This is a genomic window from Bacilli bacterium, from assembly GCA_035326105.1.
In the GTDB taxonomy this organism is placed as follows: Bacteria; Bacillota_I; Bacilli_A; order RFN20; family CAG-826; genus UBA7706.
Genome location: DAOKYO010000002.1, coordinates 288358 through 403700, shown reverse-complemented (window position 1 = coordinate 403700; position 115343 = coordinate 288358). Strand labels below are relative to the sequence as shown.

Here is a 115343-nt window from a genome sequence, read left to right as displayed (position 1 = left end):
AATCATTTAGAATAAAAGAAATGCGAGCAAGTTTATCAATAACTATCCTCATCAATTAGATATGATCATCATGGATCCACCCCGAAAAGGGAGTGATGAGAAATTCCTCTCTTCGGTATTATCTCGTAAACCTAATCAAATCATTTATATCTCTTGTGATCCTGAAACATTAGCGAGAGATATCTTATATCTCAAAGATAAATATCAAGTTACTTTTGTTCAACCGGTGGATATGTTTCCCTTCACTAGCCAATGTGAAACTTTACAAAACATGCAGGATTTCTTTATTAAGACAAATGTTCTTTATAAGACTGACATGTGGGTAAGCATAAATCCCGAGGGGGATAAGAAAATGAAAGAGTTTTTAAATAGCATTGGCCTTGGAAAATATTATTAAATGTGGGGGCAGAGTAATGGAACAGATAGATATCAAAAATAAACAATTTGCTAAAATTATTACTGTTGATGAAGAGAACAATAAATATGAAGCAAACTTATCATTTAATAATGTAACCGAGATTAAAAAGCGTATTTCATTGTTGAAACGCTTTAGAGAATTGGCTTTTTTGAATTACAACGTCAAAGAATCATGCTCCGAATATCTATCAAAAAGCCTGCATTCGTACGATGAAGGAACAATACATTTTGCCGAAATCAACCGTTTGCTCCTAACAATTCTTTCGTCATTTTACACATATATATCGTTTTGTGTGAAAAACTTTGATGACTCGTTCTCGAAGATTTCAAAAAAGATTTATGATGATAATTATGAATACAGACTCTTATTTAATCTAAGAAGGTACATGGAACACAATGGCCTTGTTTTAGAAGGCAGGAATACGACTTTTAATTCCGATTCGATCTTAGTCGATTACTATGCTTTAACAAAAACTCTCATTGATTCTAAGTCTATTCAGAGTAGTTTTAGAAAGGAATTATTAAGCAAGGGAATTCAAACAATTTGCCTGAAAGAAATCATTGAGAATTTCGGCGACATAATCGATGACGTGACAATTGGCCTCATCAGCTTCCATCAACAAGATTTAATCGAGTCATTTCGTTATTTGAGTTCCATCATCCCTCATTATTATTCTGAGAAGAAATTGTGCTTTATTGAAGAAACGGGCAAAGAAGTTAAGTATAGTCCTTTTAAAGTAATGACAATGACAATAGAAGCCCTATCTAGGTGCTTTGTTTATAGAATGATAGAAGAAAAAAAGCGCCCCATTATTGAAGATCGGTTTTCTTTTTTTAGGATTCTTTGTGCGATTTACTATGGTGATGAGAATTCAATACCGTCTGAAAAATCAATTAATTCCAATAAGCAATAATTGGTGTTACTTCCGTTTGATAGATACGAAGCGGTGCCGAAAAGCAGAAAAAGAATACTAAAAGACGCATAAATAGGCGCTTTGAAACATAGCCGGAAAGCAGGTGTTAACACAGCATTTGATTTCATAGGTTGGTTGGCGCCTTTTTTGTTATATAATGAAGGAAAGGAAGATGAGAGATGGACAGCGACATCGGAAAAAGATATGGTCGCTTGACAGTGGTGGAGGATACCGGGAAAAGGTATCGCGGATCCATTGTCTATAAATGCCTCTGCGACTGCGGGAATTATAAGAACGTCAATTCAAACAAACTGCATACCGGGCATGTGATCTCCTGCGGATGCGCCAAGCATCAGATAAAGGATCTGACCGGACAGCGTTTCGGGAAGCTCATCGTCCTGTCGTTTGCCGGAAGGAAAAACAGCAGAACCATATGGAGATGCAGGTGCGACTGCGGTAACGAATGCCTAGCCTCGACCGCCGGCCTCACAATGGGCTCAAAGACCTCCTGTGGTTGCCGAAACAAAGAGAACCAAGCAAATATCGATAACCTCCGCACAGGCTTCGTGGACGGCACTTCTTTGACCGCCATTGACGGAAGAAGAAGGGTTAACAAGAATAACAGCTCTGGCCATACTGGAGTGTGCTACGATCGCTCAAGAAAGCTGTGGGTGGCTCAGCTGACCTTCCAAAGGAAGAACCACCTCATTGGCCGATTCAAATACAAGCGCGAAGCCATATCCGCTAGGAAAGAAGCAGAGCAACAATATTATGGAAAGTATAGAAAGAAGGAAAATAAATAATGAAGAACTATGAATTGATGATCCAAGACAAGCTGAATCACTTTGACTATTTTCAAACAGACAGGAATTTTCTTCAGTTGTACCACGCTGATCCGTGTTGCTCATCAGGCATTGAGAAAATGGACCTTTTGATGGCCTGCTACCATCAGAGCCTCTACACATTGATCAGCTATCTCAACGACAGAATTAACCGCAACACCGAAAACAAACATTATTTAGCTCAACACAGCAGAGATCTAATCGCGGACATCGATGACCTTTTCTCGCTTCAAAGCGAACTGAGGGGTACATGCTATTACTTCACCATAGACGAAGAATGTAGCGCTTACCTAAGAAACATCAGAAAGTATCTACAGCCATCCGGAGGGACGTCTCTACCAAACGATATAAAACCTTTGGATATGCCTAAGTACGAGGTGATATTCAGATATGCTGGGCAAAGCGGATCGGACATCAAAGCCGAGCCAACGATTGACGAGATTATCCAAATGGTCTCTACGAGGGGCTCAACATTTGATCAGATGGAACCTGACGAGAAACTGGAAGTCCTGGCCAACCTCATAGAAAACCTGCTCAAGAAGGATGGAAAGTTCATAAAAGTTGATTCATCTGTAGCGTTCTGTGGCCTCGTCACAAACGAGGACGTCATGGCTTTCCGCAAACAAATGCAGTGCTTTAGGCATGTGACGAAAGCTGATATCGAAGAAAGAAAAAAGTACTCGAAAGAACAAAAGAAATTCTTGGCTAATTATGGCATTTCCATTTGCATGGCGATTCTAGACAATTCCAATGCGAAATAATCTGTGTTACTTCGGTTTGATAGGTGCTCATTGATACATAAAACAGAATAAAGAGGACGCGGGGTTGCTTAACTCCGCGTTTTCATACGTCCGGAAAATTTAGGATTATTTTGAAAAAAAGTTACTACATAGTAGTAAAAGCCAAACTAAAAAAATTTTTGGCACTTTTTCGATTTTTCCTCCTATTAGATAGTAGGAGGTGCTTTTATGAAAAAGACCAAAGTAGACTATACGAGACTAAAAGACGAAGTGATGGAAATCATCGAAATCGAACGGAAGCTTCAATGCGAGACGGCGACCAGAAGCGACGTCGACCGGATGGAGGAGATCGCCAGCGGTGGGGCCCCGAGAGCCGAGTTCAACATCGGCATGTGCAATTACTGCGGGATCCAAAGGGAACCAAGCCTGAAGACCGCCTTCGAGTGGTTCGACAGATGCCGTATGCACGCCGGATCCGAACTGCAGGTACAACTTTGCTATGTTTACTTCACCAATGACCGTCTTAAAGAGGCCAACGACTGCGTGAGAAGGATGGTCCACGATGATCCGAAGATGGCGAGCGACCTGCTCAAGGAAATCGAGAAGCGCTGGCCAGATAAGGTGAAAGAATATCAGGCATAAATTTTTCGATTATTTTTAATACTTTAGTATTAATCTAGGTTTTTTCTCAAAATACTTATCCGGCTCAAATTGTTAAAACCGCCGTTTTTGAGTAGACTACGTTTAACATCTAAGATTGTATCTAGATGAATCGTTGAGATACTGGCACACGCCTAGGATCTAAGAGGGCTTACGGTCCTCTTTTTTCTTGCGGGAATCCGTAGTACATCATTGCTTTTTTGACAAAAGCGGTGCTACTAGGGAGCACCAAAACCAAAAGGAGGAATTACTATGTCAAACAAGAAAGATCTCTACCTTGCGTGGACCGAAAGCGGGAAGCTCAAGGATAACCTCGCCATTATTTCTTTATTGATTAAGGCCGGGGTAACCGAGGCGCAAATTGCTAAGTATTTGGAAATCAGCCTCAAAGACTACAAGGAAATGAAGAAGGCCCATGCCGACGTCGCCTATGCAAACGCTCCGGATAACATCTGGGAGATGACCAATTGCATCCGCGATTTGGTTAAGATCGGCCATGGCTATTCGACTAAAAGCTTCCGCAAACAAATGTATAAGGGCAAGAAGGGAGAGGACAAATACTCGATCAACGAGTTCGAACTCTACCACGAGCCAAACGCCAACGTCCTCATTTACATTTTGGATAAGTTCTATGGTCCGAAATGGAGAGACGACGCTATTTCTTTGGAATTAAGGAAAGAAAAACTAGATCAGAAGGAGGAATGGAACAGTGGAAGTTCAAATGATGGAAATAAGTAAGATCATACCTTACGAAAACAATCCAAGAATAAACGATGAGGCGGTGGAACAAGTCGCAAATTCGATCCACGAGTTCGGATTCCGCAACCCGATAATCGTCGATAAGAACATGGTGATAATCGCCGGCCACACCAGACTAAAAGCCAGCGAGAAACTGGGACTCAAGTTAGTACCTGTTTTAATTGCCGAGGATTTATCCGAAGACCAAGCCAACGCGCTCAGGCTCGCCGATAACAAAACCGGAGAGATAGCTCGCTGGGACAAGAAGAAGCTCGACGAAGAGCTACGCAACATCGACTGGGAAGCGCTCGGGATGCATATGACCGACATCGGCTTCGACGATATTTTCGCCAGCGACTTCAAAGAAGTCACCGACGACGAATTCGACGAAGGGCAATACCTAACCGATGAGCCTCATTCCGTGCAAGGCGACATCTATTTATTAGGAAAACACCGCGTCATGTGCGGGGACTCCACGGATCCGGAAACGGTCAGTAAGCTCATGAACGGCGAAACTGCCGACATGGTTTTTACCGATCCGCCTTACAACGTCAACTACGAGGGAAGCGATGGCCAGTCCATCCAAAACGACGACATGGGAGATAACGAATTCCATGACTTCCTATTCCTTGTCTATAAAAACTTATTCAATTCACTAAAGGACGGCGGTTCCATCTATGTCTGCCACGCCGACAGCGAAGGGCTTAACTTCAGGCTCGCTTTCAAGGAAGCCGGCTTCAAATTGGCCGAATGCCTCATCTGGGCCAAGAACTCATTTACTCTCGGCCGTCAGGACTACCAATGGCAACATGAACCGATCCTTTATGGTTGGAAGCCCAATGGCGCTCATTACTTCGTGGACGACAGAACCCAATCTACCGTCTGGGAATACGACAAGCCAAAGCATAACGACCTGCACCCTACGATGAAGCCACTCGAGCTCGTCGGAAGGGCGATCAATAATTCTTCTTTGAAAGGACAGCTCGTCCTGGATCTATTCGGCGGTAGTGGTTCTACGCTCATCGCGAGCGAACAAGCCGAAAGGACCTGCTTCATCATGGAACTCGACGAGAAGTACGCCGACGTCATCGTGAAGCGCTACATCAAGATGAAAGGCGACCTCAAAGACTGCGTTTTGCTCCGTGATGGAACCGAAACCCCACTGATTGAGATCGATGATTTCGCCTCAGTTTTGGAACAAGCGAAAAACCTCGATAATAACTAGCGAATTGAGTTGCTATAGTGCTTTTTTAGAGGGATATATGTGTATGCCAAAGGAGGAAAACGACATGGCAAGCTACACAAAAACCCAGCTCAAGAAACGCATCGAGGAACTCAAGGAAAAGATCAGCGACCTCAGGGTTGAGCTAGAAGATCTCCAAAGCGACATCGAAAGCGAATCCGGGGACATCGAACCCTACGAAGGAAGGTCAGAGCTTACCGACCTCCAGGAAGAAAGACAGGAATGGCTCGACGACACCGCCAGCACGGTCGAGGAAGCGGTCAGCTCGCTCCAAGAAGCCGAAGATGGCCTCGAGAACATCGAATAAGAGGAACCGGATATGTGGAAAGAAGGAACATTGAAGGTCAACGGCAAAACCTACCGTTACTGGATTAAGCAATACGACACCGGAAGCGTCTACGGAATCGACGGTGGCCGAATTTCAAAACTCATGATTAAGTGCGGAAACAAAATAGTCTGCAACTACGAAAGAGGATGGGACATCGAGCCAACCGACGCCGAAGCCGAAGAGGCATTGAACATGATTCTCGAAGCAGAGAACCATTAAAAAGAGGAAACGAAAATGGAAAAGCAAACGCTAAGAAAATGGATATTCTCATTCAATGACGGAGTCTACGAACTCGCCGACAGACGAACCCAAATCGAGGCCGGCTGGTTCGATTGGTTCTGCAGGGACACATCCCTCAAGAACAAGACCTACAAGATGGGAAGAATCATCAAGCAAATCAGAGACGGCGGTAAGGTTGACCTAGACAACACCTATGTCTTCTTCAAAAACAACTGCCCGCTCAACGGACCGCTCTACGATGACTTCAGGATATGCGCAATCGACAGCGGAAACGTCCAGCTGACAATCCAAATCGACTGCCTTTGGAACAAGAGCAAATACGCGGTCTACGGCAGGACGCCCGATGGCGAAGGCCACTGGGAGGAAGCGATATTCGAGACCGACTCCTCTAGAGAATTAGTCAAATGGCTCAACGCGCCATGGGAGGCGAAATAACCATGGAAGTCAGAACCAAGAACTTCATCAAGTTCAACGCCCATCCTAAAGGACTATCAGTCAAAGACTGCGTCGTCCGAGCGGTATCCACGGCCTTTGAAAAGGACTACATGGAAACCCGCAGGGAACTCAATCGGGCCAAGAAAGAACTGGGATATTCATCCTACAAGGCCAGAAAATTCCTCTACGATTACCTAGCGAGTTACGACAGGCTCCTCTTCAAGGGGACGCCGGGACAGCCAAGAACCAAGGTGGTGGACTTCCTAAGGGAACATCCTCAAGGGACATTCATCGTATCGGTCCGAGGCCACGTGACCACAGTCCGAGACGGCTACCTAGTCGACTCATGGGACTGCGGATACCTGACGGTCTATACCGCTTGGAGGGTTAAATGATGAAACCGCAAGTGGGCGACCTTATCAAAATAATAGACATGCGCGACGAACCTCAATACCGATGGAAGACCGGAACCGTCACCCACATCGATGACGCCGGCCAACTCCACGGAACGTGGGGAGGATGCGCAATCATACCTGAAGCCGATGAATTTGAAATCATCGAGACTTCAAAAGGAGAGAGACAATGAAGGCTTATTTCTTTAGAAAACCTACGCCGGAGGAGATCTACCCGACGACCGAGTTCGCGATCGAAAAAGTGGTGAAACTCACCAACGACGAGTTCAAGGACCTCTTAGCCAATCCGCTGGACGACAGGGACTACGTTAAGAACAACAGCAAACTCATGTATCAAGACGACACCGGTTTGATGCACTGCATCTACGTTATTGCCGACGGTTACGCGTATGGAATACTTATTGAGTCCGAAGGTTACGATTATCCGCGCTACACGGCGTGCGTGCCGAAGGAAATCTTCACAATCAAGTAAACAACAGGAAACAACAGAAGCGGGGCTCAGAGGGCCTCGTTTTTGCTTTATGGAGGAATCAATGGAGCAAAAAATAACAATCAAAACCACAATCTCGTGTGGCTTCAGCGAAAGGGAAATCCAAGACTTCTACGATTTGAAAGAGAAGTTCAAGGACAGACTCGGGGAGGCCAAGGCGAGATACAGAAACGATCCCAAGGACTATGACTCCTTGGTCGACGTCAATTTCTACCGCTTGGCTATCCGCAGGCTCAATGACCTGCTTTTCAAAATCAAGCATGGGAAACCATACGTGATCGAATTCAGAGACAAAAACGAAACGGCCGAACGCGCCGAAAGGAAGGAAACAAGATAATGGGAAAAATCGTAACGTGTGAGCAGGTGTTCAAAGGGCACCCTGACAAACTCTGCGACCAGATATCAGACAACGTCTTAGACGCCTATCTCAAGGCTGACAAGACATCGAGGGTGGCGGTGGAATCCGCGATCAAGAACAACGCCGTCTATGTGTTCGGCGAAGTCACCTCGAAGGCGAAGGTGAACATCATCAAGGAAGCCATCAAGGCTCTCCGCTTCGCCGGCTACTACGAGCAATTCAAAGTCTATCTAAACATCACGAAGCAATCGGGAGACATCGCTCTCGGCGTCGACAAAGAAGGCGCTGGGGACCAAGGGATGATGTATGGCTACGCCACAAACGAAACCGACGAGAGGATGCCTTATCCATTCGTCGTCGCTTCCCACATCAGCAACCTTGCACGCATCCTTTTCGTGAAGCACAACGACATCTTCGGCCCTGACGGGAAATGCGAAGTCGCGGTGGAATACGACAGCGACTACAAACCAGTCGCCATCAAAACGATAATCATCTCCTCTCAAACCAAACACGGAAAGCTAGAAGAAGCGAAGGTTCTCTTGCTTGAGGCCATCGGCGGATACATCAAGAAGTACCCTGAATGCCAAGTCCTCATCAATCCGACCGGCGCTTTCGAGACCGGCGGTCCTTACGCCGATTCAGGCTTAACCGGGCGAAAGCTCATGTGCGATACCTATGGAGGGGTGGCTCACCATGGCGGTGGTGCCTTCTCTGGAAAGGATCCAACCAAGGTCGACAGAAGCGGTGCCTACTATTGTCGCTACGTCGCCAAGGCCCTCGTCGATTCAGGGCTTTGCAAACGCTGTGAGGTTGGCGTCGCCTATTCCATCGGCATTGCCGAGCCAGTCTCGGTTTCCGTCGATTCCTTTGGAACCGGCGTCATCGACGACGACAAATTGGTCGAGCTCGTTAAAGAGGTCTTTGACTTCAAGCCGGCTTCGATCATCAAAGAACTCAAATTGCTGGACGTCACCTATTCCCGGATTTCCGAGTATGGGCACTTCGGCAGATTAGGATTGAACCTTCCTTGGGAGGACGCAGATGCAAAGGCACAAGCGTTGCGCGAAGCACTCGAAGCGACCAAGTAAGCTCGAGCGTTTCTACCGTGGCGACGAATGGCACCTTGCTAGGGCGATTAAGATCTGCAATCAGAATGGCCTGTGCGAGAAATGTGGTAAGCCAGGGAACGAGGTCCATCACAAGATCCATCTAACCATACAGAACGTCGACGATCCCAACGTCTCTTTGAATCAGGACAACCTGATGCTCCTTTGCACCGATTGCCACAACAAAGAGCACCATAGGTTCGGTAGATTGGCCGAGTACGACTTCGACAGCGAGGGAAATCTCGTGTCCAGAAAATCGAAATGACCGCCCCGGTCGATGATATTTTCTGACTTTGAAAGTACCGTTCGCCCCCACCTCCGAAATGCGTGGGGCCGATTTTTCAAAATCCGGAATTTCACAGAAAGCGAAATAAGGGCCTTACGGCTCTTTTCTTTCGCCCTTCGCTTGTTTATTCGCCTGAGGCGGGAAAAGCGCACAGCGGGCAGGAAAACCGCCAAGGATTCCATTTAATCCAAAAGGAAACACAAGTGCATGCCATGTATCAGAAAAAGATACGGAAATGACTGTCTTATTAACTTGCTATAGTGCTCTTTTAGAGCGATTGATATGTCAAGGACATAAGGAGGTCCAAACAATGAAAAACGAAATCAAATTCAATGACGAGGCGGTCGAAAGCAAGGTCGAGGAAATCGCCAACTTAGGAATCGGGCATTCAACCATAGACGGAAAGCAGATCAACGCCGTCAAGGACATGCTCAACCTCAGAGGCGACAGCGTCGAGGAACTCAGGGCCAAAAGAAACTCGCTGGTCAAATTCTTCTCGAACAAAACCCGCGAATTCTACAACGAAGAGAAAAGCGACTTCGCCAACTACGACAAATACCACGATGCGATGAGCGGGGCCGTCATGGTCATCGACTCGATGATGTGGGACCTGTCGGGCGAGTGCTAAGGGAGGAAGCGAAGATGAAATGCTGTATCTGCGGAAAAGAGATAGAGGGCTACGGGAACAACCCGATGCCCGTCGCCGGGACGGCCTGTTGCGACGAATGCAACAACAAGGTCATCGTTCCGCTCAGGGTGTTCCTAACGACGCTCAGGGCGCAAAACCTAGCAATCCTCATCACGGGAAGTGAAGTCCAGCTGGTCCAACCAAAAGGCAGATACTTCACCCTCAAGGAACTCCAAGGCCTAGTCGGTGGCTACATCGAACTGGCGCCTAGGGTATTCGACGACTACCTAACGGTGGTGGACGAGGAAGGCTTGCTTAAGAAAAAGCAGTTCAACAACCTATCGTTCAAACTATTCGAGACGGACCTAGTCGGGAACGTCCTGATAGTGCCGAAGAGGATATTCGAGAAACCGGAAGATTGAAACGGGGGCCTCACGGGGCTCCTTTCTCTTGGGATTGGCTAATTTACCAACCCGAGGAACTTAAAGCGACAGCGGGCCTCACAGGGGCCAAGCAAAGCCAACGTTTTATATAAGTCTTATAAATAAGTCTTATATAAACACCAAAAAGAGGTCCGAAAAGGGCCTTTTTCGTCTTTATAAGACTATACAAAGTATAGACTTATAACATTTTCGCTTATTTTAGGAGGGCAACCAATGTACGACATCAAGATAAAAGCAAACGCCAACGGGAGGCTTGAATACGAGGATCCGGTCGTCAGGCTCGGGACCGAAGATGAACTAAGCAGGGCGAGACTGGTATTCTCGGTCGACGATTCGATCGAGGGAGCGATACGCTACGTCAAGTTCAAGCACGCCAAGGCCACGTACCTTTACAGGGTGACGAACGACGCCTTGGTGGTTCCTACCACGGTCACGAAGCTCTCAGGCAGATGGTTCATATCCTTCATCTCCTCGAACAACGTCGTCACCAACAACGTGCCTACCGGAAGCTATGCCTTTATCAGCGAGCCCGTCGAGGCGGTGGTGGCAGATGGCATACTCTCCGCCAACACGCAGTCAGAGGAAGCACAGCTTCTCTGCGGTATCATCGACGGAACGGCCGACAAAGTCGTCATCCCGACATCGGTAACAAGAATCAGGGAATACTGCCTTTCATACTACCAAGCATATGCAACCTTGGTCCTTCATCCTGACATTTCCTTCATCGGCTCACACGCCTTCGAAGGAGGGAAGTTCCAAAGGATCGAGTTCCAAGAAGGGATAGCAATAACCTCCATTCAGGAGTATTCGTTCCAAAAGATGGAAAACCTAGCGTCAACCTACGTATTAAAGGTTCCTAAAAGCGTGTCCTCATGGGGACGAAACGCCTTCGGCAGTTCCAACCTTTCCGCCATTTCCTTTGAAAGCGGATCGAAGCTGACGACCTTCGTTTCATACTCGATATTCAACATGACAGCGCTGAGGACACTTGAACTACCGGCTGGGTTCCTTGGATTCACCGGGAACGGCCAGACCATCAGCTCATGCCCGGTCTTGGCTAAGATCATACTTCCTAATTCGTTCACCTACTCGATAATCGCTGGCCACATAGTGGATAATCCGTCTTTGGCGGACATCGTCCTCGGATCCAACTGGAACTGCGTGGCCAACTTCTCGAAATGCACAAATCTCAGTGCCAATTCCATCAAAGCCATGTTCGCGTCTCTCAAAAACCTGACAGGCTCGTCCGCCAAGGCCCTCACCTTGGGTAGCGACAACCTAGCCAAGGTATCGACGACAGACATAGCGGTGGCGACGGCCAAGAACTGGACCGTCTCATAGGAGGAAACAACATGCCAAAGAAATACGAAGCGGAGGCCGGAAAGATCTTCAAATCGAAGATCGACGGGACCTATTTATCAAACGTCATCTACCTAGGGTGCGAAGACTCAATCGACAACTACGAGCAGGTCGACGCCTCAGAGGCGGAGGAACTCTATGAAGAAGAGGAATGATTGCGTCTATAGAGAGTATTTGAGGTTAAAGAAGCTGTTTGAAGGGAGCGACGAGGCCAAGAAAAGCCTAGTCGACGAGCTCCTGAAGAAGGCTTCTTTTCTTAAGGTGGAACTCGACAGCCTCGAGGATGACATAGGCAAAAGCTATGTCGTCGAGACGTCGAACAAGGGAAACCAAAGGGTGAACCTCAAGTACAAGACCTATCTCCAAAGCGTGATCGCTTATCAATCCATCATCAAAACCCTGAACACGATCCTCGGCAAAGAGGTCGACGAGGGCGAGGACGAATTCGACAAGTTCATCGAAGAAGCCGGGAAATGAACTACCTCATCGAATACCGCAACGCGGTCTACAAAGGAGACGTGGTGATCGGCCATGAGCTTGAGCAGGTACTCGATTCGCTCATCAGCGACTTGAAGAACCCTAGGTTCGTCTTTGACGAAAAGCCAGGACAGCTGAGGATCGACTTCATCGAGCGCTTCTGCAAGCACACAAAGTCCCCGTTCAACGGGATGCCGTTCATCCTCGAGCTCTGGGAAAAGGCGCTCCTTCAGGTAGCCTATGGCTTCAAGTACAAGGAAACCGGACTCAGAAGGTTCAACGAGGTGGTGCTCCTTGTCGCCAGAAAGAACGGCAAGACCACCTACATCGCCGGCATCGACTTGGCGGAGTTCTTCCTCTCAAGCGGTGGCGTCGACATCATCTGCGCCAGTAACACCAACGATCAGGCCTCGATCCTTTTCGAGGAGATCAACAACATGCGAGAGCACAGTAAGGCTTTATCGAAGGATAAAAGAAGCAGGAAAAACATCTTCTACATCTATTCGCCGAAGAACAAGAACAAGATCAAGAAGCTCTCCGCCCAATCGAGGAACCTAGACGGCTTCAACATCGAGGTGGGGTGCATCGATGAGGTCCATCAGATGACCGACTCGAAGGTCTACGACGCGATCAAGCAAAGCCAATCGACCAAAAGGGAACCGTTGATCTTCATCATCACGACCGAAGGGAACGTGGTGGGAGGGTTCCTAGACAAGAAGCTCGAATACTGCAGGAAGATGATCAAGGGTGAGATCACCGACGAAAGGGTGCTACCTTGGCTCTACACGCAGGACTCGATTGACGAGATCTACAGTGACAAGAAGTCGTGGCAGAAATCCAACCCATCGCTAGGGAAGATCAAGACCATGACCTACCTCGAGGACATCATGAACAAGTCCAAGAATGATCTCTCGACGAGGCTCACGATGCTCTGCAAGGATTTTAACGTCAAACAGCTCGAATCCGGTTCTTGGATGAGCTTCGACGAGCTGAACAACGAAGAGGCATACGACATGGAAAGCCTGCGCAATAGCTATGCTATCGGAGGCGTGGACCTTTCCTCGACGACGGATTTGACCGCCTCGATACTCCTCATCGTCAAAGACAAGAAGAAGTACGTCATCCCGCATTTCTTCATGCCGAGCAACGTGCTCCAAAAGAGGATGGAGGAAGACTCCGTCCCTTACGACATCTGGGTTAAGAAAGGCTACCTGACCTTATCCGACGGTAGCCAGAACGACTTTTCAAAGGTCACCGAGTGGTTCCTCGACATGGTCAGGACCTACGACATCAGGCCTCTTTGGATCGGTTACGATCCCTGGAACTCCCGCTACTGGGTGGACGAGATGGACGAAGCCGGCTTCACGATGGAGAAGGTGAGGCAGGGGCCTTTCACTCTGTCCGAGCCGATGAAACAGCTCGAGGCCGACCTTAAGAACCATGTGGTTATCTATGATAACAACCCGATGCTGAAGTGGTGCCTAAGCAACACCCAGGCCAAGGTCGACATCAACGGGAACATCCAGCCATCGAAGCTGAACAGCAAATTCAAAAGGATAGACGGGGCGGTCGCTTTGATCATCGCCTACTCCGTCTTGAACCTATACAAAAAAGACTACGAAACCATGAATAGTTAGGAGGTAGCAAATGGGATTTAAAGATATTTTCAAAAGAAAGAAGAAAGTCGGGAGCGTCGATAGCTACAAAGTCGTGAACGACCTGAAGCTACCGTTCGTCCCATTCGGCGACAACATCTCCAACTCCGATGTGGTCCGAATATGCGTCGACAGGATTGCCTCGCAATGCGCGAAGCTAAAAGGAAGGTACCTAAAAGTGGGAGACGACGGGGTCCAGACCGAAAAGTCAGGGCCGGTCGCCTTTTTACTTAAGTACAAGCCAAATACCCTCATGACGCCATACCAATTCCTCTACAAAAGCGTGTCACTATTGATGCTCAACGACAACGCGTTCATCTACCCGATGTACGACAGGTCCACCTACAAGCTGATTGGGCTGTACCCGCTCAACCCCATAACGGTGGAGCCGATAGAAGACAGCCTCGGCGACTATTACCTTAAGTTCTACTTCGGCGACGGCACGAGCTACATCCTCCCTTACGAGAACGTCATCCACCTAAGAAGGTTCTACACGAACAACAGCTTCTTCGGCGGTGACTCATCGACGGGAAGCCACGAAGCATTGCTAAAAACGCTCAAGATCAACGACTCGCTCCTGCAAGGGGTGGAGGCCGGAATGATGTCGAGCTTCCAGATTAAGGGCCTGCTCAAAATCAACGGCATGCTGAAGGAAAGCGACAAGCAGAAGCAAATCGACGAATTCAACAGGGCGCTATCGAAGGCCAACGAAACCGAATCGGCGATCGTCCCGGTCGACTCAAAAGCGGACTACACGCCGTTAAGCGTCGATCCGAAGCTCGTGGACGACAAGACGCTCGACTTCCTGCAAAGCAAGATACTCGATTACTTCGGAGTGTCGAAGGCGATATTCGCCAACTCATACAACGAGACCGAATTCAACGCTTTCTATGAATCGACCATCGAACCGATAGCGATACAGCTAAGCGAGGCTTTCTCAAACGGATTATTGACGCAGAATGAGCTCGAAAGAGGGGAGGAAATCCTCTTCTTCAGCGAGCGTCTGCAATACGCCTCCTGGACCACCAAGGTCGGCGCCATCGAGAAACTCATGGGACTCGGGATCATGTCTTTGAACGAATCCAGGGCCTTATTGGGACTCGAGCCGATCGAAAACGGGAACAAGAGACTCCAATCACTAAATTACGTAGATGCCGACAAGGCAAACCAATACCAAGTAGGAGGTAACAACAATGACGAAGACAACAAATAAAGAGGTCAGATTGGCCGAACTAAGGACCGAAGCGGTCGACGGCAAGATGACCTTGGAAGGCTACGCTATCGTATTCGAGAGCGAAACCATGATCGGGGACGAGGAACACGGCTTCAAGGAAGTCATCGATAAGGACTCCCTCTCCGAAACTCTAATGAAGGACGTGCCCATGAAGTACAACCACATGGACAACTTCCTCATCATCGCGAGAACCAAAAACGGCTCTCTTTCCTTATCGGTCGACGAAAAAGGTCTCAAGGTCCACGCCGAGCTTCTTGACACGGAATCCAACAAGGATATCTACAAGATGGTCACGGCCGGGCTTTTGGATAAGATGAGCTTCGCTTTCACGGTCAACAAGCAGAGCTGGGACAGAAGCGGTGCGGTACCGGTCCGTAGGATCCTCGGGATAGAGAGACTCTACGACGTATCCATCGTCGACACCCCGGCCTACGACTCGACCAGCATCTACGCTCGTTCTTTAGAAGCCATGGATTTGGAACTAAAGGCTATGGATTTAGCTGAGCAGAAGAAGCAAGCCGAAATCATCAAAAAACGAATTCACATCAAATCAAAAATCTAGGAGGATTTAAAAATGAATTTAATCAAAAGAAAGGCAGAGATCGAAGCCCGCTTGGCCGAAATCAGAACTGCCAGCGACACCGAAAACGATGTCGAGAAGCTCTCAGCGTTAGAAACTGAAGCCACAACCTTACAGGAAGAAAGAGGAATGATCGAAAAGAAAATGAAGATCGCCTCCCAAACCGAAGTCAAGGTCGTCAATATCGAAACCAAATCCGAGACCGCCGAAGCCTTAGAGCAACGCGGTAAGGACCTCAGGGAAGCAAGAACCATCAAGGTCGATTCCAGCAACATCTTGCTACCCAGCTACACCGACGACAAAATCGCCGAGTACCCATTCCGCGAAGTATCGACAATCGTTGACAAAGTCAACGTCGTCAACCTCAACGGTGGCGAAACCTACAAAAAGTCCTACGTTAAAGGTCACGGCGACGCTGGCTTGACCGCCGAAGGTGCCGACTATACCGAAACCGAGCCAACCTTTGATTACGTTACCGTCACCAAGGTCAAAGTAACCGCCTATACCGAAATCACCGAGGAATTAGAGAAGCTTCCAAACCTTCCTTACCAAGCAGAGGTCTTGAAGAACATCGAAGTCTCCCTCAAAAAGAAGATCGCCTCTCAGATCCTTCTCGGCGCAGGAACCTCAAACACCTTCACTGGTATCTTCTCTGACAAAGCCAGCGCCATCGAAGCCTCAAAGGACATCGACATCGCCAAGATCACCGATACCACATTGGATGAGATCGTGTTCGCCTATGGCGGAGACGAGGAAGTGGAAGGCGACGCCGTCCTCATCCTCAACAAAAACGACCTCCGCGCATTCGCAACATTACGAACAGCCGAAGGAAGAAAGGTCCACGCCGTCGACTACAAGGCGCAGACCATCGATGGTATCCCATATATCATCTCCTCTCACTGCAAGGCCTTAAGCGACACCGCGACCGCCGAAGGAGACTACTGCATCGCCTATGGTTCCTTAAAGAACTACGAGGTCCCAGTCTTCTCACCTGTCGAGATCGCCAAGTCAACCGACTACAAGTTCAAGGATGGAATCATCTGCTACAAAGCAAGTGTCTTCACCGGTGGAAACGTCGTCGGATTCAACGGCTTCTTGAGAGTCAAAAAAGGCGCTACAACCTCCGCCAAGGAATAGTAGGCCTTAACCAACGCTTATCTAGGGCTGGGGCGACTCAGCCCTTTATAAGGGCTACGCATGGAATAGCAGTGCGAGTGGCGACGTGGAAGTAACAAGTAAAAAGGCACAATGAAAAGAAAAGAGTAAAAGTAAAAAAGTACAATGAACGGAAAAAAGTAAAAGTAAAAGTAAAAAGGTACAACGAAAGCGAACCAAGTGTGGTTATCCCGCAAGGGCTCTGGCGTGACGATGCTAAGTGAGTAGAAAGGAACAATGAAATGAAATGAAATGAGTACAAGTAAAAAGGAATAATGAAATGAAATGAGTATGAGTAAAACGGAACAATGAACGGTAGGTAAACAACAGCTGTAATGAAAGGAGTGTTCAGGTATGAGTCACGATATCACCAATATCAAAAATAAGGTCAAGAAGTCCCTTATGATCCCCCTCGAGGAGACGTATGCGGACGATGAGCTAGCGCTTCACATCAACGCTTGCTTCAGTCTGATTCGCTCAGCTGGGGTGAAGGATGATGTCGCTTATAGCGAAAACGGCCTAGCCGAGGCTTTGGTATTAATTTACTGCAAGACCTTCTATGGCTTTAAAAATGACGGAAGCGTGAAGGAACTGCCTTCAAGTTTCGACTTCTTGCTCAGGCAATTGGTCCTGACATCAGAGGCGTAGACCCCCATGTTTCCAAACTCACCGAACTCCCGCCTCGCACTGCTATGCGTGGCCTCATCCCTAGACAACATAGGGAACAAAACAAACGTCGTCAAATCCAAGAAAGAAGTGATCGGCTCCTTCAGGAGCGTCACCAAACTCGAGTACAACACAAACGTCTCGCTCGGGCTCAAGATAGACCTCAAGGTGGTCATCCAGTCGATCCTCTACGACGAGTCGAAGTTCGTCCAGATCAAGGACGAGCTCTACAAAGTAGAGAGGACCTACATCGACGGCCAGTTTATCGAGCTCTATCTATCCAAATCGGACATCGAGGTCACGCCATGAGCGAGTCTCTCGATTCCTTTTCTTTGAAACTCAGCGAGATCATCGAAACCTACAGCGACGATGTGAAGGCCGACGTCGAGAAGAAGCTGGACGAAACGGCCAGCGAAGTGCTCAACTACATCAAGGAAAACTGCCCGAGAACCGGTTATGGAAATAACCATCTCGCGGATTCCTTTATCCTCACGACCGTCGGTAGTGGGGCTAACAAGACAATATTCATATCCTCAGGCACGAAGGGGAGGCTCGTCCATCTGGTCGAGTTCGGCTTCAAGCACAAGAGCGGTAAGTTCGTCATGGCGCGTCCATTCATGCGCCCGGCCTACGAGACGTTCACCCCGGAAATGCTGGAGGGGATAAAGCAGATAATCAGGAACGGAGGCAATTAAATGAAACTTGAGGATCTCTATTCCGTATTGAAGGAGGTCCTTCCAAACAAGGCGTTCTACGGAACCAACGCTTACGATTCAACAGATAACGCGTCGATGCCGTTTATAGTCTATCAGGAAGTGACCAAAAGGCCCTCGCTATATAGTGACAACAAGCCCGACATCTACAAGTCGTCGGTGCAGATAACGCTAGTCACTAAAGCGAAGGACGTCAAACTAGAAAAGATACTAGAACAGAAACTGCTGGGCAAAGGCCTGGCATTTTCTTTACTCAGCGAGTCGCACAACGCCGACAAATCGCTCAACAGAACATATGAAATTTACATGGAGGAAATATTAAATGCCAAATAACAAAGTTACGTATGGACTAAAAAACGTCTATTACTCAAAAGCCACCGAAGCTACGGACGGGAAGTGGACATTCACAACCCCAGTAAGCCTTCCGGGCGCTCAGGAGTTCACCAACGACATCGTTGGCGGATCCACCAATGTCAACGCGGATGACCAGATCATCCTCTCGCTCAGCCAATTGGCCGGGCGAACCTTGACCTTAAAACTCACCGAACTCACCGACGAATTCAAAGTCGACATCCTCGGATACAAGAAGTTAACCAATGGGAACATCGTGGAAATCACGAACGCCCAACCGGTCACTTTCGCCTTGGGATTTGAGATCCAAGGGGACCTCAAAGCCCGTCGCATCTGGTTCTATCTCTGCTCGGTCACCCCGATCAACGAATCCAGCAAGACCAAGGCAGATTCCATCGAGGTCAACGCGATCACTCTCAACATCACTTCGAGACCTATTGCTATCAATAGCAAATACTCGACTACCCACGTCACCTCATGCCTTGGCGACGCCAACTACGAGACTTTCCTAACCGTGGCTCCAGTCGTTCCTACCATTGAGGAATAAGAGACATGGAAAAGACAATCAAATTAGCGGGACGCGACTACAAGCTAAAGGCGTCGCTTGGAACCATCATCAAATACCGCGAGGTGTTCGGCAGTGAGCTCTTCGGCGACGTCAAGCTCCTTGACGGACTAAAGGACAAAAGCGAGGAAGAGGTATCGAAAATCATCGACGTCATCTTCAGGATCACCTATATCCTTCACAGGCCATACACGAGCAAATCCTACGACGAATTCTTGGACGAATTCGACTTCTCTATCATCAGCGACGTCGATTCGCTCCAACTCTTAGCCAAGACGATCGGCGAGCTTCTAACCCCTTATAAGGAGGGGAGCAAAAGTCCGTCCAATCCCTAGCGACGGGCCAGTTGATAGCCACAGCCCCACGGCGAACATAATATTCAATCTGGCTCAACTCGGCATTCCCTTACGTGATGCCGAGCTTTTCGACATCGGAACCTACCTAGAAATAGTGGATATCCAGTCGAAGATGCTCAAAGGGAGTGCGGGTGAAACAACACGAAAGGCAACACAAAAGGACATCGATAACTTTTTACTTTAGGAGGAGGTGGTTAACGTGGCGGAAACAGTAAAGGGCCTGAACATCAAATTAGGCCTAGATACGTCGGAACTCGATACGAAGCTGACTGAGCTTAAGGGAAACCTCAAAGAGCAGAACGCCGAGTTAAAGGCCATCAACAACGGCCTCAAATACGATTCAACCAACATCGACCTCTGGAAGCAGAAGCAAACCACGCTGAACGCCACCCTTGAGGCGACCAAAGCGAAGCTCGATGCCCAGAACCAAAGGCTGGAAGAGGCGAAGAAGGCAGTATCCATCGGCGCGATGAGCGAAGAGGAATTCAGCAAGATGAAGCGCGGTGTCACGTACACCGAGGCCGAAGTCGCCAAGCTGAACAACGAGCTCGCCGGAACCGCGAAGAAGATAGACGCCCTCGGCAACGCCAAGTGGGACAAACTGGCCAAAGTCGGAACCAATCTAACGAAATACGTGACCGCTCCTATCGCTGGGGCGGTCACTGCTTTGACTGCCCTTACGGTCAAATCAATGAATACAGCTGACGAAATAGCCGACAACGCCTCGAATGTCTACCTTTCCGCCGAGGCTTATCAGGAGTGGGCTCATGCCTGCTCGATACTCGCCGTCGACACCAACTCGATGCAAAAGGCCTTCGTCAAGGTCAACTCGATGCTGGGCGACATCGCCTCCGGAAACACGACTGCTTTGGCAGAGAAGCTGAAGCTCGTTGGCCTCACGGTTGAGGATTTGGCCGGTTTGAACACCGACCAAGCCTTCTCTAAGCTGAGGGATGCGTTGGCCGGGATAGGCGACGAAGCCACGAGAACGGCGGTGGCAAACGAGATATTCGGCGACAAACTAGGTGGCCAACTCACTCAAGTTCTAACAGCCACATCCGACGAGATTTCAAACCTCAGGGACGAAGCAAAGGAACTAGGAATAGTCACGGACGAGCAAGCCGATATCGCTGGTGCTTTTACTGATCAAATTGCGAATCTTAAGCAATCCTTATCGAGCCTCGGCTATGCCGTGGCGGTTGAGGTCGTGCCGGTCATTAGCTCGATCGCTAAAGTGATCCAAGAGAAGATCGTGCCGACCGTCAAGAAATGGATAGAGGCATGGCACAACCTGTCGTCTGCCACTAAGGTTTTCATCGGCGTCTTGGTGGGGGTTCTCGCCTCCATTGGCCCGATTCTTACTATAGTCGGGAAGATAGTGCCGATGATAAAAAGCGCGGTGGCCACGGTCAAAGCGCTCAACATAGTCAGCCAAGTGGCAGGGAAATGGTGGCTGGCGCTCATAGCGATTTTAGCCGTCCTGCTTCTTAAAAACGACAAGTTCAAAGAACTCCTATCGACCATCATGGACGTCTTGGGAGGACTCATCGACAAAGTCATGGAGCTCGTCTCGGCCGTCGTCAGCGCCTTGATGCCTGTCATTAGCGCGGTGGTGGATGTCCTGGAGACCGTCATTGATTTGGTGGTGGGCCTCGTCATGGAGACGCTCGATCCGGTCATTGACCTCATCAACGTGATAATCGGGATAATCGACGATCTGATTCCGATCATCAAAGAGATCTGCAATGAGCTCACAAACGTTCTGGTCCCAATTATAGGAATCATCAAGCAACTGCTCGGCCCAATCAGCAAAATCATCAAGATAATCATCGGTCTGGTCGTTCAGATAATCGAGGTCGTTACGACGTTAATCGACTCCATTCTGTCAGTCGTCATCGACATTATTTCCGTTATTGGAGACATATTGGGAGTGATCATCGAGCTAATCGTTCAGGTGACCGACATCGTCGGGGAGATATTGACCCCGATTTTGCAAATCATCATGGCCGTTCTTGAGCCGATCTTGGAGATCATCGTAATGATCATCGACGTAATTTCGATAGTGATGGAGCTTCTTTCGCCTCTTATCAACGTGCTTTTACAGCCATTGCTCATATTGCTTCAGGGGGTATTTGCCATAATCGACGCCATTTCGCCGGTCCTCATGGTGATCGCCAACATAATCCAGGCGGTTATCGTCCCGGTATTGAACGTCTTATTCCAGATCCTTGAGCCGATCCTGACGATCCTTAACAAGATCATCGAGGCCATCAAATGGCTACTTGACAAAGTCAACTCAGCCTTTGGCTGGCTTGGCGACCTGTTCGGCAACATTGGCAGTTGGTTCTCTGACACGTTCAACCTCGGCGGTGGCTCATCAAGCTCGAGCAACACGACGAACAACCAGACGACCAACAACATAACCGTCAACACGACATCCTCGGAGGTCGACGTCGACGCGCTTAACAGGCAGTTAGGAGATGACTATTTATGAGACAACTATATTTAGTCGACGAAATAGGCGCCACCTTCACCTTCGGCAAATCGACCAACACCTATCTGGTGGACGTCGAGGGGCTGGGGGTGGAGAGGGACAACACCTATCTCAATTTCGACGGAACCTACAAACTCGCGAAAAGGGACAATCCCAAGACCGAGATCAGTGGGACCATCGTCTTCCTAGACGCCTATGAGGGATACACAAGTTTCCTCAATTACCTAAGGAAGGCGCAGGGATCCTTCAGGCTTTTCTACAAGGCCGACACTTTGAAGTACATCTACGTCGAGCTCGTCTCCCTTTCGAAGAGCGACATTGCCTATGGCGTGCTTCAGTCCTCGGTCAAATTCGACAAGCTATCAATGTGGCTCTCGAAGGTCACAAGCACCATAAATGTGAACGAAAGCTCCGCGAATAAGGTATTCCCGTTCAAATACCCATTCGTTTACTCGACCTCCTACAATGGCGAGATAACCGTCACCAACAATGGCAGTTACAAAGCGCCTGTGAGGGTTGAGATACAAGGGAAAACGTCCAATCCGGCGATCGAAATCATCAAAAACGACACGGTCATCTCGAAGATGAAGATGATGGTCTCGACCTCAAACGCCAACGACGTCATCGTCGTGAACGCTGAGGTGGTGGACCAAGAGATGAGTAAGACTGTCAACGGGGTGACCACCAACATCTACCAAGATCAGGATTTCACCTGCGACAACTTCCTCTTCCTCGATCCGGGGACCTTCAAAGTCCGCTTCGATCCGGGAGTGAGTGAGAAGACCACATGCAAATTCCAGTTCTTGGAAATGTACGAGGGCAACTGATATGGAGCTATTGTTTTTGGATTTTAAGACTTTGTCTTACAAGGACAACGCCATAGTGGGAGAGGACTTCGAGATCGTCCTGGATTCCGTGGTCTACCAGAAGTCCAAGTTCACGGTCAACAAGGTGGGGATAAACGCCGAGATCGGTGACATCGTCATTCTTAGGGGCGTCTCGTTTTCTTTCATTGGAATCCTAGATACCATGACCGTAGAGAAGGACATCAAGACTGAAGTGGAGGTCAACGACTTTGGATCGCTTTTCGACTTAGATGTTTTGGTCTCCTCATATAGCGGTAACCTCTGCACGTTCTTGTCGAACCTTATAAAGGCGACATATAAGAACAATTCCGACAGCAAGCAGAATCTCTCGTATTTATCGGTTTATGTATATGCCTCGATAACCGGGAGCCTGACCTACGACGGAAGCGAACTGGCCAATCTTTCCGACTTGTCGGAAACGTTAGCAAAAAGTTACGGAATTAGATACACGTATTCGCTCGTCTATTCCGGAGGGAAGATAACCGGCATCGACGTCAACATCGGCGCGGTTACAAAAGGGCTTGTCATCAAACACAACCTTCCAGTCATCACAGACCTCAAAATTGCCGATTCAAAGAAGCAGATCACGAACAAGATCGTCTTCTATCCAAAAGACGACAACACCTCGTATAAAAGCGCGGTTTCCTATTTCCTGCTGACTGATGGAACACTCACGACCAACTCATACAGCGACAAGCGCTATCCATATGTGAAGCTTGTGAGCGAGTTCTACAGCGACAGCGACTATTCGACGCTTCTCACAAAGGCACAGAGCGAACTTCTAAAAAGCAACCTCGAGCATTCGATAGAGTTCGATCTGTCAGTTGACAACGATATAATCGTTCCTTTTCAAAACTTCAATCTCGGCGACTTCGTTGAGTTCGTGGGCGAAAGCAAAACCTACGAGACCATGGTCACCCAGCTATCTTTCAAAAATGGCTTTTATTCCTGCTCCGTCGTCCTTGGCGAGTACAGGGTGAAGCTCACCGACAAAATAAAACTACTTCAAAGGAGATAAAACCATGGGGTTAATTAAAATTACATTCGACGGCTCAAGCGTCTCGGCTGAACAAGACGCCTCCCTGAACCATCACATCGTTGGCCTGATTCCTGCGGGAGTCATCAAGGGGCTCGGTGGTCAGTGCTCGGCAAGCGTCTCGAACAACTACATAACGTTCCAAAGCGGATACGTCCAGATCTACGGGCGCAGGATGTTCATTGAGGCCGGGAGCCAAGTCTACGTCGCTCTCGATTCATCGATGTATGGCGCAATCGTCATCACGGTCACACTCTCAAACAACACGGCGGTGCTAGGGAAAATTGAATCATCGTCGCCGATCACCCTGACTCAGAACGACCTATTGAATGGCGGTAACGTCTATCAGTTTGCTTTATGCAAGTACACCAAGACGACATCCTCCATCACGTTGGATTCCAGCTATTCGCCGAATCTCATCGTTCCTTCCAATCAGCTGGCCAATCAGGCGATAGCCAGCTTCCAGACCAAGGCGGAGGAGATGTATGGATATTCGAGTGTTCCGACCTACAACATCACGGCCAGCGGGAAATACCGCTACGTGACCTGCAACAAAAACTACGTCAAATACTGTCTAATCGGAATAAAATTCCTCGATTCAGTCTGCTATATTCCGGGGATGGGCTTACTCCAAGGCTCGTCTTTCTCGGCCACTTATTCGATTTTGAACACCAACTACAACTTATTCGCCGAATGGCTTAGCGACGGAAGACTATGTCTTACGTTGGCGGATTCCAGCCACAAGGTCTATTTCATCTATCTTTTCAATCATGGAGGGACAAAATCATGAACTTCTTAAACCATAAGATCCTCGTCAAATACAGAGCCGGATCCGACGCCTTTGGCCTAGCCAAGGACGGAAGCGACCACGATCATGTCATGATTCTCGATGATTATCACGGACCGACCTGCGTCCACGACGAGGAAGAGGACTATTTCATCTATGGGTTGGAGGATTACAAGAAGCGTCTGGGGTTCGGAGACGAACTTCCGGATTACTTCGTTATCTACAACATCGACACGTTCCATGCCCTAGACAATATCGAGGTCATCGATCCTGATTTCGAGGAGGAGTTTAAAAAACTGGTCCAGATAGACTGGCCGACCCATCTTAAGGATTACCTCAGGAAATGCGTTGACTATTTCTCTCGTTACATCGAATTCAAGGCGGTGAACAAGAACCTCTATCATCTCTATCAGATAAAAGGATATCTGGATAACTATGTTAAGACCGGAACGTTTGGTGGAACCCTCAGTAAAAAGACGCTCGATAAGATAAGCGCCTACAGGTCCGATTACAAAATCCTAGACGAAAGCTCGCTATCCGAGTTCCAGACAATCATCGACTCATTCAACGAATACATCGAAGGAGGTGGCAAAACATGAGCTCAATAGAAATCGTGTTGACCATCATATCGGTGGCCGGGACCTTGTCGTCCATTATGTTCGCCTACCTCGCCTTCAAGCGTGGTAACAAGACCGAGAACAAGGCCGAAGGGAAGAATGAGGGAGTCCTCATATCCGACATCGGCTATATCAAATCCTCGATTGACCGAATTGAAAAGTCGATCGATAAACTTCAGGAGGAAAACTCCACACTGAAGGAAAGAATCGTCAAGGTCGAGAGCGAACTCGACAACCATGTCAGAAACAAAGCAATTCACACAGGAGGAATCAAAAAATGAACGACATCTTAATTAACATCATATCAGTGGTGGTGACCGCAGTGGTCCTACCTCTTATTTCTATCGCGGGCGCGCAATTGATAAAACTCATCAACAAGAAGATCAGCGACAAGCAATCGGCCAAGTTTCTAGAGGACGCAACGAATATCGTCACAAGCGCGGTACGTTGCGTTTTTCAAACCTACGTCGACTCATTGAAGAAGAGCGGAACGTTCGACGTCACAGCCCAAGCCACGGCCCTTACAAAGGCCAAGGACCTAGCCTTGAAAGAGTTGTCCGATGATGTAAAAACCTATATCACGACTAATTTCGGCGACTTGGAATCATGGCTAACCACTCAAATTGAAGCGACCATCAGCCTCTTAAAGACAAAATAATACTTCAAATCATCTTATCTCACGACAGTAGCCACCTCAAAAAACGCGACTTTGAAAATCGTCAGCGAAAAACCTACGTCTCGTTGAGCGCCTTTTAGCGCTTTTCGTACAAAAAATGGTATTTTCACTGTTTAACTTAATTACTTTTTTCTTGGCGTTGGTATTTCTTCTGTTTAATAAACACATTTTCAAGAGTCAAAGACGATATTTGCCATATCGTCTTTTTTTATTGCTAGCGGCTGGTTGTATTTGTCTAGGCGCGTTTTTATATACGCAAGCTAAAGTCCGCTTCTCTACACTTAATGAAATCATTTGGCTTTTTTGATTATGTTGTCAATCAAAAGCGGCAATTAAATTGGTTCTAGATGAACAGACGATAGATGCAATATCGTAGTATCATATAAAGATGTCGGTGCTAATGCTGACAGTGTTAATATTGAAAAATATAACGGGGCTTAAATGAACAAAGAAGTAACAAATACATCATTGGAGGCGGATATAAATGGAAAACAAAGTTAAAAATGCCGAACGATTTAGAGGATTTGCCGACATTTATGATAGTGCGCGACCGGCGGTTCCCTATTATCCCATCGAAAAAATTCTTTCCTATTTAAAGAAGAGACCGACGTGCGTGGTTGATATCGGTTGCGGAACCGGTCTTTCCACGGTTGTTTGGAAAGATAGCGCGGATTTTGTCATCGGAATAGAACCGAGCCTGGATATGATAAGCGTCGCCAGAAAAAAGCCGTTAGCTAATGTTAAGTTTATTCAGGCTTTCTCTGATCAGACGACGCTTGAAAGCAATATGGCGGATGTCGTTATCTGTTCGCAGTCTTTTCATTGGATGGAACCCGATGCCACTTTAAAGGAAATAAATAGAATATTAAAAAACGGCGGTATTTTCGCCACCATAGATTATGATTGGCCGCCGGTCTCTGATTGGGAAGCGGAGAAGGCCTACAAGGATTTAATCAACAAGGAACGATTGATTGAGAACAGTATTGAAGGCATAAGGAACACTTTCTTTCGATATGACAAAACCAAGCATCTGGAAAATATTGAAAGAAGCGGCTATTTTCGATATTCACGGGAAATTCTTTTTTCAAATAAAGAAAAATGCGATGCTCGCCGCTTTATGAATTTAATGCTTAGCCATGGCGGCCTTCAGACAATTTTGAGGAAAAGCCCCAATCTTATTGAAGAAGATTTAAAAAAATTCGAAAAAACAATTAAGAGAATTTTTGCTGGTAAGGAATTCGAAATTGACTTTTGTTACCGCATGCGCATCGGAATCAAGTGATAACTATCATGTTTAATTGACGACTAAAAATTCGGTATTTTTATATCTATGATCTTCAATCGTCGATGGATGACACTTTTTTTCCTAGTCAAATATTATAAAAATGCAATTTTACTTGGAAAATTGCGAAAAAAAATAAATACGATGTTTTGAAATATTACTTGTTGGATTATAATTAAATTTGCTAAGGACAATGCTGTCCAAGTGAAAAATAACCAAAGAGAGGTGATATTAATGCAGATTAGCGAAACCGCTTCTTTGACTAATTATCTTTTACCCGTTTATCAAAGAAAGGTTAATCATCCGGCAATCATTATTCTCCCGGGCGGTGCTTATACCTTTATTTCGCAGCGCGAAAGTTATCCCGTGGCGGTAGCCTTTAACGCCATAGGAATGCAAGCGTTTGTTTTGGACTACACAACTTGGGAAAAGAATCATCAATTCACTTTTCAAATGCTCGTTAATGAAGTTAAAAAAACCATTGATTATATTGTTGATAATGCTGAGGTTTTGCGGGTTGATCCCGAGCAGATTTATATTATTGGCTTCTCCGCCGGTGCGCATTTAGCGGCGATTTCCGGATCGCTATTTTATCGGTATATCAAGCGGGTGATTTTAGCCTATCCGGCGCTTACGAGCAAGTATTTGCCGGAGGATGACAATGTTTTTTACTCTAAGTTATCAGTCGAAGATAAGACAAGCATTTTTAACATACTGGGCGTTGATGCCTCCGATTATATTTCCAAGAATACTCCGCCGACTTTCATCTGGTCTACCTACGAGGATCAAATTGTCGATGTTCAGGGAATATTGGATTACATTCGGCGTCTAAACCATACAAAGATTGCCTGTGAGTTTCACCTTTTCGAAAAAGGTCAACATGGTCTTAGTTTAGCCAATGAATCGACGGCGATGGGAAAAGACGATATTGATGACCATGTGGCCAAATGGTTTTTTCTCTTGAAGGAATGGCTTAAAAACTAGCTATTTTAATCTATATTGATTGCTTTTCGTTTAATTTTGCGCTATATTTTAAGACGCATGGGGATTCTTCCTCATTAATACTCTTCCAAAGAGTGGGTCGATTGCCCACTCTTTATATTTAAAAGGAGAAATTATGTCTTTAATTGAGGAAAAATTAAGCCCAATTATCAGCGACTTTCTAAAAGAAAACCATTTTGATCTGTATGAACTTTCCTTTATTTCCAAGGGGAAAGATTCACGGCTTTCGGTGGTGGTTGACCGAAAAAAAGTTCCGATTGATCTTGAAGAAATAGTGAATTTGTCCGAGCGTCTGGCCGTGCTTCTTGACGAGCATGATGTCATCGACACAAGTTACACGCTTGATGTATCGAGCGCCGGCGCTGAAAAACGCATTAATATTGAAGAGTTGGATGAATATCAAGGCGAATATGTCAATTTGCATCTTTCCAACCCATTTGAGGGGGAGAATTATGTTCAGGGAACCATTCTTCATATTGATAAAGAATTCGTAGAGATTGAAGATTTTGTTAAAACCCGGAAGCGGACCCGGAAAATTGTTCGCAAGAATATCGACAAAGCCAATTTGGCCATAAAGTTTTAAAGGAAAAAGGTATGAAAAACAAATTTGTCCAATCAATTGAAGCGGTTGCCGCTTCCTCAAATCTTGATATTGATCAAGTGGCCCTTGCATTAAAAGAGGCTGTCTCCAAAGCTTTTATAAAATTTCTCGACGGGGGCGATGATGCCCTAATTCGCGTTGATATTGATTTAAAAGCAGGAGAAATCGGTCTTTTTCAGCAAAAAAAAGTGGTTGAGGATGTTCAGGATGACTTTCTGGAAATTAGCCTAGCCGACGCGCAAAAAATCAATCCCAATTTTAAGGTGGATGATATTTATGAAACATCTTATTCAATTGACGATTTTAATAAAGGCGCAGTCAAAACAATGGCCAACGTTTTTAAACAAAAATTATCCGATTTACAAAAAGCCGCCCTTTACGAGCAATATAAAGATAAGATTGGCGAGATGATTACCGGAATCGTTGAATCGACCGATGATCATGGCACAACTTTAAAAGTTGGGGCCAGCTCCTACCTTTTCTTAAATAGCAAAAGCGCGATTGGCGATGAGACCTTTGAAGTGGGAAAGCCGCTTAAAGTTTATGTGGTCAGTGTCGAAAGCACCACAAAGGGTGCCCAAATTAGTATTTCTCGTTCACATGAAGGCTTCTTACGCCGCCTGATGGAAGAGGAAATTCATGAGATATATGATGGAACAGTCATCATTAAAGCCATTGCTCGGGAAGCGGGAGAGCGGTCTAAAGTGGCGGTCATTTCCCTCGATCCCAATGTCGATCCGACCGGGGCTTGTATCGGGCCTAACGGTTCCCGTATTCAAAAGGTCGTTGCCCAACTGGGGAATGGTTCTCAAACAGAAAAAATCGACATTATCGGCTATAACGAAAACCCGGGTCTTTTCATTATTGAAGCCTTACGGCCGGCTCAGGTTATCGGGGTGGCGATGGATGAGGCGGAACATAAAGCAACTGCCGTTGTCAACAATGGTGGCCTTTCGGTCGCTATTGGCAAAAAGGGGGTCAATGTTCGTTTGGCGGTAAAACTTACCAACTGGCACATTGATATTAAAGAGATGGATGAGGCGCTTAAATTGGGGCTTAAGATTCAAACTGCCGAAGAATTGAGTGCCATCCAAAAAGAAAAAGAACGGGTTAAAGCCCAGGAAGAATACTTAGCTTCTATTGAACCGACGATCAAAGATGAGATACCGAGTGATTTCGTCGCGCCAACGACGGAGGAACTGCCAGTCGATGAAGTGGTTGATGAAGCGCTGACGGAAGCGGAGCAGATAGAGGAGACCGCGCAAGAAGTTGCGGCTAGCCCCGTTGTTGAAAGCGGCGAAATTCCGGTTGCCGTTGAACCGGAGGTGGCAGTGGCTGGTGTAGTCAGTGAACCCAACGTTCATGTTAAGACCACCAAAACTCTCGATGAACTCGAAGCTGAACTTGAGAATGAAAAACAAAGAGGCAAACAGAGTTTCAATCGGAAGAAATATCGGAAACCGGACTTAAAAACGGATGAGAAGTCGGATTCTCCCCTTCCGCAAACAGCGGCGGCCCCGAGAATGGACATTTATACGGATGAAGAATTGGCGCAACTTGAAGCTGAAGAAAATAAAGATGATAACAACAGCGATTATGATGATTACGACGATCTATATGATGAGGAGTTAGTCGATAAGTACGTCAAGTAGTTTGGAGGAAATAATCGATGAAAAAAATTCCTTTGCGGCGATGTCTAGCCACGGGCGAGCAATTGCCCAAAAAAGATTTGCTTCGGATTGTTAAAACTCCAACCGGGGAGATTAAGATTGACCCGACGGGTAAATTGAATGGGCGTGGAGCTTATTTGAAAATCAGTCTTGAAGCCCTGCAGATGGCGAAAAAAAAGAAAGCTTTTGAGAAGGCTTTTGAAATGATGATACCCGAGGAAATATATGGCGATATTGAAAACTACATCCGCAATCGAAAATGAGTTTAGAGGAGTGCTGGGAATCGCGTTTCGCGGTCGTAAACTGGTCCTCGGATATGAAAATATCACCCATACTCTTCCCAGCAAGATAAAGGGCCTAATCGTAACGGAAGATCTGAGTGAAAAACCAAAACGGCATTTAGAAAAAATTGCCGCCGAACAAGGAATATCGCTTATTGTTTTTCCTTCGTTGACTGATTTAGGACACGCCTTTGGCGTCAAACGGGTAGGGGCTTTAGCCGTTACCGACCGCGGATTAGCGGACAAGATTGAAAAATTATTGAAAGAAGGTGACCAATATGGCAGATAAGAAGAGAAAATATGAGGACTTTTCCCGCAAAAACGAGGGAAATCAAAGCAACTTGACAGGAAAAAGAATTTCCAATCTTCCATCTAAAGGAGTGAAAGGAAAAAAAGAAGGACCAAAGGTTAACAATGGTGTTTTTACCTATGCCGGTTCATTGACTGTCAGCCAATTGGCCGATCAACTGAAAATCAGTCCTGCGGATATTATTAAATATCTTTTTATGCAAGGAAAAATGGTAACAATTAATGCCTCCCTCGATGATGAGTTAATCGGTGAGGTGTGCCTGGAATACGGTTATGACTTTAAAAAAGAGAAAATTGTTGAGGCGGAAAATTTTGAAGAATTAGAGATTGAAGACGATGAAAAAGATTTGAAAGAGCGGCCTCCGGTCGTGACAATTATGGGTCACGTCGACCACGGAAAAACCACATTAATTGATACGATTCGGAACTCCAACATTGCCGCAGGGGAAGTTGGAGCCATTACCCAAGCCATCGGTGCTTATCAAAAAGAATATAATGGTAAAAAAATTACCTTCATCGATACTCCCGGACATGAGGCTTTTACTGCCATGCGTTCGCGGGGAGCAAGTGTGACCGATATCGTGGTTTTAGTCGTAGCCGCCGATGACGGCGTTATGCCTCAGACCCGTGAGGCTATTGACCACGCTAAAGCGGCCAACGTACAGATGATTGTGGCGGTGAACAAAATTGATGTTCCTGGAGCCAACCCGCAACATGTAAAAGACCAACTGATGGCGCTTAACATCATTCCTGAGGAATATGGCGGAGATACGATTTTTTGCGAAATCAGCGCTAAGAAAAACATTGGAATAGATAACCTGCTTGAAAACATTCTTCTTAAATCGGAGATGCTTGAATTGAGAGCTAATCCTAAAAGGTATGCGCTCGGAACCGTACTTGAAGCTAAACTCGACCGCGGCGAGGGTCCGAAAGCGACCTTGCTTGTCCAAAACGGAACGCTGAAGAGCAGCGACTACGTCGTAGTGGGAACGATTTATGGCAAAGTTCGCCGTATGACTAATGAATATAAGAAAACCTTGAAAGTGGCCCCGCCGAGTACGCCGGTATCGATTATTGGATTATCGGATGTTCCTTCAGCCGGTGATTCCTTCATGGCTTTTCCAACTGAAAAAGAGGCTAAGGATATCGCTTCTAAGCGCGCTCAAGCGAAGAATGAACGTGAAATGCGCTCTTCATCCGGAATGTCGCTTGACGATCTATATAACCGCATTCATGAGGGTGAAGTTCAAAATATCAATGTTATTATTAAAGCGGATGTCGCCGGCAGTGCGGAGGCGGTCGCCGAAAGCCTTCGTAAATTAAAGGTTGACGGTGTTAACATCAATATCATTCGCTCATCTGCGGGAGCTATTACCGAAAGTGATATTCTTTTGGCCAGTGCCTCAAACGCGATTATTTACGGCTTTAATGTTCGTCCTAATGCCAATGTTCGGGCTAAAGCCGACGAGGAAAAAGTGGAAATTCGCACTCACCGTATCATCTATGCTTTAATCGAAGAAATTGAAGCGGCGATGAAAGGGTTATTGAAGCCGACACTGGTTGAATCAGTCTCGGGTCAAGCGGAAGTAAGACAAATCTGGAAGGTGTCGAAAGTGGGCACTATCGCCGGATGTATGGTCACCAGCGGAACTTTGACGAGAGGTCAAAAATGCCGCATTCTCCGCGATGGCGTGATTGTCTATGAAGGCGAAATTCAATCGATGAAGCATGGCAAAGAGGACGCGAAGGAAACCCGCACGAACTTTGAATGCGGATTAACGATTACCAACTTCAATGATATCCATGAAGGCGATCTGATTGAAGGCTACGAAATGGTCGAGAAGGCCGGTAAGTAATTATGGCCAATCGCGAACAACGAATTAAGGGTTTGATTGAAAAGAACGTTTCCGAGATTATTCGTTTTGAAATGAAAGATCCGGGATTGGGTTTCGTTACCGTCACGGATGCGGAAGTAAGCAACGATTTCTCATATGCTAAAATATTTGTCAGTTTTATGGGCAGCGATAATAAGGAAGAACAACTGGCGCGGCTGAACAAGGCCAAAGGTTTTATTCGGACCGGACTAGCCAAACGGCTAGATATCCGTAAAACACCGGAGTTGACCTTTGTCTATGATGACACCCTTGATAAGGCTATGCATCTTGAAGAGTTGCTAAAAAAAGTAGAAAAGAAATAATAAAAAACTAGGCTTAAACCATTTATTGACTAAACTTGAAACAGACGTTTAGGGAAAATGGCAAGGCCTAGTTTTTTTGTCAGATTAACGGCAGATAAGTTTCTAGAAAGGACTGAGCGAACGGAAAGTAGTACTTGACCGTTTCTTCGCTATTAATTTCGATTACCGGATGGCCCTCATCGTCCTCGCCGGAAATATAATCGCTCGCCTTCAGGGTTATGGTATCGAGGGCACTTAAGCCGGCGCCATACTTAATTGCACTCATCCGGGCAGTGGTGAAGTAGGTGGAAGAAAAAACAACATTTCCCTCATTATCTTTTGCAATTGCATCATTATTGCTGACAAACATATCCTCGATGATGGGAGAAATATCATTTTCCGCCAAATGGTCGGTGCCATCGGGAACAATGTATTGCAGGGTGGGGACATAACCGGTGTTATAACCAAAAAGAGTGTTTTTCGCGTCGCTTAGTCCATAGGTATCTTTCACTTCTTGCCAATGGGGCTTGTCATAAACACCATCAACAAGACGAAAGCCTTCGGCATAGGTTTCAACGACGTAGATTTTTTTGGCAATATCCTGTTTGCTCATATAGTTTTCAAGGAAAAGCTTATCGAGCAATCCGCAATCCGGACAGCCTTTTAAACTGTAGTAAACGATAAACGGATCCGTTCCTTGAAGCATGGTATCAAAGGTCTCCTTATCAATGTAATATTGACGCGGAAGGATAATTGAGGCGTCCATCCATTCTTCAAACGCACTATAAATCTTAAACATTTCATTGCTTGAGGAGTAAGCGGCCTTCTTTTTTAAAACCCCATTTTCATAAATGCCAATAATTGGCGTGTCTTTTATTTCCGAACTGGTTAATAAGCCGCCGAATCCGGAGGTTACCGATTTGGATTCGATGGCGTAAACGGGAATATGGTAATTGGATATATACTTATTTAAAACCTTGGTTTCAAAATCAGTCCAGCATCCGCATCCCTGAAGATAAATGACGAGTAAAAAATCTTCCTGATCGGCGATACTGCTTTCGATTTGGCTATTAGTCCGCGGGAGATACTCTGCATAAGACATATCCCCAAATCCAAAAACCGCCTTGGTGTTTGATGAGGAGTTGCCACAACCGGTCAAGAGTAAAAATGGAAACAAGAGCCAAGGCGATAATTTTCTATTCATAACGATTCTCCTTTGAGGTTATAAAGTAAAATAATCGTCAATCTACGACTTTAGTAGATTGAGTGTAATTAAGCGATGGTTTTTGGTAAGAAAGCAAAAACATTTTTTAATTATCAAATTTCACTTTTATCACATTTATATTATATAGAAAAAACAAATAAAACATAGTCCGAATATTCGATGGAAAAACATATGAAAAATCGCAGCGAAAAAACAGCCGGTTTTTGACGCATTTTTTCATGGTGAAAACAAATAATTTTTTACGTATATTTTTTTGATGCCAAAAACAAAAAAAACGTTGATGAAGCCACTTTTTTTTGAATTTTACTTTTTTGAAATAGCGTCGAGTAATCCGCTAGGGATTTTCCAAAGAAATTTCGCTTGCATTTTGCATGGTTTTACCATATATTTTTCTCGTGCATTTTATTCTTGCGTTTTTCTAAAAATGCGCGCCGAAAATTATGGAGAAAAAAATACCTTAGAAGCGAGGAAGCAACATGGAAAAAAAGGATGTAATTATTGAACTGACGGGAGTCAGCAAAGTTTATGATGGTACGACCGTCGTCGATAATTTTAATCTTTATGTGAATAAAGGCGAGTTTATTACTTTTCTTGGCCCTTCGGGCTGTGGCAAAACGACGACATTACGGATGATCGCCGGTTTTGAGATGCCAACCAGCGGCAAAATCACGCTTAACGGGGTGGATATTACTAATCTTCCTCCCTACAAGCGTCCGATTAATACCGTTTTCCAAAGATACGCGCTTTTTCCTCATTTAGATGTTTATGACAATATTGCTTTTGGCTTGAAATTACGGAAAGTAAATATAACCAACGATGACGGAACGACCTCTTTCCGCAAATACAGTGAAGATGAGATTGATGACAAGGTGACTCGGGTCTTAAAACTGGTCGATCTCGAAGAATTTGAAGATCGGGATGTGACGACTCTTTCCGGAGGTCAACAACAACGGGTAGCCATTGCTCGGGCCATCGTCAACGAACCGGAAATTTTACTTTTGGACGAACCTCTGGGGGCATTGGACTTAAAAATGCGCAAGGATATGCAGCTTGAATTAAAGGCAATGCATGAAAAACTGGGGATTACATTTATCTACGTAACGCACGATCAGGAAGAGGCATTGACTATGTCGGACACAATCGTGGTTATGCGCGATGGCAAGATTCAACAAATTGGCACGCCGATTGATATCTATAATGAGCCTAAAAACGCTTATGTTGCCGACTTTATCGGTGAGAGTAACATTTATAACGGGACGATGATCGGCTCGAAAATAGTCCGCTTTATTGGGGCTAACCATCAATGTGTCGATGAGTTTCCGCTTAATGAAAAGGTCGATGTCGTGGTTCGGCCGGAAGATGTCAAAATCGGAAAGCCGGGTGAGGGCAATGCCGATGGCATTATCGACACCAAGATATTTAAAGGAATTCACTACGAATACGTGGTGATGGTTGGAAAAAATGAAGTGGTCGTTCAATCGACGGAAGACTATCCGTTAAAGGCCAAAGTCTCCCTTACCATCGAACCGGAAGGAATTCATATCATGGCTAAGGAACTCGTGGCCAACGTTTATACGGATGCTTGGATTAACGGCCATAACCAGGTGATGATTGACGATGCTCCGTTTGAGTGTGATGTCGCCCAATTGGTTAATAATGGCAAAATCGATGATGATGGTAATGTGTATACGACCGGTGCCAAAGCTAAGAAGTACAACTTCAATGATGCGGATGTAATCGCGGAAGTGCCATTTGACGCAATTGAAATTTTTGATAATGAAGAAGATGGAATTGTCGCTGGAGAAATTATTCAGTCTATCTATAAGGGCGATCACTATCAAGTCATTATTCGGACAAAAGATGAAGAAGATTTTGTCGCCGATACGCCTTATACGTGGAATCCGCAAGATCGCGTCAGTGTTAAAATTGATCCCCGGGCCGTCAAAATTAAAATTAAGGGGGACTTAGGAAAATATGAAATTTAGGTTTCAAAGGAAGTTCTTATCGATTCCTTACGTCCTATTTTTAATTCTCTTCGTAGTTCTTCCGATTTTATTGATTATCTACTATGCATTTAGCGATAAGAACGGAATGATTTCCTTTGCCAATGCGGTTAACTTTTTCAGTAATCCCGACAAGCTTGAAGTCCTCTTCATATCGCTTATCTTCGGGCTGATGAATACGGTGTTCTGCCTTTTAATCGGCTACCCGTTAGCCATGTTGCTGGCCAATAGAAAATTCAACAAGAACGTCGTCATCGTCATGATGTTCATCATGCCGATGTGGATAAACTTTGTAATTCGTACATGGGCGACACGGGATGTTCTGTCCTGGCTTGGAATCGGGGGCGGAAAGTATCCGGAAATGGCCACGATTATCGGCCTTGTCTATAATTATCTACCATTTGCTCTTCTTCCCTTGTATACCACGATGTTAAAGATGGATAAGAGTCAAATCGAAGCCTCCTATGATCTGGGAGCCAATCCTCGGCAAACTTTTTTTCGGGTCATTATTCCGATGACGACCCCCGGTATTGCCAGCGCGATTACAATGGTGTTTATGCCGACGATATCGAGTTACGTCATTGCCGATATTCTCAGTGAAAATAAAGTCACTCTATTCGGTAAGTATATTCAGATTTATTTCAACAATGCGAACTATAACGATGGCAGTTTTCTCGCTTTGATTATGCTGCTTTTGATTGTGGTTTCCTCGATTATTTCGAAGAAGATCTCGAAAGGTGATAACGAAGGAGGACAGGCATCAATATGGTAAACTTTTTCAAAACCGAAAAATTTAAAATTTTCCTCGGCCGCTTCTATATTTTCCTTATTCTTGCCATCATGTACACGCCGGTTTTTGTCCTAATTGCCTTCAGCTTTACCAATTCAAGCAACGTGGGAGTTTGGAATGGGTTTACCTTTGAATTATATGGAAAACTATTTCGCAATCGCACGATAATGAATGCCGTGGGCAATACCTTGCTTTTGGGGGTATCAACCGGAATTGTCGCAACAATTCTCGGCACACTGGGAGCGATCGGCACCTATTATAGTAAAAGTCGGGTCCGGAAATTTGTGGAGGGGATGACGCAGATTCCGGTTATCAATGCGGAAATTGTCATGGCCTTATCGCTGGTAATTCTAATCATCGTCTTAATCGGAAATGCCTTTAACTTCCTGACACTTCTTCTTGGCCATGTCGTATTAACGGTCGCCTTTGTCTATCTAGCGGTGCGGCCTCGGTTGGTGAAGATGGATCCGAGCATTTATGAGGCGGCGCTGGATCTGGGCGCCACGCCGACCTATGCGTTATTTCACATCATCATTCCGGAAATTTTCCCCGGGATCGTTTCGGGATTTATGCTTGCCTTTACTCTTTCTCTAGATGACTACATCGTTACGGCATTTTTACGAAACAACAGTTTTGATACCCTATCGACCTATGTCGAAGGAGTTATCGCCAAAGCCAACATTCCTCCAGAATTAAGAGCGCTAACGACTCTGATATTCATATTTGCCTTGTTGATTCTATCCTTGAATAACCTGCGGGCGAGCAGAGAAGCAAAAACCGCCCAATTCCGGCATAAAGGAGGCCGAATCCATGATTAAACGTAATTCTGTCTTTTCCCTTATGATGGTAGCCTTAAGCGCTGCCTTGGCCTTGGGAACCAATTCAATAGCAAAGCCGGCGGTGGCCTTAAAAGCCGCGACTAAAACACTGCGCATCTATAACTGGGAAGACTATATGTATGAACCCGAAGATGGCGATACCGAGTCGCCGGCTTCGCTAGTTGATCAGTTTAAAGACTACTATGCCGCTTCCCATCCCGGTGAATCGGTCGACGTAGTTTACGATACTTTTTCTACCAACGAAGAAATGTACAATATTATTTCGCTTGGCAAGGCCCAATATGACTTAATTGCCCCAAGTGATTATATGATTCAGCGCATGATTCGGGAGAACATGCTCGAGAAGTATACCTACACGAATGACGAATACACCGATATACCCAATTATTCCGACTATGGATCCCCGTATCTTTTGGATATTTTTAAGGATGCCGGTTGGTCAGAATATGCGGTCGGTTATATGTGGGGAACTTTAGGATTAATCTATAACCCCGCGGGTGTTGACGTTTCGCTGGATATTAAAAGCGATATGCAATATTGGAATTCCCTTTGGAACAGTGACTATAAGAACAAGATTTCGATTAAAGACAGCATGCGAGATACTTACTTTGTCGGCATAACCCGCGTCTATAAAGATGAACTTGAGACCCTTGCTAGCGAATTTAAGGATGGAACCATCACCAAAAATGAATATAATGCGAGCATTACTGAAATTTTCAATCGAGCGGATGATGAGACAATTGCCAAAGTGGGTGAAGCCTTAACTGAGTTAAAGAACAATATCTATGGACTTGAAGTCGATAGCGGCAAAAACGATATCGTCACCGGAAAGATTGCCATCAATACGGCTTGGTCGGGCGATGCGGTCTATTCGATGAATACAGCCGAGGAAGAAAATAACGTCGAGCTTTATTATTCGATACCGGAAGAGGGAGCGAATATTTGGTTTGATGGTTGGGTGATGCCTAAGGGGGCGGATACGGATTTGGCGCAGGAGTTTTTGAATTTCATTTCCGCGCCCGATAAAGCGGCCCTCAACATGGAATGGATCGGCTACACGCCATTTATTGCGGGGGATGAAATATTAAGTTTAGTACACGATTGGTATGATGCCGCTGATGGTGACGCAAGCGCGGTTGACGTCGACTTAAGCTACTTCTTCGACGGCACGATTACCGATTCGGAATTGTCGACAACCATTCGTTCTGATAAGGTCAATCGGCAACTTACCGCCCAATATCCGAGTGAGGACGAAATTGCCCGCTGCGCGGTTATGAAAGATTTTGGCGCCGCTAACGATAAGGTCATTGAAATGTGGGCAAATTTTAAAGCCACCAAGATTTCGACCTTAGTTTATGTTGCCGTCGGCGTCGTTCTTGTCGGCGGTGTCGGTGCTGGGGTGTTCTTTGCTCAAAAGAAGAAGAAGAGCAAGCGCCACAGCCGGAAAAAGTCAGGCAAGTAATTGAAAACGAACACCTACGGGTGTTCTTTTCTTTTACATTATTCGCTATAATATCGGAGGCAAAGGAGATGGATTTATATGAAAGTAGCTTATATAGGTGCGGGGCCGATGGCTCTTTTTAGCGCGCATTATCTTTTAAATGACAATGCGGACATCCAAGTTCATATCTATGAGAAAACAGCGAAAATAGGCCGGAAGATATATTCTTCGGGCAATGGTCGCGGCAACATTTCAAATATGAATGTTGGCCCGCAAAAATACAATCATCCCGATTTTGTTTCCGGTGCCCTCCGCTTTACACCCGCCGACTTCATCAACTATCTTCAGCAGAATGGAATACTGACGATGACGGACGACGAAGGAAGAGTTTATCCCTATGGGGAAGCGGCGGCGATTATTGGCGATTGGCTGCGCGATGATCTATTGGCCAAAAAAGTTATTTTTCACTTGGACACTGAAGTGATTAGTGTTAACCCCTATAAGAGTGGTTATCAAATAAATAACGATGAATATTTCGATGTTGTCGTCTTTGCAACAGGTTCTCGGGCAGGTATACCTTTAAATCAAGTCAGTCGCGGTATGGCGGAGATACTGAGGGCTTTAAAACTAAAAACGGTGGAATTGATTCCCACGCTTGCCAGCATCGGCATTAAATCAAACTTAAATCCTATCGACGGCCGTCGGTTAAAGGCCAATGTAAGTCTTTTTGTCGATCAAAAGCTCGCATTTGGGACCAAAGGCGAGGTTCTGTTCCGAACCAATGCTCTTTCCGGCATCGCAATTTTCGAATGTTCAAGCATTCTTACGTGGATACGGCGAGACAAAATCAGCAACGCCTATATTGAGTTGGATTTACTTCCGGATTTAGACATAGACGAATTGACTTCTTTTATAAGTCAGGCCAAGAAAAGAGCCGGGACTGAATACTTACGAGGGTTGTTTCATCCCGATGTTGCCCATTTTTTAACTCGCCATATTGTTTTAAAACCCGCCAGTAAAGATATAGCTTATCAGCTAAAGCATTGGCAACTTATGGTTGATCTCGGCTATGTTGCCGAAAATAATCAAGTCTTTTCAGGCGGACTTGCCATCGACGAAATAGATGCCAACACTCTCCAGTTAAAACGTTTTCCTCATCTTTATGCAGGCGGAGAGATGGTGGATGTCGATGGACTGTGCGGCGGCTATAATCTTCATTGGGCCTGGGCGAGCGGCGTTTTAATTGCTAAAAGCATCGGTAGTCTTTAATTAAGACAAATAAGGGCCGGCTTTGCGATAAATCATTCTCCTGTCCTTATCATATAAAATGCATAATATCACAATTTATGGTATAACTTTTGCGAGGTAAAAATCATGAAAAGTGAATCAATGTTAGAACTTATCGGCAATACGCCGATGGTGGCATATCGTCATAATGACCAATTATTATGGCTTAAGTTAGAAATGTTTAATCCCACGGGGTCGGTTAAAGTGCGTCCAGCTTTCTTTATGCTTAAACAAGCAAAAGAAAAAGGTCTTCTTCATCATCAGTCCCAGATCGTGGAGGCAACCAGTGGCAATATGGGTATTGCCTTAGCTTTTGTGGCGGCTCAATTTGGTTATAAATTTACGGCGGTCATGCCGGAGACGATGAGCGAAGAAAGACGAGCATTAATTAGAGCGTACGGCGCAAATATTGTTCTTACGGCAGGAAGTGAAGGAATGAAAGGGGCGATTCAAGAGGCGGAACGGATGGGAAGCGAAGATGCCGATATCTTTATTCCCCATCAATTTGATAACGGAGCGAATGCTAACTCCCATTATCAGACCACTGGACCCGAGATTTATCGCGATAGCGAAGGTAAAGTTGAAGCTTTTATTGCCGGAATCGGTAGTGGCGGAACCATCACCGGCGTCGGGCGTTATCTGAAAGAAAAGAATTCTAATATCAAAATTATTGGTTTGGAACCGGAAAATTCACCGGTTCTAACGGCCAATCATGCCGGTAAGCACCGAATTCAAGGTATCGGAGCTGGATTTGTGCCTTCAATTCTCGATCGCTCAATTATCGATGAAGTATTGACAGTAAAGGATGAAGAAGCCATTGATGCAGCCCGGTTACTGGCTAAGGAGCAGGGTATTTTTGTGGGCATTTCGAGCGGAGCCGCTTTTAGCGGGGCTCTGCGTTATCTGGCCGCCCACCCCGAGATTAAAGAGGCGGTTACCATTCTTCCGGATACGGGTGAGCGTTATCTCTCTTTGGCCATTTTTTAAATTATGGAAAATATAAAAATTCAACACGATCAATTTTATTGCTTGCCTAAGCAAGAACAGGTCAAGAAACTGGTTTCTTTATTAAAGGAATATTTTTTTCCGGGTTTTTTTGCTCCGCTTTCAAATCCCAGTCCGACCGATGAGATAATATCTTTGCTCACGCATGTCATCACCTGTGCTTCCCACGTCAAGGGAGAAGAGATTGATGCCTCGAGCATCGCCCGACTTTTTGTCGAAGCGTTTCCGCGATTGAATGAACTTTTAAAAGAGGATATTAAAGCCACTTTTGATGGTGATCCCGCCGCTGCCGACGAAAAGGAAATAATTCTTTCTTATCCGGGCTTCTTCGCCACGTTTGTGTATCGGATGGCGCATGAGTTATATCGTCTGCAGGTACCTTATCTTCCCCGTATGCTAGCAGAATACGCCCATGGAAATACGGGAATCGACATCAATCCCGGAGCGACGATAGGCAGTTCATTTATGATTGATCATGGAACAGGAATAGTCATCGGAGAAACGGCGATTATCGGCAATCATGTTCGTTTATATCAAGGGGTTACATTGGGGGCGCTATCGCTTGGAAGAGGTCAGGCCTTAAAGGGTACCAAAAGACACCCGACCATCGGTGATTATGTTGTTATTTATGCCAATGCTTCAATCTTAGGTGGGGATACAATCATCGGTGAGCATTGCACCATCGGCGCAAATGTATATTTGACTAGTTCAGTGCCTAGTTACCATCGCGTTCATCTAACAAGAATGGAACAGGAAATTGAACCGAAACGGAAATTATAATCCGCCGGAGGTTTTACCATAGAAGAAGAGGTTGAGAAAGCCTGACGCTATGAGCAAAACATGAACGACGATATATGTGATAAAAGCCCATAAATAGATGGTGTTTGTCAAGAAGAAGAAGGAGAATACGGTCGTTAAAATAAAACTATTTATCAAATTTCCAATGCCGTTTTTGGCTTGAAGAAAATTTATTATAGAGAAGATGAGGTGAACTGATAACAGTACAAGATAGGAACTGAAAAGATAGTTGATTGCGGGTGAAAAAGGCCATTCGCTGACAAATATATATTGGTATCCGGTATAGGTCGTGTGTAAAATGACACCTTCCCCATTGCCGTCAAGCACGGAATAATTGTTTTGCATCAGCGGAAAAATAAATAGAATTAGCATCGCAATATCAAGAATAATGTTAGCGATGTTCGGCAAATTTTCTTTGGTAAATAAACGTTTCATAATCATTTCCTTCGTTTTATTATAACCGAGTGGTATCTACATTTAAACCGTAGAAAAAACAACTAAAAGGCTTTTTCCCTTTCCTTGGTGTTTTCTATTGCGGTAAAAGATAAAATTGGCTATACTAATTACCGCGACGATAATGGTTCCTTAGCCAAGTGGTAAGGCAATTGACTGCAACTCAATGAGCGTCGGTTCAACTCCGTCAGGAACCTCCAGAGTGAAATGTAAAACTCGCTTGAAAGCGAGTTTTTTTGTTTTATAAATAGATATTATATTCTGTTGTTTGAATAATCGTAAGATTACTATAGGGGCAATTTTAGACCAATTATTTTAGGAGTTATCCTTTTAAAAAATGCATGGTAATAAATAATGTGGTACCACTTCCTTTGAAAAAGGGCAATTTGCTGGCTAACTTAATTACGACTGTTGACGAATCAATACTAATATAATTATAAAAAAACGGCTTTAAATGGTGTTTATTTACCCAACTTGAGTTCATAAATCAGTAAGTGATATAATAAATACAAAGAACATAAAGTAAAAAATTTTATACACAGTAGTGCTTATGTGTTAGGAATTGATGTTGTGAATTTGATTACAGTCTAAAATTTATATTCTATAAATAGAGAAAGAGGGGACATATGCATCAATATAGCAATAATAACGAAAACATTTATTTGCGAGACGCTAAGCAGGAAGATATCGAGGGGAAATTATCAGAAGCATTAAATATTTCGCCGGATGATTCTTCCAAGTTGTTAAACGCCATAGCCGCCCTAAAACCATCATCAAAATGTTATTCAGAAAAAAACACACATTCAGGTTTTAAAGAAGGTACGTCGCGTCTTGTTGTGATGCTTGGAAAGTATTCTATAAACATTAATAAAATAGCTTCTATATGTCTAGCTTTTCTTTTAGGAATTTCCCCGCTTGCGGTGGTGGCATCAGCAATTAAAAATTATCATGAACTCAAGAAAGCAATTTATGAACTCAGTAATACAGAGAGAATGGTTTACATTTTTTTAAAAGAATTCAGTAATAATGGTGAAATAGAGTTAGAAACACACAATATCTACGATTGTCTTCTCAATAATAAAAAAGATGATCTAAGTGTTTTTAAAAGTGAAGAGGAAGTTTTTGGTACGATTGATCAGTTAGCAAAAAAAGACTTGGTGGAAATAAAAACTAGAACAGTAATGGTAAAATGCTAATCAAATTGATTGTGTTCCTAATATAGAAAATGCGTTTAAGCAAAAAGGCCTTGTCAGATAGAAACTATTCCCTCCGATTTGCCGAATATTTTTTCAAAGTATAGTGGAGATAATTAAAAGGGATGAAAAATCTTATAGCCATAAATTATGCATAATTATAAACTTCTTTCACCATATTTTTTCAATCGGCAACTTTTATGTTCATAGTGCATAAATGACAATTAAATAGATACTCAACTTTCAGCATAAGTAGACGCTTTAATAGGATAAAAATAATTTACAAAAAAACGCTTAACGGATTACTGGCGAAAATATCGAGGTAAAACAAGAAAAGATATTTCTGATAAAATATTTTTTCCTTATTTCTTAAAATCACTTCTTGTGTTTTTCTAAGTAATAAAGCACCCTTAAGACGAAAAGTCACCAAATGAAACTTGCGCTTGCAACGGGAAGAAATAAATATGCTGTTATAACTTTTAAAAAAACATTGCGTTTCGCAACAAAAATAAATCAGCAATCCACTAAAAAAGGCTTGTATAATTTGGCTTTTAGTCCTATATTATATAAGCAAAGTGCGCCGGTAGCTCAACTGGATAGAGTGTTAGACTACGAATCTAAAGGTTACGGGTTCGACTCCTGTCCGGCGCGCCATTTCGGGATGTAGCACAGCTTGGTAGTGCATCTGGTTTGGGACCAGAGGGTCACAGGTTCGAATCCTGCCATCCCGACCATTAAAGTGGATTGAAGACTTGAGTTAAGTTCAAGTCTTTTTTTATTAAATAAATTATTTTTTTGAAGAATTAGCGATTAAAAACATTTTTTTAATATATTTAACTGACAACATAGACTTTGCCATATAATTGCTTAATTAATTAACGTAAACAATGCATTTATACTTGCAAACAAGCCTGACTTCAAGTAATATATTTCTTGCGTAAATAACGCATTTGGGGTCATAGTTCAGCTGGGAGAACGCCTGGTTTGCAACCAGGAGGTCAGGAGTTCGATCCTCCTTGGCTCCACCAAATATTCGATGGCTGCGTAGCTCAGCTGGCTAGAGCATCCGGTTCATACCCGGCAGGTCGAGGGTTCAAATCCCCCCGCAGCTACCATCGTTTTTTACCGCTTAAGGGCGGTTTAAATATGTGAGGACCCTTAGCTCAATTGGTTAGAGCTGCCGGCTCATAACCGGCTGGTTTCGGGTTCAAGTCCTGAAGGGTCCACCAATAAGGAAGTATACCCAAGTGGTTGAAGGGGTCGGTCTTGAAAACCGATAGGGGGTGCAAGCCCCGCTAGAGTTCGAATCTCTATACTTCCGCCATATTTGTCTCGTTTTGCCTCCGTCATTCGGAGGCTTTTTTTGTATGACAAATGCAAAATTATTGCCAAGTTAGTTTCTACTAACTATAATAAAGATGTTCAAAGGGAGGGTTTATAAAATGAACAAATACGAAGAAAAAATTAACAAGTTTGTTGCCAGTCTCGAGGTTTTTTATCTCAAGTTGCATGCCTTACATTGGAATGTTACGGGAAAAAATTTCAAAGCCATTCACGAATATGTTGAGAGTTTATATAACGATGCGACGGAAACTTTGGATAGTGCAGCCGAACAATTAAAAATTCAAGGACTGTATCCAGTTGCCAGTTACGCTGAATCCGCGAAATTAAGCATTATCAGTGAGTGGACTGAAAAACGTGATCTCACGCAAAAAGAAGTTGTCGAGAGTTTGATTAGTGATTATAAGGCATTGTCGGATTTGGCTAAGGAAATTCGGGATGAAGCGGTGGCCGCGGATGATTTCTTCTATAGTAATTTCTATGAAGATGTTATTGCCGGCTATGCCAAAGTTCTATGGTTCTTAAGAGCTATGGACCGCTAAGTAACGAACATAATCGACAAATAAAAAATCGGTTGGTTAATTTAACCCGCCGATTTTTTTATCTAATTGACTTGGAGTTATTTAACCAAGTGTCGGAGTGGACTTATGGTATTCACGACCCGCCAACTGGCGGTCCATAGAGAAAACGGCCGCTTTGTCATCGGCGATGAAGTCAAACTCCGCCAAATAATTCTCGGCATTGCTCTCCTCTTCGGCTTGCTCACGAATGTACCATTGGATAAATTCAAGGGTGGCGTAATCCTTTTCCTTTTGTGCGGCCTCAAGAATGCTTTCAATACTGGCGGTAACTTCCTGTTCATGCGTCACCGTCACCACTAATGGTTCCCGAAGATTAGCATAGACAGCCTTGGGCTCGGCAATACCCTTCAAAACAACAGGCGCATTTCTAAGTGTTAAATAGTCCCGAAAATACATCGCATGATCTTGCTCTTCTTTGGCTTGAACAGCAAAGTAATTTGCGAAGCCTTTCAAACCCTGTTCCTCGTAGTAGTTGGCCATCGCTAGATAAAGATAGGCGCTATAAAGTTCTTTGTTTATTTGCTCGTTAATTAAATCGGCAATTTTTTTGTTCATCATAAATATGAACCCTCTTTTCCGAAAGATTAATTCTTTCATAGTCATTTTATATGATTTACTATAGTTTGAAAACTCTTACACACTGTAAGAACATATATTTACCCACTATACAATGGTAAAAAAGAGAGTAATATATTGGTGTCTAAAAAAATAGACACGGGATATGTCCCAAAGGAGATCCATTTTACGGAAATCAAGAATATTAGTGATGACGTTGACCGATGTACGATCGTTTATAACGTTATCGAATGTCTACCCGGTTGGTTTATTTTGCCACTTGAGGCCAATCAGTACAGTCAAATGGCTAAGGATTCAATTGTCTATGCCGCCTATTTAGAATCAACTCCGGTCGGCTTCTTAGAGTTGAAACTAAAGCGCCCGCATGTGGCCGAAGTATTAGCTATGGGAGTCATCTGTGGCTATCAGCACTTAGGTATGGGCCGTCAATTGATGGAGCACGCATTTAGTTATTGCGAGCAGAATGATATTGATGTTTTGGAGGTCAAGACGGCCGACTATTCGGATCCGGATGTTAAATATATTGCGACCAGAAAATTTTATGAACGAATGGGATTTGTGGCTTTGGATACCATCGACCGTTATTGGGCGGATGGGACTCCGGTACTGATTATGGTTCGCAAATTTGACAGCAAAGAAAAATTAAATAATCAAACGCTATTAGCTTAGGGTTTAGGGCACATAAAAGTGCCTTTTTTTATTTAAAGAACAGGCTATAATAAATCGGTATGGAAATTATAAACTATTTAAATGACGATCAGTGGCCGTTAATTAAAACCACGCATACACGTGAGATCGTTCGGGCGGTCGTCCTCGATGAGAATGATAACGTCGCGCTTACTAAACTATATGGCGATGATATGTTTGGCCATCGTGACTATTATGAGTTACCTGGAGGTGGGGTAAAGGAAAATGAAAGTAAACTCTTTGCTCTCCAACGGGAAATGGAAGAAGAACTAGGATATCGAATCGCCCTTATCGCAGAAGTGGGGGAAGTAATCGATTTTTATAATCTCATCGGTCGAGAAAATCATAATTACTTTTATCTTGCTCGCCGCAAAGAATTTGTGGGGCAGCGTCTTGAGCCCAATGAAAAAAAGCTTATTCAAAGTATTGTCTATGTTCCGCTTAGCGAAGCTATTAAATTATATGAGGCTATGAGTGATGAAGGAGTGAGTGTTTTAGTTAAAAAAAGAGAACTTCCTGTCCTTTTAAAAGCTCGAGAAATAATCGAGGAAAAGAATCGGCTGGAGCGTTCCATTCGCGATTGAATAAAAAAATAAAAAACCCGGCATTTTTCTTTGACTTTTTGCTGGCACTTATATAAGATATATAGGCAATGGCGAATGTGGTGAAGTGGTTAACACTCCTGGCTGTGAACCAGGCATTCGTGGGTTCGATTCCCATCATTCGCCCCATAAGACAACGATAGATTTGATAGAAATATCAGATCTTTTTTTACTCATTTTTAGGAATATAAAGCGAAAAATGACAAAACAAGCGCTATTATCATTAGTTTGAAAATACAAAAGGCATTTTGATTTAACTATAAGAGGGTCAAAAATCACTGACTCTATATCGCATTCGTTAACGATACTAGATGGTGGTTTCACTCGTTAATGATACTAGCAAGGGGGGCTTCAAGCTATATGTATATGCTCGGGCTTGATTCCCGCTACCGGTCCTTAAGAAAAATGCCAGAAGGGTTTATACTATTAATAAATTCATGGAACTAAACGAAAAAATAAGGAAATATCGAAAAGAGAGCGGGTTGTTCCAAGAGCAACTTGCTTCAAGCATTTTCGTGTCTCGTACTCTCATAACTAAATATGAAAGTGGAAGCGTTTTTCCTACTGACGAAAACCTTGAAAAACTCTCCGCTGTGTTTGGAATCAGCAAAACCGAACTATTATCAGATGAAGAAAAATATTCGATTATTAAAAATCTTACATTAACAACTACAGACTCTGGTTTATATTGAGCATTTTTTTCGTTCCCGTTTCTGTTCTGTTGTTAGTATTTTCTATAGTTCCATTTTACAAATACAGTAGCTATGACTACTCAAACGTTACTCCCCAAAATCCTACTCCCGCTCAGGTTACAGGAAATGTTTCAATTCTGGTTGCTACTTTTATGAGCTACAACCCCATTTCCATCATCTGTATTGTCTTATCCATAGTTAGTATCATTTTATCCACCTTAAATTTCGGTAATTTTCAAAATAAGACCAAAAAGATTTTAGAAATTTGCACCATTATTGTCTTTGCTGTGAGCTTTATTGCGTTTGTCTTATCATTTGGATTCATAGTTTCGATTATTCAGTCGGGCGACTTTCACTTAAATTTCAGGACATAAATTTTTCCATCTTTTGTATATGCCTAGTTTAGTACCAGTACCAAGATTTAAATAGATACCCCTTTAAGCTCAAAACTTGCAGTCGTTAACTTCATCATTGTTAAAATTAAAATCAATTGTGCACTACGCGTGCTTGTTGAAGGGTCAAAAATAAGATCATACAAATCAGCACATTCGAAGTGCCGTTTTCAATTTATCGCATTAAGCTTATTGCATTTATAACCTAGCATATTACTGACTTTTCCTTTCTTATCTTAGAATCGAATATTTACAAATTTACGCAAATTGATAGAATAAAATCATGAGAACACTATTATTAATTTTACTAATACCCTTCTTATCATCTTGTAATGGCAGTGACTTAAAAACTGATAAACTATACGTAGGTTACGATTATGGTAATATATCTTTTAAAATAAATCCGGTAAATGGAGAACAAATTCCTGTTATAACTACTCTTTTCGATAACGGATATTTTGAATTCACTGATGAAGTGGAAATGCCTGCCTTAGAATATGATTTTCTTGTTCCGGGTGACTATCTATCAATAACTTATGAAGGAGATTTGCTTTGCCAAGAATCCTATCCCAGTAAGCTTATGATAAGCGGTGAAAGATTGATAAGTGCTGAATATATATATACGAATATAATTGAAATCGAAAGTGAAAACATATCGAGAAACGAGGATGGAACAGTTTCCGAGATAAGCAGTTGTGGCCATGCGGATGAATATGTAATTTTAGATAAGGATCTAAATTATGTTCCTTTAGATGAATATGATGGAGAAAAGCTTTTTGCAAGTGTTGATTATTCGCAAATTCAATCATGCCCCGTGGGAGCATGGTGTGCGCCAAGTTGTTCATATCTGTTTGGCGCCCTTTTTGCTTTTAATCCTAGAATATAAATCACTTTTTTAATAAAGATTTCTAGCAAATATTTGGATACTCAAGCAAAAGGTCTATCTATCGTCGGCATATGAAATGAGACATGTTTTGTTATAGTGGTTTTATGTCAATTTACTTATTTGATGTTTCTTCATTACAAAAACGGTTAAACATAGATTATATTTATTTAATTGATGACATTGCTTGCTTGATGGAGAGCGTTTTTGTAGAATTAAAATAAATATAAAAGAGGTAATCTATGAATTACGATGTCATAGTTATAGGGGGAGGCCTTTCAGGACTAACAGCGGCGGCATATCTTTGCAAATATGGTCTTTCGACTTTGTTAGTGGAAAAATCCGCTAAAGTTGGTGGCTTGGCAAATAGTTTTAATTATGAAGGCTATACTTTTGATTATGGTATCAGGGCCTTCGAAAATTCCGGCATCATCTTACCGATGATTAAGTCTTTGGGATTAGATATTAGCTTTGTTAAAAGTCCAGTATCCGTTGGAATTGATAATCAATGGCAAATATTGGATAAAAAATCCTCAATCCTTGATTATTCTCTGATGCTCAAGCACTTTTTTAATAAGAATGAACGCGATATCGATTCAATTATTGTTGAAATTAAAAAAGTGATGGCCCAGATGGATGTCATATATGGAATCGACAATCCGTTGTTTCTCGAAAAAATAACCGACAAGAAGTATATTTTTAAAACGCTTTTGCCCTGGTTAATTAAGTATCAAAAGAATATTCGCGAAGCCAGCAAGTTAAATGAACCAATCAACGAATACCTATTAAAGTTTACAAATAACCATTCGTTAATTGATATGATAACGCAGCATTTTTTCACTTCTACGCCGGCCTTTTTTGCCTTAAGTTATTTTAGTCTTTACATCGATTACATCTACCCGCTGGGAGGAACTGGCATATTAGCTAAAAAGGTCAAAGATTATATTATCAGTCAGGGAGGCGAAATTCGGCTTAATAGTGAAGCGGTATCGCTTGACGACGAAAAGCATACTGTAACTTTAATAGATAACAATGTAATTTCGTATCGGAAATTAGTATGGGCCGGTGATCAAAAGAGTTTATATAACCGGGTTGTATCGCTTAATGATTCCCAACGTAAAGTCAAAAATATTTGCAATAGTAGCCGTGGTGGCAATTCAGTCTTAACCATATTTATCGGCGCGGATATAAGTCCCGAGGAATTTGCGAAAAAGTGTGGGCAACATGCCTTTTATACAGCGGACTTATCCGGTCTTTCTTCTATTGAGAAAATCGACTTAGCAAACGTCGAAAATGATGAAGAAGTTTTTAAATGGGTTAAAGAATATCTCAAGAAGACCACGTATGAAATATCGATTCCCGTTTTAGGAGACTCTAGCCTTGCGCCATCCGACAAAACCGGCCTGATTGTCAGTACGGTTTTTGATTATGACACGGCCAATTATTTTTCGAAGAATAATAAGTATCAAGAGTTCAAAGAATTTTGCATAAAAGAAATAATTTCTTTGCTTGATGAAAAGTTTCTAAACGGATTGAAGGATCAAATTGATTTCTCGCTTGTCGCAACACCATTAACAATCGAAAAAGAGACAGGCAACTTTGAAGGAGCGATTACAGGATGGTCCTTCGCTAATAAAGTCATGCCCTCCGAAAATCGTTTCCAAAAGATTAAAAACTCAATTAGGACCCCGTTTAAAGATATTTATCAATGTGGGGCATGGACCTTTAGCCCGTCTGGGTTGCCAGTGTCAATCTTAACGGGCAAACTGGCCGCGGATGAAATTAAGAAACGCTTTAGGAGAAAAAAGAAATGATAAGGCCGATGGTTGAACTAGCAATTTCCGTTATCGGGCTGTTGCTGTGTCTCGTTCTTTTTAACCATTTTCCCCGTTTATCTTTAGCTAGAAAGAAGATAGATAACGCTCCATCGATTTCGGTAATTATTCCCGCGCGAAATGAAGGCCGAAATATTGCTAATTTACTTAATGACTTAAAAAAACAATCTTTACCTCCTTTTGAAGTAATCGTGGTGGACGATATGTCTAGTGATGACACCCTAAAGATAGCAAAAAGCTTTGCGGTTAAAGTAATTAGCATTGAAGAAAAACCAGATGATTGGCTCGGCAAATCGTGGGCATGTCAAACAGGAGCGGATGCTGCCAAAGGCGATTTTCTTCTTTTCCTTGATGCGGATGTTAGACTCGCTGATAACGCGTTATTAAGATTGATTAAAACCCAAATGGAAGTTTGCACGACCATATCGGTTCAGCCCTATCACCAAACCAAGAAACTCTATGAGCAATTTTCAGTGATTTTTAATATTGTTCAAACCGCCGCTGATGGGGTCTCTCTTCCTTGGAAGAAAACCACGGGATTATTTGGACCGGTAATTCTAATATCTAAGAATGATTACTTCAGTATTGGAGGGCATCAGAGTGTTAAGAACTCAATTATTGAAGATATTGCTTTAGGCAAGGCTCTTGATAAAGCGGGATTAAAATATAATTTATATGTTAGTGAGGGCGATATTTCCTATCAAATGTATGGGGATGGCTTTAAAAGTCTATTTAACGGTTGGACTAAAAATATCGCTTCTGGTGCCAGCAGCATGTCTTTTGTTAATTTTTTGTTGGTTTTCTTATTTATAGCCTCCTTAATTTCGGTCCCGTCTAATGTTATATTATACGCAATTAATTTTGATTTATTATGGCTGCTTCTATATTGTGGTCTGTATCTATTTTGGGTGATCGTACTGTTTTTTATAAGCCACAAGATTGGGCGATTTAATCCTTTAGCAATCATTCTATTTCCAATTTTGGTTTTATTCTTTACTCTAGTTTTTATTGTTTCGTTTTTTATTAAAATTTTTAATTTAAAATATAAATGGAAAGGTCGCTCAATAAGCGGAAAAAGATAAATATGCAAATTGTATTTTTGTCTCCCTTATGGATGATTATCTTGTTTTTCACTCTTTGGCCCGTGCTACAAATTTCATGTGCGCTTATTGCTCTAGCAATTCCTAATCGAGCGTATGACCCGGACTCATTTTTTTACCGTTCGCACCGGTTTGAATTAGAAGGTAAACTTTATGAGCGTTTATTTGCTGTAAAAAAATGGAAGCATTTGCTACCCGATGGCGGAGCAATATTTAAAAAACGCGGATATAAAAAGAAGCGGCTGGAAAGTTTCTCAAAAGACAACTTGGAGCTATTTCTTGTCGAATCGGCACGGGGCGAACTGACCCATTGGCTGGCTATATTGCCGTTTTGGATTTTTGGCTTTTTCGCGCCTCCCTACATTATTTTAATTATGCTTGCCTATGCTTTAATCGTTAACCTTCCTTGTATTATCGTTCAACGATACAATCGGCCAAGAATCAAAAAGATTTTAAAAATGATGAATAAATAATTTTTAGTGTTAGATGTAATTTTTTTCACTTGTTTTCAAATAAGCGATTGTCAATTCGGTTAATAACTAATTTTTAAAGGAAAACGTAATAAAACATACGATGTTTTTTTTCATTTGAAGTGAATTGCTATCAATAGAATAATTTGTGGACAGCTTATCAATAGTTAATCCTCTCTAAGTTATATTTCGATTGGATCTTGCCGACATTTTTTGTTTTTTTCCATATATTGGTCAAAAAGCAACCCAAAGTTTACATTTTGAAACCTATAAATGATAGAATGAAAAAGTTAGTATTGTTAACATTGTTGTTGAAAAGGAGATTACTTATGAGAACGGGAGAAAAGATTACACGTCTTAGAAAAGAGAACAATTATACTCAGGAACAATTAGCAGATTTACTAGGTGTATCTCGGCAATCAGTTTCAAAGTGGGAATCGGATTTAACGCTTCCTGAAACAGATAAGCTTATTCAGATGGCAAAAATGTTTAATTGTTCAATCGATTATTTGCTCAACGAAGACAAGACGCAAAAGGATGGAACTATTTTAGAAGTTAAAGATGAAAACGATGTAGATTCTAGTCAACAAAAGTCTTCATTTGAAAGTAATAAACCAAGCAGGGATGCTAAGCATATATTTTTAAATATTAATATGCTCTGGGGCATAGGCTATTTAGTTATTTCATTGCTACTTTATGCTCTGCCATACTTAACGCTTACGGCTACGATAACTACTGGATTTCCCCCTTATAGTTCGACAACCACGATTACAGTCTCACCCAATGTTTATGAATTGATTTCTTCACCCAACTTTCAATCGGGCAACTTTATTATCTTACTCGCATTCTTAGTTATGTTAAGTCAGACATTATTTAGCGTTTTATTGGTTTTCATTCATAAAAAAGGAATTCACAATGCCCGGTTTATACTGGCGTTTGTTGAATTTGGATTATGGATGATTCTCTTGTTGATGTTTGGTGGTTACGCTAATGCGGGAACAATCTTATTGCCGATTATTTCGTTGACCAATGCTATCCTAATTGTCGTCTTAAAAAAGCTGAAGTTCACCCCTTTAGCAGTTTAATTTATAGTTCACAAATCATTCATTACGCAAATAATGAAGATTTATTTAATCAGCATTTATCCCTATTTTCAGCAACTTGAGATTAGGGATTTTTATTTATTCGGATATAGGCAAAAACTCCCATTAACTTATTTTTTTTGGTAAAATAAAAACGAAAGGGAAATAAAGGTTTAATAACAAAAGAACCTTAATGGCTATAATATGGCAAAAAGAATTTCAAAAAGTAAAAAAAAGAATGTAGTTTTATTGGCGCTCTTATCTTTTGTCTTTATCATATTTGTTTTCGTGACAATGTTCTTTGACGGGGCTGTTTTAAAAGATTCATCCGGAAATATTACCGATTCCATAAAAGGATATGATTTGGCCTTCGGCAAAGAATACATCAATAGTTCTGTGCTCACCGGAAGTTTGAAGGCAAATATTGTCCTTGCCATCGGGTATATACTTCCTTTGGTCCTCATGGTTTTTATTCTCGTCGCTGCTTTTATGGGAAAAATGAAGTTGCTTAGTGGATTGTCATTATTAATGGCTTTGTCATTAATCATTTCTACAATCGGCTTTTTTACGATACCGACCATGAGCGAGTTCAGCGTATCAGTACTTGGAGTCAACCAAATAAGCACCTTACAAGATATGGATTATGAATTAAGTCTTCTTTCCATTTTAGCTGGGGTTGGTGCCGGATTGGGATTTATTTCTAGTTTATCATTGGCGTTTTCAACCCGTAAATAAAGAATAGGTATTTATCGGATAATTTATAAAGCAAATTTTAGCTGGATAGCGAGTTTCGTTAAAGAGCGAAAATTTGCTTTTTTTAATACATGTATGCGAAAAACGCGAAAAATCGGTTGACTTGTAAACGCTTACACCATACAATTTAGATGTTGAAAAAGGAATAAGAAATAGTTAATGATATCCGAGGTCCGCAGGAACCACTTGGCTATTTTCTTATACCCATCAATAAGCCTAAAACTTTTAGGAGGAAACAAAGAAATGGCTAATTCTAGGAAGATTTTGACCTTAGGCATCAGTGTTTTGACTGTAATGACCTTAGCATCGTGTGGTTCAAGTGGTGAAGATACACGGGTTGCTGACATCGTTGCAGAAGCGGAAAAAATGGACCGCAATGAACTATATGCCAAGGCGATTGAAGAATTGGACGGCAAGACGATGGAAGCGGTAGGAAATTCTTCCCGCGGCAAAACGGCGAAAGAGTATTTCCTCGCATATTTGCAAGGCAAAAAGTATGATAGTTCGACACAAACGTATGTTGTGGATGAGGCTATTCGGCAAGAGTTCCCCGGTTATAAGGAGGATTTCAGCGGAAAAATCAACTGGAGTCAACCGAAGAACAACAAGATTTTTTCGCAAATTTCAGCCGATGTACGGGCGAGTAACCATGTTTTGTCAATGACTTTGATTCAGGATGGAAATCAAATTCAATCCAAGATGCTCAATACTGGGTATCTATTAAACTACATTCCAAAGGAATGGGCGGGAAACGAAGAGGAAAATGGACATCCATTCGCCCTTCAATCATTGAATAAAGTTTTCATGTTTAATAACTTAGGCGAAAATGTCGATTATAGCAACGTTTGGGATTTCGTTGAAGACGGCAGCGCGCCAATGTTTATGGGCGTTGATAGTGAGCCGGTCGGAAAGAACTTCCTTTATATGCTCACTAACGAACACTACGCTGCTATTATGAAACAAGCCTATGAAGCCTACAAATTAGAGAATGGTTCCCAAAATTTTGACGATGAGATTGATGCAATGACGGAAACCGTTACCGATTTGGGATTATCAAGTCCCGATGCAAAGTACTCACTGGCTTGGATTAAGCGCTGGGTTAACCAATACAATGAACAAACGGATGATGGCCCGATTTGCAATAGTCTTGTTCAAACCAGCGCGGCCGGTCAATCGGCTTTGATTGCTTACAGTAAATTACGGTCAGTTGAAGAAACCGCCGAAGCTTCAAAGAAGAATGTTACGATTGCGGCTTACCAAACAGGCTATCAGGGTGTTGGTGGCTTTATGTACAAGCACTACTTGCAAGTATTGAAGAGTTCACCCTATCCATGGACTTCATGCGCTTTCATTCACTTTATGACGACGACTGCTGATGGATTTAGCCCTTGGGGTAAAGATATCGGCGGTTATTGCTCAAATCCATCGGCTAACGTCGATCATACCAATGATGGCGGCGAAGATTATCCAGCGATGAATGATAGAGGCTATAGTTGGTGGAGTAGTCAAGAAGAAGGCAAAGGTCGGATGGTAATAGAAGATCCAGCCTATGTGTCAAGTGTCAGCTATAACGTTGGTGACTGGATTGACTTACTCTAATTCTATTTAAAATATGAGCCTATTTTTTGCGGACAAACTTTCAAAAAAGGGGCGCTTAAAATGCGCCCCTTACTCTAATTGAGGCAAAAGAAATGGAACAAACACTCAATAATCGTATGCCATCACCCGCTTTCCGCCGTTTTCGGAAGATAATGAATTTTTTTAAGAAACCTCAAAACGTAATTTTACTAATTCTGGGTATCTTATTATCAATATTTACAATTGTTCCGATCGTTGCTATCGTTCGGGATGCGTTTGTCATACATACGGGAACAATTGAATCCGATAGTACGGGAAGAGTTGATGGGTACACGTTATGGAACTTTATTGACTTATTTACTGGTCCTCTTGCGAAGAAGAATTTATGGGTTCCACTGGGGAACACGTTAGCCATGAGCGTTATCGCTTGTTTTACGGCGCTTCTTTTTGGTGGACTGGTTGCCTATCTTATTACCCGAACAAACTTAAAATACAAGAAGTATATAAGTTCAATCTTTATTTTCCCATATATTATGCCGCAGTGGACCCTAGCGATGGTCTGGCGCAATTTATTTAATAGCGCAAGCGTAACTGGCGGTGCTGATGGCTTACTCGCGGCTCTTTTCAATATTCGTCTGCCTTTATGGTGGTGTTCGGGTCTTTTTCCAAGTGCCATTGTTTTAGGTTTGCACTATGCTCCGTTCGCTTACATCTTAATTGGGGGCATTTTTAAGAATATGGATGCGAACTTAGAAGAAGCCGCTACAATTTTGAATACTCCGCGCTGGAAAATATTCACGCGCGTAACTCTTCCGATGGTTAAACCGGCGATTCTTTCAACCATCCTCCTCGTCTTTAGCAGTGCGATGGGCTCTTATCCGGTTCCGCATTACTTAAATTTTACAACGATGGCTACTCGCTACGTGGAAATAAATGGTTCCCGCCCAGGAGCAAGCAGTATCATTGCCATAATTATGATGCTCATTGGCGTCGGAATTCTTCTTGTTAATCAGGCTTCAACCAGCGGTCGAAAACAATATACGACCGTTACCGGTAAGTCGGGTCAGGCGAGCAAGATTAACCTCGGAAAAATCGGAAAGTATGCCGTCGGTGTGGTGCTTATTGTGGCTACTTTCTTTACGAGTATATATCCGATCATATCCTTTACGATGGAGACCTTCCTCCCCAACCCCGGCGATTATAGTGGTTTCACTTTAAAGTGGTGGACCACTTCCAATGCGGGAGGCGAGAATGGACTTTACGGTAACTTGGGTATTCTTTACAACAAGGAAATATGGAATTCATTTTTAGGAACCTTGCGCGTGGCGTTTGTGGCCAGCATTCTAGCTGGAACCATCGGTTTTTTGGTCGGCTATGCCGTCAGCAAGAGCCGTAAGAGTAAATGGGCGGGATATGTGAACGGCATCGCCTTTTTACCCTATCTACTTCCTTCTTTAGCTGTCGGTGCCGCCTACTTTGTTATCGGACTGGAATTCTCAATTTGGGGAACTTATTTGCTATTCATTCTTGTTGGAACAATAAAATATATACCCTTCTCTAGCCGTTCATCGCTTAATGCAATGATGCAGATTAGTGGAGAAATTGAAGAAGCCGGAATTATTCAAAACATTCCTTGGTGGAAGCGAATGCTGAAGATTGTCGTTCCAATTCAAAAGACATCCATTATCAGTGGCTATCTCTTACCATTTATCACCGCCATGCGTGAGTTAACGTTATTTATGATGCTCGGTCCGATGGGAATGATTGTCACTACCATGCTCGATTATTACGATGAGATGGGATTATATGCCTTCTCAAGTGGTATTAACTTAATTCTTATTATTACAATTTTACTCTGTAACTGGCTGATTAATAAACTAACAGGAGCCAGTCTTGATAAGAGTATTGGAGGATAAAATATGCCAGAAATAAAACTTACTAATGTCAGCAAGCGTTGGGGTAATTACTATGCAGTTGACCATCTTGATTTGACAATTGAAAATAACTCATTTGTTACCCTTTTAGGCCCATCAGGCTGTGGCAAGACAACCACCTTACGAATGATTGCGGGTTTAGAAACGCCGACCGAAGGAAAAATCACTATCGGTGATCAGGTGGTATTTGATAGCGAACGAGAGATAAACGTTCCCGCGAGTAAACGACGCGTCGGATTTCTTTTTCAAAACTATGCTCTGTGGCCGAATATGACGGTCTATAACAATATTGCTTTTGGCCTTAAAAATATTAAAGAGACCCTACCTTTTATCGCCCATGATGCCAAAAAATGGGCTAAGTTCATCGCGATTCTATCTAAGCCTAAGGAACTGCTCAAAAACATCAATGACTGCAAAAATAAAAAAGGGCAGATTGATAACAAAAAAGTCCTGATAAAACTAATCGATAGTTATGAGATTTCCATGTCGTCGGCCAAAGAACTTTTTTCCTTAAAAATTCATCTTCTTGAAAATGCGGATTTAGAGTTAAAAACAGTCGATCTTTGCAGACGCTATCAAGCGAATATCGACAAAGTAAAAGCCAATCTGGCAAAAGAGGGAAAAGAACTTGACGAAACATTCGCAATTACGAAAAATGGCAATTTGCTTCTGAAAGAGCGAAAACTGGATAAAGAAGAAGTTGATCTTCGGGTACGCGCGGTAAGTCGAATTGTCAAAATCGGTGAGTTTATGGATCGCTATCCGAGTGAATTAAGCGGTGGTCAACAGCAACGAGTAGCCATCGCGCGTACATTGGCCCCGGAACCTAAAGTGCTGTTCATGGATGAACCCTTAAGCAATCTGGATGCCAAGTTACGGCTGGAAATGCGTTCCGAGTTACAACGGCTTCATCACGACACGAATGCGACATTTGTTTATGTCACGCATGACCAATTGGAGGCGATGACGCTGGCGACAAAAATCTGTCTTATTAACAACGGGGTCGTTCAGCAAGATGCCGCTCCCTTAGACATATATAAAAAGCCGGCCAATCTCTTTGTCGCCGACTTTGTGGGTAATCCTTCAATTAACTTCATCGAGGCTAAGGGGAGCCAAAAAGAAAATGGCTTTATTGACTTAGAAGTATTTTCAAAGCAGCACGTGAAATTTACGTTTGATAAACCTTTGGATTTAGCCTCGGTTCATAAAGATATCAAAAAGCAGGAAATGGATGCGAAAAGTAAAGATGAGGCAAACAAGAGCCAAAAGGGGTATGTTGAAAAGGGCAACAAGGATGTCAACTTCAAGTATCACATTGCAAAAGTTAACGACGAGGAAGTTGTTCAAGAGGATGAGAATATTACCGATGAGGATTATGTGGTGGGTATCCGGCCGGAATTTATTGATTTTAAAGCCGATGGTAAGTTTGAAGGAACTATTTATAGCGCCATGCCGGCTGGTATGGAAACCACGGTCAAAGTACAGGTGGGAGAATACCTTTTAACCGGCGTCATCTTCGGTGGCGTGGTCTATCATTTAGGAGAAAAGATGCGCTTTGATTTTAAGGGTCAAGAAATACTTCTCTTTGACCGCCATAGCGGACGATTAATCAGTCAAGGCAGATGTGATTTAATTTAATTTATCTTTAGAAAAGGTCTCTTTCGACAGAGACTTTTTTTATTGCATTTACCAATCATAAAAAGCGACTTTTTTCTAGATTATGATAGAATTAGGCTAAATAAGGAGCAAATAAATATGTATAAAATAGTTTTAGTTCGACACGGCGAAAGCGAATGGAATAAATTAAATTTATTTACGGGCTGGACGGATGTTGACTTATCCGATGTCGGAATAAAAGAAGCCAAGAATGCTGGAATTGTTCTTCAGACCAACGGGTATCAATTTGATTTATGCTTCACCTCGGTTTTGAAAAGAGCCATTCATACCGAGGAGTATATTTTAGACGCTTTAGATGAAAACTGGATTCCCGTAATTAAGACTTGGAAATTAAACGAACGCCACTACGGAGCCTTGCAGGGTTTAAATAAGGCGGAAACAGCCGCGAAGTATGGAGAGGCACAAGTGCAAATCTGGCGACGCTCGTTCGATGTGCGGCCACCCGAACTTGATCATGAGGCGGCCGAAAATTTGCATTTATTGCCCCAGTATCAGGCTGTTCCCTATGATCAGCTTCCCCTGGGGGAAAGTTTAAAAGATACGATAGCTCGGGTGGTGCCTTATTTTGAAGCAAAGATCAAGCCCGAGATAATAAACGGGAAGAAGGTTATTATTGTCGCCCATGGCAATTCGCTTCGGGCTTTAGTAAAATACTTTGAAAAACTTTCCGATGATGCCATCGCTGCCATTAATATTCCGACCGGAACTCCGCTGGTCTATGAATTGGATTCAGACTTTAACGTTCGCAGTAAATACTATCTTGGGGATGAAAAAGCGGTCGCTGAAAAAGAAAAAGCGGTTGCTAATCAGGGAAAAAAGATATAACTTTATGCTATAACGGAGGAAGATTCAATGGCATTTTACGCTTACTATTCGACCCCTCTTTCAGTTGATAAGCTTAATCGCATCGAAGAACCAATTCGGCTTTTTTCCTCGCGTGCAACGGCTTTACTGGAAGCGATTGGATATGCACATCCGACGATTAATGAAATAAGCGCTGATGTGATTGAATATCAAGAATCTTTTCCTAACGAATTTTTAAAATTATATCAAGGCAGAGGTTGTCGGATAAACAAAGTGCGATTAACCGAGAAAAATCAGAGCATATTAATGCCGGATAATGCCGTTGTTGAAAAAGAAGAAATAGCTGATATTCACTATGCACTTTCAAAGGAGATAGAAAAAGGAAAGATAGTTTTTAAAAGCTACTCTTCGCTTTCTAAACTCGAAGCCAAAAAAAATGAAATCGAAGTTGTGGGGCGAATATTAAAAAATAATTGGCATCGGAAGAAAACTTTGGAAGCGGCCTTTTATTATGCGCATTTTTCGCAGGCGATGGCCATCGCTAATCAAATGGATCCCAAAATATCTATCGGTAAGGAAGTGCTGGAAACCGAACGCCTACTTTTACGCGCCTTTCAAAACGAAGATCTGTCTGATTTATTTGCTTATGCCTCTAATCCGGAAGTGGGACCGCGAGCGGGTTGGGAGGCGCATAAGAGTCTAGATGAATCAAGAAAAATTCTCGATTTATTTATCAACGGAGACAAAACCTTTGCGATTGTGATGCGCGACACGGAAAGAGTTATCGGCTCAATTGGAATTGAGAAGCGCTCTTCTGATCTTGGTCAGGAATTCTACCGCGTTTCCTCAAAAGAGATCGGCTATGTTTTAGCCTATGAACATTGGGGTAAAGGTTTGATGCCAGAAGCGGTAAAAGAAGTCATAAAATGGTGCTTTGAAGAAAAAGGAATCGACATGCTCACCTGCGGACACTTCATAAGAAATAGTCAGTCGCAAAGGGTAATCGAAAAGTGCGGCTTCAGTTACTACAAAACGATCGAGTATCCAACCCAAAGCAACGGCATCGAAACAACAAAGCTTTATACATTAAGTAAGCGGGCGGGATAATATGCGAATTTTAAGAAAAGATAAAATAGGAATTGTTTTTAGTGGGGGCGGAGGAAAGGGAGCCTACGAGGCCGGAGTCTGGCAGGCGCTTCGCGAAAAGAAACTCGACCGGAACATCACCGGCGTGGCGGGGACTTCAATCGGAGGTTTGACCGCGATTCTTTTTGCGATGGATGATTTTGCTTCAGCGATGACTTTGTGGGAAGAAGCAAAAATTCAGGATAAAAATATGCCCTCCTTTCTTTCACTTCCCATTGCCAAAAACGTGGCCAAACGAGTCAGTGACAAGTTAACTCCCGAGGAAATGTATTCGGCTTTCGACAATTGGTTTCGGTCAAAGTTTTTGCGTTCCAAAAAGTTGGAACAGTTAATAAAAAGCCAGGTAGATAACGATGCTTTAAAAAAAAGTCCGCGCGTTTGCTTTGTTACTTGCCACGATTTGGTCCGCAAGGAAGTCGTTTATTATAATGTTTCGAAAATGGAGAAGGGCGACGATATCTATAAAGTCGTTCAGGCCACCGCCTCAATCCCGATTATTTTTCATCCGATAAAACTGGATAATCGACGCTTAGTCGATGGAGGAATCAGTGATAATACGCCGATTAAGCCGCTTTATGATGCCGGTTTTACAAAAATCATCGTTGTTAAACTCAAAAAAGAAAGCGATAACTATGACGAACTTTTTCCGAATGCAAAGATTTCTGTCCTTTATCCGAGCCAAGAGTTAGGCGGTTTTTTGGATGGTTCACTTAACTTTTATGCGTCATCAATTGATGAGAAGTGGTCGCAAGGTTATTTAGATATGCTGACTTTTATTAAAGAAAATCGAAAAATGTTCAAATGATATCGGGCAAAAAAGCACCTTTTTATCTAACTTTTTTCATTTGTAAATTTTGAAAGCGCTTTCTAATGGGCTATTTTTAAAAAAACAATTTTTTTTGTTGCAATAACCGATAGAATACACTTAAAAATTTATGGAGGGCATATTTTGAAAAAGAAATTTAGCAGTTTACTTCTTTTGGCGGCGTCACTACTTGTAGTTGCAAGTTGTGAAAAAGGTGGAACATCTAGTTCACCAAGTGACAGCGCCAGCGAATCGTTGTCGGAGAGTTTAGACGGAACTTCCTTATCAGAAGGAACTTCTGAAGTAGAACTTGTCGTCCCCGAAGCGGGTGAGACCTTTTCGGCTACCTGGCCATCAGCCGCGATCAATTCGGTTTTAGGCGGGGTTGAAGTGGTTGTGCCGGCGTTTTCTTCGCCATCGGGCTTTGCCTATTTGACGGTTGAAGATGATTCGGGCGACTATGTTTACATTCATACTTTATTTGACGAGACGGGTGAAGACGTATATTCGGCCGTTTTAACCGGTTCCGGATGGGCGGTCGATGATACCCAATATGATGATTATGGTTTAGTGGCGATTGACAGCACAGAATCTGTGGCTGTTCAGTTCTATCATTACGCGGGTGAAATCGTTTTTATGGTCTTCTTAGTCCCTGAGGAGGAAGAAGAACCAATTATTGAATCAGCCACGTGGCCAGCGGATGCCATCGTCGAATTACTTGGCAGTTCAGTTTCCGTTCCCGCCTATACGGGTGAAGGGCCTTTCTTTTATGCGGTTTTGGAAGACGATTTTGGAGAATATCTCATGGTTTATGCCGAGGCTGATTCAACGGCAAGTGAAGATGGTTATGTTACGCTCTTAGAGACGGCCGGATGGACAGTTGATGACAGTTATTATGATGATTATGGCTATTTTGCCGATGATGCCACCGAAAGTGTCGAAATTCAATTCTACTACTGGGATGGTATTATCGTCTTCTACATCTACGCTTTATAATTTGCAGTAAGAATAAGGATTAATCAAATTGATTAGTCCTTTTTTTATACCCAAAGGTTATAATACAAGCAAAGGAAAAATATATATGGATGTGGAAGAAGCGATGTTCAAGCGGCGAAGTGTTAGACAATTTACCGAAGAAAAAGTCGAGGAGCAACAAATAGATAAGCTCCTGCATTTCGCGATGAGCGGTCCCTCTGGCTTAAATCGGCAACCATGGGAATTCTATGTTGTAAGCGATGAAAACATCAATAATCAGATTATTGATGCCGGACGCTTTAGCAAACATCATAGTCCCCTAAAAATTATTGTCGCCGGCAATACGCAGCGGGCGCTGCCTTTGAAGATGAAGCAAATATGGATTCAAGATTGCTCAGCCGCGATTGAAAACATTTTACTTGGAGTTACCAGTATGGGGCTTGGGGCTTGCTGGGAAGGAGTTTATCCGCAAGAAAGATTTGTCGAACGAATTCGGAGTATATTGAATCTTCCTTCTCATATTATCCCCTTAGCGGTTCTATCCATCGGGCATCCTAAAAACGAAGTTGTCCCGCGGGATCAATATAACAAAAAATACGTTCATTTTGTGGGTGAAGAAAATGAAACTGACTAAGCGCGTGGTTTTAACAACCAGCATATCAGTAGCGGCCGGTGTTACCCTTGTACTGGCAAGCTTGGCTTTATTGCTGCCGCGCTCATTATCGTCTTTAATCAATCGTAAAGAAATAAGTGCCATCACTTATGTTAATGGTCAGGGAGAATATTTTCTTCCAAGTGAAGCCTACGATGATTTTTTTGTCAGTATTAAGAAAATAAAATTCCAGGTTCAATACGGTCCGACCTGTAATTGTATTAGCTCATATAGTCTGAAACTATATTATATGGACGGTAGCGAAGGATGGATAAACGGATATTACTATAATCTTAATCTTTTTAGCAACCAGGCAGCGACAGCAATCAAATTTGTGCAGGGTGATATATCGAATCTTGAACGCTTTTTTATTCTATAGAAGGCACAATATATCTTTATAAACTATTTATTAAAGCAACGCTTGCTTATTAATGATTACCGATAGATTATTTTCACTAAATAATTGAAAATTGTATATAATGGGTCTATGAAAAAAGAAAAAAGTTGCGGAGCGGTTTTATACTTTCGTAGTAAAGATAGAATCTTGTTTCTTATCGAGAAAATGAACAAGGGGCATTACGCCTTGGTAAAGGGTCACGTTGAAGGTGAAGAAACGGAAGTAGAGACGGCATTAAGGGAGATAAAAGAAGAAACCGGTCTTGATGCGAAAATTGATACTTCCTTTCGGCTTGAAACGGAGTATGCTCCCGCAATTGGAGTCATGAAAAAAGTGGTTTATTTTATCGGTGAACTTATGAGCCAAGAGGCGATTCCTCAAGTTGAAGAAGTAAAAGAGATTTTATTTTTGCCTTTTGCGGAGGCGTATTCGATATTGACTTATGAAAACGATAAAAGCATTTTAAAAGCCGCGGCCGGATATATGGATGAGAGCGAATAAATAAAAATGATGGCATTACGGTTTTTTAAAAGAAAGACTTTAATTGAGGCAACGTTATTATTGCCTTTATTGATTGGTGGCTGCTCATCAAAAATTGACGGGCCATCTTTTTCGGGAGCGAAAATAACGCTTGATGCCAACAGTTATGGCGTCAGTGAGAATATTGAAATACCTAGTAACGAAGAATTTGACCAAAAACGGACGGCTAAAGAATCATTTATTCTTTATTATTACAATGCATTATGCCCTCATTGTGTTCAGTTTTCGCCTATTGTTGAAGCTTTTTCCCGTCAAGAGCAAATCGCTATTTATAAGCTTTCTTCCTCGCTGGTTGATTATAGTGATTACATTGGAAAAGTGTCGCCTCAAATTCCCAGTATCATCATATTTTCTCAAGGTGAATTGCTATCCCGGCTTGATCCGGTAGCAGAAGAAGATGAAGTATATTATCAAAATGTAATGAATTTCCAAGTTTGGATATATACTTTTGTTACTAAAAAACCTTAATTTTTTTGACTAAAAATATTGTTTTTAAATAATAAAAGCCGAAAAAAGCCAATATTTTTCTTATTGTGTTTTTTTCTTGCTTAACAAAAAAGTAAATAATGGTAAAATATGGCTAGGAAGTTACACAAAATGGAACCTATATTTATCAAAAAGCCCTCTTTTGCCGTCATCGGAAAAGAAGGCTCAACCATCGACGGAGACGGATTCGTTGAGAATCTATGGCAGTCAATGAATGTTGATTTCGACAAGATTTTTCGTTTAGTCAAAACCGATGAAAAAGGAAATACGGCCGGTATTTGGGGACTGATGAGCAACTTTGATCGCTCACTTAAGCCGTGGACGGATTTTAAAGACGGACTTTATTTAGCGGGAGCGGAAGTTGAGTTAGATGTCGAACCTCCCTCCGGCTGGAAAAAATGGATTGTCCCAAGCGCAGAATATCTTGGCTTTAAGGTGGAAAATAATTATCAAGACACATTTAAAAAAGGACTTGATTATTTAAAAGCTCATAATTTCTCACTGGTGATGGCGGTTTTTGATTTTCACAAAATGGATGAAAATGGTCAATTATATATCATGTTTCCCGTTTCAATTATCGCCTAATTAACCGCATATTTATCGTGGTATTGCATTTTTAAATTCAAGAACTGCTCCAACTCCATCAGTACATGATATAGATGGGCCCGCTTTTCAAATTCATCCCGCGTAGTGGGCAAATTTTCATCGCGAAAACGCATTAAAAGCTTGTTTAATTCTTCCTTTAAAAAGGCGGCATAGTTTTCTTCACCGATATTTCCTTCAAATGTCGACAAATAATCGAGGATCATTTCCTTTTCCCTGATGCGGTCGACACCGTCAAGCGTGGCCGCGATCCGTTTTAAAATCGAAATCTGCTCTTTGCGCATGGCTAGATAATCTTGGCGGCGAAGGGCATAGGGAAACAGATGATTTTCGATATCCTGAATAAGATTTTTTTCGGCTTGCAACAGGTAATTATCGATTTGCTGAAAATCAACCTTCCGACTATGCGCGACCTGAACTAGAAGGTCATTGAGTTTTTGATCGACCATTTTAATGGTGCTCTGCACCTGTTTTTTGAGCGGAGGGGTGATTAAATTTAAGGCAAAGGCGATAGCTACCGATACGAGAACAATATATAAGGCATTGTAAACTTTTGTTGGATCTTGATTTATATATAGATGCGAAATAACAACCAGCGATGATGGCAACCCCTTTTCTATATTTAAAAGAAAACTCAAGGGAATAAAAATAATCACAAGCAGGGCAAGAGTATACACGTTGATGTTTAGTAAAGAGAAGATAGCTACTGCCAGTAAGAGGCCAATTGTCGCATCTATGAGCCGCTTTAAGGAATTAAGAAAGGTTGGTTTGCGACTAACTTCAAGATTTAAAACCACAAAAACCCCGGCGGTATAGTAATAATCAAGATGCAGGAGGTCGGCGATGATAACACCGAGTAAAAAACCTATTATCATCTTGAAGAGCAAAAACAATTTAATTTTCATATGTCTCCTCCTGGATTAATTATATTTTTTTATAAGAAATTCACCAAGCAAAATGGTTTATAAGCATTTAGATTCTCAATTGCCTGCTTTTGGTTATAATAGTAGTGGAAGCAAGGTAGCGTGTATGCAAAGATATCGTTGTTTGGTTTGTGGTCAAATACTTGATCGTCCAGATTTTTGCATCTACTGCGGTGCAGGACGCGACCAAATCGTTCCACTGGAAACGAACGCTAAAAGTGATAAGAAATTACGTTATAAGTGTCTCGTTTGCGGAGCGATTATCGATAATCCTGACCATTGCCCGGTTTGTGGGGCAACCAGCGACCGAATTGTTTTACTTGAGGAGGATAATTAAACATTATGGCTGAAGGAAAAAAGTATCGTTGTCTAGTCTGCGGAGCAATCATTGATAATCCCGACTATTGTCCATTCTGTGGAGCAACTAGCGAGAATATTGTTCCCTATGACGAAGAAGAAGATAAGTAACAATTAGGGGTTTCGTTATCGGAACCCTTTTTGTTTACGCAAAATAGTGATAGAATAACGCAAACAAGCAAAAAAGAGGTAAAAAAGATGAAAATTCGCTTTATCAACGCGCGTCTGCTTACGATGAACCAAAACGAAAATGTTACTTTTGGCGAACTGGAAGTAACCGATAATCATATTTCATATATTGGAGAAGAACGCAAGAACATCAATATTGAATTCGATCGCCAAATTGATTGCCAGGGTAACGTGTTGATGCCGGGCTTCAAAAACGCCCATACGCATAGTGCGATGACTTTCCTGCGCTCGTTTGCCGATGATCTTCCTTTGGAGGATTGGCTGCATAAGGCGGTATTTCCCGCCGAAGCCCACCTGACAAAAGGAGATGAGTATCATCTTTCCAAAGTTGCGATTGCCGAGTATCTTACGAGCGGAATAACCGCCGCATTTGATATGTATTATAATCCATTAGAAACGGCTCGTGCTGCCAGCGACTGCGGTTTTCGCATGGTGTGTCTTGGCACGGTGACTTCATTTCGCGAATCCGTGGATGATATGGTATCCGCTTATCGAATTATCAATGGTAGCAAAAATAGCCTGGTAACTTACCGGTTGGGTTTCCACTCGATTTATACGACGACCCGGGAAATATTAGCGGAATTATCCAAGGCGGCGCATAAACTTAAAACGCCAATATTTACGCACACTTCGGAAACGGAAGTTGAAGTAAGAAATTCTTTGGAAAAGAATCATCTCACTCCGCCGGCCTATATTGAGAGTCTGGGTCTATATGACTACGGCGGCGGTGGTTTTCATTGCGTGCATATGCAAGACGAAGATTTTGAAATCTTTAAGCGGCATAAATTATATGTGGTTACCAACCCGAGCAGCAATACAAAATTAGCCAGTGGAATACCCGAAATTCAAAGAATGATCGATGAAGATATCCCCGTTGCCATCGGAACGGACGGTCCAGCCTCGGGAAACTGTCTTGATTTTTTCCGGGAGATGTTTTTGGTCACGGGTCTTGGCAAATTAAAGACGAAAGATGCCTCGGCGGTAAAAGCAACCGATGTGATCAAAATGGCAACCGTCAACGGTGCCTTAGCCATGGGATTGGATGATGCCGATGTTCTCGCCGTTAATAAGAAAGCGGACATTATCATGATTGATCTGCATCAACCCAACATGCAGCCGATTAATAATATCGTCGATAATATCGTTTATAGTGGCTCAAAACAAAATGTTAAGCTGACGATGATCAATGGGAAGATACTATATGAGGACAATAAGTTTTTTCTCGATGAAAGCATCGAGGAAATATATCGTAAAGCGCAGGAAATAACTGACCGAATAAAACGGGATATGAGGCATGATTAAAGAGTATTGGTGGGAGAAGAGTGGTTTAGACTCGGATGAACTACACCGCATTGAAAAAGAAGCCCGCTATGAGAACTTAGAGGCCTTATTAGCTTTGGCCAGTTTTTATCATCGCGGGGCATATAACTATCCGCAGGATGATAAAAAAGCAATGCGCTATATGGATGAAGCGATGGCTAAGCACTATCCACAGGCCTTTTATATGTATGCGGAATGGCTTTTGGAACAGCCCAGCCTAAATGAAGGCGTCTACTATAAGGCGCTGAAGTTTTTCGAACGTTCCGCTAATCTCGGTTACGGGCGAGCCATGGCTAGAATCGGGCATTTCTTTCTCTATGGTTTGGGGGTGAAAGTCGATTATGTTCAAGCAGAAAAATGGCTTTTAGCCGCTAAATCGCATTTTGCAATTGATGATTTAACCACGCTTGGAAAGCACTATCGCGAACTAAATCGGGATAAAGATGCCGAAAATGTTCTTTTGGCAGCGCAAGAATATCAAAATTTTCTTTAGAAAAGGGGTTTACTCTTTACATATTTAGTAAAATATTTAAAAATAGTACCGTGGTAAAATTATGGATATAAAATTTGACGAGAAGTTTTCAACTCTTGAAAGCAGTCGCTTAAAATCTTATGAAGATTATAAAAAGAAAATGAAGGTCGGGATAATTCTTATTGTTATCGGAGCACTTCTGTTGATAATCGGCTTTTTTGCTTATGGAAATTCGCCTATTGCCTCCGTCCTAGTATTTATCGGAATTCCTCTGGTGGTGGTAGGGTCAGTTTTCTCCGGTATGGCCGCGAAAATTAATTCCGATTATTCCAAAAAGATTAAACTGACACTGCTTGAGAAGATTATCGATGAAGTATACGGAAAAGCCATTTACCGGATGAACTCGCACATTGAAATCAATCAGATGATGAAAACCGGCCTATACTCGCGTCCCGATCGCTATCGGGGAGAAGATTATATAAGCGGCACCTTTGAAAATGTCAGTTTCGAGACCAGTGAAGTAACGCTTGAGCGCCGAGTTCAGCATACGGACGGCAAGGGACATACCTACACCACATATGAAGCTTATTTTTCCGGACAATATTATGTATTTCGGTTTCCGCGCGTTTTTAATCAGACAATCACCATTCGCGAGGGCTTTAATCTTTCTCTCTTCAATATGGATGGTCTTAAGAAGATCGAAACGGAGAGTATGGCCTTTAATAAGAAATTCAGTACGCGCGCTAATGATGAGCAATTCTTCTTTTATATTATGACCCCCTTATTTATGGAGCGCCTGATGCAAATTGAGGCGGGAAATAAAGGCTCAATCGCGGTGTATTTACATGAGAATGAATTGCATATTGGTCTGGACTCGCGTAAAAACAAACTGGAATTTTCGATTAAGTCGCCTCTGACCAAGGAAGGGTTAGCCCCGATTATTAATGATGTTTCATTTATGGCCCGAACGATAGATGATTTGCGTTTATCGTCGAATAAATTTCAATTACCTGAAGGAGGTATTTAAGAATGAGTGACCCACTAAAGATTATCTTAGCTGTTGTTGGTGTTATTTTGGTTTTGCTCTTGTTCTTCGCTATTTGGTACATTTCCGTACTCAATGATTTAAGAAGAATGAAAGTAAAGATTGATGAGAGTGAATCATCAATCGATGTGGCTTTAACCAAGAGATTTGATCTATTGACAAAAATGGTCTCGGCGACCAAAGGCTACGCCAAGCATGAGCAGGAAACACTTGAAAAAGTTGTTGCTATGCGGCAACCGGGAAGCACGGCTTCAATCAAGGAAAAGAGTGAGTTTGCCAATGAAATTACCCGCGGACTTAATTCCTTAAATGTCGTCGTCGAACAATATCCGGATTTAAAAGCAAATACGACCTTTTTGAAATTGCAGGATGCCAGTATGGAAGTTGAAGAAAATCTTCAAGCCGCTAGACGTTTTTACAATTCCAATGTGCGTATTTATAACCAAAAAGTAGTTGTGTTCCCTTCAAACTTCGTTGCTAAGCGGCGGGGATTTGTCGAACGTGACTTCTTTGAAGCGGAAGAAGCCAAACGGGCCGATGTTAAATTCGATTTCTAAGTGTTGATAACAACCGACAAAAGTAAAGGCCCAATCGGGCCTTTTTCTTTTTATAATCCTTGCATATATTTTTGATTGTGCTATTATATACAAGCGTAATCGCGGGGTAGAGCAGTTTGGTAGCTCGTCGGGCCCATAACCCGGAGGTCGGAAGTTCAAATCTTCCCCCCGCAACCAATAAAAATTAACACCCTTCGGGGTGTTTTTTATATTCCCTAACAGAATCCTTATGATTATTTTATTATCTTGCTAGAACCCTAACAGTAATTTTTTTATATATACCTTTTTATTGTCATTTTATAAGATATATCTTCAAAATTTAGTTGCCACTTGCTTTTTTTCTAATTCTTCACTCCGGTGTATTGAAGTCGCTCACGTAAATAGATATAATTCTTACTAGGAGGATTATGAAAATGGATGATAAGTTATATGAAAAATTAAAAGGGTCTAAAACCGAAAAAAACTTGCATGAAGCTTTTGCTGGTGAGTCAATGGCCACGAACAAATACTTCTATTATGCTGGCGTTGCCAAGAAGGCAGGTTATGAACAAATTGCCGATTTATTCTTAGAGACCAGTGGAAATGAGCGTGAACACGCTGAATTATGGTTTAAGTATCTTCACGGAGGAACCAAAGGCATTATGCCCGATGTCTTAGAAGATGCGGCTGCTGGTGAACATTACGAATGGACGGATATGTATGATCGGTTTGCTAAAGATGCTGAAGCGGAGGGCTTTTTAGAGATTGCTGCTAAGTTTAAAGGTGTAGCGGCGATTGAAAAGATTCATGAGGAACGCTACCGGAAACTCGCTTCCAACATTAAGGAAGGCATTGTTTTTGTTCGCGATGACGTCGTCGTTTGGAAATGCCGGGTTTGTGGCAATATCCATGTCGGCAAGTCCGCTCCAAAAATTTGCCCGGTTTGCGGTCACGAACAATCCTATCAAGAATTGCGCGCTACCAACTGGTAATTAAAAAATGCACACCCTTGTTTAAAGCGAGGGTGTGTTTTTTTATTGACTAAATCGGTAATTTTGCCGGATATCGGTTTAAACGTTCTTCAATTAAAAAAGATTTCATTCAAACAAGTTTTTCAATGAAAATTAGGCTTGATTTTTGCTGGCTATTCATAGATAATATAAAAGCGCAATTGCACTGGACTAGTGGTGTAGCGGTTAACATGTCTCCCTGTCACGGAGAAGATCGAGGGTTCGATTCCCTTCTAGTCCGCCATGATTGTGGCCCGGTAGCTCAGCTGGTAGAGCAACGGACTGAAAATCCGTGTGTCGCCGGTTCAACCCCGGCTTGGGCCACCATCCCAGCGCTTAAACGAACCAATTGTTGGTTCGTTTTTTTCTTTTCGGATAATATCCTCTTTCATTTCAACAAAAGTGACAACATCACTATTGCTCACATCAAAGGACATATAAATTATTACTTTATCGTTAAAACAATATATTGAGTTAATAAAATAATCTACAGCATTTCTGGTAATTTTTTCTTTATCTTTGAATAAATCATTTATCCAAGATTTTAAAAAAATCTTATCATATACTTTTCTATTTTCTAGAATATTTATCTTTTCGATTTGACTATCAATGTTTTTAATTTTATCACTTAGTACAATCGACTCTTCGTTCAGTCGCTCTTTAATTACACTGCTTGCATCCAAATAATTTGAAACAATTTTATCAAGTTGACTTTCTAATCTTTTTTTCTCTTGCTTTAATGAGGTTAAACTCGTTTCATTAAGCTTATTCTTAAAACTCTTAATAATTTCATCTATGACATAATCCAATGTTTTATCTTGCGTCACATAATCTATAACGTGATTTAAAACACAATCTTCTATAAAGTCCTTTCTAATAGGCTTCAGTTCACACTTATTGCTTTTGCACTTGTAATATCTATACTTATTACCATTTTGTGAAGAGCCTGACATCCCTGTAAGATTCATACCGCAATAGCCGCAGAATATTTTTCCTGTCAAAAAATATTCTGCACCTTTATTTCTCGGATTGGGTTTTGTACGCTGCATTTTTCTCTCTCTTTCTCTTTTGGCTTGATCAAATAAATCATCACCAATTATTCTTGGAAACATATCAGTAATTATATTATTGGAAAAAGGATCTCGATATAATCCAACATACTTTGTATTCTTTATTAAATCACTTATGGTGCTTGCTTTAAATTTTCTTCCCCGGTTTGTTATTCCATTAGAGTGTAAAAGGTATATAATATCTTTTATTTTTCTTGCATTTGCATATTCAGTAAAAATTTTTTTTACAATTTCTGCTTCTGAATAATCAATAGAGTACTTTTTATCAATAACTTTATATCCAAGCGGTGTTCTACCACCGATTGTCTTTTTTTTAATTAAATTTTCTTTCATTCCTCTAACTGTTTTTTGAGCCAAATCTCTGCTATAAAATTCTGCGGCAGTATCTAAAATACCTTCCATAAACAAATCAGATGGCCTGTTGGTTATTTCTGGTTCTGTCGCTGATAGCAATCTAACTCCATTGTTTCTCAATATAAACTTATTATTCATTGAGTCTCGTCTATTTCTAGCAAAGCGGTCATACTGATAGACTATTACAACTTCAAAAAGATTCTTACTTGAATCCTTTATCATTCTTTGAAACTCTAGTCTATTATCATTTGTTCCACTAGCCGCACGATCTATATAATTGTTTACAATTTTAAAATCATTTTCTTTCGCAAAAAGATTGCAAATTCTTAGTTGGCCTTCAATTGATTGTTCGCTTTGTTTGCTTGACGAAAAACGAGCATAAATAACAGCTTTAATCATTGTCGCTATTAATATTGCTTTCTTGTAACTTTTGAAGCTGCAATAGATCTCTTACATATTTATCAACTTTATCTTTGTTTTCTGATGTAAGCTGATTATAGAAACGAATAATAGGTGTATCATCAAGCGCACTACCTTGCTCAACTGTACCATTAACTAAATAAAAAGGTGTCGTCTTTAGTGCATCCGCAAGTGGCAACAAAACTTCATAAGACATTTTTTTTATGGAATCCGTCTCGTATCTATAAATAGTGGATCTATCAACATCTAAAATTTTCGCCAACCTTTCTATCGACATATTTATAGCAATTCTTCTTTCTCTTATTCTTTTTCCTATACTTACTGAACTATTATTTTTCATAATTTTATTATATCTAATTGTTGCATATTTGCAATTATTTTCGCGTATTTGCATTATAAGTATTGACTATTGCATACTCGCAACATAATATAATAGTGCATATATGCAACATAGGGAGAAAGCAAAAAATGGATGAAAAGGCATTAAAAGTTCTTTTGGCAAAGAAGGGAACAACTATTAAAGATGTTTGCGTGGCTATAAAAATGGATCCAAGCACCTTTTATAGAAAAATAGGAAAAAGCGGAAAAAGTTTTACTGTAGGTGAAGTTCAGGAAATATCATATTTTCTTAAAATGAGTGATAAAGAATTTATGAGTATTTTTTTTGAAAATAGTATTGCGAGTATGCAACATGGCAAATAATGAGCATGAGCACCAAATCTTAAAACTTTTTGCATCTTTTCTTTTTGAAAAATTATTAGAAGACACAGATGCTCTGAATAAAGTTACAAAAAGCAAAAATGAAGAGGGCAAAAAATGACAAAGTATTATTATTGGACTAAAACGAAGGCTGATTTTTGGAACACTCCAGAAACGAAAGCCTTACTGTCGGAATCTAATGGATCCGATTACATTGTAATATATTTAATGCTAATTTCATTAACTATAAATTCCAACGGAATTTTAGTTGAAAAAGTGGGAGAAATTGAGAGAAATTTTACTCTCGATTTTATTCAAAGAGAATGCAAATTCTTTTCGCTTTCAACAGTTAAAAAAGCGTTAAGTTTACTACAAAAAATAAAACTCATCCAAAAAGATGAAAAAGGCTTTTTGTCAATCACAGATTATAAAAATCTTGTTGGTCATGAAACCGATGCGGCTATGAGAATGAGAAAGTCACGCACAAATGCGCGTAACAGCGTTACAACAAAAGAGTGTAACAATGTTACCGCGGACGGGTGTAACAATGTTACACAAGAGATTAGAGATATAGAGAATAAAGATATAGATAACTCACTACGTTCGTTATCTTTAAAGAATGATAAAACTGATAAAACTGATAAAACTGATAAAACGGGCGTCGCTATTGCGCCCCCGAACTTTTTTAAACATGTTTTAACGGCGTTCTTGGTCAAGGAAAAATACATAGAAGCGGACGACATTGACATCCCTCTTTATGATGAATTCTTTTTTAAACTGCAAAAAAAATATACTTACCAAAATATAGTAACCGCGCTTAGATATTTTGTTTCGGTTTCAAGTGATAAAAAAATTCAAGATAAATTCCATTACCTTGAACAATCGGTTGTCGAAGCTCTTCAGAGAGACTATTCAATCACTATGAACGATATTTTGAATAAGGGCGAATCGCTTTTTGAACCTGATTACTATACCAAGATCCTTATTGATGAAGGATTTATAAAAGTCGATGATCTTGACATACCGCTTTTTAACAATCTTCTAAATCCACTTTTTATGCAAACAAATAATCTGCAAGGCCGCGAAGAGGTGAAACAGCATCTTATTGATTTTGCCCGCTCCTCTAAAAGGTCGGAAAAAAATAAGTTAATGGCCTTGAAGAACTTTCTTTTGCAAATCTATCCGGCTAATTACCTGGAGGTCTCAAAATGATTAGAAAAAAAATATTGCAAGAATTTTTCCTTGCCAAGATGAACGGGAAGAAAAATTGGGAGTTAAGAAAAGAAGACGATTGTGTGTTTAAAGCGGGCGATATTATTCAATACGATGAAGTTAACCCGCAAGGATTATTAACCGGACGCTACATGATTGCCCGAATAGTCTATGTTTTCCATGGCCCATTTCCTGGACTGGACGCATCATATTGCATTTACTCCGATCAACTTATAGAAGACGAAGGATGTGATAAAAATGCTTAAAGGAAGATCGCAGAAACTTTACGAACTGCTTAAACGGCAAAATAAAGCCGTTTGGCTGTCACAAGAGGAGATAAGCAAGATTATACCTGAATATCATTTTTACCCGCTTACGGTGGGTGGAACCAACAAATGCGCGGCGATTGGTAACGATGTTCAAGCAATCAACAATGATCCTGATGTGACGGAAGTGATAATCACAAGAGTCTATCACTATAAAATTGCCACTTTAGATGAAGCGCGAGCATATCTTATCCGACTTAATCAAATTATCAAAAAACGTGCGCACCGTGCGAACGCGATTGAAATAAAAATCAAGAGAAAAGAGGAACTAAATGAAGTTAAAAACATACGTTAAACGAGAAGATGGAACATGTTTAGATTGTTCTTTTAACAAAGACGGCAATCTCTATGTTATTGAAAAAATTGTTGTTCAACGAGGCATGCAAAATCAAAAAGCCAATGAAGTCATAATTTTTGGCATTCCCAAAAATAAGATAGAAAGTTATTTAAGAAATACAAAATCACGAATCGTTTTAAGAACCGAAATCGAAGGAGAAATCAAGAATGTTTAAAATCAACAACATAAAAGAAATCCTGTATGAATACAATTTTGAGCTTGTCGATTCCTATAATTCTTCAAATGCCTTCTGCGGATATTCAATAAAAGAAATCGACATTGAATTAACGGCAGGAATCATCTACCAATCAGGAGTTCCCGAGATTATCCTGGAAATCTTGAAGAAGCAAAAAGAAACACCGAGATTAAAAAAATATGTTTTTAATCCAATTCGTGAAGATGAATTGGCAATAGTTAAGGGCTTTTATAAGGCGTTCAGAAAAGAGGGCATTCGCAAAAAGCGCCTGAAATGTCGACAGTTAGATTTATTCGCTGCGGTTGCCGATTATGAAACAAACATTGAAAGGGAAAAGATATGAAAAAAAAGAAAACCAGTAAGGATTACATTCAAGATCTAGCAAACGAAATCATAATGAAGCTCAAAAGTTTAATTAAGGAAAATGACGAGTTAATTGATAGCGCCAAAAAAAGAGCAGCGATTGATAAGAAATTCTCCGATTATGACAAAGGTTATCTCGACAGCCTGATACAAACGCAAAAAGCAATCGAGGATCTAATGCCATGATGATCGCTTTACTTATAGTCCTAGGAATTATTGTTCTATTCGTTTTAGTTGGCGTATTAAGTTGTCTTCGTCTTTCCGGGTTAATATCCCAGGATGAAGAGAAAAGAGAAGTAGAAAATGACAAAAACGCGAATCGTATTTAACGGCTGGAATCGAAGTAAATCTCCAGCTGTTAAATCGAAAATTCAAATCGTGGGGTTAATCCAAAAAGAGACAGAGAAAATGATTGTTATTTTGGGCCACACTGAAGACGAAAAAATCGATTGTGTTTTTAACATAAAAAAATCAAACATTACCGAAAGAGAGGACAAAATTAAATGACATATGAAGAGGCTAAAAAATTAAAGAATGGACAATATATCCAAGTCAATGTTTGCGGAGAGTGGGTAGATGCACTCTTCGTCCTTTATACGACGTTCTTTCAAAATGATATTGGAATTTATGCGGTTCATATGGAGTTTGACACTACTCTTTGGGAACCGACTGGTATTTATGGAACTAAAAACTATTTTGCTTTAGACGAAGTAAGACTTCCAAAAGGAATAATTAAATGCAAAAAATAATCAAAGATACAAATTATCTAATTACTACATCTGGAACTATTGTTGATCATAATGGAAAAGAGCAGAGACTTTGTGACGATGGACGCGGCTATTTAAAATTTAATATCAAAAAAACGGATGGCACAAAGAGATCTGTTAAGGTTCATCGCCTAGTAGCACAAGCTTTTATTCCTAATCCAGATAACTTGCCAGTGGTTAACCATATCAATGGCGATAAATATGATAATCGCGTTGAAAATCTCGAATGGACTTCGATCAAAGGCAACACAAATCACGCTTTAAATCTACATGGTGGAAAATTTCCAACCATGCAAATAGCGGTCATTGGCAAACGCGGTCAAATAAAAAGTGTCTTCAGTTCAATTGGACTTTGCGCGAAGGCACTTGAATTAGATTATCGTGGTTTGCGCTCCGCCATTGAGAAAAAAACACGATACAAAGGACATTTATTTGTCCCTTGTGCAATTAAAATCGAAAGGTTAGGGAAATGAAATGGTCAAAACAACCAAAATTAGCGTTGAAATTTTAAAGAAAACAGCGACTGGGCTTGTTATCCCCCTCGATGAAGGGGAAGAATGGGATTTGGTTTATGCTCGTCTATATAGGCGCGTGAAAAATAAGAATATTCTCGAATTATCCGATGGAACTACCCTTATTGATGTTTCCGGGCGCTGCAAAGGCCAAAACTACATTATGTATATTACAGCAAAAAGGCTAAGCAGTTACCAGGCTAAACTGCTTCAAAATTGAGGTGTAAATGATGAAATGTAAATATTGCAAATTATGCAAAAGCAAAAAATGTATAACAATCTCCCCGGGAATTTGCTCGCAAATGGCGATTAAAGAAAAGATTGTTTTTGAAAGTAAGGTGACCGGAATAAAGGCTCACATTATTTTCGATTCAACTTTAAACTCGACTTTTACCTTAGAATACAATCTATTTTCAAAAGATCCTTTTAATAAAGAAACAAGAATATTTAATATCTCTCACTGGAACTTTCTAAACTATTACCAGTTAGCGAAAGGAAATTTATGACTAAAAATGTATTGGATCCTTGCTGCGGTGGAAAAATGTTCTATTTCGACAAATCAGATTCTCGCGTTTTATTTTGCGATATTCGTGATATAGAAACGACTTTATGCGATGGTAGGCAATTCGCTGTCAAACCCGATATGATTGTTAATTTTGCGGATATGCCCTTTAAAAGCAATGAATTTAAATTAGTTGTTTTTGATCCACCACATTTAACGAGAAATACAGGCAATCGCAAATCTAATATTGAATATGGAACACTGCATCCTACTGGTTATCAGCAAATAAAATACGGATCTCTTTACGGAGACTGGCGTGAAATGTTAAAAAAGGGTTTTAGCGAATGCTTTCGAGTTCTTGAACCGGGGGGGAATTTTAATTTTTAAGTGGAATGAGACTGATATAAAGGTCAGTGAAATTCTTAAATTAACAAATGAAAAACCTCTTTTTGGTAATAGGAGCGGTAAGCGTTCTTTAACTCATTGGATAGTTTTTATGAAAGGAAGTGATTAACTTGAAAAATCTAGCAGCTGATGAATCTAAGACTTTTTTAACTCGCTATAAAACTTTTTCTAATATTGATGAACATATTTCTAGAAATGTTTATCAGCAAGTTAGTAAATTTTCTTACGAATATCCACAACTCGGATCTATTATTTACAATCGCTATATTCTTGGTTACGATTGGAAAAAAGTGGCCTCAAGCTTATATTTATCTACTGATAGAGTTAAGCATTTGCACGCTGAAGCTCTAATAAAATTTAGACCTTATATTTCCTAAATTTATAGATTTTAATCTATATAAATGTTAATAACCATATCCATCGAAAAAAAAGAAAAAAGCGCCATTTACGCAGTAATGGCGCGCTTTTTTTTCGCTATTACGTGTATTAACTATGTTTACCTATAAAAGACAGCACTTTTCAGCACTCGCACCTGTGCTAATGTGAAATTAAAGATAAAGGAAAGGAGACAGACCATGGGCAATCAGACGTTTAAACCAATCAAAGACTTTACAGAAGATGAATTAAACAATCTTCCCATGGCCGATCTCCAGGTCATTGAAGAACGCAAAAATGGAGTTAACCACTACCTAGCCACTTTCAACATCGGTCCTATGAATATCATCATCCCAATGAAACGCGACGATGCCGAACTAATAGCTTCATCTATCGCACTCGACTACGTTCCTAAACGGATGAAAGCGGCATTGCACATCCGGCTCACAAAAGGTATCCGCAGGAAAGGCTATCATGCAGGTCAAGAAATGAAGTATCTAGTTGAAATTGTTGTTGCCGGGACCTTTACCGCGAGCACTTATCTCTCGGATAAGCAAAAGTTCACAATCTCCCGGTATCAAGACCTGGATGAGTTGTTTATTGATGTTGATCACAAGGATAAACTCACCGACCAACAACGACTTATCATTGATGGCATTGATGAGGGTAATACAAAATCATGATGGAAGAGATTAAAAATGAAAAAGGCATATCCAAGATTACCCGGATACGATTGATTCTAATTGTCGCATTGGGAGTTCTTGGAGCGCTGATCATATTCTTTAATTTAAACAACCTGTTCAATTGGTTTGAAATTCTACCCGCGATTAAGGAGCATTTATGAAACGAAAAAATGAAAGCGATGTTGGAACAATATACTATGTTGATCCTCGTCACCTGGTTACGCCACAAAACTGGTCAAACTATGTTAAGACGAAAGGAGTAAAGGCTAGTAATAGTCGGCCAGTTGCGGTTGTTAAAACTGTCACTCAGTACGCTCAAATCTCTGAAATCACTAGCAAAGCAACTAGCAAACAAATTGCCAGTAAGCAAAGAGTTCCATTAACTAAGACTTATCCGAATAGGAAAAAAGATAGCTATATTAACACAGAAGTAGTTTCTAAAAGCCAATTGACAAATAGTCGATTTAAAGTAGGAGAACATCCATTGGATGTAGTAAACAAAGCAAAAAAAAGAATTCATTCTGATGATTTGAAAGAGTACTATAAGGCGCGAAAATCAAGGGGATGGAAATAAAAAAAGAGTTCATCGTAATCGATGAACTCATCGCTAGCATAATTGTTAGCGGAACTTATCTCTAGCACACAGGCTAGCTCTAATCTAGCGCGAAGCTAGCTTCAGACCGCACAAGATATTACTATCCGGGGTCATCTATATTAAATCAAATGTTTAAAAATTTGTCAAGAAAGGAGAAATCACATGACAAAAAAAGTAAAGCCTATTGCAGCAAAGAAAGGAGACAAAATGACAAAAAAGAGAAAGCCGGCAATCAAAATCAAGTCTACTGCAAAATCAAAAACAAAATCGAACATTTCTAATTTCGAAAACAAAAAAAATGATATTACTATCGAAGCGGCCGAAGGACGCAAAAAAGCTAATGAGCAGCTTAAAGGATGGGAAAGTTACTATAAAGATTTATATCCAAAAAATTGGAAATCTAAAATGCTTAATGAGGTTGTAGATCCAAGTATTTCTAATTCAAAGACCTCCTCAACTGCCCCAACAAAAAGTCACCTTCAGACAAGGATAAGAGCGTGGCTAAAATCTTATAACAATGCTTTTAAACAGTATAAGAAAAAATTATTGCTTCAAAAAAATGAAAGGAAAAAATAATATGTCAAAAAAACAAAGTAGTGCAAAAGTATTCGCCGTTTCTCTGCTTGTCGGAGTCCTTTTAATCGGGCTTGCTGGTGGTGCGAAAGTGTTAAATGATAAGTATCATTGGACAGATATATTTGACTCATCTAGCGAAACGACAAGCGATACCACGAGCGATGATTCATCTAGTGAGAATACTAGCGAGGTTACTGACTTGCATCCATTTCCGACTACAGTCTATACATTAATGTCATTAGGTGGCGAAAGCGAAGCATGGACGGCCGCCTTCACATTAGATTTTGATGCCGCTAACAAACAAGCCGAGGTATCAGCATCCACGTATAAGTCGTGGACAGCAAATTTTAATGCAACCGCTGTTGTTGATTCAGCAGTTGGTCAAGAGCAGTTAACATTAAGTAGTAACTGGTCGAGATACGATGGGCTAGAAGGTCCGTTAAAGCTTGGTTGGGCATCATCGGCGCCAAGTAACATGGATATTCCAGAATTTGCTGATGGAGCAACATATTATAGTTATTTAATATGTGAATTCGCGGTTGGCGGTGCACAAAATATATCAATTTCGCTCGATACAACATCTGCAGAAGATTTAATAACTTATGCGCGAACGGCAGATAGCGCCTGGCAGGTCTATTCTGAAGAAATGCCAGCCTCTACACCGACACAATTTGCCTTTGTTTTTAGGGGCAATGCCCTCTCTAGTTCAAACTCAATAAATTCAATCGCGATACAACTATCGAGAGAGGATTAACAAAAGGAGATCATATGGGAAAATTTAAAAAAGGACTATTTGTTTTATTGGGCTTTTTAGTTGCTGCCGGTCTAGCTGGTGGCGCGAAAGTTCTTAATGATCATTACCATTGGACGGACATTTTCGGCTCTTCTAGCGAGACTACGAGCGATACCACAAGCGATGATTCTAGTGATAATACTAGTGAGGAAATCCCCCCAGTATCGCAGTTTCATGGCCGGCATGTATTAAGCGCTCTAGGAAGCGCCAATGGTGAAACTCTTACTGTAACCATTGAACCAGCTAACGCGAGCAATCAAAACTTACAATGGACATTTGATTGGGAAGATACTATTTCGGAAGATGTAAATGAATATCTAGCGGTAGAGCCCAGCGGATTAACGGCCTATGTTTATGCAATTAAGCCATGGAGCGGCAATATCATCATTACCGTTTCGCTTGAAGGCTTTAGTGATACGTGTACTGTTAATTACTATGAAGTAGCCGATGGACTTGTTATGAATGGTTATTCGACACAGACAGCTGGAGTAGGAACACAATCATTCACTGGTTCGTTTACAGAATTTACAGTTCAACCGGGAGCATATATCGGTCTCAATTTTACACCCACAAGTAGCGGTAATATTGACATTGATAACATGGCAATGGGCTATGAGATTGTTTCGGGCGATTCGATTGCGGCGGCTGAACAAATTGACCCGGCTGCTAGATTATTTAACTTTGAGGCCGTAGGTCCAGGAGATACGCTTATTCGTTTTTATGTTGAGGACGATCCAAGCATTAAATTTGAATTGACGATTACGGTATATCAAGCCGTAACCGGCATCAGTTTAGACCAGTCGACAATAGTCTTATAAACCCCCTTGTTAGGCTCTCATGATTTAACAATCATGGGAGCCATGATTGTTTAGAAATTAGAAAGGAGTGGAATCAATCGTGCCCAAAGTAATAACTATCATTTGTGCAATTATTCTAATAGGCTTTTCTAGTACATCAAGATCAGTGGATTTTAATTCACTTCCAGCAGCAGATTTTAATGGCCAACATGTGCTAAATGCAGTTGGCCAAGAAAATGGCATTGTGTTAAATGCTACAGTCCAACCTGCTGATGCAACCGATAAATATGTTGCATTTTCAACCGCGGATAAATTTAAAGTTAATTTTTCGCGTATAGATGACGATTCCATCCTTGTCTATGCGGTTACAAGTTTTACCGGGGGAGTACAAATAACTGCCTCAATAGGTGGTTATTCGGCCACTTGTATTTGTTCATACAATAATGGTTTCCCAGAAGGTTAAAAGGAGTTAATCATGGAAAAGAAGAAAAAAAATAATAAATGGATCTTCGCTTTATTTTTGGTCGTGGCAATAGCCACGCCGTCTGCCATATTAACTATTACGCGCAAAGGACATGAGGACGAGATTGATTACTCGTTAAATTCATATACGTTTCCGGAGACGGGCGAAGTGGCTAAAAAAAGAATTGTATTAAGCGCCCTTGATTTCCCAGACGGTCGCGCGATGTGGTCATTTCGTAAAGACAGTGTAACTTATCCAATTGAGAATTTTGAATATTATTCAACCGCCAAATTAACTGATTTATCGATTGAATTATATCCTAAAACATATTATCCGGATTCAACTGTAATTTACTTAAATTATCACAACATAGATGGAACATATTCGCGAGATATTAGGTTAAAAGTGCAATACATTGCCGTTAATTCTATTAATTTAGATCAAAACTCGCTTGAGTTTTAAAGGAGAAAAAATGAAAAAAATAATTAAATTATCCGCATTTGTTTGCATTGCCTCTTTAATGGGAATAAATGTTCTTTTAAAACCTGCAGTAGGGGTAAATGCATTAACCGGGGACATTATCCCGGATGCGGCCAATTACCTTAGATTATCAGAAGAAGAAGCTCCTGGTGTATGGATCCAAAATGATGAAAATACAGGGGAACGTCAGCCGATTATTTTTTTTAATACCAATCCTAGTTGGAATATTGTTGATATTGAAAGCATAAAATATCAATTTCGCGGTCCAGAAATGCTTCAACCTGTAACGGGAGAAGTAAATAAAGATGTTGATTATTCGTTTGTTGCACGTCGAGATCGCAAGTGGTGGATAGGAAGTATTGTTCAAACGTTTAACGTTGAATGGAACTATTATGAGTATGAACGAGATAGCGATTACTTTAATTCTACAGGACCAACGACAGTGGAAGAAATGGCACCCTGGGGCTCTTCTCCGGCTCGGAAAAAATATCGTTTCACAATACCAGAAATGGGAAAGACAGGCATTGTTCGCAAACTTTTCAATTTAGGAAATGAGATTGACTATCGAGACATCAATCAGTCAATACTTTATCAATATAAGAATTCGGCTGATGGTTATGCGGCATATCAAGACTTAATTAATTATTACAGTTCTAGTTTTGAATACTATCTCATCTTACCACTTACTACAACTAGCCAAGTGTCAATTGATTATCTTGCTTTAAATGCCATCGATGTGAATGGTAATCATATTACATCCGAATCGAATAATTATGAAAACAACGATGGATCTTTCGGATTTAATGTAATAAAGACTAATAATTCTTTAACAACAAATTCGGCTTTCTTTTTCCCTGGCAGTAATCAGTATCGTTTAACGGGAGTTGTAATGACCAATTATTCTGATAATGACGATACTAAAGATTATTCTGTTGTTCTGTATGCTGGCAATTTAGTTCATCAAAAGGAAATAATCGACACTGATGTATTAAGTTTTTCCACAACTATTCCCATCGAAAATGAGAAGTTGATAAGCTATTTATTTAACGGGGATAATAATTCAATTTTAATTGATATTCCCAATGAAGTAATTAATTGCAATATCAGTATTAGATACGAAAAAACAGATGAATTTATTGAAGGGACGATGGATCCTTTTGGGATGAATTTGCTGGATAATAATGGATACTATGGCATTGCGGGTTCTCTTCCTGAAGAAACAGATCCTAATGATACTAATTGGTGGAATAAATTTCTCGGTTGGCTTTCAAATGCCACGGGAATTAGTCTTCCTGATTTTCAAACTGCATTCAAGTGGACGGGTGTAGCTCTTATCGGCTTACTCGGTTTAGTATTGGTGGTTTATCTAATTCGTCCAATATTTAATGTGTTAAATGTTCTAAAAAAGAAGAAATAGGCAATGAACATAAAATTAAAGCATCCGTGGTTAAAACTTTTAGCATTGATAGGAGTAATAATACTTATCTCCTATTCAATTACTGCTTGCCAAATGGTGAATTCACACTCCGATAAAAGTTTACAAAATACTATGTGGCAAGCGACCAATAATAGTTTTATCTTGCGCTTTGACAGTGTTCAAGGCACGTTAATTGATAAAGACGAGATTAAGATGACACCATTTACCTTCAGTGAAGATTCGGGTTACGCTACAGTTTCATTTAATGATAAAGAATGGCAACTGGATCGTTTAACGGAATCGAAATTATATTGCCTTACACAAAACATAATTTATGAAAAAATTTAAAATAAAAATCAAATGGCCACAGATCCATTTCTATCACTATTTAACGCTTGTATTATTGTTGGCCATACTTATTACAATTGCCATCACTACAAACGCTCTACCGCGGTTGGGGCTATCTTTAGTTTACTTTGGAAAGGTGATTGGCCAGTGGTTCCTCTACATTATTGATGTAGTAAAAGAACCGGTTACTATCAATCCACCCGGATATATTGCCGGAGCCGGGATTGGCTCTTTCACCATACCAACCGATATAAAGGATTTGATATATCAATTAAACCTTTTTTCACTGGCTCTGTTTAATGGGACTGTTATCAAGACATTTTTGATAAAATCGCTGATATTTATTATTGATATTAGTAAGTGGCTAGTCTTTATTCCCTATCTTTTTTTAGTTGTATTTATAATCAAAAAATTAATGATGAAATCAACTGAAGGAGAAATCTGTCACGATTCAAAAGCCCTTAAAAGGTTTAAGCGATTTGAGTCTCGTTTTTTGACCCCAGTAAAGCAAAAACTAGAGGACTATATGGCTTTTTTAAGGCATTATAAGGCCTATTTAATTGCCAGCATAGTCTTGTTGACCCTTGCGTTTAATGTACTTGCTATCGCGTTGGACATTATCTCCTGGTATATTAATTTCACATGTACCTTTGATTTGGCTTCTATTCTCATCATTTTGGCATCGGTGATACTCGATATTATCCCTATTCTTTTTAAACTACACTGGTCATTGCTCTTAGTAATCGCAGTAATCATGTTCCAGTGGCTGCGGATTAAAGATGCCCGGCAAACAATCTCGGCCATGCAAGAGCATAATGTGGAAAAAGCGAGCGAGCTGAAAGTGGCAACGCTTGTCAGTGGTCCACCCGGCATCGGGAAAAATCTATTTGTGACATCGGTAGTTATTGATGCGGAAATGCTAATGCGTGATAAGGCCTTTTCTATCATCAAAAAATACCAGGCTTATTTCCCCTTTTTCCCATGGGCAAAGTTTGAAAATTGGCTAAACGATGAGATTTACAACCGACACACGGTTGTAAATCGCTCACAAATTAAAAAAGCCATAATGGAACGATGGAATGAATTCATTGATAAAGGATCCAATGACCTCATTTGGGGTTATGATTTTAATAAATATAAACTTGAGTTTTACGATGGATTAAGAGTTATAAGTCTTGTAGATGCACTAATCCCCTATGGCCAGGCTTATTTCCTTTACCGAGCGCCAAAAGCTCTTTCTGCTGGCAATTACTCCATTCAATTTAACTATCTTACATTAGATGGTTATTTCCCGTTGTATAGCTATCGCTACATCGATGTTGATAATCGTTCCTTACTGGAAGAACCCAAATTCGCAACTGATGCCAATTTTGACGACCGAAGGATTCTTAATAAAGTGAATCCGGGAGATAACGAAGGTTTTTTCCACATGGACGGGCAAGTCGAGTATTACACGGAGATTGATAAAGAAAGAGGCAACAAAGATGACTATGTCGGTATGGAAAAAAAGGATGCGTTATCTAACCAGCGCAACGATGGATTTAATAAATCTATAAAAGTTACTCGCCATGAGTATTCCATCGATGGCCAACCATTTTCCACATTGATTATGGACACGCAGCGCGAATCGTCCGTTAATGCGGATCTGCGCGATACATGCGAGGACAAAGTGCGTATAAAAAAACGGAGTGAACTGCAGACGGCCGTCCCTATGTTCTTTATCGACTATCTTTTAAATTCGCTTATTGTCGAACGTTACATAGCATTTTATTATCATTGGCGGAATATTCGGAACACTAATACTTTAACTATGTACCTTATTCAAAAGTTTATCCGGCCATTCCAGAACTATTATAGTCGGATTATAAATAAGTATTCATACCAGGAGATGAAGTATCGGCATGAGATTGGTGGTACTGTCAGCGAGCCGGGAGAGCGCACCGATCAGAAGTATTACTTTATATCTAAAAAACTGTTTGGCAATACGTACGCCACAGACTGCTATAGCGCGATTTTTGACAAGCAAAGAGAAGAAGCTACAGCCGGATTTTTGGATGCCCCAACCTATCAAACCTATAGAGCTAATATAGATGAACTTAATGCCCAAGATAGTTATTGGATACGCGAACTTGACACTTATGTAGCACAAGATAAGACATCAAGAAAAACAACGATTTATTTTATGAATGATAAAAATAACTAGATTTAGTTATCGCATAGTCAATGAAAGACAAATTAAGCCAAAAGTTAGATTATCTTTAAAAAATAGTTCGTCTAAGAAACGGCTTGGGCCACCATCTAAACCTAGGAACCATCGAAGAAATTCGGTGGTTTTCTTTTTTTCTAAAGCATAAAAAAAGGCGATTTTGTGCTAAATCGCCAAATGTCCGTGTGTCGGTTTTTATTTAACTTTCTTCATAAACTTATAATATCGCTTCCTTGATTCAACCAAATTAATATGAATCATTCTCTTCGCTACATAAACTGAAAGATTATTAGATGTCTATATATTTATTAAGCAAACATTTCTACGTCTTTGCCCATATTTTGTTGTGCTAAATATATGCTTGGGGTATATTTATATTAATACTAAGGGACACTCAAATAATTTAGTGCTTTGAAACATAACGGGGGTTATAAGCAATGAAGAAATCAAAAGCTAAAGCGATTGGATTGAAGTCAGTTTTAGTTACGACTAAAGGCGAAGTACTTGTTACTTCCTTTGGCAAAAAGGCGGAAGCCACGATTGAAAAGAAAATAATAAACAATAAGGTGGATAAAGAACATGACCCACCGACTTTTAGTCTTAATGTTGATAATTACGATTATAGATTAAAAAATAATACTGGAACTTTTTCGGCAGAAGTTGAAAATCCATTTCCTAAAAAGGAAAGCAATCGAAAAATTAGATGGAAGAATTGGCAAGAAGGGAAAAAGGAAAAGGGAGAGATTCCAACCATAAAAAGAACGATTGGAGATGATCAAATTTTTGCTAAAGCGGAGTTGGAAACAGAGTTTTTTGGCAAGCGGTATGAGGATAACATTCACATCCAAATTATTTACAATATATTGGATATTAGAAAAATACTTTCCCCCTACATCAATGATATTATTTATTCTATAAATAATTTAAATCGTGATTTAGATGTCGATGATGAAAAATCGGATATTTTTACGATTCGTTTTAGTGAAAATTATGAAAAGGCCAGCGATAGGATAAAGAATCTATTTGAAAAGTTTTATAATAGTATTTCAAAAAATGGATACTATTCTACTGTTTTTTATCATCAAGAAGGCGATAAATTTAAGTTTAAAAGTAAAATTGAGATATTTGATATTTTTAGACTATTAAGTGCGATTAGACAAGATGCCATGCATAGCTCAATAAGAAATAAAAATTGTGAATATAATGTTTTTTTTGATGAGAAAATGCTTCCTAATGATTTAAAAGTTGTTCTTGATGGGTTATATTCACAAAAAGTTTATGAAACGAATAAAAGTTTTATCGAGTTAAATAAGAGAGCAAACTTTTCTATTTTAGATAACCTCTATCCTGATGAAAAAAACAAAGAAGCACTCTATCGCTTATTTTATGACTTTAATGTAAGGCAAGAGAATCTTAACTTAGGTTTTTCTATAAAGCGAATTCGCGAATGTTTACTTACAATAACCGATTATTCTGAGATAAAAAACAAGGATTTTGATAGCGAAAGAAGCAAATTGTATCATTTTTTTGATTTTGCTCTATATAAATACTATCTTAGCAACAATAAAATCGTTGATATCTTTGTCGAAAAGCTGCGCCAGAACATGACTGAGGAAGGAAAAGACGAACTATACGTTGAGCAAGCGAATGAAGTGGCTAAGATTTTACATGATGAAGTTATTGATAGACTTTTGCCAATGATGAATGGAGACGTTATAAAACAATTAAATAGTGACTCGTCGAAATCTAAAATTACTGATGAAATAATTCAAAGAATTAGAATAAATGATTCGGTTACTTACTTTACTAAGTTGCTCTATTTTATGACTTTGTTTTTAGACGACAAAGAGACCAATGATATGCTTGCCAATATCACCAATAAATTTGATAACATTGAATCCTTTATTCAGGTTTACAAAAATAAGGATAATGAAATATTAGATGATGGGCTAAGCGACTTGCAAAATATGTATAAGGGTCACAAACTAAAGAAGGACAATCCGCAGATTGTTTTTAGTGGCAAGTATGCACTTTTTAATAAAAATAATGAAATTGCCAATGAACTGCGTATTTTGAAGTCAATTTCACGTTTTAAGCCGGCAGCATTTATAACTCGCCAGATGATTCTTGATGCCGCCTATCTATTAGGATATAAGGAAGATCAAAACAGTGATCAAGTACTCACGAAGAAACTGAAGTTAGATGATGAAGGGAGTAAGGGTGCCCGAAATTTCTTGATTAATAATGTTGTTAAATCGAGACGATTTATCTATATCGCCCGGCACGTAAATCCTCGGAAAATTTGTGTAGTGGCACAAAATGAACATGTGGTTAGGCTGGTACTAGAAAGACTTCCTCTTGAGCAGCTAACGCGTTACTATCAGGCAATTACTGGACTAGATTTAAAAGCACCACCTAAAATGATTGATAAACTGGTTCAAGAAATAAAATCAGTTAATCTAGAATCTTTTATCGATATCGACAATAAGGCATTATCTAGAGATAAGCAAATTATTAAAGAGCAAAAAAAGACTATAATTGGTTTATATTTAACAGTATTGTATCTTGTCTACAAGAATCTTGTTAATGTAAATTCGCGGTATGCAATTGCTATTCATACCCTGGAACGAGACTATGATATTAAATTTTCTAACGAAGAATTTGATTTTAAAAAACTAGATAATCAGTTGAAACTTTCAAATCTATTTATTGAAAAAGGATACTTAAAAAAGAAACAAAGAGAAATATTGCAAAAAAATATAAGCGGATTAAGTAATGGAAGATTTTTTTCCTTCTATAGGAATCAAATCGCTCATTTGAACACGATTAGGAATTTAGATAAATACATATCTAATGTTAAAGACATTAAAACATATTTTGGTTTATATCACTTTATCAGTCAGGCATTACTTTGTGCTAAAATAATGGAGCATTGCAAAGGCGACAATTCATTTCTTTTTAATTCAATTAAAGAATCTCAAAGAAGAGGTAAGTACTCAAAGGATGCTTTACACATTATTCATGTTCCCTTTGGATATAATCAAGCAAGATACAAGAATTTAAGTATTGAAGTCTTGTTTGATAAAAACAAATAACCTCATTTTGAGGTGCAACACCTGTGTAAAATTACATAGGTCTAAAACAATTGGAACGTATAGACCGTGCTGGCAGAAGTGCAACACCTGTGTAAAATTACATAGGTCTAAAACCACTTTAACATCCAACTCTTTTACCACTATGTGCAACACCTGTGTAAAATTACATAGGTCTAAAACTTTGTTCTCCCAACGAACAGCAACAATTTTGTGCAACACCTGTGTAAAATTACATAGGTCTAAAACCGTTTGTAGTTGACTTAGTGTTAATTTTGCGTGCAACACCTGTGTAAAATTACATAGGTCTAAAACTTTAAGATTTGCATAATACCTTTTATAAAAGTGCAACACCTGTGTAAAATTACATAGGTCTAAAACAGAGATGTTCAGCCTTAATTGGCTGCGGAAGTGCAACACCTGTGTAAAATTACATAGGTCTAAAACTCCTACAAGATTTTTGTAGTCTACGATTGAGTGCAACACCTGTGTAAAATTACATAGGTCTAAAACATGTTAAGGTTGCAACGTCACTGCTTCCAAGTGCAACACCTGTGTAAAATTACATAGGTCTAAAACCGCCTCAGGCATTGTCAAATCCATGTAGTAGTGCAACACCTGTGTAAAATTACATAGGTCTAAAACTCCGTACATAGAGCCACCAGTGTGTATTAGAAAGAGTTTTGTTGAATGATTTATAAGTGGTAGTCAAATTTGTATGCAAAAAAAATTAGCACAATTTGCCATGCTGAAATGAAGACTTACATTATAAGTACTTAGCGCCTAAATTTAGTTCTTTCAATAGAGTTAAATTATTTATTGCCTTTAACTAATTTTTCACCAAGAAAATGATGACAAATTAAGCCGAAAGTTAAACTATCTTTAAAAAATAGTTCGTCTAAGAATCGGCTTGGGCCACCATCTAAATCTTACTTTGGTAGTAAAAAACTACTAAAATCAACGAAAATTCGCTCAAAATGGGCGAATTTTTATTAAAAAGAGGCTATTTTGAAGAAATGATATTCTCCAAGATAGCTTTTTTTATTTCCATAGTTTAAAAATAAAATCTCATAACAAGGGCACGAACCTAGTATGAAAGAAAATATTAAATTGTCTTTTTTCCGTTTCCAACACGTAATTCTACAGACGATTCTAAAATCATAGCCTGAATGAAATTATCTTTTATTAGATTTATATTTATTCTAATTCGTCCATCTTGTTCAATAATGACATTTCGGACAAGTGTTTTAAAAGAATCTATATTCTCCATTGGCTTGAATGTTTTAATCTGACGAACAAAAGTTGTTATATTTCTTTGGGCATCCGACAATAAAGCTCTTTCTTTCAGCAACTTAGTTTTATCGTTTTTCTCAAGCAGAAGATCGGCCTCACATTTATCTAATGCGTCATTAACCGTCTCAAAGAAGGAATAACCATTGTAGAGAAAAGTGATAATTCACTTAATGCTTTATTCATGATTGCGAAAAGGTTTTTGATTGTTATGCTCACACGATTTAATTTTAATCTATCATAGTAATAGAGAGTTGGTATTTCATATTCTCTTTTAGATCTTTCCACGATTCACCTTTAATCGCATAACCGTATAAACGAGAAGTAAGGTTTCCACCTTTTCTTATCTTCCGTTTAATACTCCAAAGCACATTTTGTGAAATATTGTTTGATACCACTTCAGCGTGTGTTGCAAGAATCGTGAGAACCATTTCAATTGAAGAATCAAAGGTTGAAATATTTTCCTTTTGGAATATTACCTCAACATAATTAAGTTTAAGAGAGCGGATAATATTTATGGTTCCGATAAGATTACGGCCAAACCGCGTAATAGATTTAGTCACAATGACATCGATTTCGCCCATAAACGCTAACTCTAACATAGTCGTGAATTCTTCACGATGTTTTATATCTCGACCGCTTTTACAATCTTTAAAGATACCGATGAATTCATATCTAGGATTAATCCGAATTGATTTTTCTAATTCACTGAATTGCAAGCGGTACGATGAATCTTGGTGTTCATCCGCTGTTGAAACACGTGCATCGGTGACAACACGCTTAAGTACCGATGGGTTTGTCAGTGCTTTAATTGTTTTAACTTTTGATTGTTCATAATTAATCATAGAGTTTCACCTCATAAAAGATTGCTTTGTTTATTGCATTGCATATATACATCTTGCTAAGAATCGATTCTCCTTGAATGATTTCCTTATATGAACTAATTAAGGAAGGACGACCCTTTTTTGAAGAAATAACAAAAGTGACTATTTGTTCATCGGCAATGACTAATGAATAGATATCCTTTATCAAAACTGAAGATTCGCTAAATTGTTCGTCTTTTACTAACGACTTTATGTATTGAAGACGTACAGAAGAGGTGGCGCTAAAGACCAAGGAACAATGTATGGCTATGCTGAAAGCGGCACAGAAGAATTAATGCCACTACCAATCGTTTTATCAAGGAAACTTGCCGTAGCGCCTGATGAACTAAACACTAAAGCACCGCTCTTCTTTGGAAAAGACGGTAAATGCCAAATTAGTGTTGAATACAAGGAAGATAAACCGGTTGCCACTACTGTGATCGTTGTTTCAGTCCAAACAAGGATCGGAATAACCAAAGCAAGTCACAAACCCTTTATTTATAAAGTAATCCACCAAACAATGCCGAAAGAACTTCTTACACACGATACAAAAATCTTAATCAATCCTACTGGAGAACTTGTTAAGGGTGGAAGTTACGCTGATAGTGGACTTACAGGTCGCAAACTACAATGCGATAGTTATTGGGGACTTGCACTCCACGGTGGCGGTGCTTGGAGTGGCAAGGACTTAACCAAAGTTGATAGAAGTGCAAGTTACTAAGCTAGATACATTGCCAAGAACATTGTCGCAAGTGGAATCGCTAAAAAGTGTGAAATAGGGATTGCATACGCCTATTGGGATTAATATACCAGTCGGAGTATCAATCAATACATTGGCACCGCTCGATTAAGCGAAGATAGTCTACTCTCAGTTATTCTCGAAGTTTTTAACTTCAAACCACATTCAATTACAAAACAAATCGGAGCAAGCAGTCTTAAACAGTTAGCAGCGTACGGTCAAGTCGGAGCACTAACAAATACCTTACCGTGGGATAAACTCGACAAAGTAATTGCTCTCCAAGATAACGTTTACGGAAATGACGATTAAAGAGTTCTACGGTAGTACCTTTTGGAAGAAACAACGGAAGTACCGCCTCTTAAAGGACAAATACAGGTGTGTAAGGTGCGGTGGCGTGGCACAAGATGTACACCACAAGATAACGCTAACAGAGACAAATGTTAACGACCTTAAGACATCAAGTATAAAAAACCTAGAAAGCATCTGTCGGAAGTGCCACAACAAAGAAACACACAAAAGTAAAGACGACTATCACTTTGATAGTGACGGAAATTTAATTCAAACGAAAAAGTCTTTCGATAAAAAAATACCGAAAGCTGTAATTGTGTTTGACAATATCTAACACTATTATTGTAAAATAAGGTAGAAGGAGGTATTTATGTTCAAAAAAAGCTTTTTGTGCTTAGTTGCGTTTGGTTCGCTTCTCTCACTTTCTTCTTGTAATAAATCAGAAGATTTTGATTTAAGCACCGTATTAGTAACGATTAAGGAATCTCGTAAAGATGATTTCGAAAACAACAATATTCTTATTCAAGATTTTAGTTGGGAAAATGTTTCGCAACTTAATTATGGAGAATGGAGTATAGGGCAGAATATTGGTTACATGACTGTCTTTCTTAAAATTTCCGGAACAAGAGAAGTTGAAGAAGCTATTAACCATTTTACAACGCTTGATTTTGTTCAATCTGCCGAAAAAAACTTTATCTACTCACAAATATAAAAAGAAGATTAGTTATTATGAAATTTAACAAAAATAATTTCGCTATTATAATTTTAAGTTGCACTTTAGTTTATTTGTCGGTTAGTTTCAATACATCATCCAATTTAACTAGCTATTCAGCTCATATTCACCAAGACTCTGATGACATAATTAATCATGAAGAACTCACTTATGTCAATTATAAAACTGCTCAAAAAAAGGAAAGTGCGGACTTTAAAGAATCTCATTATTCCGCGAGTGTTGCCGATAACTTCGAACCAGGATCCATCATTGTTGAATACGAGCGTGACAATTCAACAAAATCTAATATAATGACAAATGAGATTTTGTCTGATATTGACTATTCGTCATATTCCATATTAACCGATAACTCTTTTGAGAAAGAAGTTAACTCAAAGGAAAATTACATTAGTGAAGGTCGGAAAATTACAATTCCAACACGTGAAGTTATTAAAATTGATCTTGAAGAAAATACCAAGGAGAGTGTCATTGATGCAATTCAATTGCTAGAAAATAACGAAGAAATTATTTCGGCAAGCCCAAATTATATTTACGAAATACTTCAAAGTCCTAACGACCCAAAGTTCTCAGAACAATGGGGATTGACAAAAATAAGTTCAGAATCCGCCTGGAACATAGAGACCGGTTCAAGCACGGTTATTATAGGAGTTTTAGATACTGGAATAGATGGTTCTCACAATGATTTAAAGAACAGAATAAAATCGGGTTCGGTTCACAGAGATTTCACAACATCCTCACCTGTATCTTTGACGACACCGAATGATCAAAATGGGCACGGAACTCATGTTGCTGGGATTATTGCTGCTCAAGGCAATAATTCGCTAGGAGTAACCGGAGTTACATGGAATTCACGGCTTGTTTCCTTGCGTGTTTTAGATGCAGTTGGAACCGGAACCACTTCATCTATTATAAGTGCCATCAATTACGCAAATTCAATTGGTTTACCTATCATAAATTTGAGTTTAGGGATGTCTGCATTTGATATGCCTTTATATAACGAAATCAGTTCTTTCAATGGACTTGTTGTATGTGCCGCAGGAAATAATGATTTAAACACAGACGTTCAGCCAATGTATCCTGCCTCCTATGACTTAAATAATATTATTTCAGTCGGAGCTAGCAATCAAAGTGATGTTAGATCTAATTGGAATGGTTTGTCTAATTTATGGGGTCTTTTGGGATCGGCAAAATCTAATTATGGCAAAACTAGTGTTGATCTTTTCGCACCGGGAACAAACATTTTGAGCACAGTTCCTAATAATAAATATCAATCAATGAGTGGAACTTCAATGGCTGCTCCTTTCGTTTCTGGTGTTGCAGGATTGGCATTGTCCAAAAATCCAAATTTAACAACTGTCCAACTTAGAGCATACATACGCTTAAATGTTGATACAATTTCTACTCTCAACAACCTTTGTGTGACTGGCGGAAGGTTAAATGCCTACAAAGTTTTGAACGCAATACCATATCCGCACACTCACGCATATACTTTTTCTCATCAATGGATTCAAGGTAATTTATACAATCATCGCTCGTTTTGTAGTTGTGGACTAAGCGCACTAAGAAGTCATGTTGTTTCTAGTGGGGATAATGGGTTTCCATATAAAACTTGTGTAGACTGCGGTGGACCTGCCGAATATGGGTTCGTTGTATTAGATAACGTACCAACCACGATTCAAACATCATCATCGATATATTTTACTGAATATTTTGGTAATGATAGTTTTATATTGTCAAATGGGGTTATAGTTTTATCCGATATAGATTTAGAATCATATTATGATGGAACGCTTATTTTACCAACTGTGCATAAAACTGCTGGTAATGATTGCGCCGAATGTTCAAGTGAATGTATAGATTGCGACACCCATTGTCATGATTCTCTTATTTTCAGAAACATAGGTAAAGCAAAGCATATAATTGATAAAAAAGAGGATTTGTTTGATTTTTTAAAAAATTAAACAAGATACCATCAAAAATAAACGTTTCCAAATGTAATAGAGTATGAATTGTTTACTTTAAGTCTAACAAAAGACACCCCCGGTCGATATCTCTCGGGAGTGTTTCACCACCGACCACTCATCTAAAATACGTGGCCTCAATTTTTCAAAAAAACGAATTCCAAAATGACCCAAAACTTTACCGGACTTGCCCTTAAAAAGTGGTTTTTTTTCGACTCAATGAAATAGAAGGTGGAAAAAGATGGAATCCTTGATTCACTGACTAAATCTATGAAATTAAAGGTGAAGGCCTAGAAAGCGATTTCTAGGCCTTTTCTTTTTGGGTTTTTGCGTACGTCAAAATAAGCATTGCTCTTTTTCTAAGACGTTCAAAATTACGATAACCATAAGCTGCTTTAGTAATCGATTTAATGTGGTTGTTGATGTTTTCGGCAACCCCATTGTGATAGCGAATATTATTTTGAGTCCTGCTAAAAGCGTTGGCGATTTCAACTCTCCATTTGTGATATGAGCGGCCCACCTCTTGAATATAGGGTAATTCAGATTGAAGAAAATTTTGACTAATTCTTTCGATTAAACGAGGTGCCTCATCAAACGTATATTTGTCTTGATAATTTATTAAGTCTTGGAGGGTGTTGTGAGCGGACTAAAGTGAAGAATTGAGGCGAATTGAACGATGAAGAAGAAAGTGGAGTACAGTATTTTGTCAACCTTCTGTCTCAAAGAACCCTTTTTTTCCAAAATATAAAAAAAGGCGATTTTGGGCTAAATCGCCAAATGTCCGTGTGTCGGTTTTTATTTAACTTTTTTCATAAACTTGTCATATCGCTTCCTTGATTCAATCAAATAAACATGAATAATTATCTTTGCCGCATAAACTGAAGGATGATTAGATATCTATATAGTTATCAAACAAAGAATCATACATCACTGCCCATATTTTGTTGTTCTTAATATTTGCTTGGTGATATATTTAAAATAATACTAAGGCACACTCAAATAATTTAGTGCTTTGAAACATAACGGGGGTTATGAGCAATGAAAAAATCAAAAGCTAAAACGATTGGACCGAAATCAGTTTTAGTTGCGACTAAAGGAGAAGTCGTTTTAACTTCCTTTGGCCAAAAGAGTATTAAGTCAGTGGCCCTGGCCTTGGAGACCGCATCAGAAATCATCTTGGCTGCGCTATCTATGGTTTTGATTGTTGCTTTTGCTTTCAAGCCGATGCTTTCTTCGAAAAGAGTATTTTTTTCGACAACATCCAGCGGCTCGCCGTCCTTGGCAGTATCGGAAGCTATTGAATATTCCTCTTCTGGTGAAAACGCTGCCTCTACGGTGGACGTGATGGTTGCCAACTTATATTACGGAACCAATTACGACGGAACGGTCGGGAAACTGAACCCCGGATACGATTTTCGGGCAATTACAATCTCCCTAGAGGAGTTGAACGGAAACGAAATTCTTCTTTCGTATCCAGTCGCCATCAATGAATACGGGAAAATGGAGAACGGCATCCTTCGCGAGAATGTCCACAAAGTCATTAGGGATGATTATTCCCTAATCTATTCCTTTGACCTAAATGAAATTTTCCAAAGCGACTACGATGGGGTTATTTCCTTCGCCGTGAAATACGAGGAATCACGCTCGGATGGCATTTATTCGTTTGGGAAACGATTCTATTTTGATTTTTCGAAGGTTGGGGATGTTGCAAAACTATCTGATTTTAAATGGGATTATTTCAGCGATGGCTACGCTGACTGATTAGGATGATTAACCTATGTTTCGGGAGAATTATATAATTTTTGTTCAATCAAATATGAATCAAACAATTCACCAAGTTTCATTTTTAATTCTCCAATCTAATGATTTCTTTGTGATAATTTAAAACCCGAAGGTATAGAGTTCGAGCTCATATCTATAAATTGACGTTAAAAGAAAACTAATGTAGGATAATCAACAGATGGAAGTTATGTTATTGGCATATGCTTTCGCTCATCCCGTAAGGGAAGGGTGCCCGGGTACTTACCGGGCTTTTTTTATTTTGAAAACTTCTTTATAATTGACCAATGGTCTTTATTTATTCTTTTCGATTCAGCAGCTTGCAAATCAATTTGCTTAAGGTTATGAATTAAAGAAAGATTATCGAGCACTCTATCGAGTAAAAGAAGCATCCTTAAACGGAATCGGATATAGCAAATTTGAAGTGCAATACCCACGTAAAATTACATAGAGTATGCAAAGTTCCCAGCCCTAATCCAATTTCATGTTAACTTACTTTGTATTTTGGTTTAAGTTGAACAGTAATTCTGCTTACGATTTTTAATTCGTAATATGTGCCTACTTCGATTAACTTATATAGTTAACGAATTGTATCTTCCCGTATCTGGTGAATTGTTTACGCTGATGTTACTTTTAGGTTTATTAAGATTAACGAATGTTTTAGGAAAACTCTCCTTGAATTTGCCTCTTTTAGGCTTAACTGTTGGCTTCATCTTGGCTGGTGTCTTTGCTTTTCTTATCATATTTGTCTCCTTTCTTGACAAATTTTTAAACATTTGATTTAATATAGATGACCCCGGATAGTAATATCTTGTGCGGTCTGAAGCTAGCTTCGCGCTAGATTAGAGCTAGCCTGTGTGCTAGAGATACTTTAGCCTTAATTGGCTACGGTTCGAGCCAACCGAGAATAGGCTCTTTTTTATTTTAATCCTCGCGATTTTCGCGCCCGATAGTATTCTTTCAAATCATCGGGATGAAGCCTCTCTTTCGCTTTATTCGCTTTATTTAATGGTCGTTTCTCAACCTTAAATCGACTATTTGTCAATTGGCTTTTTGCAATAGTTTGCGTATTAATATAACTTCCTTTTTTTCTATTCGGATAAGTCTTAGTTAATGGGACTCTTTGCTTGTTAGCTATTTGTTTATTGGTTGCTTTACTTGTGATTTTTGAAACTGGAACATATTGATTAACTGTTTTAACGACTGCAACTGGACGACTATTGTTGGCCTTTGCTCCTGTTAAATTTATTTAGTTTAGCTAGTCCTTTGGCATGCCCACTTATGCAGAATTTTATGGGTATAAAACAGATGGAATATGCAAAATTGCGATAAAAAATAAGATGCATTTAATAGAGTATTTATGTGGAAAAATAATAGTCGAAAAAGTTGGTTTATACAGATTTTTTCCAATTTCTTTTATGGAAAAAAAGCTTTTGTAAAAAATTCGAAGCAAATGAATTCATAAAAAAATATTGTTTTGTAAAACTAGTTATGACATATCAATGTGATTATCAAATAGTCATGAGATTTTGAATTAAAGTTAACGTTAAAATGTAAGGTAAGAAATTATTTAAAAGACACTGCATCAAGCAAAAAAATGAATACTGACTCATACTTAATCGTGTGTATTCGTTAGATTCATATTAAGTGTTTTAATTGAAAACTATAGTTAGTATAAATTCCGTTTTATTCTTATCAATTAAAAAGATCGGCATGGAGACTAAAAAAGCCCATTTTAAATTAAGCGCATTTTTGTGGCTTAGCACAAGTTGTTCTATAGAAAAAATCCCTAAATAAAATAATTTTTCCATTCCCTTCTATAACATTAAAACTTATATTGGTAGCAAATTTAACTTTAAAATTTACTTTTGTTCTTTGAACTATTCAAAAACATTTTTCTACTTTAATCCCCATTGACGTGATAGAATATCGCTATCAAAGTTTTGATCTTTGATTAGTGCTCTTCATGAGTAGAAATGATGCGTCAAGTATCGTCAGATGGGAGGTTGCTGACGAGCGAAAGAAATCTCTGATTTCTGCGGTATTATTTCGCCATCCGCATGGACTAGTTTAGTTTTGAGCATTAAACCTCCCCTGATACAAGAATGAGAGGTATTATCATGGGGAAATCAAAAATTATTCACCGCATCACCCTTGATGCTATGCTGGCTGCTCTTTATGTTGTTTTGGCTTATATCACTATACCTATAGGCAACATCCGTCTTACAATAGCTTCTTTACCCGTAGCCTTAGCTTGCCTTGCCCTAGGCATTGGCGACGGAGTATCCGTGGCTTTCCTTGGCGAGTTCATCAATCAATTATTGAAGTATGGATTCACATTGACCACGCCTATTTGGCTGGTTCCACCCATAATTAGGGCACTTGTTATTGGATTGTTTGCTCATTTCTATCGTAAACAAGGTCAAAGACTAGAAGATCATTATGTAATTTATTTCGTGGCATTTATAGTGGCTGCTGTCATTACAACCGGAGCCAATACTTTGGCTTTATATCTTGACGCATTAGTATTTGATTATCCATTTGCCTTTGTGCTATATGAGACCATTATTCGCTTTTTTACGGGTATTTTGACCGCAGTTTTATTGGCTATCGTTGCTCAGCCATTATCAAAGATAATTAGAAATTACACATTTAATCCCATTTAGATATAACTGACTTGGGGAATAAAATAAGGCTTAATATTACTTGAAAGTTTACATTTACAAAATGTAAACAATTTCATAGTCAAATTAGTTGCTATGATTCCTTTTAATATATATATTTACGATATGGGATGGTGATCGTATGGAAGGACAATATCATTCAATTGAATCTTTCGGTACGGTTGACGGACCGGGTATTAGATTTGTCCTTTTTCTTCAAGGCTGTCCTATGCGCTGTTTATACTGTCATAACCCCGACACGTGGTCTTTTTTTCAAGGGCGACCCATTACGGTAGCGGCAGTGGTTGAACAGGTATTAAAGTATCAAGCCTACTTAAAAAACGGGGGCGTGACAGTCAGTGGAGGCGAACCTTTAAGACAAATTCCGTTTCTGATTGAACTATTCACGGAGCTGAAGAAATATCAAATCCATACTGCGATTGACACCTCGGGAATTCTCTTTGATGAGAATAACATGTCTTTGTTTGATGATTTAATGAGAGTTACGGATTTAGTTTTGCTCGATATAAAAGCCTATACCGAAAGCGCACATTTGAAACTTACGGGACAATCGAATAAACGCATCCTTGCATTTGCAAAATACTTGTCGCAAAGGGATGTTCCGGTATGGATTAGATATGTTTTAGTCCCAGGAGTTACCGACAGTCATCATGAGATGCTAGCGGTTCGCCAATTTATCGAGACACTTAGAAATGTAAAGAAGATCGAAGTGCTGCCTTATCATTCCATGGGTGAAAAGAAATATGAAGCTTTGGGCCTGCACTATGCTTTGTCGGGCGTTAAAGAGCCTGATGAAAAGCTGATTGCCGATGCAGAAAGGATACTTGTGTATGGGAAAAGATAAAGAATACTTTCTTATCGAAATCAGCGGTAATTCATGTCCAACATGTGCTGTTCTTAAAAGCAATGTTGAAGAAGCGGTAAAGGAATTTCCCGATATCACCTATTACTACGTTGACGATGAAACGACGAGTCGAACTTACATTGAACAACTTAATTTACAACATTTACCAGCTCTTGTTCTTATTTCTCACGGTGCAGTCCTCGGGATTGCTTATGGCGGTCAGCCACCAGAAATTATTAGGGAATGGTTGACGGCGAAAGTGGAAGGAGAAAGAGAAAATGGATAATTATGAAGGATGGAAGGGATTCGTTCCCGGACATTGGCAAAACGAGATTAATGTGCGTGATTTTATACAGAAGAATTATACTCCATATGAGGGAGACGATTCTTTTTTGGCAGGAATCAGCATCAATACGCAGAAACTTTGGCAAGAGGTTCTCAATTATAAAAATGAGGAAACCGCCCGCGGTGGTGTTTACGATGCCGATACCAAGATCATATCAACAATCATTTCTCATGGTCCGGGATATATCGACAAGGATATTGAAAAAGTGGTTGGCATACAAACGGATAAACCTTTTAAGAGGTCACTGCAACCCTTTGGCGGTATTCGGATGTCCGAAAGTGCGCTCAAGGCGTATGGCTATTCGCTCGATCCCGAGGTGGAAACTATTTTCTCACTCTATCGTAAAACCCACAATCAGGGGGTTTTCGATGCTTACAATGAAGAAATAAGAGCCGCGCGGCGAAGCGGTATTATTACCGGGTTACCCGATGCTTATGGGCGAGGAAGAATTATCGGTGATTATCGCCGAGTTGCTCTATATGGTATCGATCGCTTAATTGAAGCGAAAGAAGCCGACAAAAATTTAATCGTCTCGCCGTTTACTCCAGAGAAAATCCGCGATCGGGAGGAACTAACCGATCAGATTAATGCGCTTAAGGCAATCAAGGCGATGGCGCAATCGTATGGAATTGATATTTCTTTGCCAGCTAAAACCGGGCAGGAGGCGACTCAGTTTACCTATTTTGCCTACCTAGCGGCGATTAAAGAACAAAATGGCGCGGCCATGTCTTTAGGACGGGTCTCGACATTCCTGGATATCTATTTTGCTCGGGACTTACGGGATGGAATAGTAAGCGAACTTGAAGTTCAAGAGATTATTGACCAATTCATTATGAAACTGCGGATGGTTCAATTCATGCGTACTCCGGAATATAACGATCTCTTTAGCGGTGATCCCACCTGGGTTACGGAATCGATTGGCGGTATGGGAGTTGACGGAAGAACTCTGGTTACCAAAACCTCATATCGATTTTTGCAGACCTTAATAAATCTCGGACCGGCGCCTGAACCTAATTTAACGGTATTGTGGTCAACCAATTTACCGAAGAACTTTAAGCGATACTGCGCCCGGATATCAATTGAGACTTCCTCGATACAATACGAAAGCGACGATTTGATGCGCCCGGAAATGGGAGATGACTACGGCATCGCCTGTTGCGTATCGGCCATGCGTATCGGTAAGGATATGCAATTCTTCGGCGCTCGCGCTAATTTGGCAAAAGCCCTTTTGTATGCCATTAATGGGGGCAAAGATGAGAAAACGGGAGCCCAGGTTGCTCCGCTATACGCACCGATAACCGGCGAGATTCTTGACTTTGACGAAGTCATGCTTAAATATGATCAAATGCTAGAATGGTTGGCTCGGGTGTATTGCGACGCGCTGAACATTATTCACTATATGCATGACAAGTACTCCTATGAGGCGGCGCAGATGGCCCTGCATGACCGCGAGGTTCGCCGTTTCTTCGCTACCGGAGTGGCTGGACTATCGGTAGTGGCCGATTCGCTTTCAGCAATTAAATACGCCCGTGTTTATCCGATCAGAAATAGTGATAATATTACCACTGATTTCCGCATCGAAGGCGACTTTCCAAAGTATGGTAATAACGACGATCGAGTGGATTTATTGGCCCAAGATCTCGTCCATCGTTTTATGGATAAAATCCGCAAACAATTCCATTATCGTAACAGCGTTCCTTCAATGAGTATTTTAACGATTACATCCAATGTCGTATATGGAAAGAAAACCGGGGCGACGCCGGACGGAAGAGCGGCCGGACAGCCGTTTGCTCCAGGGGCGAATCCGATGCATGGTCGGGACAGTAACGGGGCTTTAGCCGCGCTTCAATCGGTAGCAAAACTTCCGTACGACGATGCCCGCGATGGTATATCGAATACATTTTCAATAATTCCCGGCGCCCTTGGCAAACCGGATAAGGAGGAAAATTAAATGAGTGATCGGATTGATAATTTAGTTGATATGATTGATGGCTATGTCGAAAATGGCGGTCATCATCTCAACGTTAACGTCTTTAATCGCGAGACATTGCTTGACGCGCAAAAACATCCCGAAAAGTATCCCCAACTGACGATAAGGGTCTCGGGATATGCGGTAAATTTTCATAAGTTGACAAAAGAGCAACAGGATGAAGTTATTGCTCGAACAATGCATGATCATATGTAAAAGGAAACACATGTTTCCTTTTTTTTATTAAATTCATGGTATAATCAATTTTATTATGAAGCAAAAATTTTACCTTTCACCAACTAGAAAAAAACGGGTAATTGAAATTGATTTTTTGCGTGGCTTTGCTGTCTTATTGATGATTTTAGATCACATGATGTTTGACTTTATGGACTATCCATCCTGGGTTAGTAATTTCAATCAAGTTGATAATGGCGTTTTCAATGCTTTGAATAATTTTGGGACGATGATTTTCACTTCATCTTGGCGCTTAGCCGGCCATTACATTTTTGCTTCGCTGTTTATCTTAATCAGCGGAATATCTTCAACTTTTTCCCACTCCAATTTAGAACGCGGACTTAAACTTTCGTTTGTGGCCATTATGCTAACCTTAGTGACGCACACAATCCAAACTACAATCGGATTGGAAATAGGCATCTACATGGGAATTCTGCATGTTTTGGCCATCGCAATTATTCTTTATGGATTGGTGGATTTACTGGTAGATAATAAATGGGTTGATTTAGCCATGGCGATAATTTTTGCCGTTCTTACATATTTTATAGTCGATTGGAATGCCCGATATATTTCTCCGGATTTAATAATGGAAAACTTTAAGGACTTTTTGCTCGGACGGGTAATTTCCGGCGCGGATTATATTCACTTGCTTCCAACGATTGGCCTGATGTTCTTTGGAAGTTTTATCGGAAAAACGGTCTATGCCAAAAAGAAATCATTAGTTGCCTTCCGCCATACCGAATGGACTAAGCCGGTTATCTTTTTGGGCAAGCATGCTTTAGCGATATATGTTCTTCATCAAGTCATCATTGCCTCGATTTTATTTTTAGTGGGTTATCTAGTTGGCTATCGATTATAGGAGGATCTATGAATATATATGAAATCTTGGTTGAAACCGCGGCAAAACATCCGACTCGCTCGGCTCTATATTACGAAGGTAAGCACTGGACTTACCGCCAATTAATCAAGGAGATTGATCTCGCCGCCCAAAAGATGGTTGGTCTGGGAATTAGGGCAGGGGAAGTTATCGCTCAATGCATGCCCAATTGTCCGAGTTCGGTTTTTATTTTTTATGCGACCGCCAAACTGGGGGCGATAAGTTACTTAATTCATCCGCTATCTCCGGCTAAACAAATAATCAAATTTATGGAGAAGAGTCGCTCAAAGAAGATATTTATTTTAAATGTATTTTCCTCTTTGCTCACCGCTTCGCTCCACCGGCAGGGATATCAAGTCATCGCCGTTAATCCCTATGCGCGAGTGTCATTGCTAAAATCGGCCTTAGCTCTAATTAAATCGAAAGGTAATCACCATGCCCAATCGTTCTTTTTTGCCTCTAAGGGAAAAATTAGTCTTGCCAAACGGGGGGATGAGCAAACAGCGGTTTACTTAAATTCCGGGGGGACAAGCGGTGATCCCAAAATCATCGAGCTTTCGAGTAAAGCCATTAACGCGCTCGCACTGGAAGGATTGAATATTGTTGGAAGCGATGATCCGGGAGTGTTTAAAATGCTTGCGGTGCTGCCCCTATTTCACGGATTCGGCTTATGCATGGGTTTACACGCTCCTTTAGTATTGGGGGGGCAAGCGACGCTGCTTACAAAATTTAAAGCCCCGGTCGTCAATAAACTGATTATAAAGAATGAAGTGAAGATTATTATCGGGGTTCCGACCCTTTTTACCGCCTTATTGAACAGTGAAGGTTTCGCGGGACCACATTTAAAAAATCTGGTGGTGGCCTATATCGGCGGTGATTCGGTTCCACAGTCGCTGTTAGATCGTTTTAATACGCTGATGGAACAATATAACTCTTCCGCCCGTTTACTTGAGGGCTATGGTCTTACGGAAACCGTAACGGTCAACGCCGTCAATACGCTTGCCAACAATCGGCTTCATAGCGCGGGAAAACCGTTGGCCATCATCGATATCAAAATACTTGATTTGGATACTCATCGTGAAGTGGGTCCCGGAGAATTGGGGGAGATTGCGGTTACGGGCTCAACGATGATGAATGGTTATCTATACGACGAGGAAACGACTGCGCAAACATTCTATGAAATCCCGGATGCCGGTAAGTACATATTGACCAAAGATATCGGGTATTTGGATAAGGATGGATATTTATTCTTTCGTCAACGGATTAAGCGGATTATTAAGGTCAACGGAATCAATGTTTTTCCGACGGATATTGAACGAATCGTATTGAACTTTCCTGAGGTGTATGAAGCTTATGTGATCGGAATAACCGACCCGCGCCTAGGCTATATTGCCCGTTTATTCCTTTCGCTCAATAAGGATTATAAGGAAGTAAGTCAGGATGAATTAAAAGCGAAAATTATCGGAAAAATAAAAGAGGAGATGCCGATTTACGCCTTACCCAAGGATATTATAATTTTGGATAACTTACCCAAAACTTCGGTGGGAAAAATCGATTTAACTAAATTGACAGATTATGATAAAAACCATTAATAAATCATAGATTTATTCTTCATAACCCGATATAATGTCTCTCATAGTCAGGAGATTAGTTATGAAAATCAATCGCAGTCTACTTTTTGCGGCAGTTGGTATTGCTCTTGTTGCCGCGGTCTGGCAGGTTTTGGCAATTTTTGTCGGTAATACAAGTATCGGGGTTAATTATCCCGCGGTTCAGGCAATTGGCATTCCCGCCTTCCTAGGGTGGGCAAGTTACTATATTGCCGGAGGAAAATTTTCCACCCAAATCAAAGCTACGATAACCAATTTATCCGGCACATTTTGGGGAGTGGTTATGATGGCGATTATCGTCTTTTTCGCTAGCAGGGGCTGGAACCAATATTTGGGCGGAGGCCTGGCTCTATTAGTCGGTGCTTTCTTCATTGTTTTTCAGGCTCATATCAAGTATATCGGCAACATTCCTTTGATGTTCATGGGCTCAACGGCCTTCTTTGCCGTGTATAATGGTCAATGGATTGAATCGATAATCGTCGTTATTATCGGACTGTTCTGCGGGGGTTTCCTTGGCTTATTCGGCCAAAAAATCGGCGAGTTCCTCGACGAAAAAGTTTTCAAGAAAACTGGCAAATAACCAAAACAAAAAGCAAGCTTTCGCTTTTGAGGGAAAACTTGCTTTTTTGCTGCTTATTTACTGTAATTATCTTCGACTACTTGCCAATCGAGAACTTCAAAGAAGTCTTTAATGTAATCACCGCGTAGATTGCGATGCTTTAAATAATAGGCGTGTTCCCAGACATCGATGCCAAGAATCGGCGTCCATTCGCCTTGGGTTTCCATCAAAGGATTATCCTGGTTAGGGGAACTCGAAACTTTTAAGTCTCCATTTTTATTTTTCGATAGCCAGGCCCAGCCGGAGCCGAACTGCTTTGTAGCGGCATTGGTCAATTGTTCTTTGAGAGCGTCGACACTTCCAAATGTAGCGCCGATCTTATCGAAAAGCTTGCCGGTCGGAGCTTTTTTGGCATGGGCGGCTAAAGAGGCAAAATAGAGGTTATGATTATAATAGCCACCCCCGTTATTGCGAACCGCAGTTTGAACTTCCTTCGGCAGTTTTTCAAGATGAGACAGTAAATCCACGATATCATCACTGGCATTATTCACCGTCGCTAATGCGGCATTCAAATTCTTGGTGTACCCGGCGTGATGCTTTAGATAATGGGTCTCCATGGTCAAAGCATCAATAAATGGTTCGAGAGCATCAAATTCATATTTTAATTCAACTTGTTTAAACATAATAAATATTTCCTTTCATTAAGTTAGCATTTGCTAACTGATGACTATATTGTCGCCTATCAGTTAGAATAATTCAAATAATGTGCTTAAAAAAAGATGACCGTTGAGAAGGTCATCTTTAAATAGTAACTAATCGGCCAAAGTTCCCATCGGATCCCAGGGCTTGAGATGGATTACATCGGTATCAAGCGCCGATTTAGCTTCGGCGGTAAGGTATTTCTTATGAACAACCGCCTGATAGGCAAATTGATCAAACCAACTGCCGGATGCAAGGTAATATCCCTTGTCCCCGCTTTTATCACCCCACGAGTTTTCAATTTTCCACTTGGTCGGGGAATCGTTGACCAAATTAACGCCGGTTAAAAGCATCGCATGGTTCATCGCACTCGCCCGATAATCGAGGCGATGGGCTTTGGTATCGGTCAAATCAAGGCCGAAAAGGTCTTGATAGGCGTATTGTTCATCATCCCAAATTCCTTCGTCGCGCGCGCCGTAAAGGGCGACATCGCTTCCAAACCAAACAGGAGTTTGATCCTTCAGCTGACTGACGATTGTCTTCTTAAATTCAGATAAAGGCAAATTTAAATGCGTAACCGCATCACCTTCGATGACATTATTCAAATAATCAATCACAAAGCGATGGTAAAAGGGCTTATCGTCGGTGGGTGAATTAATTAAACTGACGTAATCGTTAAGATTAATGCCGACAAATTTGTCGTAGAAACTATGGGCGTTTAGATTGCGTTCAAAATGGTATTTACCATCTTTGTCCACATATTCAAAATCAAACTTAACCGGGGGTTGGCCAAATGTGCTGGCCAATAATGAATATAGTTCATCAAGAGCCTTTTCTTTTAGTTTGGCGACATTGGCATTCGGTTCTCTTACTTCGGCAGCGAATTTTTTCAACCGCCGATCAATGAGGTTATTCACCATGGAAGTTGCCGAACTGGCAATCGTTTCCGGCATGGCATCTTGTGGAACCACGCCATATTTTTTAACTAAATTAGCAAACATCGTCCATTGACCGCCATCTTGGATTGAGGTCTGAAGGATGAACTGAAGCAATCTGTCATCAACTTCACGGTCTTTCAAATCAATAATAGTTTCAAGAAAGAAATTGATCTTCTCTAATTTGTCATAAAAAGCTATGTAATTCTGCGATAACTCAATATTACTCACATTGGTAATATGAGCGGTTTCTTCCCGTAAGAAATTTAAAGCGGAAAATATCCAGCATCTTCCACTTTGCTTTTGGTTAGTAACCGGTAAGGTTTTCAAATCAATCGAAAAACGGAATTGATTATCGGCATGTTTTTTCATCACCCGGCTGGCATCATTAATGGCAGTCTTAAAAAGAACAGTCTCCATTGCCAATGAAACCGGCTTATGACGAAAACTAGTATTCAATTTTTTTAGGTCTTTTTCATTTATCATAAATAATAATCTCCAATCTACTTGCTATTATATATCCTGATGTTTAGGGATGCCACTTTTTTACTATCGAAAAGCAGAAATAAAAGCCGACGATTGGTCTAAATAAAAATGTTATTTCGTGATAGAATATAAAAATATAGGGAGATATTATGGAACAGAAAAAATTTGTCAGTGAAGAACAGTATAAAAAATATCGCAAACGCTTGATTATTATTCTTATTGTTTCCTTTCTTGTCGGTCTTCCATTGGTCATTTTTGGAATTATCAATGTTATAAATTTCGATTTTATCGGCATTTTTCTTATCTTTTTGGGGGCGATATTTTCGTTTCTAGTTCCGTTTGGAATCGGAGGTCTACTTCTACAAAGACCATTGATGGCTTACTCTGCGAGCGCCTCGGCTCCGGTAATCAATGAGGGAGCGGAAGCTTTTTCTCCGGCGATTAAGACGGTATCTCGTTCGGTGATGGAGGGAATTGATTCGCTTAACAATGAGCGAAAGGAAGTTGATCCCAAAAATTATGGATTCTGTGACAACTGCGGACATAAATTAGATGATGACGATGTTTTTTGTCCGGTTTGCGGAAAGAAGGTTCGCTGATGAAATTTAAGGATATTTTTAACGACTATCAAGAAATAATTACCCTTGATACCGAGACCACGGGTTTAGATTTTACACAAAACCAGATTATTGAGTTAGGTGTGGTCAGATATAAAGTCCTTGATAATGAACTTGTTTTTGTTCAAGAATTAAACGAGCTAATTAAACTCCCGCCGGAAGAAACCCTATCCCCGGAAATCGTAAAATTGACGGGGATCACCGATGAAGACTTATTAAAAAAAGGCATTTTTATGAGCGAGGCGGCCAAGAAACTTTACGCTATTTTAACGCCATCCGAAGACAAAAACATTCTCTTCATTGCTTATAATGCCGCTTTTGATATGGCTTTTGTGCGGAGCCTGTTTGCCCGTTTTTTAGTTGATTTTGAAAGTTTACCAATCGATTTTTTAGATGTTCTAACCATCTATAAGGATCGGGCCGAATACCCGCATAAATTGAAGGACGCCATTGCCCATTATCAACTTGAAGACAAAGTTATCAATTCGCATCGGGCAAGTGATGACGCCAAAGCTGCGCTCGCCGTTTTACTGGCGATGGCCGATGAAAAAAATGATATCAGCCGATATATCAATTTATTTGGATTCAATCCCAAATATACTCCGATGGCGACTTTTCAAAAAGTGATCAGTTGCCCACAAAATGCTAATTCAATTCCGTTATATGCAAACAAATAGTAACAGAAAATCCTGGATTCAATTTATTAAGTTTTTGCTCTTTTCGATTAGTGCGGGAGTGATTCAAGCATCGAGTTTTGCGCTACTGGATATTATCACGCCCTGGAGTTATTGGCCATGTTATCTTATTTCACTGCTATTATCCGTTTTATGGAATTTTACTTTTAATCGGCGTTTTACCTTCAAAGACAGCTCCAATGTTCCGCTTTCAATGGTTTTAGTTATTCTATTTTATGCGGTTTTCACTCCCTTATCCACCTGGTGGGGATATGAACTGGATACTCTAGGGTGGGACTATTATGTTATCTTGGCGATGACAATGGCGATAAATTTCATAACGGAGTTCTTCTATGATAAATATGTGGTTTTTCGTCATCAGCAAGATAAAAACTCACTTCTAGCCGATGAACAGGAGTCATAACTATGGAAGAAATCATTCTCACAAATATGTGCTTGGTATATGATGATAGCAGCGGAAGAGCCCTCTTTCTTTTGCGAACGAAAAAAGATTGGCCCGGTTTGACGCTCCCCGGTGGTCATGTTGAAGAAAAAGAGGACTTAGAGGATGCAATCAAGCGCGAAGTGTACGAAGAAACGGGATTGAAGATTTCCCATCCCGAGTTGGTTGGGGTCTACTCTTGGACAACTTTTGGTCTTCATCGACGGGATTTAACGCTTTTATATCGTACCGATAAGTACGAGGGGGAATTAAACTCTTCAAATGAGGGGCAAGTTATTTGGCTAACGATGGATGAGATAAAAAAATATCCATTAAGTAATGATTTTTCGGTGCTAACGGACATTCTTTTTCAAGGATTAAGTTTTCGCCCGAACATATAAAAGGAGATTAATATGCGTATTGCCTTAATTGCCCACGACAAGAAAAAAATAGCGATGATGGGTTTAGCGATGAAATATCGCACGACCTTGGCGCAACATGAATTGTATGCCACGGGCACGACCGGTCAATTGGTGATGGAGCAAACTGGACTAAAGGTTCATTGTATGAAATCGGGGCCACTCGGAGGAGATCAGCAAATTGGCTCGATGATTGCCGATGCTCAATTGGACTTAGTTTTATTTTTACGTGATCCCTTGACGGCGCAGCCGCACGAACCCGATGTTTCGGCTCTTCTTCGCCTTTGTGATGTGATTAATATTCCTTTGGCAACCAATATGGCTAGTGCAGAAATTATGCTTACGGCTTTATCTCGGCAGGAAATAATCTGCCAAAAAACCATTCCGCAAGATCGCAGTTCTCATAAGTAATGACATAAAAAAATAGAGGCTCAACACCTCTATTTTTTTTATAGATAATTGTAATTACTTATGAATGTTATAGAAAGCACTCATTCCTGGATAGATGGCTTCATCATCAAGTTCGTCTTCGATACGAATTAATTGATTGTATTTAGCAATCCGATCGGTTCTTGATAATGAACCGGTTTTAATTTGACCGGCATTTAAAGCCACGGCAAGATCAGCAATCGTTGTATCTTCAGTTTCACCTGAACGATGGGAAACAACACATGTATAACCGGCCCGCATGGCTTTTTCCATTGCATCAAGGGTTTCGGTTAACGTGCCAATTTGATTTAGTTTGATTAAAACTGAGTTGGCAACGCCTTTTTTAATTCCTTCAGCAATAATTTTCGGATTGGTAACGAACAAATCATCACCCACGAGTTGAATCTTCTTGCCCAGACGGTCGGTAAGCTTCTTCCATCCTTCCCAATCGCTCTCAGCCAGTCCATCTTCCAAAGAAATTATTGGATACTTTTCGGCAAAGTCGGCATACATATCAACCATCTCGTCAGTGGTTTTCTTTCCTTGGCCAGACCGCTTTAAGTTATAAACCTTTTCTTCGGCGTCATAGAATTCACTTGAAGCTGGATCCATGGCAATAAAGATATCTTTTCCAGGAACAAATCCAGCTTTTTTAATTGCTTCCACAAGAAGTTGAAGCGGTTCTTCATTACTAGTTAAACCCCGAGGAGCAAATCCGCCCTCATCGCCAACCGAAGTAACATCGCCCCGATCTTTAAGAATTTTCCGTAAAGCATTAAAGGTTTCAGCTCCCCACCGAACGGCTTCCTTTAATGAAGGAGCACCGACGGGCATAATCATAAATTCTTGGAAATCAACGGAACTATCGGCGTGAACACCACCATTTAAAACGTTCATCATTGGGACCGGAAGTTTTTTAGAGTTCGGTCCGCCAAGATAGCGGTATAAAGGCATTCCGTAATAATCGGCGGCCGCCCTGGCAACTGCGAGTGAAACCCCGAGCATTGCATTAGCCCCCAATTTAGATTTATATTCCGTACCATCAAGTTCAATCATTTTCTTGTCGATACCAATCTGATCATCAACTAGCATGCCGACAATTTCCGGAGCGATGACATCATTTACATTTTTTACTGCTTTAAGGACACCTTTTCCTAAGAAACGAGCCTTGTCACCATCTCGTAATTCAAGAGCTTCCCGTTCACCGGTACTCGCGCCACTGGGGACAATCGCCCGACCAAAGGCACCACTTTCCGTGACAACTTCAACTTCAACCGTTGGATTACCACGGCTATCAATAACTTCGCGTGCATAGACACTAGCAATAACTGGCATTCAATTTACCTCCTAATGTAGTTATTTAATGCGATACCATTATACAATGAATTTTAATCAATGGCACGTTAATTACGCATAAATAACTAGGTAATTGATTAAAATTTACATTAGAAAAACTTCGCATATGCATGGGTAAAAATAATAGATATAAAAATACCGAAACATATAATATTTGCATAATTAATAATCTTGTATATAATTTACAACGTGAAATTTATGAAGCATCTTAAAAACGACATTCGGTTTTGGATATTTGTTTTCTTCGGCATACTATTTGTCGTTTATTTAATTCTGTTTTTAACGGGAAACAGCACTTCTTTTAGATAATATCTTTATTTTTTTTGAGAAATTCAAAGAGTTTTTTGGATGCTTTTGCTCGATGAGAAAAAGCGTTTTTTTCATTTAATGAGGCTTCAGCAAAGGTTTTATTCAGTTGGTAAGAGAAAAAAATCGGGTCATATCCGAAGCCGTCACCGCCAGATTCATGGTGGGTAATTTCACCTTTAGCAACCCCTTCAAAAACAAACTCTCTGTCCGCGTAAACAAGCGCTATCGCACAATGAAATGCGGCGCGGCGATCACTGCAGTCCTCCAGCATATGCATTATGACCCGGTTTTTCTCGCGATACGAATAATTTTCCATAAAGCGATGGGAAAAGATACCAGGGAAACCGTAAAGCGCATTAACGGTAATACCGGAATCATCGGCGATAACCGGATAGTCAACTTGAGAAGCGATGGCGCGGGCTTTTATAAGCGCATTCTGCTTAAAATCCAGTCCATCCTCAATCACGGCATCTAAGGAGAGTCCGATGTCTTCAGAGGAAATAAACTCATATTCCAAACTCGAAAAAAGATTTTGGTATTCTTTTAT

The 115343-nt window shown here is 40.7% G+C and carries 136 protein-coding genes, 11 tRNA genes, 2 pseudogenes, 1 CRISPR repeat array and 1 riboswitch (1 of these 151 running past the window's edge); of the genes and pseudogenes, 136 read left to right on the top strand and 13 right to left on the bottom strand.

What is annotated here, in order from left to right; translation table 11 throughout:
* Positions 1-61: 61 nt before the first annotated feature.
* From PKC96_06335 to rbfA, 46 genes are all read left to right on the top strand, one after another.
* Complete coding sequence (locus tag PKC96_06335; protein ID HMM00933.1) at positions 62-397, top strand: hypothetical protein; 336 nt, start codon at positions 62-64, stop codon at positions 395-397.
* A 16-nt stretch (positions 398-413) separates the two neighbouring features.
* A complete protein-coding gene (locus tag PKC96_06330; GenBank protein HMM00932.1) occupies positions 414-1331 on the top strand; it encodes a hypothetical protein in 918 nt (305 codons plus the stop codon).
* 179 nt (positions 1332-1510) lie between these two features.
* Positions 1511-2134, top strand: a complete 624-nt coding sequence (locus PKC96_06325; GenBank protein ID HMM00931.1) for a hypothetical protein — start codon at positions 1511-1513, stop codon at positions 2132-2134.
* A complete protein-coding gene (locus tag PKC96_06320) occupies positions 2134-2934 on the top strand; it encodes a hypothetical protein (protein HMM00930.1) in 801 nt (266 codons plus the stop codon). Before PKC96_06325 ends, PKC96_06320 begins: the two co-directional genes overlap by 1 nt.
* Before the next feature lie 207 nt (positions 2935-3141).
* Positions 3142-3555 (top strand): hypothetical protein, encoded by a 414-nt coding sequence (locus PKC96_06315; GenBank protein ID HMM00929.1) that lies wholly within the window; start codon positions 3142-3144, stop codon positions 3553-3555.
* Between the two features lie 270 nt (positions 3556-3825).
* Positions 3826-4311 (top strand): hypothetical protein, encoded by a 486-nt coding sequence (locus PKC96_06310; protein HMM00928.1) that lies wholly within the window; start codon positions 3826-3828, stop codon positions 4309-4311.
* Positions 4283-5536: a DNA modification methylase gene (locus tag PKC96_06305; protein ID HMM00927.1), complete on the top strand. Its 1254-nt coding sequence runs from the start codon at positions 4283-4285 to the stop codon at positions 5534-5536. The genes PKC96_06310 and PKC96_06305 overlap by 29 nt, the downstream gene beginning before the upstream one ends.
* Before the next feature lie 64 nt (positions 5537-5600).
* Positions 5601-5861: a hypothetical protein gene (locus tag PKC96_06300; protein HMM00926.1), complete on the top strand. Its 261-nt coding sequence runs from the start codon at positions 5601-5603 to the stop codon at positions 5859-5861.
* Positions 5862-5873: 12 nt separating this feature from the next.
* The gene (locus tag PKC96_06295) at positions 5874-6101 is read left to right on the top strand and encodes a hypothetical protein (protein HMM00925.1); all 228 of its coding nucleotides are present in this window, start codon (positions 5874-5876) and stop codon (positions 6099-6101) included.
* A gap of 15 nt (positions 6102-6116) precedes the next feature.
* A complete protein-coding gene (locus PKC96_06290; protein ID HMM00924.1) occupies positions 6117-6557 on the top strand; it encodes a hypothetical protein in 441 nt (146 codons plus the stop codon).
* A 2-nt stretch (positions 6558-6559) separates the two neighbouring features.
* Positions 6560-6952 carry a hypothetical protein gene (locus PKC96_06285; GenBank protein HMM00923.1) on the top strand — a complete coding sequence of 131 codons (393 nt, stop codon included), beginning with the start codon at positions 6560-6562 and terminating at the stop codon, positions 6950-6952.
* Complete coding sequence (locus PKC96_06280) at positions 6949-7143, top strand: DUF4314 domain-containing protein (protein ID HMM00922.1); 195 nt, start codon at positions 6949-6951, stop codon at positions 7141-7143. The genes PKC96_06285 and PKC96_06280 overlap by 4 nt, the downstream gene beginning before the upstream one ends.
* Complete coding sequence (locus PKC96_06275; protein HMM00921.1) at positions 7140-7442, top strand: hypothetical protein; 303 nt, start codon at positions 7140-7142, stop codon at positions 7440-7442. Before PKC96_06280 ends, PKC96_06275 begins: the two co-directional genes overlap by 4 nt.
* Positions 7443-7503: 61 nt before the next feature.
* A complete protein-coding gene (locus PKC96_06270; GenBank protein HMM00920.1) occupies positions 7504-7797 on the top strand; it encodes a hypothetical protein in 294 nt (97 codons plus the stop codon).
* Positions 7797-8906 (top strand): methionine adenosyltransferase, encoded by a 1110-nt coding sequence (metK, locus tag PKC96_06265; protein ID HMM00919.1) that lies wholly within the window; start codon positions 7797-7799, stop codon positions 8904-8906. The genes PKC96_06270 and metK overlap by 1 nt, the downstream gene beginning before the upstream one ends.
* Complete coding sequence (locus tag PKC96_06260) at positions 8860-9189, top strand: HNH endonuclease (GenBank protein ID HMM00918.1); 330 nt, start codon at positions 8860-8862, stop codon at positions 9187-9189. The genes metK and PKC96_06260 overlap by 47 nt, the downstream gene beginning before the upstream one ends.
* Before the next feature lie 331 nt (positions 9190-9520).
* Positions 9521-9838 (top strand): hypothetical protein, encoded by a 318-nt coding sequence (locus PKC96_06255; GenBank protein HMM00917.1) that lies wholly within the window; start codon positions 9521-9523, stop codon positions 9836-9838.
* A 14-nt stretch (positions 9839-9852) separates the two neighbouring features.
* Positions 9853-10260, top strand: coding sequence for a DUF3846 domain-containing protein (locus PKC96_06250; protein ID HMM00916.1), 408 nt, complete (start codon positions 9853-9855; stop codon positions 10258-10260).
* Between the two features lie 234 nt (positions 10261-10494).
* Positions 10495-11622, top strand: a complete 1128-nt coding sequence (locus PKC96_06245) for a leucine-rich repeat protein (protein HMM00915.1) — start codon at positions 10495-10497, stop codon at positions 11620-11622.
* An 11-nt stretch (positions 11623-11633) separates the two neighbouring features.
* Positions 11634-11795 carry a hypothetical protein gene (locus PKC96_06240; GenBank protein ID HMM00914.1) on the top strand — a complete coding sequence of 54 codons (162 nt, stop codon included), beginning with the start codon at positions 11634-11636 and terminating at the stop codon, positions 11793-11795.
* Positions 11779-12117 carry a hypothetical protein gene (locus tag PKC96_06235; GenBank protein ID HMM00913.1) on the top strand — a complete coding sequence of 113 codons (339 nt, stop codon included), beginning with the start codon at positions 11779-11781 and terminating at the stop codon, positions 12115-12117. The genes PKC96_06240 and PKC96_06235 overlap by 17 nt, the downstream gene beginning before the upstream one ends.
* Positions 12114-13754, top strand: coding sequence for a terminase large subunit (locus PKC96_06230; protein ID HMM00912.1), 1641 nt, complete (start codon positions 12114-12116; stop codon positions 13752-13754). The genes PKC96_06235 and PKC96_06230 overlap by 4 nt, the downstream gene beginning before the upstream one ends.
* A gap of 10 nt (positions 13755-13764) precedes the next feature.
* Positions 13765-14985, top strand: coding sequence for a phage portal protein (locus PKC96_06225; protein ID HMM00911.1), 1221 nt, complete (start codon positions 13765-13767; stop codon positions 14983-14985).
* Complete coding sequence (locus tag PKC96_06220; GenBank protein HMM00910.1) at positions 14966-15568, top strand: HK97 family phage prohead protease; 603 nt, start codon at positions 14966-14968, stop codon at positions 15566-15568. Before PKC96_06225 ends, PKC96_06220 begins: the two co-directional genes overlap by 20 nt.
* A 12-nt stretch (positions 15569-15580) precedes the next feature.
* Entirely contained in the window at positions 15581-16723 is a 1143-nt protein-coding gene (locus PKC96_06215; protein HMM00909.1) for a phage major capsid protein, read from the top strand.
* Positions 16724-17095: 372 nt separating this feature from the next.
* Positions 17096-17389: a hypothetical protein gene (locus tag PKC96_06210; GenBank protein HMM00908.1), complete on the top strand. Its 294-nt coding sequence runs from the start codon at positions 17096-17098 to the stop codon at positions 17387-17389.
* Positions 17390-17395: 6 nt separating this feature from the next.
* The gene (locus PKC96_06205) at positions 17396-17716 is read left to right on the top strand and encodes a hypothetical protein (protein HMM00907.1); all 321 of its coding nucleotides are present in this window, start codon (positions 17396-17398) and stop codon (positions 17714-17716) included.
* Positions 17713-18102 (top strand): HK97 gp10 family phage protein, encoded by a 390-nt coding sequence (locus PKC96_06200; protein ID HMM00906.1) that lies wholly within the window; start codon positions 17713-17715, stop codon positions 18100-18102. Before PKC96_06205 ends, PKC96_06200 begins: the two co-directional genes overlap by 4 nt.
* Positions 18103-18453, top strand: coding sequence for a hypothetical protein (locus PKC96_06195; protein HMM00905.1), 351 nt, complete (start codon positions 18103-18105; stop codon positions 18451-18453).
* On the top strand, positions 18443-19018 hold the full coding sequence (locus tag PKC96_06190) for a phage tail protein (GenBank protein ID HMM00904.1): 576 nt from the start codon (positions 18443-18445) through the stop codon (positions 19016-19018). Before PKC96_06195 ends, PKC96_06190 begins: the two co-directional genes overlap by 11 nt.
* Positions 19019-19023: 5 nt before the next feature.
* Positions 19024-19371, top strand: a complete 348-nt coding sequence (locus PKC96_06185; GenBank protein ID HMM00903.1) for a hypothetical protein — start codon at positions 19024-19026, stop codon at positions 19369-19371.
* A gap of 220 nt (positions 19372-19591) precedes the next feature.
* The gene (locus tag PKC96_06180) at positions 19592-21886 is read left to right on the top strand and encodes a hypothetical protein (GenBank protein ID HMM00902.1); all 2295 of its coding nucleotides are present in this window, start codon (positions 19592-19594) and stop codon (positions 21884-21886) included.
* Entirely contained in the window at positions 21883-22713 is an 831-nt protein-coding gene (locus PKC96_06175; GenBank protein HMM00901.1) for a phage tail family protein, read from the top strand. The genes PKC96_06180 and PKC96_06175 overlap by 4 nt, the downstream gene beginning before the upstream one ends.
* 1 nt (position 22714) lies before the next feature.
* Complete coding sequence (locus tag PKC96_06170) at positions 22715-23770, top strand: hypothetical protein (GenBank protein ID HMM00900.1); 1056 nt, start codon at positions 22715-22717, stop codon at positions 23768-23770.
* Positions 23771-23963: 193 nt separating this feature from the next.
* Positions 23964-24578, top strand: a complete 615-nt coding sequence (locus tag PKC96_06165; GenBank protein HMM00899.1) for a hypothetical protein — start codon at positions 23964-23966, stop codon at positions 24576-24578.
* Entirely contained in the window at positions 24575-25174 is a 600-nt protein-coding gene (locus tag PKC96_06160; protein ID HMM00898.1) for a hypothetical protein, read from the top strand. The genes PKC96_06165 and PKC96_06160 overlap by 4 nt, the downstream gene beginning before the upstream one ends.
* Positions 25171-25473 (top strand): hypothetical protein, encoded by a 303-nt coding sequence (locus tag PKC96_06155; GenBank protein HMM00897.1) that lies wholly within the window; start codon positions 25171-25173, stop codon positions 25471-25473. Before PKC96_06160 ends, PKC96_06155 begins: the two co-directional genes overlap by 4 nt.
* Positions 25470-25850, top strand: coding sequence for a hypothetical protein (locus PKC96_06150; GenBank protein ID HMM00896.1), 381 nt, complete (start codon positions 25470-25472; stop codon positions 25848-25850). The genes PKC96_06155 and PKC96_06150 overlap by 4 nt, the downstream gene beginning before the upstream one ends.
* A 502-nt stretch (positions 25851-26352) precedes the next feature.
* On the top strand, positions 26353-27150 hold the full coding sequence (locus tag PKC96_06145; protein ID HMM00895.1) for a class I SAM-dependent methyltransferase: 798 nt from the start codon (positions 26353-26355) through the stop codon (positions 27148-27150).
* 234 nt (positions 27151-27384) lie between these two features.
* On the top strand, positions 27385-28134 hold the full coding sequence (locus tag PKC96_06140; GenBank protein HMM00894.1) for an alpha/beta hydrolase: 750 nt from the start codon (positions 27385-27387) through the stop codon (positions 28132-28134).
* A gap of 133 nt (positions 28135-28267) precedes the next feature.
* Positions 28268-28735, top strand: coding sequence for a ribosome maturation factor RimP (locus PKC96_06135; protein HMM00893.1), 468 nt, complete (start codon positions 28268-28270; stop codon positions 28733-28735).
* 11 nt (positions 28736-28746) lie between these two features.
* Entirely contained in the window at positions 28747-30405 is a 1659-nt protein-coding gene (nusA, locus tag PKC96_06130; GenBank protein ID HMM00892.1) for a transcription termination factor NusA, read from the top strand.
* Positions 30406-30422: 17 nt separating this feature from the next.
* Positions 30423-30686 (top strand): YlxR family protein, encoded by a 264-nt coding sequence (locus PKC96_06125; GenBank protein ID HMM00891.1) that lies wholly within the window; start codon positions 30423-30425, stop codon positions 30684-30686.
* Positions 30649-30993 (top strand): ribosomal L7Ae/L30e/S12e/Gadd45 family protein, encoded by a 345-nt coding sequence (locus tag PKC96_06120; protein ID HMM00890.1) that lies wholly within the window; start codon positions 30649-30651, stop codon positions 30991-30993. Before PKC96_06125 ends, PKC96_06120 begins: the two co-directional genes overlap by 38 nt.
* Entirely contained in the window at positions 30983-32869 is a 1887-nt protein-coding gene (gene infB / locus PKC96_06115; GenBank protein ID HMM00889.1) for a translation initiation factor IF-2, read from the top strand. Before PKC96_06120 ends, infB begins: the two co-directional genes overlap by 11 nt.
* Positions 32870-32871: 2 nt before the next feature.
* Positions 32872-33210 carry a 30S ribosome-binding factor RbfA gene (gene rbfA / locus PKC96_06110; protein HMM00888.1) on the top strand — a complete coding sequence of 113 codons (339 nt, stop codon included), beginning with the start codon at positions 32872-32874 and terminating at the stop codon, positions 33208-33210.
* A gap of 79 nt (positions 33211-33289) precedes the next feature.
* Here the strand turns inward: rbfA and PKC96_06105 are convergent, their stop codons facing one another.
* Positions 33290-34393, bottom strand: coding sequence for a hypothetical protein (locus PKC96_06105; GenBank protein HMM00887.1), 1104 nt, complete (start codon positions 34391-34393; stop codon positions 33290-33292).
* A 497-nt stretch (positions 34394-34890) separates the two neighbouring features.
* Here PKC96_06105 and PKC96_06100 point away from each other — a divergent pair, with 497 nt between their 5' ends.
* The 7 genes from PKC96_06100 to PKC96_06070 all read left to right on the top strand — a co-directional run bounded on the left by PKC96_06100 (position 34891) and on the right by PKC96_06070 (position 42559).
* A complete protein-coding gene (locus tag PKC96_06100) occupies positions 34891-36399 on the top strand; it encodes an ABC transporter ATP-binding protein (protein HMM00886.1) in 1509 nt (502 codons plus the stop codon).
* Positions 36389-37189, top strand: a complete 801-nt coding sequence (locus PKC96_06095) for an ABC transporter permease (GenBank protein ID HMM00885.1) — start codon at positions 36389-36391, stop codon at positions 37187-37189. Before PKC96_06100 ends, PKC96_06095 begins: the two co-directional genes overlap by 11 nt.
* The gene (locus tag PKC96_06090) at positions 37183-38025 is read left to right on the top strand and encodes an ABC transporter permease (GenBank protein HMM00884.1); all 843 of its coding nucleotides are present in this window, start codon (positions 37183-37185) and stop codon (positions 38023-38025) included. The genes PKC96_06095 and PKC96_06090 overlap by 7 nt, the downstream gene beginning before the upstream one ends.
* Positions 38018-39508 (top strand): extracellular solute-binding protein, encoded by a 1491-nt coding sequence (locus PKC96_06085; protein ID HMM00883.1) that lies wholly within the window; start codon positions 38018-38020, stop codon positions 39506-39508. The genes PKC96_06090 and PKC96_06085 overlap by 8 nt, the downstream gene beginning before the upstream one ends.
* A 78-nt stretch (positions 39509-39586) precedes the next feature.
* On the top strand, positions 39587-40756 hold the full coding sequence (locus PKC96_06080; GenBank protein ID HMM00882.1) for an aminoacetone oxidase family FAD-binding enzyme: 1170 nt from the start codon (positions 39587-39589) through the stop codon (positions 40754-40756).
* Between the two features lie 105 nt (positions 40757-40861).
* Positions 40862-41761, top strand: a complete 900-nt coding sequence (gene cysK, locus PKC96_06075) for a cysteine synthase A (protein HMM00881.1) — start codon at positions 40862-40864, stop codon at positions 41759-41761.
* A gap of 3 nt (positions 41762-41764) precedes the next feature.
* A complete protein-coding gene (locus PKC96_06070; GenBank protein ID HMM00880.1) occupies positions 41765-42559 on the top strand; it encodes a serine O-acetyltransferase in 795 nt (264 codons plus the stop codon).
* On the opposite strand, the gene PKC96_06065 is transcribed toward PKC96_06070, so the two are convergent.
* Positions 42554-43012: a hypothetical protein gene (locus tag PKC96_06065; GenBank protein HMM00879.1), complete on the bottom strand. Its 459-nt coding sequence runs from the start codon at positions 43010-43012 to the stop codon at positions 42554-42556. The two genes, PKC96_06070 and PKC96_06065, sit on opposite strands and share 6 nt — an antisense overlap.
* A 144-nt stretch (positions 43013-43156) precedes the next feature.
* Here PKC96_06065 and PKC96_06060 point away from each other — a divergent pair.
* The 9 genes from PKC96_06060 to PKC96_06020 all read left to right on the top strand — a co-directional run bounded on the left by PKC96_06060 (position 43157) and on the right by PKC96_06020 (position 46106).
* Positions 43157-43230 (top strand) — tRNA-Cys (locus tag PKC96_06060).
* A gap of 426 nt (positions 43231-43656) precedes the next feature.
* Positions 43657-44226 carry a hypothetical protein gene (locus PKC96_06055; protein ID HMM00878.1) on the top strand — a complete coding sequence of 190 codons (570 nt, stop codon included), beginning with the start codon at positions 43657-43659 and terminating at the stop codon, positions 44224-44226.
* A 574-nt stretch (positions 44227-44800) separates the two neighbouring features.
* Positions 44801-44877, top strand: a tRNA-Arg gene (locus tag PKC96_06050).
* 3 nt (positions 44878-44880) lie between these two features.
* Positions 44881-44957 (top strand) — tRNA-Pro (locus tag PKC96_06045).
* A 218-nt stretch (positions 44958-45175) separates the two neighbouring features.
* A tRNA-Ala gene (locus tag PKC96_06040) sits at positions 45176-45251 on the top strand.
* A gap of 10 nt (positions 45252-45261) precedes the next feature.
* Positions 45262-45338: transfer RNA gene (locus PKC96_06035), tRNA-Met, on the top strand.
* A gap of 37 nt (positions 45339-45375) precedes the next feature.
* Positions 45376-45452: transfer RNA gene (locus PKC96_06030), tRNA-Ile, on the top strand.
* A 4-nt stretch (positions 45453-45456) separates the two neighbouring features.
* Positions 45457-45547 (top strand) — tRNA-Ser (locus PKC96_06025).
* A 118-nt stretch (positions 45548-45665) separates the two neighbouring features.
* Positions 45666-46106, top strand: coding sequence for a DNA starvation/stationary phase protection protein (locus tag PKC96_06020; protein ID HMM00877.1), 441 nt, complete (start codon positions 45666-45668; stop codon positions 46104-46106).
* An 81-nt stretch (positions 46107-46187) separates the two neighbouring features.
* Here the strand turns inward: PKC96_06020 and PKC96_06015 are convergent, their stop codons facing one another.
* Positions 46188-46703 carry a ferritin gene (locus PKC96_06015; protein HMM00876.1) on the bottom strand — a complete coding sequence of 172 codons (516 nt, stop codon included), beginning with the start codon at positions 46701-46703 and terminating at the stop codon, positions 46188-46190.
* Between the two features lie 138 nt (positions 46704-46841).
* Here PKC96_06015 and PKC96_06010 point away from each other — a divergent pair, with 138 nt between their 5' ends.
* The 21 genes from PKC96_06010 (at position 46842) to PKC96_05910 (ending at position 66796) form a co-directional block, all read left to right on the top strand.
* The gene (locus PKC96_06010; GenBank protein HMM00875.1) at positions 46842-47390 is read left to right on the top strand and encodes a GNAT family N-acetyltransferase; all 549 of its coding nucleotides are present in this window, start codon (positions 46842-46844) and stop codon (positions 47388-47390) included.
* A 59-nt stretch (positions 47391-47449) separates the two neighbouring features.
* Positions 47450-47992: an NUDIX hydrolase gene (locus tag PKC96_06005; GenBank protein ID HMM00874.1), complete on the top strand. Its 543-nt coding sequence runs from the start codon at positions 47450-47452 to the stop codon at positions 47990-47992.
* Positions 47993-48063: 71 nt separating this feature from the next.
* Positions 48064-48139, top strand: a tRNA-His gene (locus PKC96_06000).
* Positions 48140-49377: 1238 nt separating this feature from the next.
* A complete protein-coding gene (locus PKC96_05995; protein ID HMM00873.1) occupies positions 49378-49980 on the top strand; it encodes a hypothetical protein in 603 nt (200 codons plus the stop codon).
* Between the two features lie 239 nt (positions 49981-50219).
* Positions 50220-51791 (top strand): FAD-dependent oxidoreductase, encoded by a 1572-nt coding sequence (locus PKC96_05990; GenBank protein ID HMM00872.1) that lies wholly within the window; start codon positions 50220-50222, stop codon positions 51789-51791.
* Positions 51788-52894, top strand: coding sequence for a glycosyltransferase family 2 protein (locus PKC96_05985; GenBank protein ID HMM00871.1), 1107 nt, complete (start codon positions 51788-51790; stop codon positions 52892-52894). Before PKC96_05990 ends, PKC96_05985 begins: the two co-directional genes overlap by 4 nt.
* A gap of 2 nt (positions 52895-52896) precedes the next feature.
* On the top strand, positions 52897-53385 hold the full coding sequence (locus tag PKC96_05980) for a glycosyl-4,4'-diaponeurosporenoate acyltransferase (GenBank protein HMM00870.1): 489 nt from the start codon (positions 52897-52899) through the stop codon (positions 53383-53385).
* 326 nt (positions 53386-53711) lie between these two features.
* Complete coding sequence (locus PKC96_05975) at positions 53712-54467, top strand: helix-turn-helix transcriptional regulator (GenBank protein ID HMM00869.1); 756 nt, start codon at positions 53712-53714, stop codon at positions 54465-54467.
* A 201-nt stretch (positions 54468-54668) separates the two neighbouring features.
* Entirely contained in the window at positions 54669-55199 is a 531-nt protein-coding gene (locus PKC96_05970; protein HMM00868.1) for a hypothetical protein, read from the top strand.
* 261 nt (positions 55200-55460) lie between these two features.
* Positions 55461-56816 (top strand): hypothetical protein, encoded by a 1356-nt coding sequence (locus PKC96_05965; GenBank protein ID HMM00867.1) that lies wholly within the window; start codon positions 55461-55463, stop codon positions 56814-56816.
* A gap of 92 nt (positions 56817-56908) precedes the next feature.
* Complete coding sequence (locus PKC96_05960) at positions 56909-58711, top strand: iron ABC transporter permease (protein HMM00866.1); 1803 nt, start codon at positions 56909-56911, stop codon at positions 58709-58711.
* A gap of 3 nt (positions 58712-58714) precedes the next feature.
* Positions 58715-60367, top strand: coding sequence for an ABC transporter ATP-binding protein (locus tag PKC96_05955; protein ID HMM00865.1), 1653 nt, complete (start codon positions 58715-58717; stop codon positions 60365-60367).
* Between the two features lie 117 nt (positions 60368-60484).
* Complete coding sequence (gene gpmA, locus PKC96_05950) at positions 60485-61231, top strand: 2,3-diphosphoglycerate-dependent phosphoglycerate mutase (protein HMM00864.1); 747 nt, start codon at positions 60485-60487, stop codon at positions 61229-61231.
* 27 nt (positions 61232-61258) lie between these two features.
* The gene (locus tag PKC96_05945; protein ID HMM00863.1) at positions 61259-62317 is read left to right on the top strand and encodes a GNAT family N-acetyltransferase; all 1059 of its coding nucleotides are present in this window, start codon (positions 61259-61261) and stop codon (positions 62315-62317) included.
* A 1-nt stretch (position 62318) separates the two neighbouring features.
* On the top strand, positions 62319-63161 hold the full coding sequence (locus tag PKC96_05940) for a patatin-like phospholipase family protein (protein HMM00862.1): 843 nt from the start codon (positions 62319-62321) through the stop codon (positions 63159-63161).
* 144 nt (positions 63162-63305) lie between these two features.
* Entirely contained in the window at positions 63306-64157 is an 852-nt protein-coding gene (locus tag PKC96_05935) for a hypothetical protein (GenBank protein HMM00861.1), read from the top strand.
* Between the two features lie 85 nt (positions 64158-64242).
* Positions 64243-64770, top strand: a complete 528-nt coding sequence (locus tag PKC96_05930; protein ID HMM00860.1) for a nitroreductase family protein — start codon at positions 64243-64245, stop codon at positions 64768-64770.
* The gene (locus PKC96_05925) at positions 64757-65167 is read left to right on the top strand and encodes a hypothetical protein (protein ID HMM00859.1); all 411 of its coding nucleotides are present in this window, start codon (positions 64757-64759) and stop codon (positions 65165-65167) included. The genes PKC96_05930 and PKC96_05925 overlap by 14 nt, the downstream gene beginning before the upstream one ends.
* A gap of 108 nt (positions 65168-65275) precedes the next feature.
* Positions 65276-65686 carry an NUDIX domain-containing protein gene (locus PKC96_05920; protein HMM00858.1) on the top strand — a complete coding sequence of 137 codons (411 nt, stop codon included), beginning with the start codon at positions 65276-65278 and terminating at the stop codon, positions 65684-65686.
* Positions 65687-65692: 6 nt separating this feature from the next.
* Positions 65693-66193 (top strand): thioredoxin family protein, encoded by a 501-nt coding sequence (locus PKC96_05915; GenBank protein ID HMM00857.1) that lies wholly within the window; start codon positions 65693-65695, stop codon positions 66191-66193.
* Between the two features lie 129 nt (positions 66194-66322).
* Positions 66323-66796: a GyrI-like domain-containing protein gene (locus PKC96_05910; protein ID HMM00856.1), complete on the top strand. Its 474-nt coding sequence runs from the start codon at positions 66323-66325 to the stop codon at positions 66794-66796.
* Here PKC96_05910 and PKC96_05905 read toward each other — a convergent pair.
* A complete protein-coding gene (locus PKC96_05905) occupies positions 66793-67719 on the bottom strand; it encodes an aromatic acid exporter family protein (GenBank protein HMM00855.1) in 927 nt (308 codons plus the stop codon). The two genes, PKC96_05910 and PKC96_05905, sit on opposite strands and share 4 nt — an antisense overlap.
* A gap of 124 nt (positions 67720-67843) precedes the next feature.
* On the opposite strand from PKC96_05905, the gene PKC96_05900 reads away from it, so the two are divergent.
* The 10 genes from PKC96_05900 to PKC96_05855 all read left to right on the top strand — a co-directional run bounded on the left by PKC96_05900 (position 67844) and on the right by PKC96_05855 (position 72993).
* Positions 67844-68074 carry a hypothetical protein gene (locus PKC96_05900; protein HMM00854.1) on the top strand — a complete coding sequence of 77 codons (231 nt, stop codon included), beginning with the start codon at positions 67844-67846 and terminating at the stop codon, positions 68072-68074.
* A 5-nt stretch (positions 68075-68079) separates the two neighbouring features.
* Positions 68080-68205 (top strand): hypothetical protein, encoded by a 126-nt coding sequence (locus PKC96_05895; protein ID HMM00853.1) that lies wholly within the window; start codon positions 68080-68082, stop codon positions 68203-68205.
* Positions 68206-68292: 87 nt separating this feature from the next.
* Complete coding sequence (locus tag PKC96_05890; GenBank protein HMM00852.1) at positions 68293-69585, top strand: amidohydrolase; 1293 nt, start codon at positions 68293-68295, stop codon at positions 69583-69585.
* Positions 69578-70096 (top strand): hypothetical protein, encoded by a 519-nt coding sequence (locus tag PKC96_05885; GenBank protein HMM00851.1) that lies wholly within the window; start codon positions 69578-69580, stop codon positions 70094-70096. Before PKC96_05890 ends, PKC96_05885 begins: the two co-directional genes overlap by 8 nt.
* A 61-nt stretch (positions 70097-70157) precedes the next feature.
* The gene (locus tag PKC96_05880; GenBank protein HMM00850.1) at positions 70158-71102 is read left to right on the top strand and encodes a DUF3137 domain-containing protein; all 945 of its coding nucleotides are present in this window, start codon (positions 70158-70160) and stop codon (positions 71100-71102) included.
* 2 nt (positions 71103-71104) lie between these two features.
* On the top strand, positions 71105-71677 hold the full coding sequence (locus tag PKC96_05875) for a LemA family protein (protein ID HMM00849.1): 573 nt from the start codon (positions 71105-71107) through the stop codon (positions 71675-71677).
* Between the two features lie 100 nt (positions 71678-71777).
* Positions 71778-71854, top strand: a tRNA-Met gene (locus tag PKC96_05870).
* Positions 71855-72090: 236 nt separating this feature from the next.
* A complete protein-coding gene (locus PKC96_05865; GenBank protein HMM00848.1) occupies positions 72091-72648 on the top strand; it encodes a rubrerythrin family protein in 558 nt (185 codons plus the stop codon).
* 186 nt (positions 72649-72834) lie between these two features.
* A tRNA-Asp gene (locus PKC96_05860) sits at positions 72835-72910 on the top strand.
* 7 nt (positions 72911-72917) lie between these two features.
* Positions 72918-72993 (top strand) — tRNA-Phe (locus PKC96_05855).
* Here PKC96_05855 and PKC96_05850 read toward each other — a convergent pair.
* Both PKC96_05850 and PKC96_05845 read right to left on the bottom strand, forming a co-directional pair.
* Positions 72972-74489, bottom strand: a complete 1518-nt coding sequence (locus tag PKC96_05850) for a recombinase family protein (GenBank protein HMM00847.1) — start codon at positions 74487-74489, stop codon at positions 72972-72974. The genes PKC96_05855 and PKC96_05850 overlap by 22 nt on opposite strands.
* Positions 74482-74850, bottom strand: a complete 369-nt coding sequence (locus tag PKC96_05845) for a helix-turn-helix transcriptional regulator (GenBank protein HMM00846.1) — start codon at positions 74848-74850, stop codon at positions 74482-74484. The genes PKC96_05850 and PKC96_05845 overlap by 8 nt, the downstream gene beginning before the upstream one ends.
* A gap of 128 nt (positions 74851-74978) precedes the next feature.
* On the opposite strand from PKC96_05845, the gene PKC96_05840 reads away from it, so the two are divergent.
* From PKC96_05840 to cas13d, 26 genes and pseudogenes are all read left to right on the top strand, one after another.
* The gene (locus PKC96_05840; protein ID HMM00845.1) at positions 74979-75212 is read left to right on the top strand and encodes an XRE family transcriptional regulator; all 234 of its coding nucleotides are present in this window, start codon (positions 74979-74981) and stop codon (positions 75210-75212) included.
* Complete coding sequence (locus tag PKC96_05835) at positions 75202-75330, top strand: hypothetical protein (GenBank protein HMM00844.1); 129 nt, start codon at positions 75202-75204, stop codon at positions 75328-75330. The genes PKC96_05840 and PKC96_05835 overlap by 11 nt, the downstream gene beginning before the upstream one ends.
* Positions 75327-76421, top strand: a complete 1095-nt coding sequence (locus PKC96_05830; protein ID HMM00843.1) for a phage replisome organizer N-terminal domain-containing protein — start codon at positions 75327-75329, stop codon at positions 76419-76421. The genes PKC96_05835 and PKC96_05830 overlap by 4 nt, the downstream gene beginning before the upstream one ends.
* The gene (locus PKC96_05825) at positions 76418-76687 is read left to right on the top strand and encodes a DUF3850 domain-containing protein (GenBank protein ID HMM00842.1); all 270 of its coding nucleotides are present in this window, start codon (positions 76418-76420) and stop codon (positions 76685-76687) included. The genes PKC96_05830 and PKC96_05825 overlap by 4 nt, the downstream gene beginning before the upstream one ends.
* Positions 76680-77042 carry a hypothetical protein gene (locus PKC96_05820; protein ID HMM00841.1) on the top strand — a complete coding sequence of 121 codons (363 nt, stop codon included), beginning with the start codon at positions 76680-76682 and terminating at the stop codon, positions 77040-77042. Before PKC96_05825 ends, PKC96_05820 begins: the two co-directional genes overlap by 8 nt.
* Positions 77020-77259, top strand: coding sequence for a hypothetical protein (locus PKC96_05815; GenBank protein ID HMM00840.1), 240 nt, complete (start codon positions 77020-77022; stop codon positions 77257-77259). The genes PKC96_05820 and PKC96_05815 overlap by 23 nt, the downstream gene beginning before the upstream one ends.
* Positions 77252-77623 (top strand): hypothetical protein, encoded by a 372-nt coding sequence (locus PKC96_05810; GenBank protein HMM00839.1) that lies wholly within the window; start codon positions 77252-77254, stop codon positions 77621-77623. The genes PKC96_05815 and PKC96_05810 overlap by 8 nt, the downstream gene beginning before the upstream one ends.
* Positions 77620-77829, top strand: a complete 210-nt coding sequence (locus tag PKC96_05805) for a hypothetical protein (GenBank protein ID HMM00838.1) — start codon at positions 77620-77622, stop codon at positions 77827-77829. The genes PKC96_05810 and PKC96_05805 overlap by 4 nt, the downstream gene beginning before the upstream one ends.
* Before the next feature lie 117 nt (positions 77830-77946).
* Positions 77947-78150, top strand: coding sequence for a hypothetical protein (locus PKC96_05800; protein ID HMM00837.1), 204 nt, complete (start codon positions 77947-77949; stop codon positions 78148-78150).
* Positions 78147-78392 (top strand): hypothetical protein, encoded by a 246-nt coding sequence (locus PKC96_05795; GenBank protein HMM00836.1) that lies wholly within the window; start codon positions 78147-78149, stop codon positions 78390-78392. Before PKC96_05800 ends, PKC96_05795 begins: the two co-directional genes overlap by 4 nt.
* Positions 78380-78883: an HNH endonuclease gene (locus PKC96_05790; protein HMM00835.1), complete on the top strand. Its 504-nt coding sequence runs from the start codon at positions 78380-78382 to the stop codon at positions 78881-78883. The genes PKC96_05795 and PKC96_05790 overlap by 13 nt, the downstream gene beginning before the upstream one ends.
* Before the next feature lies 1 nt (position 78884).
* Entirely contained in the window at positions 78885-79142 is a 258-nt protein-coding gene (locus PKC96_05785; GenBank protein ID HMM00834.1) for a hypothetical protein, read from the top strand.
* 282 nt (positions 79143-79424) lie between these two features.
* Positions 79425-79938, top strand: a pseudogene (locus PKC96_05780) (SAM-dependent methyltransferase).
* 1 nt (position 79939) lies between these two features.
* Positions 79940-80206, top strand: coding sequence for a hypothetical protein (locus PKC96_05775; protein ID HMM00833.1), 267 nt, complete (start codon positions 79940-79942; stop codon positions 80204-80206).
* A 198-nt stretch (positions 80207-80404) separates the two neighbouring features.
* Positions 80405-80887, top strand: coding sequence for a hypothetical protein (locus PKC96_05770; protein HMM00832.1), 483 nt, complete (start codon positions 80405-80407; stop codon positions 80885-80887).
* Positions 80884-81048: a hypothetical protein gene (locus PKC96_05765; GenBank protein HMM00831.1), complete on the top strand. Its 165-nt coding sequence runs from the start codon at positions 80884-80886 to the stop codon at positions 81046-81048. Before PKC96_05770 ends, PKC96_05765 begins: the two co-directional genes overlap by 4 nt.
* Positions 81045-81461 carry a hypothetical protein gene (locus PKC96_05760; protein HMM00830.1) on the top strand — a complete coding sequence of 139 codons (417 nt, stop codon included), beginning with the start codon at positions 81045-81047 and terminating at the stop codon, positions 81459-81461. The genes PKC96_05765 and PKC96_05760 overlap by 4 nt, the downstream gene beginning before the upstream one ends.
* A 183-nt stretch (positions 81462-81644) precedes the next feature.
* Complete coding sequence (locus tag PKC96_05755; protein ID HMM00829.1) at positions 81645-82058, top strand: hypothetical protein; 414 nt, start codon at positions 81645-81647, stop codon at positions 82056-82058.
* Between the two features lies 1 nt (position 82059).
* Complete coding sequence (locus PKC96_05750) at positions 82060-82812, top strand: hypothetical protein (GenBank protein HMM00828.1); 753 nt, start codon at positions 82060-82062, stop codon at positions 82810-82812.
* Between the two features lie 14 nt (positions 82813-82826).
* Positions 82827-83669, top strand: a complete 843-nt coding sequence (locus PKC96_05745) for a hypothetical protein (GenBank protein HMM00827.1) — start codon at positions 82827-82829, stop codon at positions 83667-83669.
* Between the two features lie 79 nt (positions 83670-83748).
* A complete protein-coding gene (locus PKC96_05740) occupies positions 83749-84111 on the top strand; it encodes a hypothetical protein (protein HMM00826.1) in 363 nt (120 codons plus the stop codon).
* 12 nt (positions 84112-84123) lie between these two features.
* Positions 84124-84573: a hypothetical protein gene (locus tag PKC96_05735; GenBank protein ID HMM00825.1), complete on the top strand. Its 450-nt coding sequence runs from the start codon at positions 84124-84126 to the stop codon at positions 84571-84573.
* 10 nt (positions 84574-84583) lie between these two features.
* Positions 84584-86008, top strand: a complete 1425-nt coding sequence (locus PKC96_05730; protein HMM00824.1) for a hypothetical protein — start codon at positions 84584-84586, stop codon at positions 86006-86008.
* 3 nt (positions 86009-86011) lie between these two features.
* Positions 86012-86356: a hypothetical protein gene (locus tag PKC96_05725; protein HMM00823.1), complete on the top strand. Its 345-nt coding sequence runs from the start codon at positions 86012-86014 to the stop codon at positions 86354-86356.
* Positions 86343-88559 (top strand): hypothetical protein, encoded by a 2217-nt coding sequence (locus PKC96_05720; GenBank protein ID HMM00822.1) that lies wholly within the window; start codon positions 86343-86345, stop codon positions 88557-88559. The genes PKC96_05725 and PKC96_05720 overlap by 14 nt, the downstream gene beginning before the upstream one ends.
* 440 nt (positions 88560-88999) lie before the next feature.
* On the top strand, positions 89000-91657 hold the full coding sequence (gene cas13d, locus PKC96_05715; GenBank protein HMM00821.1) for a type VI-D CRISPR-associated RNA-guided ribonuclease Cas13d: 2658 nt from the start codon (positions 89000-89002) through the stop codon (positions 91655-91657).
* A gap of 12 nt (positions 91658-91669) precedes the next feature.
* A CRISPR array of direct repeats spans positions 91670-92299; the repeat unit is 36 nt; unit sequence GTGCAACACCTGTGTAAAATTACATAGGTCTAAAAC.
* A gap of 460 nt (positions 92300-92759) precedes the next feature.
* Here cas13d and PKC96_05710 read toward each other — a convergent pair.
* Together PKC96_05710 and PKC96_05705 are read right to left on the bottom strand one after the other, a co-directional pair.
* The gene (locus PKC96_05710; protein ID HMM00820.1) at positions 92760-93005 is read right to left on the bottom strand and encodes a hypothetical protein; all 246 of its coding nucleotides are present in this window, start codon (positions 93003-93005) and stop codon (positions 92760-92762) included.
* 169 nt (positions 93006-93174) lie between these two features.
* Positions 93175-93789 (bottom strand): recombinase family protein, encoded by a 615-nt coding sequence (locus PKC96_05705; GenBank protein ID HMM00819.1) that lies wholly within the window; start codon positions 93787-93789, stop codon positions 93175-93177.
* A 235-nt stretch (positions 93790-94024) separates the two neighbouring features.
* On the opposite strand from PKC96_05705, the pseudogene PKC96_05700 reads away from it, so the two are divergent.
* The 4 genes and pseudogenes from PKC96_05700 to PKC96_05685 all read left to right on the top strand — a co-directional run bounded on the left by PKC96_05700 (position 94025) and on the right by PKC96_05685 (position 99289).
* Positions 94025-94612, top strand: a pseudogene (locus PKC96_05700) (methionine adenosyltransferase domain-containing protein).
* A 592-nt stretch (positions 94613-95204) separates the two neighbouring features.
* The gene (locus PKC96_05695; GenBank protein ID HMM00818.1) at positions 95205-95546 is read left to right on the top strand and encodes a hypothetical protein; all 342 of its coding nucleotides are present in this window, start codon (positions 95205-95207) and stop codon (positions 95544-95546) included.
* 17 nt (positions 95547-95563) lie between these two features.
* Positions 95564-97528 carry a S8 family peptidase gene (locus PKC96_05690; protein HMM00817.1) on the top strand — a complete coding sequence of 655 codons (1965 nt, stop codon included), beginning with the start codon at positions 95564-95566 and terminating at the stop codon, positions 97526-97528.
* Positions 97529-98566: 1038 nt separating this feature from the next.
* Positions 98567-99289, top strand: coding sequence for a hypothetical protein (locus tag PKC96_05685; GenBank protein ID HMM00816.1), 723 nt, complete (start codon positions 98567-98569; stop codon positions 99287-99289).
* A gap of 590 nt (positions 99290-99879) precedes the next feature.
* Here PKC96_05685 and PKC96_05680 read toward each other — a convergent pair.
* Positions 99880-100050 (bottom strand): hypothetical protein, encoded by a 171-nt coding sequence (locus PKC96_05680; GenBank protein HMM00815.1) that lies wholly within the window; start codon positions 100048-100050, stop codon positions 99880-99882.
* A 1221-nt stretch (positions 100051-101271) separates the two neighbouring features.
* Positions 101272-101371: riboswitch (THF riboswitch) on the top strand.
* Between the two features lie 56 nt (positions 101372-101427).
* Between PKC96_05680 and PKC96_05675 the strand changes: the two genes are divergently transcribed.
* From PKC96_05675 to PKC96_05640, 8 genes are all read left to right on the top strand, one after another.
* Entirely contained in the window at positions 101428-101973 is a 546-nt protein-coding gene (locus PKC96_05675) for an ECF transporter S component (GenBank protein ID HMM00814.1), read from the top strand.
* Positions 101974-102112: 139 nt separating this feature from the next.
* Entirely contained in the window at positions 102113-102835 is a 723-nt protein-coding gene (gene pflA / locus PKC96_05670; GenBank protein HMM00813.1) for a pyruvate formate-lyase-activating protein, read from the top strand.
* On the top strand, positions 102822-103121 hold the full coding sequence (locus PKC96_05665) for a thioredoxin family protein (protein ID HMM00812.1): 300 nt from the start codon (positions 102822-102824) through the stop codon (positions 103119-103121). The genes pflA and PKC96_05665 overlap by 14 nt, the downstream gene beginning before the upstream one ends.
* On the top strand, positions 103114-105132 hold the full coding sequence (gene pflB / locus PKC96_05660; GenBank protein ID HMM00811.1) for a formate C-acetyltransferase: 2019 nt from the start codon (positions 103114-103116) through the stop codon (positions 105130-105132). The genes PKC96_05665 and pflB overlap by 8 nt, the downstream gene beginning before the upstream one ends.
* Positions 105133-105366 carry an autonomous glycyl radical cofactor GrcA3 gene (gene grcA3 / locus PKC96_05655; protein HMM00810.1) on the top strand — a complete coding sequence of 78 codons (234 nt, stop codon included), beginning with the start codon at positions 105133-105135 and terminating at the stop codon, positions 105364-105366.
* Between the two features lie 55 nt (positions 105367-105421).
* Positions 105422-106243: a heparan-alpha-glucosaminide N-acetyltransferase domain-containing protein gene (locus tag PKC96_05650; protein ID HMM00809.1), complete on the top strand. Its 822-nt coding sequence runs from the start codon at positions 105422-105424 to the stop codon at positions 106241-106243.
* Positions 106244-106251: 8 nt separating this feature from the next.
* Positions 106252-107853, top strand: a complete 1602-nt coding sequence (locus PKC96_05645; protein ID HMM00808.1) for a class I adenylate-forming enzyme family protein — start codon at positions 106252-106254, stop codon at positions 107851-107853.
* A gap of 61 nt (positions 107854-107914) precedes the next feature.
* Complete coding sequence (locus PKC96_05640) at positions 107915-108451, top strand: DUF1097 domain-containing protein (GenBank protein HMM00807.1); 537 nt, start codon at positions 107915-107917, stop codon at positions 108449-108451.
* A gap of 53 nt (positions 108452-108504) precedes the next feature.
* Here PKC96_05640 and PKC96_05635 read toward each other — a convergent pair whose 3' ends face one another.
* Positions 108505-109113 (bottom strand): superoxide dismutase, encoded by a 609-nt coding sequence (locus PKC96_05635; GenBank protein ID HMM00806.1) that lies wholly within the window; start codon positions 109111-109113, stop codon positions 108505-108507.
* Positions 109114-109242: 129 nt separating this feature from the next.
* Entirely contained in the window at positions 109243-110550 is a 1308-nt protein-coding gene (locus PKC96_05630; GenBank protein HMM00805.1) for a C1 family peptidase, read from the bottom strand.
* 149 nt (positions 110551-110699) lie between these two features.
* Here PKC96_05630 and PKC96_05625 point away from each other — a divergent pair, with 149 nt between their 5' ends.
* The 5 genes from PKC96_05625 to PKC96_05605 are packed head-to-tail and all read left to right on the top strand — an operon-like array spanning position 110700 to position 113113.
* Positions 110700-111149, top strand: coding sequence for a zinc ribbon domain-containing protein (locus PKC96_05625; protein HMM00804.1), 450 nt, complete (start codon positions 110700-110702; stop codon positions 111147-111149).
* Positions 111149-111844, top strand: coding sequence for a 3'-5' exonuclease (locus PKC96_05620; GenBank protein ID HMM00803.1), 696 nt, complete (start codon positions 111149-111151; stop codon positions 111842-111844). Before PKC96_05625 ends, PKC96_05620 begins: the two co-directional genes overlap by 1 nt.
* Positions 111810-112265, top strand: a complete 456-nt coding sequence (locus PKC96_05615; GenBank protein HMM00802.1) for a GtrA family protein — start codon at positions 111810-111812, stop codon at positions 112263-112265. The genes PKC96_05620 and PKC96_05615 overlap by 35 nt, the downstream gene beginning before the upstream one ends.
* A gap of 2 nt (positions 112266-112267) precedes the next feature.
* The gene (locus PKC96_05610; protein ID HMM00801.1) at positions 112268-112684 is read left to right on the top strand and encodes an NUDIX domain-containing protein; all 417 of its coding nucleotides are present in this window, start codon (positions 112268-112270) and stop codon (positions 112682-112684) included.
* A 12-nt stretch (positions 112685-112696) separates the two neighbouring features.
* Entirely contained in the window at positions 112697-113113 is a 417-nt protein-coding gene (locus tag PKC96_05605) for a methylglyoxal synthase (GenBank protein HMM00800.1), read from the top strand.
* 54 nt (positions 113114-113167) lie between these two features.
* On the opposite strand, the gene eno is transcribed toward PKC96_05605, so the two are convergent.
* Together eno and rdgB are read right to left on the bottom strand one after the other, a co-directional pair.
* Positions 113168-114466, bottom strand: a complete 1299-nt coding sequence (gene eno, locus PKC96_05600; protein HMM00799.1) for a phosphopyruvate hydratase — start codon at positions 114464-114466, stop codon at positions 113168-113170.
* 322 nt (positions 114467-114788) lie between these two features.
* On the bottom strand, positions 114789-115343 hold the 3' portion of the coding sequence (gene rdgB / locus PKC96_05595; protein ID HMM00798.1) for an RdgB/HAM1 family non-canonical purine NTP pyrophosphatase. Its footprint extends 39 nt past the window's final position; the window shows 555 of its 594 coding nt (coding positions 40-594); its start codon lies off the right edge, out of view — the gene reads right to left on this strand; its stop codon occupies positions 114789-114791.

Coding starts and splice junctions, on each gene's coding strand:
- PKC96_06335 (HMM00933.1), top strand. CDS start 62: ATGATCATCATGGATCCACCCCGAAAAGGGAGTGATGAGAAATTCCTC.
- PKC96_06330 (HMM00932.1), top strand. CDS start 414: ATGGAACAGATAGATATCAAAAATAAACAATTTGCTAAAATTATTACT.
- PKC96_06325 (HMM00931.1), top strand. CDS start 1,511: ATGGACAGCGACATCGGAAAAAGATATGGTCGCTTGACAGTGGTGGAG.
- PKC96_06320 (HMM00930.1), top strand. CDS start 2,134: ATGAAGAACTATGAATTGATGATCCAAGACAAGCTGAATCACTTTGAC.
- PKC96_06315 (HMM00929.1), top strand. CDS start 3,142: ATGAAAAAGACCAAAGTAGACTATACGAGACTAAAAGACGAAGTGATG.
- PKC96_06310 (HMM00928.1), top strand. CDS start 3,826: ATGTCAAACAAGAAAGATCTCTACCTTGCGTGGACCGAAAGCGGGAAG.
- PKC96_06300 (HMM00926.1), top strand. CDS start 5,601: ATGGCAAGCTACACAAAAACCCAGCTCAAGAAACGCATCGAGGAACTC.
- PKC96_06295 (HMM00925.1), top strand. CDS start 5,874: ATGTGGAAAGAAGGAACATTGAAGGTCAACGGCAAAACCTACCGTTAC.
- PKC96_06290 (HMM00924.1), top strand. CDS start 6,117: ATGGAAAAGCAAACGCTAAGAAAATGGATATTCTCATTCAATGACGGA.
- PKC96_06285 (HMM00923.1), top strand. CDS start 6,560: ATGGAAGTCAGAACCAAGAACTTCATCAAGTTCAACGCCCATCCTAAA.
- PKC96_06280 (HMM00922.1), top strand. CDS start 6,949: ATGATGAAACCGCAAGTGGGCGACCTTATCAAAATAATAGACATGCGC.
- PKC96_06275 (HMM00921.1), top strand. CDS start 7,140: ATGAAGGCTTATTTCTTTAGAAAACCTACGCCGGAGGAGATCTACCCG.
- PKC96_06270 (HMM00920.1), top strand. CDS start 7,504: ATGGAGCAAAAAATAACAATCAAAACCACAATCTCGTGTGGCTTCAGC.
- metK (HMM00919.1), top strand. CDS start 7,797: ATGGGAAAAATCGTAACGTGTGAGCAGGTGTTCAAAGGGCACCCTGAC.
- PKC96_06260 (HMM00918.1), top strand. CDS start 8,860: ATGCAAAGGCACAAGCGTTGCGCGAAGCACTCGAAGCGACCAAGTAAG.
- PKC96_06255 (HMM00917.1), top strand. CDS start 9,521: ATGAAAAACGAAATCAAATTCAATGACGAGGCGGTCGAAAGCAAGGTC.
- PKC96_06250 (HMM00916.1), top strand. CDS start 9,853: ATGAAATGCTGTATCTGCGGAAAAGAGATAGAGGGCTACGGGAACAAC.
- PKC96_06245 (HMM00915.1), top strand. CDS start 10,495: ATGTACGACATCAAGATAAAAGCAAACGCCAACGGGAGGCTTGAATAC.
- PKC96_06240 (HMM00914.1), top strand. CDS start 11,634: ATGCCAAAGAAATACGAAGCGGAGGCCGGAAAGATCTTCAAATCGAAG.
- PKC96_06235 (HMM00913.1), top strand. CDS start 11,779: ATGAAGAAGAGGAATGATTGCGTCTATAGAGAGTATTTGAGGTTAAAG.
- PKC96_06230 (HMM00912.1), top strand. CDS start 12,114: ATGAACTACCTCATCGAATACCGCAACGCGGTCTACAAAGGAGACGTG.
- PKC96_06225 (HMM00911.1), top strand. CDS start 13,765: ATGGGATTTAAAGATATTTTCAAAAGAAAGAAGAAAGTCGGGAGCGTC.
- PKC96_06220 (HMM00910.1), top strand. CDS start 14,966: ATGACGAAGACAACAAATAAAGAGGTCAGATTGGCCGAACTAAGGACC.
- PKC96_06215 (HMM00909.1), top strand. CDS start 15,581: ATGAATTTAATCAAAAGAAAGGCAGAGATCGAAGCCCGCTTGGCCGAA.
- PKC96_06210 (HMM00908.1), top strand. CDS start 17,096: ATGAGTCACGATATCACCAATATCAAAAATAAGGTCAAGAAGTCCCTT.
- PKC96_06205 (HMM00907.1), top strand. CDS start 17,396: ATGTTTCCAAACTCACCGAACTCCCGCCTCGCACTGCTATGCGTGGCC.
- PKC96_06200 (HMM00906.1), top strand. CDS start 17,713: ATGAGCGAGTCTCTCGATTCCTTTTCTTTGAAACTCAGCGAGATCATC.
- PKC96_06195 (HMM00905.1), top strand. CDS start 18,103: ATGAAACTTGAGGATCTCTATTCCGTATTGAAGGAGGTCCTTCCAAAC.
- PKC96_06190 (HMM00904.1), top strand. CDS start 18,443: ATGCCAAATAACAAAGTTACGTATGGACTAAAAAACGTCTATTACTCA.
- PKC96_06185 (HMM00903.1), top strand. CDS start 19,024: ATGGAAAAGACAATCAAATTAGCGGGACGCGACTACAAGCTAAAGGCG.
- PKC96_06175 (HMM00901.1), top strand. CDS start 21,883: ATGAGACAACTATATTTAGTCGACGAAATAGGCGCCACCTTCACCTTC.
- PKC96_06170 (HMM00900.1), top strand. CDS start 22,715: ATGGAGCTATTGTTTTTGGATTTTAAGACTTTGTCTTACAAGGACAAC.
- PKC96_06165 (HMM00899.1), top strand. CDS start 23,964: ATGTTCATTGAGGCCGGGAGCCAAGTCTACGTCGCTCTCGATTCATCG.
- PKC96_06160 (HMM00898.1), top strand. CDS start 24,575: ATGAACTTCTTAAACCATAAGATCCTCGTCAAATACAGAGCCGGATCC.
- PKC96_06155 (HMM00897.1), top strand. CDS start 25,171: ATGAGCTCAATAGAAATCGTGTTGACCATCATATCGGTGGCCGGGACC.
- PKC96_06150 (HMM00896.1), top strand. CDS start 25,470: ATGAACGACATCTTAATTAACATCATATCAGTGGTGGTGACCGCAGTG.
- PKC96_06145 (HMM00895.1), top strand. CDS start 26,353: ATGGAAAACAAAGTTAAAAATGCCGAACGATTTAGAGGATTTGCCGAC.
- PKC96_06140 (HMM00894.1), top strand. CDS start 27,385: ATGCAGATTAGCGAAACCGCTTCTTTGACTAATTATCTTTTACCCGTT.
- PKC96_06135 (HMM00893.1), top strand. CDS start 28,268: ATGTCTTTAATTGAGGAAAAATTAAGCCCAATTATCAGCGACTTTCTA.
- nusA (HMM00892.1), top strand. CDS start 28,747: ATGAAAAACAAATTTGTCCAATCAATTGAAGCGGTTGCCGCTTCCTCA.
- PKC96_06125 (HMM00891.1), top strand. CDS start 30,423: ATGAAAAAAATTCCTTTGCGGCGATGTCTAGCCACGGGCGAGCAATTG.
- PKC96_06120 (HMM00890.1), top strand. CDS start 30,649: ATGGCGATATTGAAAACTACATCCGCAATCGAAAATGAGTTTAGAGGA.
- infB (HMM00889.1), top strand. CDS start 30,983: ATGGCAGATAAGAAGAGAAAATATGAGGACTTTTCCCGCAAAAACGAG.
- rbfA (HMM00888.1), top strand. CDS start 32,872: ATGGCCAATCGCGAACAACGAATTAAGGGTTTGATTGAAAAGAACGTT.
- PKC96_06105 (HMM00887.1), bottom strand. CDS start 34,393: ATGAATAGAAAATTATCGCCTTGGCTCTTGTTTCCATTTTTACTCTTG.
- PKC96_06100 (HMM00886.1), top strand. CDS start 34,891: ATGGAAAAAAAGGATGTAATTATTGAACTGACGGGAGTCAGCAAAGTT.
- PKC96_06095 (HMM00885.1), top strand. CDS start 36,389: ATGAAATTTAGGTTTCAAAGGAAGTTCTTATCGATTCCTTACGTCCTA.
- PKC96_06090 (HMM00884.1), top strand. CDS start 37,183: ATGGTAAACTTTTTCAAAACCGAAAAATTTAAAATTTTCCTCGGCCGC.
- PKC96_06085 (HMM00883.1), top strand. CDS start 38,018: ATGATTAAACGTAATTCTGTCTTTTCCCTTATGATGGTAGCCTTAAGC.
- PKC96_06080 (HMM00882.1), top strand. CDS start 39,587: ATGAAAGTAGCTTATATAGGTGCGGGGCCGATGGCTCTTTTTAGCGCG.
- cysK (HMM00881.1), top strand. CDS start 40,862: ATGAAAAGTGAATCAATGTTAGAACTTATCGGCAATACGCCGATGGTG.
- PKC96_06070 (HMM00880.1), top strand. CDS start 41,765: ATGGAAAATATAAAAATTCAACACGATCAATTTTATTGCTTGCCTAAG.
- PKC96_06065 (HMM00879.1), bottom strand. CDS start 43,012: ATGAAACGTTTATTTACCAAAGAAAATTTGCCGAACATCGCTAACATT.
- PKC96_06055 (HMM00878.1), top strand. CDS start 43,657: ATGCATCAATATAGCAATAATAACGAAAACATTTATTTGCGAGACGCT.
- PKC96_06020 (HMM00877.1), top strand. CDS start 45,666: ATGAACAAATACGAAGAAAAAATTAACAAGTTTGTTGCCAGTCTCGAG.
- PKC96_06015 (HMM00876.1), bottom strand. CDS start 46,703: ATGATGAACAAAAAAATTGCCGATTTAATTAACGAGCAAATAAACAAA.
- PKC96_06005 (HMM00874.1), top strand. CDS start 47,450: ATGGAAATTATAAACTATTTAAATGACGATCAGTGGCCGTTAATTAAA.
- PKC96_05995 (HMM00873.1), top strand. CDS start 49,378: ATGAGAACACTATTATTAATTTTACTAATACCCTTCTTATCATCTTGT.
- PKC96_05990 (HMM00872.1), top strand. CDS start 50,220: ATGAATTACGATGTCATAGTTATAGGGGGAGGCCTTTCAGGACTAACA.
- PKC96_05985 (HMM00871.1), top strand. CDS start 51,788: ATGATAAGGCCGATGGTTGAACTAGCAATTTCCGTTATCGGGCTGTTG.
- PKC96_05980 (HMM00870.1), top strand. CDS start 52,897: ATGCAAATTGTATTTTTGTCTCCCTTATGGATGATTATCTTGTTTTTC.
- PKC96_05975 (HMM00869.1), top strand. CDS start 53,712: ATGAGAACGGGAGAAAAGATTACACGTCTTAGAAAAGAGAACAATTAT.
- PKC96_05970 (HMM00868.1), top strand. CDS start 54,669: ATGGCAAAAAGAATTTCAAAAAGTAAAAAAAAGAATGTAGTTTTATTG.
- PKC96_05965 (HMM00867.1), top strand. CDS start 55,461: ATGGCTAATTCTAGGAAGATTTTGACCTTAGGCATCAGTGTTTTGACT.
- PKC96_05960 (HMM00866.1), top strand. CDS start 56,909: ATGGAACAAACACTCAATAATCGTATGCCATCACCCGCTTTCCGCCGT.
- PKC96_05955 (HMM00865.1), top strand. CDS start 58,715: ATGCCAGAAATAAAACTTACTAATGTCAGCAAGCGTTGGGGTAATTAC.
- gpmA (HMM00864.1), top strand. CDS start 60,485: ATGTATAAAATAGTTTTAGTTCGACACGGCGAAAGCGAATGGAATAAA.
- PKC96_05945 (HMM00863.1), top strand. CDS start 61,259: ATGGCATTTTACGCTTACTATTCGACCCCTCTTTCAGTTGATAAGCTT.
- PKC96_05940 (HMM00862.1), top strand. CDS start 62,319: ATGCGAATTTTAAGAAAAGATAAAATAGGAATTGTTTTTAGTGGGGGC.
- PKC96_05930 (HMM00860.1), top strand. CDS start 64,243: ATGGATGTGGAAGAAGCGATGTTCAAGCGGCGAAGTGTTAGACAATTT.
- PKC96_05925 (HMM00859.1), top strand. CDS start 64,757: ATGAAACTGACTAAGCGCGTGGTTTTAACAACCAGCATATCAGTAGCG.
- PKC96_05920 (HMM00858.1), top strand. CDS start 65,276: ATGAAAAAAGAAAAAAGTTGCGGAGCGGTTTTATACTTTCGTAGTAAA.
- PKC96_05915 (HMM00857.1), top strand. CDS start 65,693: ATGATGGCATTACGGTTTTTTAAAAGAAAGACTTTAATTGAGGCAACG.
- PKC96_05910 (HMM00856.1), top strand. CDS start 66,323: ATGGAACCTATATTTATCAAAAAGCCCTCTTTTGCCGTCATCGGAAAA.
- PKC96_05905 (HMM00855.1), bottom strand. CDS start 67,719: ATGAAAATTAAATTGTTTTTGCTCTTCAAGATGATAATAGGTTTTTTA.
- PKC96_05900 (HMM00854.1), top strand. CDS start 67,844: ATGCAAAGATATCGTTGTTTGGTTTGTGGTCAAATACTTGATCGTCCA.
- PKC96_05895 (HMM00853.1), top strand. CDS start 68,080: ATGGCTGAAGGAAAAAAGTATCGTTGTCTAGTCTGCGGAGCAATCATT.
- PKC96_05890 (HMM00852.1), top strand. CDS start 68,293: ATGAAAATTCGCTTTATCAACGCGCGTCTGCTTACGATGAACCAAAAC.
- PKC96_05885 (HMM00851.1), top strand. CDS start 69,578: ATGATTAAAGAGTATTGGTGGGAGAAGAGTGGTTTAGACTCGGATGAA.
- PKC96_05880 (HMM00850.1), top strand. CDS start 70,158: ATGGATATAAAATTTGACGAGAAGTTTTCAACTCTTGAAAGCAGTCGC.
- PKC96_05875 (HMM00849.1), top strand. CDS start 71,105: ATGAGTGACCCACTAAAGATTATCTTAGCTGTTGTTGGTGTTATTTTG.
- PKC96_05865 (HMM00848.1), top strand. CDS start 72,091: ATGGATGATAAGTTATATGAAAAATTAAAAGGGTCTAAAACCGAAAAA.
- PKC96_05850 (HMM00847.1), bottom strand. CDS start 74,489: ATGATTAAAGCTGTTATTTATGCTCGTTTTTCGTCAAGCAAACAAAGC.
- PKC96_05845 (HMM00846.1), bottom strand. CDS start 74,850: ATGAAAAATAATAGTTCAGTAAGTATAGGAAAAAGAATAAGAGAAAGA.
- PKC96_05840 (HMM00845.1), top strand. CDS start 74,979: ATGGATGAAAAGGCATTAAAAGTTCTTTTGGCAAAGAAGGGAACAACT.
- PKC96_05835 (HMM00844.1), top strand. CDS start 75,202: ATGGCAAATAATGAGCATGAGCACCAAATCTTAAAACTTTTTGCATCT.
- PKC96_05830 (HMM00843.1), top strand. CDS start 75,327: ATGACAAAGTATTATTATTGGACTAAAACGAAGGCTGATTTTTGGAAC.
- PKC96_05825 (HMM00842.1), top strand. CDS start 76,418: ATGATTAGAAAAAAAATATTGCAAGAATTTTTCCTTGCCAAGATGAAC.
- PKC96_05820 (HMM00841.1), top strand. CDS start 76,680: ATGCTTAAAGGAAGATCGCAGAAACTTTACGAACTGCTTAAACGGCAA.
- PKC96_05815 (HMM00840.1), top strand. CDS start 77,020: ATGAAGTTAAAAACATACGTTAAACGAGAAGATGGAACATGTTTAGAT.
- PKC96_05810 (HMM00839.1), top strand. CDS start 77,252: ATGTTTAAAATCAACAACATAAAAGAAATCCTGTATGAATACAATTTT.
- PKC96_05805 (HMM00838.1), top strand. CDS start 77,620: ATGAAAAAAAAGAAAACCAGTAAGGATTACATTCAAGATCTAGCAAAC.
- PKC96_05800 (HMM00837.1), top strand. CDS start 77,947: ATGACAAAAACGCGAATCGTATTTAACGGCTGGAATCGAAGTAAATCT.
- PKC96_05795 (HMM00836.1), top strand. CDS start 78,147: ATGACATATGAAGAGGCTAAAAAATTAAAGAATGGACAATATATCCAA.
- PKC96_05790 (HMM00835.1), top strand. CDS start 78,380: ATGCAAAAAATAATCAAAGATACAAATTATCTAATTACTACATCTGGA.
- PKC96_05785 (HMM00834.1), top strand. CDS start 78,885: ATGGTCAAAACAACCAAAATTAGCGTTGAAATTTTAAAGAAAACAGCG.
- PKC96_05770 (HMM00832.1), top strand. CDS start 80,405: ATGGGCAATCAGACGTTTAAACCAATCAAAGACTTTACAGAAGATGAA.
- PKC96_05765 (HMM00831.1), top strand. CDS start 80,884: ATGATGGAAGAGATTAAAAATGAAAAAGGCATATCCAAGATTACCCGG.
- PKC96_05760 (HMM00830.1), top strand. CDS start 81,045: ATGAAACGAAAAAATGAAAGCGATGTTGGAACAATATACTATGTTGAT.
- PKC96_05755 (HMM00829.1), top strand. CDS start 81,645: ATGACAAAAAAAGTAAAGCCTATTGCAGCAAAGAAAGGAGACAAAATG.
- PKC96_05750 (HMM00828.1), top strand. CDS start 82,060: ATGTCAAAAAAACAAAGTAGTGCAAAAGTATTCGCCGTTTCTCTGCTT.
- PKC96_05745 (HMM00827.1), top strand. CDS start 82,827: ATGGGAAAATTTAAAAAAGGACTATTTGTTTTATTGGGCTTTTTAGTT.
- PKC96_05735 (HMM00825.1), top strand. CDS start 84,124: ATGGAAAAGAAGAAAAAAAATAATAAATGGATCTTCGCTTTATTTTTG.
- PKC96_05730 (HMM00824.1), top strand. CDS start 84,584: ATGAAAAAAATAATTAAATTATCCGCATTTGTTTGCATTGCCTCTTTA.
- PKC96_05725 (HMM00823.1), top strand. CDS start 86,012: ATGAACATAAAATTAAAGCATCCGTGGTTAAAACTTTTAGCATTGATA.
- PKC96_05720 (HMM00822.1), top strand. CDS start 86,343: ATGAAAAAATTTAAAATAAAAATCAAATGGCCACAGATCCATTTCTAT.
- cas13d (HMM00821.1), top strand. CDS start 89,000: ATGAAGAAATCAAAAGCTAAAGCGATTGGATTGAAGTCAGTTTTAGTT.
- PKC96_05705 (HMM00819.1), bottom strand. CDS start 93,789: ATGATTAATTATGAACAATCAAAAGTTAAAACAATTAAAGCACTGACA.
- PKC96_05695 (HMM00818.1), top strand. CDS start 95,205: ATGTTCAAAAAAAGCTTTTTGTGCTTAGTTGCGTTTGGTTCGCTTCTC.
- PKC96_05690 (HMM00817.1), top strand. CDS start 95,564: ATGAAATTTAACAAAAATAATTTCGCTATTATAATTTTAAGTTGCACT.
- PKC96_05685 (HMM00816.1), top strand. CDS start 98,567: ATGAAAAAATCAAAAGCTAAAACGATTGGACCGAAATCAGTTTTAGTT.
- PKC96_05680 (HMM00815.1), bottom strand. CDS start 100,050: ATGATAAGAAAAGCAAAGACACCAGCCAAGATGAAGCCAACAGTTAAG.
- PKC96_05675 (HMM00814.1), top strand. CDS start 101,428: ATGGGGAAATCAAAAATTATTCACCGCATCACCCTTGATGCTATGCTG.
- pflA (HMM00813.1), top strand. CDS start 102,113: ATGGAAGGACAATATCATTCAATTGAATCTTTCGGTACGGTTGACGGA.
- PKC96_05665 (HMM00812.1), top strand. CDS start 102,822: ATGGGAAAAGATAAAGAATACTTTCTTATCGAAATCAGCGGTAATTCA.
- pflB (HMM00811.1), top strand. CDS start 103,114: ATGGATAATTATGAAGGATGGAAGGGATTCGTTCCCGGACATTGGCAA.
- grcA3 (HMM00810.1), top strand. CDS start 105,133: ATGAGTGATCGGATTGATAATTTAGTTGATATGATTGATGGCTATGTC.
- PKC96_05650 (HMM00809.1), top strand. CDS start 105,422: ATGAAGCAAAAATTTTACCTTTCACCAACTAGAAAAAAACGGGTAATT.
- PKC96_05645 (HMM00808.1), top strand. CDS start 106,252: ATGAATATATATGAAATCTTGGTTGAAACCGCGGCAAAACATCCGACT.
- PKC96_05640 (HMM00807.1), top strand. CDS start 107,915: ATGAAAATCAATCGCAGTCTACTTTTTGCGGCAGTTGGTATTGCTCTT.
- PKC96_05635 (HMM00806.1), bottom strand. CDS start 109,113: ATGTTTAAACAAGTTGAATTAAAATATGAATTTGATGCTCTCGAACCA.
- PKC96_05630 (HMM00805.1), bottom strand. CDS start 110,550: ATGATAAATGAAAAAGACCTAAAAAAATTGAATACTAGTTTTCGTCAT.
- PKC96_05625 (HMM00804.1), top strand. CDS start 110,700: ATGGAACAGAAAAAATTTGTCAGTGAAGAACAGTATAAAAAATATCGC.
- PKC96_05620 (HMM00803.1), top strand. CDS start 111,149: ATGAAATTTAAGGATATTTTTAACGACTATCAAGAAATAATTACCCTT.
- PKC96_05615 (HMM00802.1), top strand. CDS start 111,810: ATGCTAATTCAATTCCGTTATATGCAAACAAATAGTAACAGAAAATCC.
- PKC96_05610 (HMM00801.1), top strand. CDS start 112,268: ATGGAAGAAATCATTCTCACAAATATGTGCTTGGTATATGATGATAGC.
- PKC96_05605 (HMM00800.1), top strand. CDS start 112,697: ATGCGTATTGCCTTAATTGCCCACGACAAGAAAAAAATAGCGATGATG.
- eno (HMM00799.1), bottom strand. CDS start 114,466: ATGCCAGTTATTGCTAGTGTCTATGCACGCGAAGTTATTGATAGCCGT.